Source organism: Bombella sp. ESL0385 (assembly GCF_009725755.1).
GTDB lineage: Bacteria > Pseudomonadota > Alphaproteobacteria > Acetobacterales > Acetobacteraceae > Bombella > Bombella pollinis.
Map to the genome: position 1 here is coordinate 56,930 of NZ_WNIJ01000001.1, position 113,922 is coordinate 170,851.

General features: G+C 51.7%; 107 protein-coding genes, 3 tRNA genes and 1 riboswitch (2 of these 111 only partly in view). Of the genes, 55 read left to right on the forward strand and 55 right to left on the reverse strand.

Annotation, left to right across the window (positions count from 1 at the left end):
- Together GM557_RS00315 and rho are read left to right on the forward strand one after the other, a co-directional pair.
- Positions 1-791: the 3' portion of a GMC family oxidoreductase gene (locus GM557_RS00315; RefSeq protein WP_230880551.1), read on the forward strand. Its footprint begins 754 nt before the window's first position; the window shows 791 of its 1,545 coding nt (coding positions 755-1,545); the start codon falls outside the window, past its left edge; the stop codon is at positions 789-791.
- 279 nt (positions 792-1,070) lie between these two features.
- Positions 1,071-2,381, forward strand: a complete 1,311-nt coding sequence (rho, locus tag GM557_RS00320) for a transcription termination factor Rho (protein ID WP_099026616.1) — start codon at positions 1,071-1,073, stop codon at positions 2,379-2,381.
- Positions 2,382-2,609: 228 nt separating this feature from the next.
- Here the strand turns inward: rho and cydB are convergent, their stop codons facing one another.
- From cydB to GM557_RS00335, 3 genes are all read right to left on the reverse strand, one after another.
- Positions 2,610-3,629, reverse strand: a complete 1,020-nt coding sequence (cydB, locus tag GM557_RS00325) for a cytochrome d ubiquinol oxidase subunit II (RefSeq protein ID WP_155572504.1) — start codon at positions 3,627-3,629, stop codon at positions 2,610-2,612.
- A gap of 1 nt (position 3,630) precedes the next feature.
- Entirely contained in the window at positions 3,631-5,046 is a 1,416-nt protein-coding gene (locus GM557_RS00330) for a cytochrome ubiquinol oxidase subunit I (protein WP_155572505.1), read from the reverse strand.
- Between the two features lie 225 nt (positions 5,047-5,271).
- Positions 5,272-5,733: a methylated-DNA--[protein]-cysteine S-methyltransferase gene (locus GM557_RS00335; protein WP_155572506.1), complete on the reverse strand. Its 462-nt coding sequence runs from the start codon at positions 5,731-5,733 to the stop codon at positions 5,272-5,274.
- 88 nt (positions 5,734-5,821) lie between these two features.
- Between GM557_RS00335 and mnmE the strand changes: the two genes are divergently transcribed.
- From mnmE to GM557_RS08865, 8 genes are all read left to right on the forward strand, one after another.
- Positions 5,822-7,114 carry a tRNA uridine-5-carboxymethylaminomethyl(34) synthesis GTPase MnmE gene (gene mnmE, locus GM557_RS00340; protein ID WP_230873357.1) on the forward strand — a complete coding sequence of 431 codons (1,293 nt, stop codon included), beginning with the start codon at positions 5,822-5,824 and terminating at the stop codon, positions 7,112-7,114.
- A 9-nt stretch (positions 7,115-7,123) separates the two neighbouring features.
- Entirely contained in the window at positions 7,124-8,995 is a 1,872-nt protein-coding gene (gene mnmG / locus GM557_RS00345) for a tRNA uridine-5-carboxymethylaminomethyl(34) synthesis enzyme MnmG (RefSeq protein WP_155572508.1), read from the forward strand.
- Positions 8,995-9,573 carry a 16S rRNA (guanine(527)-N(7))-methyltransferase RsmG gene (gene rsmG / locus GM557_RS00350; RefSeq protein ID WP_155572509.1) on the forward strand — a complete coding sequence of 193 codons (579 nt, stop codon included), beginning with the start codon at positions 8,995-8,997 and terminating at the stop codon, positions 9,571-9,573. Before mnmG ends, rsmG begins: the two co-directional genes overlap by 1 nt.
- Positions 9,533-10,357, forward strand: coding sequence for a ParA family protein (locus GM557_RS00355; RefSeq protein ID WP_155572510.1), 825 nt, complete (start codon positions 9,533-9,535; stop codon positions 10,355-10,357). The genes rsmG and GM557_RS00355 overlap by 41 nt, the downstream gene beginning before the upstream one ends.
- Positions 10,358-10,362: 5 nt before the next feature.
- The gene (locus GM557_RS00360; protein ID WP_155572511.1) at positions 10,363-11,256 is read left to right on the forward strand and encodes a ParB/RepB/Spo0J family partition protein; all 894 of its coding nucleotides are present in this window, start codon (positions 10,363-10,365) and stop codon (positions 11,254-11,256) included.
- Positions 11,257-11,343: 87 nt separating this feature from the next.
- A tRNA-Lys gene (locus GM557_RS00365) sits at positions 11,344-11,419 on the forward strand.
- 37 nt (positions 11,420-11,456) lie between these two features.
- Complete coding sequence (locus GM557_RS00370; RefSeq protein WP_370513395.1) at positions 11,457-11,807, forward strand: DUF3147 family protein; 351 nt, start codon at positions 11,457-11,459, stop codon at positions 11,805-11,807.
- Between the two features lie 191 nt (positions 11,808-11,998).
- The gene (locus GM557_RS08865) at positions 11,999-13,429 is read left to right on the forward strand and encodes a hypothetical protein (RefSeq protein ID WP_230873356.1); all 1,431 of its coding nucleotides are present in this window, start codon (positions 11,999-12,001) and stop codon (positions 13,427-13,429) included.
- Between the two features lie 6 nt (positions 13,430-13,435).
- Here GM557_RS08865 and GM557_RS00380 read toward each other — a convergent pair whose 3' ends face one another.
- Genes GM557_RS00380 through GM557_RS00390 form a run of 3 tightly spaced genes read right to left on the reverse strand, consistent with a single transcriptional unit; the run spans position 13,436 to position 16,366 of the window.
- Positions 13,436-14,299, reverse strand: a complete 864-nt coding sequence (locus tag GM557_RS00380) for a hypothetical protein (RefSeq protein WP_155572513.1) — start codon at positions 14,297-14,299, stop codon at positions 13,436-13,438.
- A gap of 22 nt (positions 14,300-14,321) precedes the next feature.
- Positions 14,322-15,689, reverse strand: a complete 1,368-nt coding sequence (locus GM557_RS00385) for a lipopolysaccharide biosynthesis protein (protein ID WP_155572514.1) — start codon at positions 15,687-15,689, stop codon at positions 14,322-14,324.
- A complete protein-coding gene (locus GM557_RS00390; RefSeq protein WP_155573408.1) occupies positions 15,686-16,366 on the reverse strand; it encodes a histidine phosphatase family protein in 681 nt (226 codons plus the stop codon). Before GM557_RS00390 ends, GM557_RS00385 begins: the two co-directional genes overlap by 4 nt.
- A gap of 270 nt (positions 16,367-16,636) precedes the next feature.
- Between GM557_RS00390 and GM557_RS00395 the strand changes: the two genes are divergently transcribed.
- On the forward strand, positions 16,637-16,819 hold the full coding sequence (locus GM557_RS00395; protein WP_155572515.1) for a hypothetical protein: 183 nt from the start codon (positions 16,637-16,639) through the stop codon (positions 16,817-16,819).
- Here the strand turns inward: GM557_RS00395 and GM557_RS00400 are convergent.
- The 5 genes from GM557_RS00400 to GM557_RS00420 all read right to left on the reverse strand — a co-directional run bounded on the left by GM557_RS00400 (position 16,816) and on the right by GM557_RS00420 (position 20,095).
- Positions 16,816-17,628, reverse strand: coding sequence for a metal ABC transporter permease (locus tag GM557_RS00400; protein ID WP_155572516.1), 813 nt, complete (start codon positions 17,626-17,628; stop codon positions 16,816-16,818). The two genes, GM557_RS00395 and GM557_RS00400, sit on opposite strands and share 4 nt — an antisense overlap.
- A complete protein-coding gene (locus GM557_RS00405) occupies positions 17,621-18,283 on the reverse strand; it encodes a metal ABC transporter ATP-binding protein (protein ID WP_155572517.1) in 663 nt (220 codons plus the stop codon). Before GM557_RS00405 ends, GM557_RS00400 begins: the two co-directional genes overlap by 8 nt.
- Complete coding sequence (locus GM557_RS00410) at positions 18,280-19,179, reverse strand: metal ABC transporter solute-binding protein, Zn/Mn family (protein WP_196424553.1); 900 nt, start codon at positions 19,177-19,179, stop codon at positions 18,280-18,282. The genes GM557_RS00405 and GM557_RS00410 overlap by 4 nt, the downstream gene beginning before the upstream one ends.
- 145 nt (positions 19,180-19,324) lie before the next feature.
- Positions 19,325-19,400: transfer RNA gene (locus GM557_RS00415), tRNA-Ala, on the reverse strand.
- A 104-nt stretch (positions 19,401-19,504) separates the two neighbouring features.
- Positions 19,505-20,095, reverse strand: coding sequence for a nucleoside triphosphate pyrophosphatase (locus tag GM557_RS00420; RefSeq protein WP_155572519.1), 591 nt, complete (start codon positions 20,093-20,095; stop codon positions 19,505-19,507).
- Positions 20,096-20,248: 153 nt separating this feature from the next.
- Here GM557_RS00420 and hemE point away from each other — a divergent pair, with 153 nt between their 5' ends.
- The 3 genes from hemE to hemJ are packed head-to-tail and all read left to right on the forward strand — an operon-like array spanning position 20,249 to position 22,480.
- A complete protein-coding gene (hemE, locus tag GM557_RS00425; protein WP_155572520.1) occupies positions 20,249-21,313 on the forward strand; it encodes a uroporphyrinogen decarboxylase in 1,065 nt (354 codons plus the stop codon).
- Between the two features lie 3 nt (positions 21,314-21,316).
- Positions 21,317-22,015, forward strand: a complete 699-nt coding sequence (locus GM557_RS00430; RefSeq protein ID WP_155572521.1) for an HAD family phosphatase — start codon at positions 21,317-21,319, stop codon at positions 22,013-22,015.
- 18 nt (positions 22,016-22,033) lie between these two features.
- Positions 22,034-22,480 carry a protoporphyrinogen oxidase HemJ gene (gene hemJ, locus GM557_RS00435; protein WP_155572522.1) on the forward strand — a complete coding sequence of 149 codons (447 nt, stop codon included), beginning with the start codon at positions 22,034-22,036 and terminating at the stop codon, positions 22,478-22,480.
- Between the two features lie 33 nt (positions 22,481-22,513).
- Here the strand turns inward: hemJ and GM557_RS00440 are convergent, their stop codons facing one another.
- The 5 genes from GM557_RS00440 to GM557_RS00460 form a co-directional block, all read right to left on the reverse strand.
- Positions 22,514-22,987: a DUF805 domain-containing protein gene (locus GM557_RS00440; RefSeq protein ID WP_196424554.1), complete on the reverse strand. Its 474-nt coding sequence runs from the start codon at positions 22,985-22,987 to the stop codon at positions 22,514-22,516.
- An 83-nt stretch (positions 22,988-23,070) separates the two neighbouring features.
- Positions 23,071-23,535, reverse strand: a complete 465-nt coding sequence (locus tag GM557_RS00445) for a hypothetical protein (RefSeq protein WP_155572523.1) — start codon at positions 23,533-23,535, stop codon at positions 23,071-23,073.
- A 79-nt stretch (positions 23,536-23,614) separates the two neighbouring features.
- Positions 23,615-24,250 (reverse strand): FRG domain-containing protein, encoded by a 636-nt coding sequence (locus GM557_RS00450; RefSeq protein ID WP_155572524.1) that lies wholly within the window; start codon positions 24,248-24,250, stop codon positions 23,615-23,617.
- Between the two features lie 35 nt (positions 24,251-24,285).
- Positions 24,286-24,711 (reverse strand): DUF805 domain-containing protein, encoded by a 426-nt coding sequence (locus GM557_RS00455; RefSeq protein ID WP_155572525.1) that lies wholly within the window; start codon positions 24,709-24,711, stop codon positions 24,286-24,288.
- Positions 24,708-25,460: a DedA family protein gene (locus GM557_RS00460; protein WP_370513397.1), complete on the reverse strand. Its 753-nt coding sequence runs from the start codon at positions 25,458-25,460 to the stop codon at positions 24,708-24,710. The genes GM557_RS00455 and GM557_RS00460 overlap by 4 nt, the downstream gene beginning before the upstream one ends.
- A gap of 35 nt (positions 25,461-25,495) precedes the next feature.
- On the opposite strand from GM557_RS00460, the gene GM557_RS00465 reads away from it, so the two are divergent.
- Entirely contained in the window at positions 25,496-27,469 is a 1,974-nt protein-coding gene (locus GM557_RS00465) for a prolyl oligopeptidase family serine peptidase (protein ID WP_155572526.1), read from the forward strand.
- Here the strand turns inward: GM557_RS00465 and GM557_RS00470 are convergent.
- Both GM557_RS00470 and GM557_RS00475 read right to left on the reverse strand, forming a co-directional pair.
- A complete protein-coding gene (locus GM557_RS00470; protein ID WP_230873355.1) occupies positions 27,466-28,917 on the reverse strand; it encodes an MATE family efflux transporter in 1,452 nt (483 codons plus the stop codon). The two genes, GM557_RS00465 and GM557_RS00470, sit on opposite strands and share 4 nt — an antisense overlap.
- A 72-nt stretch (positions 28,918-28,989) precedes the next feature.
- Complete coding sequence (locus tag GM557_RS00475) at positions 28,990-29,199, reverse strand: heavy-metal-associated domain-containing protein (RefSeq protein ID WP_099026593.1); 210 nt, start codon at positions 29,197-29,199, stop codon at positions 28,990-28,992.
- Between the two features lie 101 nt (positions 29,200-29,300).
- Here GM557_RS00475 and GM557_RS00480 point away from each other — a divergent pair, with 101 nt between their 5' ends.
- From GM557_RS00480 to htpG, 5 genes are all read left to right on the forward strand, one after another.
- On the forward strand, positions 29,301-29,663 hold the full coding sequence (locus GM557_RS00480) for a hypothetical protein (RefSeq protein ID WP_155572527.1): 363 nt from the start codon (positions 29,301-29,303) through the stop codon (positions 29,661-29,663).
- Between the two features lie 65 nt (positions 29,664-29,728).
- Positions 29,729-31,444, forward strand: a complete 1,716-nt coding sequence (locus GM557_RS00485) for a copper resistance system multicopper oxidase (protein ID WP_155572528.1) — start codon at positions 29,729-29,731, stop codon at positions 31,442-31,444.
- Positions 31,441-32,361 carry a copper resistance protein B gene (locus GM557_RS00490; protein WP_155572529.1) on the forward strand — a complete coding sequence of 307 codons (921 nt, stop codon included), beginning with the start codon at positions 31,441-31,443 and terminating at the stop codon, positions 32,359-32,361. Before GM557_RS00485 ends, GM557_RS00490 begins: the two co-directional genes overlap by 4 nt.
- A 50-nt stretch (positions 32,362-32,411) precedes the next feature.
- Positions 32,412-33,209: an SDR family NAD(P)-dependent oxidoreductase gene (locus GM557_RS00495; RefSeq protein WP_180794207.1), complete on the forward strand. Its 798-nt coding sequence runs from the start codon at positions 32,412-32,414 to the stop codon at positions 33,207-33,209.
- A 170-nt stretch (positions 33,210-33,379) separates the two neighbouring features.
- Complete coding sequence (gene htpG / locus GM557_RS00500; RefSeq protein ID WP_155572530.1) at positions 33,380-35,254, forward strand: molecular chaperone HtpG; 1,875 nt, start codon at positions 33,380-33,382, stop codon at positions 35,252-35,254.
- Between the two features lie 55 nt (positions 35,255-35,309).
- Here the strand turns inward: htpG and GM557_RS00505 are convergent, their stop codons facing one another.
- Together GM557_RS00505 and GM557_RS00510 are read right to left on the reverse strand one after the other, a co-directional pair.
- A complete protein-coding gene (locus tag GM557_RS00505; protein ID WP_155572531.1) occupies positions 35,310-35,804 on the reverse strand; it encodes a DUF892 family protein in 495 nt (164 codons plus the stop codon).
- Positions 35,805-35,812: 8 nt separating this feature from the next.
- Positions 35,813-36,775 (reverse strand): bile acid:sodium symporter family protein, encoded by a 963-nt coding sequence (locus tag GM557_RS00510; protein WP_155572532.1) that lies wholly within the window; start codon positions 36,773-36,775, stop codon positions 35,813-35,815.
- Between the two features lie 222 nt (positions 36,776-36,997).
- Between GM557_RS00510 and GM557_RS00515 the strand changes: the two genes are divergently transcribed.
- Positions 36,998-38,887, forward strand: coding sequence for a glycoside hydrolase family 32 protein (locus GM557_RS00515; protein WP_196424555.1), 1,890 nt, complete (start codon positions 36,998-37,000; stop codon positions 38,885-38,887).
- 4 nt (positions 38,888-38,891) lie between these two features.
- Here GM557_RS00515 and GM557_RS00520 read toward each other — a convergent pair whose 3' ends face one another.
- The 7 genes from GM557_RS00520 to GM557_RS00550 form a co-directional block, all read right to left on the reverse strand.
- Positions 38,892-39,749, reverse strand: a complete 858-nt coding sequence (locus tag GM557_RS00520) for an aldo/keto reductase (protein WP_155572534.1) — start codon at positions 39,747-39,749, stop codon at positions 38,892-38,894.
- Between the two features lie 165 nt (positions 39,750-39,914).
- A tRNA-Phe gene (locus tag GM557_RS00525) sits at positions 39,915-39,990 on the reverse strand.
- Positions 39,991-40,106: 116 nt separating this feature from the next.
- Positions 40,107-40,307, reverse strand: a complete 201-nt coding sequence (locus tag GM557_RS00530) for a DNA gyrase inhibitor YacG (protein WP_155572535.1) — start codon at positions 40,305-40,307, stop codon at positions 40,107-40,109.
- The gene (locus GM557_RS00535; protein WP_155572536.1) at positions 40,304-41,377 is read right to left on the reverse strand and encodes a ribonuclease E/G; all 1,074 of its coding nucleotides are present in this window, start codon (positions 41,375-41,377) and stop codon (positions 40,304-40,306) included. Before GM557_RS00535 ends, GM557_RS00530 begins: the two co-directional genes overlap by 4 nt.
- Before the next feature lie 7 nt (positions 41,378-41,384).
- Entirely contained in the window at positions 41,385-42,005 is a 621-nt protein-coding gene (locus GM557_RS00540) for a nucleoside triphosphate pyrophosphatase (RefSeq protein ID WP_155572537.1), read from the reverse strand.
- A gap of 8 nt (positions 42,006-42,013) precedes the next feature.
- Positions 42,014-42,232: a translation initiation factor IF-1 gene (gene infA / locus GM557_RS00545; RefSeq protein ID WP_043559458.1), complete on the reverse strand. Its 219-nt coding sequence runs from the start codon at positions 42,230-42,232 to the stop codon at positions 42,014-42,016.
- A gap of 129 nt (positions 42,233-42,361) precedes the next feature.
- A complete protein-coding gene (locus tag GM557_RS00550) occupies positions 42,362-43,027 on the reverse strand; it encodes a DNA-3-methyladenine glycosylase (protein ID WP_155572538.1) in 666 nt (221 codons plus the stop codon).
- Between the two features lie 62 nt (positions 43,028-43,089).
- Between GM557_RS00550 and GM557_RS00555 the strand changes: the two genes are divergently transcribed.
- From GM557_RS00555 to GM557_RS00570, 4 genes are all read left to right on the forward strand, one after another.
- On the forward strand, positions 43,090-44,166 hold the full coding sequence (locus tag GM557_RS00555; RefSeq protein ID WP_230880552.1) for an energy transducer TonB: 1,077 nt from the start codon (positions 43,090-43,092) through the stop codon (positions 44,164-44,166).
- Positions 44,167-44,345: 179 nt separating this feature from the next.
- Positions 44,346-45,284: a hypothetical protein gene (locus tag GM557_RS00560; RefSeq protein ID WP_196424556.1), complete on the forward strand. Its 939-nt coding sequence runs from the start codon at positions 44,346-44,348 to the stop codon at positions 45,282-45,284.
- Between the two features lie 240 nt (positions 45,285-45,524).
- Complete coding sequence (locus tag GM557_RS00565; protein WP_155572539.1) at positions 45,525-46,460, forward strand: ribose-phosphate pyrophosphokinase; 936 nt, start codon at positions 45,525-45,527, stop codon at positions 46,458-46,460.
- Positions 46,461-46,486: 26 nt separating this feature from the next.
- The gene (locus tag GM557_RS00570; RefSeq protein WP_155572540.1) at positions 46,487-47,083 is read left to right on the forward strand and encodes a histidine phosphatase family protein; all 597 of its coding nucleotides are present in this window, start codon (positions 46,487-46,489) and stop codon (positions 47,081-47,083) included.
- Positions 47,084-47,155: 72 nt separating this feature from the next.
- Here GM557_RS00570 and GM557_RS00575 read toward each other — a convergent pair whose 3' ends face one another.
- The 4 genes from GM557_RS00575 to GM557_RS00590 form a co-directional block, all read right to left on the reverse strand.
- Positions 47,156-48,727, reverse strand: a complete 1,572-nt coding sequence (locus GM557_RS00575; RefSeq protein ID WP_155572541.1) for an efflux transporter outer membrane subunit — start codon at positions 48,725-48,727, stop codon at positions 47,156-47,158.
- Positions 48,728-51,820, reverse strand: coding sequence for an efflux RND transporter permease subunit (locus GM557_RS00580; protein ID WP_155572542.1), 3,093 nt, complete (start codon positions 51,818-51,820; stop codon positions 48,728-48,730). It lies immediately after the preceding gene.
- A 15-nt stretch (positions 51,821-51,835) separates the two neighbouring features.
- Positions 51,836-52,951: an efflux RND transporter periplasmic adaptor subunit gene (locus tag GM557_RS00585; protein WP_155572543.1), complete on the reverse strand. Its 1,116-nt coding sequence runs from the start codon at positions 52,949-52,951 to the stop codon at positions 51,836-51,838.
- Positions 52,952-53,171: 220 nt separating this feature from the next.
- Entirely contained in the window at positions 53,172-54,038 is an 867-nt protein-coding gene (locus GM557_RS00590; RefSeq protein WP_155572544.1) for an OmpW family protein, read from the reverse strand.
- Positions 54,039-54,311: 273 nt separating this feature from the next.
- Between GM557_RS00590 and GM557_RS00595 the strand changes: the two genes are divergently transcribed.
- From GM557_RS00595 to ribH, 6 genes are all read left to right on the forward strand, one after another.
- Positions 54,312-55,046, forward strand: coding sequence for a Crp/Fnr family transcriptional regulator (locus GM557_RS00595; RefSeq protein WP_230873353.1), 735 nt, complete (start codon positions 54,312-54,314; stop codon positions 55,044-55,046).
- Between the two features lie 105 nt (positions 55,047-55,151).
- Positions 55,152-55,676, forward strand: a complete 525-nt coding sequence (locus GM557_RS00600; protein ID WP_155572545.1) for a hypothetical protein — start codon at positions 55,152-55,154, stop codon at positions 55,674-55,676.
- A 114-nt stretch (positions 55,677-55,790) separates the two neighbouring features.
- Positions 55,791-55,945, forward strand: a riboswitch (FMN riboswitch).
- Between the two features lie 93 nt (positions 55,946-56,038).
- Positions 56,039-57,097 carry a bifunctional diaminohydroxyphosphoribosylaminopyrimidine deaminase/5-amino-6-(5-phosphoribosylamino)uracil reductase RibD gene (ribD, locus tag GM557_RS00605; protein ID WP_155573414.1) on the forward strand — a complete coding sequence of 353 codons (1,059 nt, stop codon included), beginning with the start codon at positions 56,039-56,041 and terminating at the stop codon, positions 57,095-57,097.
- A gap of 3 nt (positions 57,098-57,100) precedes the next feature.
- A complete protein-coding gene (locus GM557_RS00610; protein ID WP_155572546.1) occupies positions 57,101-57,751 on the forward strand; it encodes a riboflavin synthase in 651 nt (216 codons plus the stop codon).
- 20 nt (positions 57,752-57,771) lie between these two features.
- Entirely contained in the window at positions 57,772-59,007 is a 1,236-nt protein-coding gene (gene ribB / locus GM557_RS00615) for a 3,4-dihydroxy-2-butanone-4-phosphate synthase (RefSeq protein WP_155573415.1), read from the forward strand.
- Between the two features lie 11 nt (positions 59,008-59,018).
- Complete coding sequence (ribH, locus tag GM557_RS00620) at positions 59,019-59,489, forward strand: 6,7-dimethyl-8-ribityllumazine synthase (RefSeq protein WP_155572547.1); 471 nt, start codon at positions 59,019-59,021, stop codon at positions 59,487-59,489.
- 36 nt (positions 59,490-59,525) lie between these two features.
- Here ribH and GM557_RS00625 read toward each other — a convergent pair whose 3' ends face one another.
- Both GM557_RS00625 and GM557_RS00630 read right to left on the reverse strand, forming a co-directional pair.
- On the reverse strand, positions 59,526-61,124 hold the full coding sequence (locus GM557_RS00625; protein WP_155572548.1) for a glucosyltransferase domain-containing protein: 1,599 nt from the start codon (positions 61,122-61,124) through the stop codon (positions 59,526-59,528).
- 101 nt (positions 61,125-61,225) lie between these two features.
- A complete protein-coding gene (locus tag GM557_RS00630) occupies positions 61,226-62,221 on the reverse strand; it encodes a glycosyltransferase family 2 protein (RefSeq protein WP_230880554.1) in 996 nt (331 codons plus the stop codon).
- Between the two features lie 80 nt (positions 62,222-62,301).
- Between GM557_RS00630 and GM557_RS00635 the strand changes: the two genes are divergently transcribed.
- The 3 genes from GM557_RS00635 (at position 62,302) to GM557_RS00645 (ending at position 66,858) form a co-directional block, all read left to right on the forward strand.
- The gene (locus GM557_RS00635; RefSeq protein WP_155572549.1) at positions 62,302-64,359 is read left to right on the forward strand and encodes a hypothetical protein; all 2,058 of its coding nucleotides are present in this window, start codon (positions 62,302-62,304) and stop codon (positions 64,357-64,359) included.
- Between the two features lie 114 nt (positions 64,360-64,473).
- Complete coding sequence (locus GM557_RS00640) at positions 64,474-65,418, forward strand: glycosyltransferase family 2 protein (RefSeq protein ID WP_155572550.1); 945 nt, start codon at positions 64,474-64,476, stop codon at positions 65,416-65,418.
- A gap of 18 nt (positions 65,419-65,436) precedes the next feature.
- On the forward strand, positions 65,437-66,858 hold the full coding sequence (locus GM557_RS00645; RefSeq protein ID WP_196424557.1) for a hypothetical protein: 1,422 nt from the start codon (positions 65,437-65,439) through the stop codon (positions 66,856-66,858).
- 58 nt (positions 66,859-66,916) lie between these two features.
- On the opposite strand, the gene GM557_RS00650 is transcribed toward GM557_RS00645, so the two are convergent.
- From GM557_RS00650 to GM557_RS00660, 3 genes are all read right to left on the reverse strand, one after another.
- On the reverse strand, positions 66,917-67,735 hold the full coding sequence (locus GM557_RS00650) for a hypothetical protein (protein ID WP_155572552.1): 819 nt from the start codon (positions 67,733-67,735) through the stop codon (positions 66,917-66,919).
- Positions 67,736-67,986: 251 nt separating this feature from the next.
- Complete coding sequence (locus GM557_RS09000) at positions 67,987-68,472, reverse strand: glucosyltransferase domain-containing protein (protein ID WP_155572553.1); 486 nt, start codon at positions 68,470-68,472, stop codon at positions 67,987-67,989.
- A 268-nt stretch (positions 68,473-68,740) separates the two neighbouring features.
- Positions 68,741-70,291, reverse strand: coding sequence for a glycosyltransferase family 39 protein (locus tag GM557_RS00660; RefSeq protein ID WP_155572554.1), 1,551 nt, complete (start codon positions 70,289-70,291; stop codon positions 68,741-68,743).
- A 125-nt stretch (positions 70,292-70,416) separates the two neighbouring features.
- On the opposite strand from GM557_RS00660, the gene GM557_RS00665 reads away from it, so the two are divergent.
- Positions 70,417-71,871, forward strand: a complete 1,455-nt coding sequence (locus tag GM557_RS00665; RefSeq protein WP_196424558.1) for a glycosyltransferase family 39 protein — start codon at positions 70,417-70,419, stop codon at positions 71,869-71,871.
- Here GM557_RS00665 and galE read toward each other — a convergent pair.
- Positions 71,856-72,842: a UDP-glucose 4-epimerase GalE gene (gene galE, locus GM557_RS00670; RefSeq protein WP_155572556.1), complete on the reverse strand. Its 987-nt coding sequence runs from the start codon at positions 72,840-72,842 to the stop codon at positions 71,856-71,858. The genes GM557_RS00665 and galE overlap by 16 nt on opposite strands.
- Before the next feature lie 181 nt (positions 72,843-73,023).
- Here galE and rfbB point away from each other — a divergent pair, with 181 nt between their 5' ends.
- Genes rfbB through rfbD form a run of 4 tightly spaced genes read left to right on the forward strand, consistent with a single transcriptional unit; the run spans position 73,024 to position 76,506 of the window.
- The gene (gene rfbB, locus GM557_RS00675) at positions 73,024-74,079 is read left to right on the forward strand and encodes a dTDP-glucose 4,6-dehydratase (protein WP_155572557.1); all 1,056 of its coding nucleotides are present in this window, start codon (positions 73,024-73,026) and stop codon (positions 74,077-74,079) included.
- Positions 74,076-74,999, forward strand: coding sequence for a glucose-1-phosphate thymidylyltransferase RfbA (gene rfbA / locus GM557_RS00680; protein ID WP_155572558.1), 924 nt, complete (start codon positions 74,076-74,078; stop codon positions 74,997-74,999). The genes rfbB and rfbA overlap by 4 nt, the downstream gene beginning before the upstream one ends.
- Before the next feature lie 35 nt (positions 75,000-75,034).
- Complete coding sequence (rfbC, locus tag GM557_RS00685) at positions 75,035-75,595, forward strand: dTDP-4-dehydrorhamnose 3,5-epimerase (protein ID WP_099026559.1); 561 nt, start codon at positions 75,035-75,037, stop codon at positions 75,593-75,595.
- A 20-nt stretch (positions 75,596-75,615) separates the two neighbouring features.
- Positions 75,616-76,506 carry a dTDP-4-dehydrorhamnose reductase gene (gene rfbD / locus GM557_RS00690; RefSeq protein WP_230873350.1) on the forward strand — a complete coding sequence of 297 codons (891 nt, stop codon included), beginning with the start codon at positions 75,616-75,618 and terminating at the stop codon, positions 76,504-76,506.
- Positions 76,507-76,519: 13 nt separating this feature from the next.
- On the opposite strand, the gene GM557_RS00695 is transcribed toward rfbD, so the two are convergent.
- The 6 genes from GM557_RS00695 to pqqA all read right to left on the reverse strand — a co-directional run bounded on the left by GM557_RS00695 (position 76,520) and on the right by pqqA (position 80,690).
- The gene (locus GM557_RS00695) at positions 76,520-77,326 is read right to left on the reverse strand and encodes a polyprenol monophosphomannose synthase (RefSeq protein WP_155572560.1); all 807 of its coding nucleotides are present in this window, start codon (positions 77,324-77,326) and stop codon (positions 76,520-76,522) included.
- Positions 77,327-77,386: 60 nt separating this feature from the next.
- Positions 77,387-78,472: a pyrroloquinoline quinone biosynthesis protein PqqE gene (gene pqqE / locus GM557_RS00700; RefSeq protein ID WP_155573417.1), complete on the reverse strand. Its 1,086-nt coding sequence runs from the start codon at positions 78,470-78,472 to the stop codon at positions 77,387-77,389.
- Between the two features lie 23 nt (positions 78,473-78,495).
- Positions 78,496-78,792, reverse strand: a complete 297-nt coding sequence (gene pqqD, locus GM557_RS00705; protein WP_155572561.1) for a pyrroloquinoline quinone biosynthesis peptide chaperone PqqD — start codon at positions 78,790-78,792, stop codon at positions 78,496-78,498.
- A 26-nt stretch (positions 78,793-78,818) separates the two neighbouring features.
- The gene (gene pqqC, locus GM557_RS00710) at positions 78,819-79,550 is read right to left on the reverse strand and encodes a pyrroloquinoline-quinone synthase PqqC (RefSeq protein ID WP_155572562.1); all 732 of its coding nucleotides are present in this window, start codon (positions 79,548-79,550) and stop codon (positions 78,819-78,821) included.
- On the reverse strand, positions 79,547-80,464 hold the full coding sequence (pqqB, locus tag GM557_RS00715; RefSeq protein ID WP_155572563.1) for a pyrroloquinoline quinone biosynthesis protein PqqB: 918 nt from the start codon (positions 80,462-80,464) through the stop codon (positions 79,547-79,549). Before pqqB ends, pqqC begins: the two co-directional genes overlap by 4 nt.
- A 145-nt stretch (positions 80,465-80,609) precedes the next feature.
- Positions 80,610-80,690 carry a pyrroloquinoline quinone precursor peptide PqqA gene (gene pqqA / locus GM557_RS00720; RefSeq protein WP_099026553.1) on the reverse strand — a complete coding sequence of 27 codons (81 nt, stop codon included), beginning with the start codon at positions 80,688-80,690 and terminating at the stop codon, positions 80,610-80,612.
- 231 nt (positions 80,691-80,921) lie between these two features.
- Between pqqA and gmk the strand changes: the two genes are divergently transcribed.
- From gmk to hisD, 3 genes are read left to right on the forward strand one after another with little or no spacing between them, the layout of a single operon-like run.
- A complete protein-coding gene (gene gmk, locus GM557_RS00725) occupies positions 80,922-81,545 on the forward strand; it encodes a guanylate kinase (protein WP_155572564.1) in 624 nt (207 codons plus the stop codon).
- 45 nt (positions 81,546-81,590) lie between these two features.
- Complete coding sequence (gene hisG / locus GM557_RS00730) at positions 81,591-82,286, forward strand: ATP phosphoribosyltransferase (protein ID WP_370513398.1); 696 nt, start codon at positions 81,591-81,593, stop codon at positions 82,284-82,286.
- On the forward strand, positions 82,286-83,578 hold the full coding sequence (gene hisD / locus GM557_RS00735; protein ID WP_155572565.1) for a histidinol dehydrogenase: 1,293 nt from the start codon (positions 82,286-82,288) through the stop codon (positions 83,576-83,578). The genes hisG and hisD overlap by 1 nt, the downstream gene beginning before the upstream one ends.
- 46 nt (positions 83,579-83,624) lie before the next feature.
- Here hisD and GM557_RS00740 read toward each other — a convergent pair whose 3' ends face one another.
- A complete protein-coding gene (locus GM557_RS00740; RefSeq protein WP_099026550.1) occupies positions 83,625-84,404 on the reverse strand; it encodes an alpha/beta fold hydrolase in 780 nt (259 codons plus the stop codon).
- A gap of 275 nt (positions 84,405-84,679) precedes the next feature.
- Between GM557_RS00740 and GM557_RS00745 the strand changes: the two genes are divergently transcribed.
- The 4 genes from GM557_RS00745 to GM557_RS00760 all read left to right on the forward strand — a co-directional run bounded on the left by GM557_RS00745 (position 84,680) and on the right by GM557_RS00760 (position 88,208).
- Positions 84,680-85,969, forward strand: coding sequence for an O-acetylhomoserine aminocarboxypropyltransferase/cysteine synthase family protein (locus GM557_RS00745; protein WP_155572566.1), 1,290 nt, complete (start codon positions 84,680-84,682; stop codon positions 85,967-85,969).
- Between the two features lie 93 nt (positions 85,970-86,062).
- A complete protein-coding gene (locus GM557_RS00750; RefSeq protein ID WP_266137379.1) occupies positions 86,063-86,533 on the forward strand; it encodes a RidA family protein in 471 nt (156 codons plus the stop codon).
- A gap of 89 nt (positions 86,534-86,622) precedes the next feature.
- Positions 86,623-86,871: a DUF3297 family protein gene (locus GM557_RS00755; protein ID WP_099026547.1), complete on the forward strand. Its 249-nt coding sequence runs from the start codon at positions 86,623-86,625 to the stop codon at positions 86,869-86,871.
- A 47-nt stretch (positions 86,872-86,918) separates the two neighbouring features.
- Positions 86,919-88,208 (forward strand): Nramp family divalent metal transporter, encoded by a 1,290-nt coding sequence (locus GM557_RS00760; RefSeq protein ID WP_155573419.1) that lies wholly within the window; start codon positions 86,919-86,921, stop codon positions 88,206-88,208.
- On the opposite strand, the gene GM557_RS00765 is transcribed toward GM557_RS00760, so the two are convergent.
- From GM557_RS00765 to GM557_RS00775, 3 genes are all read right to left on the reverse strand, one after another.
- A complete protein-coding gene (locus tag GM557_RS00765; protein ID WP_155572568.1) occupies positions 88,205-88,690 on the reverse strand; it encodes a flavin reductase in 486 nt (161 codons plus the stop codon). The two genes, GM557_RS00760 and GM557_RS00765, sit on opposite strands and share 4 nt — an antisense overlap.
- A gap of 145 nt (positions 88,691-88,835) precedes the next feature.
- Positions 88,836-90,566, reverse strand: a complete 1,731-nt coding sequence (locus tag GM557_RS00770; protein ID WP_155572569.1) for an alginate export family protein — start codon at positions 90,564-90,566, stop codon at positions 88,836-88,838.
- A gap of 187 nt (positions 90,567-90,753) precedes the next feature.
- Positions 90,754-93,345: an MMPL family transporter gene (locus tag GM557_RS00775; protein ID WP_155572570.1), complete on the reverse strand. Its 2,592-nt coding sequence runs from the start codon at positions 93,343-93,345 to the stop codon at positions 90,754-90,756.
- Between the two features lie 214 nt (positions 93,346-93,559).
- On the opposite strand from GM557_RS00775, the gene GM557_RS00780 reads away from it, so the two are divergent.
- On the forward strand, positions 93,560-94,159 hold the full coding sequence (locus tag GM557_RS00780; protein WP_155573420.1) for a YigZ family protein: 600 nt from the start codon (positions 93,560-93,562) through the stop codon (positions 94,157-94,159).
- Here the strand turns inward: GM557_RS00780 and GM557_RS00785 are convergent.
- The 6 genes from GM557_RS00785 to GM557_RS00810 all read right to left on the reverse strand — a co-directional run bounded on the left by GM557_RS00785 (position 94,156) and on the right by GM557_RS00810 (position 100,956).
- Positions 94,156-95,142, reverse strand: coding sequence for an MIP/aquaporin family protein (locus GM557_RS00785; RefSeq protein WP_155572571.1), 987 nt, complete (start codon positions 95,140-95,142; stop codon positions 94,156-94,158). The two genes, GM557_RS00780 and GM557_RS00785, sit on opposite strands and share 4 nt — an antisense overlap.
- Before the next feature lie 110 nt (positions 95,143-95,252).
- Complete coding sequence (gene radA, locus GM557_RS00790) at positions 95,253-96,659, reverse strand: DNA repair protein RadA (protein WP_155572572.1); 1,407 nt, start codon at positions 96,657-96,659, stop codon at positions 95,253-95,255.
- A 1-nt stretch (position 96,660) separates the two neighbouring features.
- Positions 96,661-97,470, reverse strand: a complete 810-nt coding sequence (locus tag GM557_RS00795; protein ID WP_230880555.1) for an ABC transporter ATP-binding protein — start codon at positions 97,468-97,470, stop codon at positions 96,661-96,663.
- A 32-nt stretch (positions 97,471-97,502) separates the two neighbouring features.
- Entirely contained in the window at positions 97,503-98,288 is a 786-nt protein-coding gene (locus GM557_RS00800; RefSeq protein WP_370513399.1) for an MlaE family ABC transporter permease, read from the reverse strand.
- A 42-nt stretch (positions 98,289-98,330) separates the two neighbouring features.
- The gene (locus GM557_RS00805) at positions 98,331-99,431 is read right to left on the reverse strand and encodes a hypothetical protein (RefSeq protein ID WP_155572573.1); all 1,101 of its coding nucleotides are present in this window, start codon (positions 99,429-99,431) and stop codon (positions 98,331-98,333) included.
- A 184-nt stretch (positions 99,432-99,615) separates the two neighbouring features.
- Positions 99,616-100,956, reverse strand: a complete 1,341-nt coding sequence (locus tag GM557_RS00810; RefSeq protein WP_196424559.1) for a UDP-glucose/GDP-mannose dehydrogenase family protein — start codon at positions 100,954-100,956, stop codon at positions 99,616-99,618.
- Between the two features lie 129 nt (positions 100,957-101,085).
- Here GM557_RS00810 and GM557_RS00815 point away from each other — a divergent pair, with 129 nt between their 5' ends.
- Entirely contained in the window at positions 101,086-102,882 is a 1,797-nt protein-coding gene (locus GM557_RS00815) for a DUF262 domain-containing protein (RefSeq protein ID WP_196424560.1), read from the forward strand.
- 11 nt (positions 102,883-102,893) lie between these two features.
- On the opposite strand, the gene GM557_RS00820 is transcribed toward GM557_RS00815, so the two are convergent.
- Positions 102,894-104,624 carry a hypothetical protein gene (locus tag GM557_RS00820; RefSeq protein ID WP_155572575.1) on the reverse strand — a complete coding sequence of 577 codons (1,731 nt, stop codon included), beginning with the start codon at positions 104,622-104,624 and terminating at the stop codon, positions 102,894-102,896.
- 264 nt (positions 104,625-104,888) lie between these two features.
- Between GM557_RS00820 and pstS the strand changes: the two genes are divergently transcribed.
- Positions 104,889-105,893 (forward strand): phosphate ABC transporter substrate-binding protein PstS, encoded by a 1,005-nt coding sequence (gene pstS / locus GM557_RS00825; protein WP_230873364.1) that lies wholly within the window; start codon positions 104,889-104,891, stop codon positions 105,891-105,893.
- On the opposite strand, the gene GM557_RS00830 is transcribed toward pstS, so the two are convergent.
- A complete protein-coding gene (locus GM557_RS00830) occupies positions 105,844-106,392 on the reverse strand; it encodes a DUF2721 domain-containing protein (protein ID WP_230873348.1) in 549 nt (182 codons plus the stop codon). The two genes, pstS and GM557_RS00830, sit on opposite strands and share 50 nt — an antisense overlap.
- Before the next feature lie 96 nt (positions 106,393-106,488).
- Here GM557_RS00830 and GM557_RS00835 point away from each other — a divergent pair, with 96 nt between their 5' ends.
- The 6 genes from GM557_RS00835 to GM557_RS00860 form a co-directional block, all read left to right on the forward strand.
- Positions 106,489-107,352: a creatininase family protein gene (locus tag GM557_RS00835; RefSeq protein WP_230880556.1), complete on the forward strand. Its 864-nt coding sequence runs from the start codon at positions 106,489-106,491 to the stop codon at positions 107,350-107,352.
- A gap of 170 nt (positions 107,353-107,522) precedes the next feature.
- On the forward strand, positions 107,523-108,632 hold the full coding sequence (locus GM557_RS00840) for a YncE family protein (protein ID WP_230880609.1): 1,110 nt from the start codon (positions 107,523-107,525) through the stop codon (positions 108,630-108,632).
- Positions 108,633-108,712: 80 nt separating this feature from the next.
- Complete coding sequence (locus GM557_RS00845; protein ID WP_230880557.1) at positions 108,713-110,887, forward strand: protein-disulfide reductase DsbD; 2,175 nt, start codon at positions 108,713-108,715, stop codon at positions 110,885-110,887.
- Positions 110,888-111,006: 119 nt separating this feature from the next.
- Positions 111,007-111,972 carry a glycosyltransferase gene (locus GM557_RS09005; protein WP_155572576.1) on the forward strand — a complete coding sequence of 322 codons (966 nt, stop codon included), beginning with the start codon at positions 111,007-111,009 and terminating at the stop codon, positions 111,970-111,972.
- 42 nt (positions 111,973-112,014) lie between these two features.
- The gene (locus GM557_RS00855; protein WP_155572577.1) at positions 112,015-113,520 is read left to right on the forward strand and encodes an AMP-binding protein; all 1,506 of its coding nucleotides are present in this window, start codon (positions 112,015-112,017) and stop codon (positions 113,518-113,520) included.
- A protein-coding gene (locus tag GM557_RS00860) for a type I polyketide synthase (protein ID WP_155572578.1) crosses the window boundary here: on the forward strand, positions 113,520-113,922 show its start. The gene runs 6,065 nt beyond the window's last position; only the first 403 of its 6,468 coding nucleotides appear in the window; it begins with the start codon at positions 113,520-113,522; its stop codon lies beyond the right edge, outside the window. The genes GM557_RS00855 and GM557_RS00860 overlap by 1 nt, the downstream gene beginning before the upstream one ends.

Sequence of the window (113,922 nt, forward strand, 5' to 3'; positions counted from 1 at the left end):
CAGCTGTCATTTATGTAAAAGATGGGCGAGAAGAACGGCAAAAATGTAAGGCTGTTGTTCTTGCCGCTGGGGCGGTGGAGACGGCTCGCTTATTACTGCATAATGGTCTGGCCAATAGCTCCGGCCAAGTGGGGCGGAATTACATGACACATGTCTCCACCCAAGTGTGGGGCGTGTTTGATGAGGAAATCCGGCCGAATAAAGGATACCCATCCCTTACGATTACTGAGGATATGCTCCGGCCTAAGGATGCGGATTTTGCGGGGGGCTATTTGCTACAATCCCTCGGTATGATGCCTCTGACATGGGCGGCAAATCTTGTGCGTGCTGATGGGCGGCGTGGTAAAGCTTTAAGCCAAACTTTGGCCGCCTATAATTATAGTGCCGGTATCGGGATGCACGGGGAGAGCCTCCCACGGGAGGAAAACCGCGTAACCCTCTCGGAGGAGAAAGATGCTTTTGGCCTGCCAAAACCGCGCATTGATTATAGTTATGGCCCTAATGAGGAGGCCATGCACCGCCATGCTACCCGTCTGATGGTGAAGATGTGGGAGTCGATCGGGGCGAAGGATATACGGGTTATTAGCCGTGCTGCCCATATGATTGGCACATGCCGTATGGGTAAAGATGCAGGCTCTGCGGTGGTTAATCCCTATGGCCGTAGTTTTGATATTGAGAATCTATGGATAAGCGATCACTCTACCTTCCCTAGCTCTGGGGCGGCTAATCCTGCTTTGACCATTATGGCACTTTCCTTACGAACAGCGGATGCGCTGCTAAAGGTTGTGTAAGTATGATGATGTTAAGTGAGAGGGGGCGTCTTGACAGTATCGGCTCCTTTCACTTAATGAGGGGTCGAACCTTATGGAGGCGGCGTCCTGCCCAGCCTGCCGGGTCATTCCCTTCGCACCGGAAGGCAGTTTTGCCAGTCTTTCTTTAGAGAAACGTCATTTTGCTTGTCTCTATTGATTGGTAGTATTTGGGGGCCTTTATCAGCCCTTAGTCTGGACTTCCGTTTTCTTTCCTATTTTCACCCTTCGTGAGAGGGGCTTACCAAGGCGCATCATTTCATGCATCTCGCCGAATTGAAGAAGAAATCTCCCGCTGATCTATTGGCTTTTGCTGAAGAATTGGAGGTTGAGAATGCCTCATCCCTGCGGAAGCAGGATATGATGTTCGCTATTCTCAAAACTCTTGCCGAGCGTGAACAGGCTATTTACGGCGAGGGCACTCTTGAGATTTTGCCGGATGGTTTTGGCTTCCTTCGTAGCCCAGAGGCAAACTACCTTCCCGGCCCTGATGATATTTACGTCTCCCCTGCGCAAGTGCGGCGTTTTGCCTTGCGGCCGGGTGATACGGTGGAAGGGGAAATCCGCGCCCCACGGGATGGCGAGCGTTATTTCGCCCTGCAAAATGTCAATACGATCAATTTTGAAGCTCCGGAGCAAGTTCGCACGCGGATTAATTTTGATAATCTAACACCGCTCTTTCCTGAGCGTCCTTTGCGGATGGAGACAGAGCAGCAAGATGCTGTTAATGCCGCCCCTGCCCCAGCAAAAAGCAAGGGACGGGACCGTAAAGACCAAAAAGATTATACCTCCCGCGTGATTGACCTTGTCGCTCCTATTGGGATGGGCCAGCGTGCGTTGATTGTCGCCCCCCCGCGGACGGGTAAGACGGTCATGCTGCAAAGCATTGCGGCCTCTATCTCGGCAAATCATCCTGATGTGTTCCTCATTGTTCTGCTTATTGATGAGCGACCTGAGGAAGTGACAGACATGGCCCGCTCTGTGCGTGGTGAGGTTGTGTCCTCCACCTTTGATGAACCCGCTCATCGTCATGTGCAGGTGACGGAAATGGTGTTGGAGAAAGCCAAACGTCTTGTTGAGCATAAGCGCGATGTGGTCATCTTGTTAGATTCCATCACACGTCTTGCGCGTGCCTATAACACGGTTGTGCCGTCATCTGGTAAGGTGTTGACCGGTGGTGTGGATGCTAATGCCCTCCAACGGCCTAAACGCTTCTTCGGTGCGGCGCGTAATATTGAGGAAGGCGGCTCCCTTACCATTATCGCTACAGCCTTGATTGATACAGGCTCCCGTATGGATGAGGTCATCTTCGAAGAGTTTAAGGGTACAGGTAACTCCGAGCTGATGTTGGATCGTAAATTGGCTGATAAGCGGACCTTCCCCGCTATCGACATCACCAAGTCCGGCACGCGTAAGGAGGAGCTATTGGTGGATCGTGCCTCCCTCTCCAAAATGTGGGTCCTTCGCCGTATCTTGGCTCCCATGGGCACGATGGATGCTATGGACTTCCTGCTTGATAAGCTGCGCTATAGCAAGACAAATCAGGATTTCTTCGATGCGATGAATAACTAGATTATTATAGTTAGTAAGTTGCTGCAAAAAAGGCAGGCCCTCATTAAGGGACCTGCCTTTTTTATAACGGGTCTATGTTAGTGGGCTGTCCTTCAATGAGGGATCAACATATGGAGCAGGCTGGCCACCAGAATAATGGTGACCGTGCCCGCTATCCAGAGGCTGAGGAACCAGCCTAGACGCTTACAAAAAGAAGTGGGAACCTTCTTTGCATCATATGTGATGAATTTAGTGATATCCATCGGCTTTGGTGACCTTTCCACGGAAGAGATAGTAAGAATAAATTGAGTATCCTGTGATGATAGGGAGCAAGATAACGGTCCCAACAAGTTGGAAGAGCTGGCTAGGAACAGGTGATGCTACATCCCACAGGGTTAATGTTGGGGGAACAGCGTAGGGCCAGATGGTGATAGCTAGCCCCACCAAACTTAGTAGGAACCATCCTATAGTGCAGAGGAAGGGTGTAATAGTGTGGTCTTTATCCAAACTGTGCCACATCATAAACCCAAATAGGGCTACGAGTAGCGGGACAGGCAGGCCGAATAGAATGTTCGGGAAAGCAAGCCAGTGATGAAGATAGGGCGCATGGAGGAAAGGCGTCCAACAGCTAACGGCAATGATGCAAAGAAGCATTAGGATAGATAGCCGTTTAGACCAACGGCGGCATTGTGCTTCTAGCTCATCGGATGTGCGCCAGACCAACCATGTTGTGCCTAAAAGGGCATAGCCGATGATGACAGAGAGGCCACAGAGAACACTAAAGGGTGTTAGCCAATCCATTGGGCCACCGGCAAAAGCACCGTCATGAGTGTGGATTCCTTGGACATAGCCCCCAAGAATACATCCTTGGCAAAAGGATGCGAGCATGGAGCCTGCCATGAAGCCCTTGTTCCAGAATGTCCGGTAACCGGGGGAGTGCGCCATGATGCGGAACTCAAAGGCAACACCACGGAAGATTAGGGCACCCAGCATGATGATGATGGGAATATAAAAAGCGGGTAGTAATGTACTGTAAGCACCGGGGAAAACACCAAATAATGTAGCACCCCCTAAAACCATCCATGTCTCATTACCATCCCAGACAGGGGCAATGGTGTTGATCATAACATCGCGGTGCTCTGGCTTTTTCTCAAAAGCAAAGAGCATACCAATGCCTAAGTCAAAACCATCCAGAATGACATAGATAGAGATGGCTAGAATGACGATGAAAGCCCAGATGAAGGGCAAATAATAAGCAAGACCGGACATGTCAGGGCACCTCTTTGTTATGAGAGACCGTATGGTGATGACTACCTAGAATCATGGTGTCATCATGAGTGTTATCGGTGGCTTCTGGGGCGGTTCTGAGCAGACGGACGAGCATGAGAAGGCCAGAGCCAAAGACAAAAACATAAATCACGACAAAAAAGAGCATGGAGAAAGACAGGCTAGAGAGAGCAAGGGGTGAAGCACTGTCTTCTGTGCGAAGTAAGCCGTACACAGTCCATGGTTGGCGGCCTACCTCGGTGGTGACCCAGCCGCAGAGCAATGCAACAAAGCCGGCCGGGGCCATGATGAGCATTACCCGCAAGAAGAGTGGATGTGTAAAAAACCGTCCCCTATGGCGTAGCCAGAGTGACCATAAACCACAGAGCAGCATAATCCCTCCCAAGGCAACCATGATGCGGAAGGAGAAGAATACAATTGGCGAGGGGGCCCGTTGGTCTGCTGGATAATCTTTTAACCCGGGGACCTTGCCATTAATGTCATGGGTAAGGATGAGAGAGCCAAGTAGTGGGACACTTATGGCATAATCTGTATGCTCGGTCTTCATGTTCGGGATGCCAAAGAGCAGTTCGGGAGCCCGTCTCTCACTTATCCAGTCTCCTTCTATCGCTGCAATCTTAGCGGGTTGATATTTCAGGGTATTTAGCCCGTGCATATCACCTGCCAAGATTTGGAGCGGGGCTGTGGCGACAATCATCCAAAGGGAGAGGGAGAACATAAGGCGGACTGTACTATCAGCCTGTGTTTTGTTCTTTTTTGCTTTGAGTAGATGCCACGCTCCAGCCGCCGCTACAGTAAAGGCGACAGAGAGCATAGCGGCCAGTCCCATATGGATGATCCGATAAGGGAATGACGGATTAAAAATAATGGCCAGCCAATCTTTTGGTAAAAAATGGCCGGTTTTAGGGTCGATGATATAGCCTTGCGGGGTTTGCATCCATGAGTTTGACGCAAGGATCCATGTCATGGAGATGAGTGTTCCCGTGGTGACAGCACAAGTGGCAAAGAAGTGCATTTTGCGCCCAACTCGGTTTAGCCCGAAAAGCATAACACCAAGGAAGCCTGCCTCCATGAAGAAGGCTGTCATAACCTCATAGGAGAGTAGAACACCGGTGATCGGTCCTGCTTTGGCAGAGAATCTAGCCCAGTTTGTGCCGAATTCGTAAGCCATAACGATCCCGGAGACGACACCCATCCCAAAGACGATTGAAAAGACCTTCAACCAATATTTAAAGAGATTTAAATAACGATTATCAGTCGTTTTTAACCACATCCCTTCAAGGAATGTGAGAAAAACAGATAGTCCGATTGAAAATGCAGGAAATATTATATGTACGCCAACGGTAAGTGCAAATTGTATTCGTGCGATTATCAGGGGTATATTATGGTCGGTAACCATAAATAATCGTTCCTTTCCGTTAAATTAGGAAGACTTCATATTTTTCGTTATTGGACTTATGAGACATTATAAAATTGGTTTTATTTTTTCTGTGATAGGTATTGTTTATGTAAAGGATATCGGTACTTGTTAAATGCCTGTTTTTGGCGGATGAGGCAGGTACGAAAAAGCTATTATTACAATTTTGTATGGAGCTTATAGGGTATGTTTTATAATAGCCCGTTTTTACGGGGTGAGTATCTCACGCTCTAAGTCGAGCAGGAAGGCTTTGCTCTCGGCTCCGTCAAAGCCGCTGTAATCGCCGTAGTTTTTGCCATGAGAGGGCAATACGCGATGGCAGGGGATGAGGATAAGCAACGGGTTGCGCGCCACGGCTTGGCCGATGGATTGCGGGCTACCGCCGATGCTGCGGGCTAGCTCGGCATAGCTGCGGGTTTGGCCATGGGGAATTGTGCGTAAGGCAGCCCATACGCGCTCTTGATAGGCTGTGCCACACAGCATGAGCGGGATGGATTGGAAATCCACCGCTTTGCCATCAAAATAATCCTGCATCATGTCTCGTACCTGAAGCAGGAGCGGGGTCTCACTCTGGTCGCGTCCCCAGCCTTCATCAAGGGAGACGATGCGCCCGTCCTCTTCGCTAAGAGTGAGGGCACCTAGGGGGGAATGAAAAGAAAGCTGTGGCATAAGTTCTAAGCTGCCTGTTTTAGCGATGAGCGTCAATTCTTTCTACAAAACGCTGCTTTTCTGGCAGGAGTGCTGTATGAAAGGCGGCATGAACATATCTGGCGCATCCACTCATACAATTTTTGCTATAGCGACAGGCCCCGTGCAGGGGGCGATTGCGGTTATGCGGGTAAGCGGGCCGGAGAGTGGTAAGATTTTGAAGGCATTATGCGGGGCTTTACCGCCGCCGCGTCACGCTAGCGTGCGGGCCTTAACATATGAGGGGGATGTGTTAGACCATGCCCTTATCTTATGGTTGCCGGGGCCGCGCTCTTATACAGGGGAAGATAGTTTTGAGCTGCACCTCCATGCTGGCCCGGCGATTATAGAGGCCGTAGCGCAGGCTCTTGTGCATCTTGGTGGCCGCCCTGCTGAGCCGGGGGAGTTTACCCGCAGGGCTGTCCAAGCGGGGCGGATGGATATTCTCCAAGCGGAAGCGATTGCGGATTTAATTGAGGCGGAAACACAAGCGCAGCGTCATCAAGCCTTGCGGCAAGCTGATGGGGCATTAAGCCAGCTTTATACAGGATGGGCAGCGCGATTGCGGCAGATTTTAGCCCAACAGGAAGCGTTGATTGACTTCCCCGATGAGGAGCTTCCCCCAGAGGTGGAGGGTGCCCTTATAGAAGAGTGTCGGGCTTTAGCGCAGGAGATGCAGGCTCATCTTGCTGATGAGCGGGGCGAGATTGTGCGGGACGGGTTGAAGATTGTTCTCGCTGGGGCCCCAAATGTCGGGAAGTCAAGTTTGCTTAATGCTCTTAGTGGGCAGGATGCAGCCATCGTGACGCAAAAAGCTGGCACAACGCGGGATGCGATAAGTGTTGAGTGGATGATTGAGGGGATTCGGGTTCGCTTGATTGATACAGCAGGGCTACGCGAGACAGAGGATGAGATTGAGGCTGAAGGCATCCGCCGGACCATGCAGCATGTGGAGAAGGCGGATGTATTGTTTCATCTCGTCGGGCCGGGGGATGAGACGCCTTTGCTCGCCCCTCATGCTGTAAAATTACGCACCAAAACAGACCTGACGCCGACTCAGGGAGGTGAACTTGGGGTGCATACGCAGGATGAGGCCGGTTTAACCCCCTTGCGTGAATGGCTAAAAGCACATCTTGCCACGCTTATGGCACAACGTGGCACACCGCCTTTAACGCGGGCGCGCCATCGTGCAGGGTTGCAGGAGGCGCAGCAGCATCTTACCCATGCGTTGGAGGCCTCATGGCCGGAGGTACGCGGGGAGGAGTTGCGCTTAGCAATGCAGGCTATAGGGCGGCTGACAGGCCATGTGGATGTAGAGGCCCTGCTCGATACAATTTTCGGCCAGTTTTGTATAGGAAAGTAACATTACGGCATGAGTACATCACATACGCAACGCTATGATGTTATCGTCGTGGGGGGCGGCCATGCAGGGACGGAAGCCGCCGCCGCCGCGGCCCGTTTTGGGGCAGACACATTGCTTTTAACCCATAAGCTGGACACGATAGGCAGCATGTCGTGCAACCCAGCGATTGGGGGCATTGGTAAAGGCCATCTCGTGCGGGAGATTGATGCCTTTGATGGCCTGATGGGCAAAGCAGCGGACCAAGCGGGAATTCATTTTAAGCTGCTTAATCGCTCCAAAGGGCCGGCGGTGCATGGCCCGCGTGCGCAGGCGGATCGGTCCTTATACCGGGCGGCGATTCAGGGGCTTTTGGCCCAAACCCCTCATCTGACCATACTTGCCGGGGCTGTGGGGGATGTGATTGTCGAGCAAGGTCATGTGCGCGGTGTGGTGTGTGAGGATGGCCGCCGCTTTATGGCGGGGGCTGTTGTGTTGACGAGCGGGACCTTCCTGCGGGGGGTGATTCATACAGGGCGGGTGAGCCGACCAGCGGGGCGTATTGGGGATGCCCCTGCGACGATGCTCGGTGAGCGGTTGGAGGCTCTGGGGTTGAAGATGGGGCGGTTAAAAACGGGCACCCCCCCGCGCCTTGCCCGCGAGAGTATCGACTGGGAGGCCCTGCCTGCTGATGAGGGAGACGTGCAGCCAGAGGCATTTAGTACACTCACCACCTCTTTGCCGAATAAGCAGATTTCGTGCCGTATTACCCAAACAACGCCACAAACCCATAAGATTATTGAGGAAAATCTCCATCTCTCTGCCATGTATGGGGGGGAGATTACCGGGCGGGGGCCGCGTTATTGCCCGTCTATTGAGGATAAAATTGTTCGTTTTGCTGGGCGCGATAGTCATCAAATCTTTTTGGAGCCAGAGGCCCTACCGGGCAATCCGGGTGGGGATTTAGTGTATCCTAATGGCATTAGCACCTCTCTCCCAGCGGAGGTCCAAGAGCTGATGATTGCCTCTATGCCGGGGTTGGAGCAAGCGCGCATCGTCACACCCGGCTATGCGGTGGAGTATGATTATGTGGACCCGCGAGAGCTGAGGCCTTCTTTGGAGTTACGAGCCCTTCCCGGTTTGTATTTGGCTGGGCAGATTAACGGGACAACAGGGTATGAGGAAGCCGGGGCGCAAGGGTTGCTCGCTGGGCTGAATGCGGCCCGCGCTGTAGGGGGGAAGGAGCCGCTTACATTAGGGCGGGAGGAATCGTATCTTGGTGTGTTGATTGATGACCTCACCCTCCATGGCATTAGCGAGCCTTATCGGATGTTCACCTCACGGGCGGAATATCGTTTGTTATTGCGGGCAGATAATGCGGATTTACGCCTCACTCCGAGGGCGATTGAGGCTGGCTGTGTTGGGCCAGAGCGTGAGGCTGCGTTTAAGGATACGGTGTGTCAGATTGAGGCGGCGATGGAGCAGGCGCGTCAGCCGGTTTTTCTGCCCCAAGATTTGCGCGCACATGGGATTGAGGTCTCCCAAGATGGGCGGCGGCGCAGCTTGCTGGATGTATTAGCCACACAAGCTGATGAAGCACAGCTTGCTCAGCTTGCCCCGTGGTTTGCGGCTTTGCCGTTGCGCATTGGGCGGCATGTGCAAACAGAGGCCCGCTATGGGGGGTATCTGCGCCGGCAAGAGCGGGAGATTCAGCAACTTAAAAGTGAGGCTTCCCTTCGTTTGCCGGAGGATTTGGATTACGGGGCGATTGGGGGGCTAAGCCAAGAGATGCAAGAGCGATTAAGTGCAGCCCGCCCGGTTGATTTTGCAGCCGCTGGGCGTGTGCGTGGTGTTACCCCTGCGGCTTTGATTGCGCTGCTGGCTTATATGAGGAGCCGTCCCTAATGCACCATGTTTCACATGAAACTGAAGCGAAGCTCGCTCACTTCACCCAGCTTTTAACGCGCTGGAATGAGAAAATTAACCTTGTAAGCCCTAAAGATATTGCCCATCTTCGCCAGCGGCATATTGAAGATAGTCTCCAACTTGTGCCGTATGTGCCTGAAGGGGCAAGGATAACTGACCTTGGCTCAGGCGGGGGCTTTCCCGGTTTGATTGTCGCTATAGCAACGGGTAATCCTGTTACGCTAATTGAGTCTGACCAACGCAAATGCGCCTTTTTACGCGAGGCCGCGCGGGAATGTGGGGCGCGTGTTAGTGTGCTGGCAAAACGGATCGAGCAAGCTGTGCTAGAGCCTGCCGATATTATCACCGCTCGTGCCCTTGCCCCCCTGCCCCAACTTTTAACGTGGGCGCGGCCTTTGTTAAAAGAGGATGGCTATTGTTTGTTTTTAAAGGGAAGAAAAACGCCAGATGAGTTGACCAAAGCCCGCTCTGACTGGCACATGCTATATAATAGCTTCCCTAGCCATACAGACCCCGATGGGGTCCTTCTCAAGATTAGTGATTTTAGACGTGTCTAAGCCTTCCTCTCACACTGTGCATATTATCGCCATTGCCAACCAAAAAGGTGGCGTGGGCAAAACAACAACCAGCCTGAACTTGGCAGCTGCCCTTGCGCGGCGTAAGCGTGTCTTGTTGGTGGACCTTGATCCCCAAGGCAATGCCTCAACAGGCCTTGGCTTAGAGTATGATAAGCGTGGCCGTGGCACATATGGTGCCTTGTTGGAGGATGAGCCCGCAGAGACGCTCCTCCGCAAAAGCGTGGTGCCAAAGCTGGATGTCATGCCCGCAAATGCCGACCTTGCTGGGGCCGAGCTGGAGATGATCGACCAAGACCGGCGGGAATATCGGTTACGGGATGCACTACAACCATTACTACATCGTTACGATATTATCTTAATTGATTGCCCCCCAAGCCTTGGGTTGCTGACATTAAACGCCCTTGTTGTGGCGCAAAGTGTGTTAGTGCCTTTGCAATGTGAGTTCTTTGCTTTGGAGGGGATTAGTCAGCTTGTACGTTCGATTGAGCGTGTGCGTTTGGCTTTTAACGCGGACCTTCATTTAGAAGGGATTGTACTGACGATGTTTGATACGCGTAATAATCTCTCCACCCTTGTGGCAGAAGATGCGCGCGGCTTTTTTGGGGAGCAAGTCTTTAAGACGGTCATCCCGCGCAATATTCGTATTTCCGAGGCGCAAAGCCATGGTCAGCCTGTGTTGGATTATGCCCGCTCATCTACCGGGGCGCAGGCTTATGAAGCTTTAGGGGATGAGCTGCTAAAACGGCTGAAGAAGAAAGGCTGAGCATCATGGCAAAAAAAGCATCACCATCATCGCGTAAGTTAGGGCGTGGGCTTGCTGCATTGCTGGGAGACCAAGCTCCTGATTTAGCGCGTGCGGGGGCCCCGCAAACAGAGGCCCGTGCACCATCTCAGCCGGGGAGTTTGGGGGTGGACCTTCTCTCCCCTAGCCCGTTTCAGCCGCGGCGGGATATGAATGAGGAGCGTTTGGCCGAGCTTGCGGATTCCATTCGCTCACGCGGGGTGATTCAGCCTATTTTGGTGCGACCAGACCCAGAGCATAAGGGGCGGTATCAAATCATCGCGGGGGAACGCCGTTGGCGGGCCTCACAAAAGGCGGGTCTGCATGAGGTGCCCGTTTATATTCGTCAGCTTGATGATACCGATGCTATGGCCGCGGCCATGGTGGAGAATCTCCAACGCTCGGACCTAAACCCGGTGGAAGAAGCCATGGGATTGCAGCGTTTGTTGCAGGATTATAGCCTGACTCAAGAGGAGCTTGCTGGGGCGATTGGGAAGTCTCGCTCGCATATTACAAACACAATGCGCTTGCTTAATTTGCCCGAGCCTGTGTTGGTTCAGTTGCGCGAGGGGGCTTTAAGTGCTGGCCATGCACGGGCTTTATTAAGCCATCCTGAGCCTGTAGCGGGTATGGCGGAGGTGCTGTCCAAGGGGCTGAATGTTCGGCAAACGGAGGATATGGTTGCGCGGTTGAATAAGGCAGAGTCGGCCGCGGTTAAAGCAGCGCACCCCGCCCCAGAGATCACACGTTTGGAGGAGGATTTATCAGCGCGCTTTGGCCTGAAAACGCAGATACGGTTTAATGGCAAAAGTGGCTCTTTGAAGATTAATTATTCCTCGTTAGAGCAATTTGAGGCCTTGATGGCGCATCTTACACGCTAAAATGTAATCTTTTTGTCAGGAATGGCGTAAAAGCCCTTGCTCGCTTAGCAGTGGTCTGATAGAGGAAGGGCATCGGTTAGCGATTGTGGGCACATAGCTCAGTTGGTAGAGCAGCTGACTCTTAATCAGCGGGTCCTAGGTTCGAGCCCTAGTGTGCCCACCACAATCGGCCATTTTCTCCTGCATGATGAAGGATGTTTATGGCTCCGTTCCTCCTTAAAACAATTCTTTCCGCTATCTTGATAGCGTCTATTGCTACAGTTGGGCGGCGTCTGCCTGCTTTTGGTGCGTTGATTGCTTCACTCCCGCTTGTTTCTGTTTTGGGGATGATGTTTCTGTGGGTAGAAAAGCCTGACCGGGCGATGATGGAAACCCATAGTGAGGCCACCTTTTGGTACGTCCTGCCCTCTCTCCCCATGTTTTTGCTTATTCCGGCGTTATTGAGGCGTGATTGGCCTTTTTGGGGCAGCTTGGCTGTGGGATGTGTTATGACTATCGTACTTTATACGGTAATGGTGTGGTGCGCGCGGCGTTATGGGATTGCTTTATAAAATAAATAAAAACAGTTATGAGGTCTTGGTAGAAGTAGGACCGTAGGGCGTATAACCATTTGTTAAAAAAGCCTATTTATTATGAGGCACTTTATGCGGGCGAGTTTATCATAAGCCTGTTATGGAGGAGCAAGACAGGCTATGATAGACGCATTAAAAACGATGAGAGTGCTATGCGTGTAAGCGAGTTCATGCCCCAACCAGTTGAGGGACGGCACCAGCCAGTGATAGCCTTGGTTGGGTGTGATGGAAGTGGGAAATCCACAATAGGGGAGGCTTTGCTGGCGCAGTTAAGGGCAGAGCGGCCAACAGCCTTTTGTCATTTAGGCAAACAGGCTGGTAATTTTGGCCGTGCTCTGGATTCTGTACCCTTTCTTGGCCCTTATGTAAGGGGTAAGTCCAAGAAGGAAACCGCAAGAACGCAGTCTGGCAAGCAAGCAAGCGCATTAGCGGCGATCTGCAGTTTTATATTCTCTATGCGGCGTATTGTGCGTTTTGGGTGCATGCGTGTTAAGCATGAGCGTGGCTTGGCTATTTTGACGGACCGTTACCCACAAAATGTCGTTCCCGGCCCTATGGATGGCCCTTCCCTCGCGGCATTGAACCGGGATGGTATGGGGATGCGCTTATTTAGCAAGATAGAGCGAGCCCTTTATGGCCGTATGGCGCGCTTTCGGCCTGATGTGGTGATTCGTTTAAATGTGGATTTGGCTACAGCGTTGCAGCGTAAACCGGACCATGTGCCTTATAAGCTTGCGCGCAAGATTGAGGATTTGAGCCAAGTTGAGTTTGCCGGTGCGCCGATTGTGGATATTGATGCCACCGCCCCTTTGGCAGAGGTACTCACCCAAGCGAAGGAGACTGTAAGGAAGGTGCTAGCCCTTTACCCTGCTCCCGCCACGCAGCGAGTAGATAGGTCGAGCCATAAAAATGGCCGGCGGGCAGGCATATTGGTGGCTTTGGTAGGGTGTGATGGCTCTGGCAAATCGAGCATTAGTGAATATTTGGTGGAACATTTCGCCACTGAAAAACCAATGCGCTATGGCTATCTTGGCTTAGGCTCTGGGGATTTAGGCCGCCGGATTGGTCGTTTGCCACTTATTGGCCCTGCTGTGGAGAAGAAGCTGAATAGCAAGGCTAAAAAAGCGCGCACAAAGGGGGAGAAAATCCCCGGTATGCTAACCGCGATTGTGATGTTTACCTTCTCTGCGATCCGGTATCGGCGGTTTTTGCGGGTAAAGCGGGCGGTGGAGGCTGGGTTCTTCGTGGTAACGGACCGGTACCCTCAAGCGGAGATTTCCGGTCATCAATGTGATGGGCCGGGTCTTTCTACTGCATATAGCCATAATCCTTTTATTCGACTCCTCGCATGGTTGGAGCGCGGGCTTTATCGCAAAATTGCACAATTTAAGCCGGATCTTGTGATTTTACTGGATGTGGATGCGGAGACGGCCTTTCAGCGCAAGCCAGACCATGACAAAGAGGCCATGCAGGCAAAAGCAACACTCATGCCGCAGATTACCTTTAATCATGCTCAGCTAGAGGTGATTGATGCACGGCAATCATACGAAGCCGTGCAGGAGCAAGTGGTCACTCTGCTACGTAAGCATAACCTTATCTAAAGGCTCTTATTGGGGGGAACGGCTGAGAAAAGCGCGGATGCGCTGGGGAATCTCTTGTGGAGATTGGAAGCGGTCGCGCTTATAATTTTGCGTACCGTCTAGTTTTTTCTCGATGAGATGGTCATGCAGGTCGCCCATCATGCCGTTGATTGTCGCTAAATACTCGGAGAGTTGGTCTAGCTCATGCGAGGGGCGAATGGTGCGTAGCGTATCATTAAAGGCGACACGGCGGCTGATGATTTTGCGGACGACATGGAACTCATGGCCCGTTGTGGCCTCTAATTTTGCAACCATCTTAGCGAGGCGGGTATTTTCTCGTTTTTGATACGCTTGGATGCCAGTAGCACTATCCTCCCGCCATGAGGTAAGTGGGGCTGCGATGAGCCAATAATAGGCTGGTGATAACGCAATCCAGAGGATAAGACCAAGGATTAAGGTCGAGCGGCGTTGGTGGTTTTTAAAAGCGTCCTGCATATTGCCCATAATGATGGTGACGATGTGGAGCAATAAGGGATAGCGGTGCTTGCGTGTAAAATTAGCACATGCAAACCGCATATGCTTAAACTTAGCACGCTCATATTTGAAAGAGAGGCGTTCTTCCTCATCAGCTTGGCCGGAGAAAGCGATTTTGAGGATTAAACGGCGGAAGGCTTTACGGTCCACCCCATCCTCAAGCAATTGCCAGCAGAGGTTATAACCCTCGGTTACTTCTTGTGCTGTACAAAGGGGAAGGACATCCTTTGGGAGTGGCGTTGTAGGGTGGGGGACATCATCTAAGAGGATATGCTCAAAGACGGTATCGAACATATTTTGTGGAAAAGCGGGGTAATGGCGTGGGCTTGCCTTACGGGAGAAGGGGAAGAAGGGCACAAATAATTCCTTAGGGGGTTGGTTATGCGTGAGGCGGGGGTGATGCAGTGGAGGCCTGCCGGATTTCGCGCTCATGGGGGAGGATGATTTTATGCCGGCGGAGATAGGTAACCCCCATAATGGCGAATGTAATGAGTGTAGCGAGGAACATTCCCAGCGCATAGGCCAGCCCTGCCCCATTAAGCCCGTAATGATTGCCTAGATAAATGAGTAAGGGGACGTAGCATATTACAGAGCAAAGCTGGGCGAGCATGATGTAATGAGAGCGGCCCGCGGTATAGAGGACGCCTTCCATCGGCAGCCCTGCGGTAAAAAAGACAAGGGAGGGGGACATCCACATCATCAAGGTTGCAGCATCGCCAAAACGATGGCCGAAGATGCTGATAACAGGTTTGCCGCCAAGATAAACAATGAGCATAGCGACAAGGCCAAAAACGGCGGAGAGGGCACTTGTACGCAGGGCAAGCTTCCACGGGGCGGGGGTGCGTGGGTCCATCAGCACGACTTCAGGGTAATAGCTTTTCTCAAGGAGTTTGGCTGGGCGTTGGACAGCGTCTAAAAACTCCATTGCGAGGGAATAAAGCCCCGCTGCGGAGGTGCTGACAATGCGTCCGACAAGCAATTTGCTGATAGGCTCCCATACGGTTTCTAAAAGTGTGGTGATGCTGGCTGTCCAGACAAAGCCCCATAGCCCTTTGGGCATTTGGCGGGAGGCTTTAATGATGCTGGGTCTTAAAGTAGCGAGCAAATCATGGCGTTTTAGCTCAAGGAGAGCTGTCCCCCATAGGTAAAGCTGCCCCGCTAATGTGGCGCAATACCAAGCAATGACAAAGCCTGTTAATTTTGTGCCACTTAACCACGCTAAGAGACAACCTAACGCGCGAACCGCAGGGGTGATGAGCTGCTGACGGGAGACAAGGTCGATACGGTCGAATAAGCGGAGGATACCATAAGGGGCAGTGCTGCCAAGGCCGGGGATTAAGGTACAATAAAGCAGAACAAGGGCTGTGTGTTGGTCATGAACATCTAACATCTTCCCAAAAAAGAGGAAGGCTAACGCTCCTAGGACCATGGAGAGTAACCCGGCGCATATATCAAGCCCAATAGCGAGGTTAATGCTGTTTTGCACCATGGTCCGTTCCCCTTTCTTCCAAGGGATGGCTGAATAATGCAACACAATTTGCCAGCTTTGGAATTGCCCCATTGCGGCGATAGTTTCGATATAAGAGGCGATAAGGGTGAGGACACCAAAATCATGCGGGTGCAAGGTACGCCCGGTGCTGACAAGGGCGAGTAGTCCGATGATGGCCCCAATTAATTTGGTAGAGCCGAGTTTACCTGCGTTTTTAAGAACAACACGAAAGAGATCATCGCTAAATAGACCCTTCATGCTGCGTTGGTCCCGAAATCTGGTAGTTCATTGATCGTAACAACGCGCCATTGTCCGGCAATATGCTCGATGATGGTGAGAGAAAGATTTTGGATGCAAAAGCGCAAAGCTGTCTCAGCAGGGATGGCAAGGCAATGCGATAAGGCCATACGAATAGCCCCCCCATGGCTGAGGATAATCATGTCTCGCCCCGCATATTGTTGGGCGAGTTTATTAAGCGCATGGCCAACACGGTGGCGGACATCAAGCATGGTTTCGCCCTCTGGGGGGCATTCATCAGCGGCGATAGACCAAAAGGGACCGGTGGGCTTGCTGAGCAAGGCAGGGAAGTCTTTATGAGGGGTCCCGTTCCATTGTCCGATAGATTGTTCGGCAAAGGCGGGGTCAATGGTAAGGGGGATCGATAATTTCCCGGCTTTTTGGATGGTATGGCCTGTTTGCTGAGCCCGCTTTAGAGGGGAGGAAAACCATAGGGCCTGATGTGGTAGGCGGCGTGCTAAGGCATGGTAGGCAGCCTTTTGGCTGGTAAGGTGGTGCGTACAAAGGGGGACATCAAGCGAGCCATACATGGTCTTGCGTGCGTTGGCTTCAACAATCGCATGGCGGACCAACCAGAAGCGCGTAACCCCAGAGGGAAGCTCTGGCCCATCCAGAAAATGCTCTTGGGGGTCTGGCATGGCAGGCTGCGGCACGTAAACCTCATTGGCTCAATGAACATACAACGACCCCCGTATGGATATTGCCCACGGGTAAATCGCTACCTTACGATAAGGGCGCATAGCCGGGAACGGAACAAGCCTCAAGAAGAAGTTGCATAAATTGCGTAAATGTTAGCATTTTTATGGGCCGGAAGGGAGATGAATCACCTTTTGCTTTTAGAGATGATTTATAAAGTAGGATGAATCTGTTAAGGTCAGAGTACGAGCTAGGATTAAGGATAAAGAGCGATGAAAGCCACAGCAGGGCCCGTTAATCTAACACGTTTGGGCAGGTTCGTCCGTACTGTGTGGCCTAAGGGCAATAATGAGGTGTTTGTCATAGATGGCAAATGCTTGATTTTATTCCATGTCGTTATCGTTATGCTCCTTATCGTCTTCCATTGGAAATTGATGGGTCTGCAAGATTTCTAAAACGAGCGTTTGAGAAAGCTGGCTAGAGCATAAAGCCCAACCCCGCCCAAGCTTATCCAAAAAGGGAGGGGAATATCGCTATACCAAGAGAGGATCAGCCCTCCCCAAGAGAGGAGTAAGGCCCCGAGGATAGAGCAGAGAATCCCCTTAAAGGGGGAAAGCCCTAGTTTTAAGGACGCCGCTGCTGGGCCGATCATGAGGCTAAAACAGAGCAACGCCCCGGCAATTTCAGCACAGGCGGCAGAGGCTAAGGCGGCGAGGAGGAGGAAAAGCTGCCCAAGCCGAGAGGCGGAGAGGCCTTGTGCCTGCGCTAGGCTGGGGGCCATGCTGATAAAGAGCAAGGGCCGCCAGAGGAGTGCCAGCCCTCCAAGGCAGAGAAGGGTGAGGAGAGCAAGGATGCCCAAGCTTGGGAGGTCCAAGCCTAAAACATCCCCAAAGAGGAGTGTGGTCGCTTGGGAGGAAGCCCCGTTAGCCTCATGCAAGCATAGCACCCCTATACCGAGGCTTGCTGCGAGGATAAGCCCTGTCATCATATCGCGCTGGGCGGGATGATGTTTGCTGCGTCCCTCATGGCCCATAAAGGCCCCGCCTAACATGCTGGTGGCAATCATTCCCCATAAAGGGGAGATATGGAGCCACACAGCCGCTGCGGCCCCGCTAAAGCCGATATGGGGTAGGGCATGGGCTGCAAAAGCTTGCCGCCGGAGGAGGAGGCACCACCCTAAGCTCCCTGCGAGGAGCGAGACGAGAAAACAGCCAATAAAAGCATGTTGCATAAAGGGGAAGGCGAGAAAGGATGGCTCAACCATGGATGTGCCCTCTTGCTAACGTCACCTCACGCACAGGCAGGGGGAGAGAGGCTGTCTCTAAAGGGCCATGAGCGGTGATGAGGATATTGACCCCTCGCTGTTGGTATAATTGCCCAAAAAGCTGGAGCAACGCCTTATGGTTTTGTGTGTCCAAAGCGGCGAAAGGCTCATCAAGGATGAGGAGTTTAGGGTTATTAGCGAGGGCTTGGGCGAGGGCGATGCGTTGCCTCTCCCCGCCAGAGAGGCAGCCTAGCGGGCGATGGGCGAGGGGGAGCGCATTAACATCTCTTAGGAGGGTCTCGGCGTGATGGCGGGTGGTTTTGCTAGAGAAGGGAAAGCCCCAATGCGCGCCGTTAAGGCAGGCCTTCACATGGCTGATGACGGGGAGCATCGGGGCCGTTTGGTCCGCTTTTTGGGGCATATAACCACATTGATGCCGTGCAACGTCTGGTGGGTGGCCAAGGAGGAGGAGCGTGCCGCTTTGGTGGGGGAGTATGCCCAATAAGGCGCGGAGGACGCATGTTTTCCCCGCCCCATTATGGCCCCGGAGGATGGTTAGGCCCGTTAAGGGGAGGTCGAATGTAGCGTGGTTGAGAATAGACTGGGAGCCCACACGCAGGCTGACATCCTGAGCAGAGAGATGAGCCTCCTTCATGGTGTGGCCTGTTGGGTGAGGGTGGTTTCTATAATGGTGAGGATGTGGCCTAGCCAGTCCTGCCAATGCAGCCCAGCGGGGAGGCTCTCGCCGATCGTGATGATGGGGATGTGCGCTTGTTGGGTGAGGGCTTCCACCGCGTGGGCTTGGGGGGCCTCAAGGGCGGGGTTGCGTACAAGGAAGCGAATCTCTTTGTGTTGAATTGCGGTTTCAAGCTGGGCTGTATCGCGCGGGGAGAGGCCGGATTCGTTCATCAAGGCTCTAGCCCAGCCTTCATCAATCATATGCAGCCCCGCAGCGTAAAGGAGGCGTTCCCCTGCCGGTTCGGTCATGGCGAAGGGGGCGTTAGGGACGACATGGCGAAGTCGCTCTAGCTGAGTGGAGAGGCGAGCCACATCACGCTCAAAACGAGCAAGATTTTGGCTGATGTCTGCGCGCGCTTGGGGCCTGTTTGTGCTGAGCCATTCCGCAATGCGCTGCGCTGTTTTGTGGACCGTGGGGAGGTCGAAAAAGAGATGTGGGTCATCACCTATATGCCAGTCAGCATAATCGGCGGCGATAAAAAGCTTGGATGAGGCCGCATGTAATGGCTTGGCCCAATCATCATACGTAGCCCCATTGAGCAAGATAGCATCACTTTGCGCGAGCTGCTGGGCCATAAGGGGGGAGGGCTGTAGATGGTGCGGGTCTAGCCCTTCACTATGGATGAGTGCGTAAGTTTGCACCGTAGAGCCGCCAACTTGCTGGGCAATATCACACCATACAGCTTCCACACAGCTTAGCCGCAGGGCGGGGGCGGCGTTTGAGGGCTGTTGGGCATAGGCGGGGATGGCAAGGAGGCTAAGGATTAGGCGTAAAAAACGCGGTATATGCGCTAAAAGACGCAGAACAAACATACAGGACATCCAAGCCGAGACCGTAGGTAATGTTATATAATAACATTTTCTTAGCAAAAAGAAACGTCTGCATAAGGCGAACCGATCATCAATAGGATGGCAGCACGGTAAGGCTTCGGAGAAGTGTCTTATTTTAAGAGGAAAATGGTGGAGCCAATCGGGATCGAACCGACGACCTCTTGAATGCCATTCAAGCGCTCTCCCAACTGAGCTATGGCCCCACATTTATATCAGAACGCACATAATGCGCCTGTGGGGAGGGATATACCCCCCTCATTGGAGAAAAGGCAAGAGGGAAAGTTATTTTTTCCGTAAAATATTATTGTTAGGAGGGAAGAATCTTCCGCTCCCGCAGGGCATGGAGAAGGGGCAGTAATGGTAAGCCTGCAATGGCATCATGCCCTCCCTCAATGAGATGAAAGAGCTGAATCCCCATTCCTTCAATCCGATAACAGCCAACACAGGCTAATAAGGCGGTGCCTTCTTTATGGAGGTAGGCGTCCAAAAAGGCGGGGGAGAAAGACCGCATAGTTAAGCGGGGGCTTTCGCTATGCGCCCACGATTCTTGGCCGTCCTTCCATAGGGTTAAAGCGGTATGGAGGGCGTGGGTTTTGCCCCGAAGGGTGAGGAGATGGGAGCGGGCTTCCTCCATTGTGCGGGCTTTGGCAAAGGCTGTGCCCTCTAGGTCTAAAAGCTGGTCTGCTGCGAGGATGTAGCGATGAGGGAAGGCAGAGCTTGCCGCGCGGGCTTTGGCACGGGCGAGGATGAGGGCTGTCTCGCGGAGGGAAAGCCCTTCCTGTTCGGCGTGTTGACGTAGGGCGTCCTCATCCACCGCAACGGGATGTGTGGTTATAGGCACGCCCGCCTCTTGGAGGAGTTGGCGGCGTATGGCGGAACCACTGGCAAGGATGAGCATGAAGGCACCTTTGGTTGGGGGATGTGAGGCTATAATATCATAGCCTTATAAGCGTTGCTTTAAGGAAAGTCCGGTTATTCCAGAGTTGACGCTTGCCGCCTCTCCAAGGCAAGGATAAGCAACATATTAGGATATGAGAGCAGGATAAGCAGCATGACGCAGCAGCAAAGCGGAAGCCTAGCGACGCAGACAATACGCCACAAACCGCTTTTGCGCGCGTTAAAGGGGGAGGCTGTATGGCCCCCGCCTGTATGGCTGATGCGCCAAGCGGGGCGATATTTGCCGGAGTTCCGCGCGATGCGAGAGCAGGCGGATTTTCTCACACGCTGTATGACGCCGGAGATTGCTGTCGAGCTGACCATACAACCCATCCGCCGTTATGGGATGGATGGGGCGATTTTATTCTCCGATATTCTTATCCTCCCTTGGGCGATGGGGCAGGACCTTCGCTTTGAGGAAGGGCGCGGCCCCGTCATGACGCCCATCCGTGATGAAGCTGACCTCGCTCGGCTGGATGAAGGCCGCGTGATGGAGGCTGTAGCCCCTGTGCGGGAGGCGTTGCGCCGCTTGCGGGTGGAGTTGCCAGCAGAGACAACCTTGCTCGGTTTTGCGGGCAGCCCCTTTACGGTGGCGTGTTATATGGTGGAGGGTGGTAGCTCTCGTGATTTTGCCCATATTCGGGCGATGATGCAGCAGAACCCGGCTTTGTTTGATAAGCTTATGGCGTTGCTGACCCGCAGCACGGCGGAGATGCTCTGTGGGCAGATTGAGGCCGGGGCGGAAGCGGTCATGTTGTTTGATTCATGGGCGGGGATTCTCCCACCAGAGGCTTTCCGCCGTTATGTGATTGAGCCAACAAAGCAGATTGTTGCCCATATTCGCGCACGTTACCCTGATGTTCCGTTGATTGGTTTCCCTCGCCTTGGGGGTGTTATGGTTGCGGAATATGCCGAGAAAACGGGCATTAACACCTTAGCGTTAGACACGGTGGCCGATATGGCCAAAGTGGCGGAGATGGTCCCCCCAAGCGTGACCTTACAAGGTAATCTCGACCCTATGATTTTGCTAAATGGTGGTGAGGCGTTGCAGGAAGAAGCGCGCCGTATTCGTGATAGTCTAAAAGGGCGGCCACATGTGTTTAATCTGGGCCATGGGGTGATAAAAACCACACCGCCAGAGCATGTTGCTACATTAGTTGAGACAATAAGGAGCGTCTAAAACATGAAGGACGCCTTAAGAGCGGGCATTAAGCTTGTCATTTTTGATTGTGATGGCGTGCTGATTGATAGTGAAGCCCCTGCTTGCCGTGGCACGGCGCGTTTTGCGCGCTCGGTCGGGCTGGATATTTCGGATGAGGAGGGCATAGCGCGCTTTGCAGGGAAGGCCTTGCCGCAGGTTATTGCGGAGATGGAGGCAGAGCTTGGCCATCCCCTCCCCCCTGATACACATGCCACAATGCATGCGAATTTGGTGGCCTTGATGAAGCAGGGGGTTGAGCCCATAGCGGGGGCTATTACGCTTTTAGAAGCGTTAAAGAAACGCCATATCCCTGTGCGTGTTGGCTCTAACTCCTCTGTGATGGAGATGGAGGCTAAGTTTGGCCATACAGGGATGGACCGCCTGCTCGCACCGGAGCGGATTCATTCAGCAGCGGATATGGGGGCCCCCAAGCCGGACCCGGCTGTCTATCTCCATGGCGCGGCTGAGGAAGGTGTCAGGCCAGAGCAAACCGTGGTGATTGAGGACAGCGATACTGGGGCTGAGGCCGCACGCCGGGCGGGGATGTCGTGCATTTTACTGCGCCCTGCCAGCCATCCGCTGCCGCCCTTTTGGCCAGTGGAGGGGTTTGTGCGGGTAGAGCATTTGGATGAGGTGCTTCCCCTTTTAGAGCCAGCTTTGGCTCCAGAACTACAACAATAACGTTGGGGAGGGGTGGTAATGCAGCTATTTTTACTGACACATCTTAGCTGGTTTGTCGCACTGCATATTATGGCGTTTGTCTCATGGATGGCAGGGCTGTTTTATTTGCCGCGTTTATTTGTCTATCACACGCAAATGGCCCCGAACTCTGAAGAATATGCGCGCTTTTGCCTGATGGAACGGCGTCTGCAACGTCAGATTATGGCCCCTGCGATGGTGGTGACGTTTTTTACCGGGGCTTTGATGGCCTCCCTCCCCGGTGTGGTGGATTGGTCGGCTTTATGGTGGTGGGTGAAGATAGTCTGCCTCTTTGGGATGTTCGCTTTCCATGGGGCTTGTGCGGTATGGCGGCGTGGCTTTGCCGAAGGGCACAACCACCATCGCGAGCGGTTTTACCGCATCGCTAATGAAGTCCCCACCATTTTGATGATTGTGATTGTAATTATGATTGTGGTGCGGCCTTAATAGGGGGAAGGGAAGCCTCCCCCTATTGTGCTGTTAGGCTAACGGGGCCGGGCCGTAGTCATTATCGTGGGGTTGGCTTTTTAAGCAGAAGAAAATAAAGAGCGGAATAGTCCCAACAACCGTAAGGGTTAGTAGCAACCACCAACCAGACCGGCCTACATCATGCAGCCGCCTTACGCTTGTAGTAACGATAGGAAGCGTAAGGGAGAAGAGGAGAATATAGAAGAGAAAGACAAAGTACGCATAGAGGGATAGTGTAATAATACAATCAGCTCCTAATCTAGCATCTATCGACTGTGTGATGGATAAGATTTTAGATATTTCATAAAAATGAAGTGCAATTATTATCATAATAGAAGCGCAAAACAATTTAAGAAGGAACGTAAAGAGGCATAGAAACCAGAAGTCCCCACGTGTTGCACGGCCTGTAAATTTAGCATAGTTGTTAAAGACATTATGCAGGCTTTGTAAAAAGAACGATCTTTTCTTGACCATATTAGTCATCATTATCCTCGAAAATGAGCAAGGGAGAGGGATTCTCCCCTTTAATGGCCCAGAAACATAAAGGGCGTGTTAATGTGATGCAACGGCTATTTATCGGCACGGGGCCGCCGTGTTTTAGGGGGGGCGTACTTCTTTTTAATATAGCTTGCCGTATTTTCGAGTTCGGGGAATAAGGTCATATCGTTAATCCCGATAAAATCGAGCTCTCTACGAAGATTTTCCTTTGCGTTAGCGGGAATGATGATTTTTATAAGTTTCATACCTAATGGGATGGTTTTATAAAGAGGAATGTCTTTCTTTGGGGCTTTAAGACCAAATAAAATAAAGGCCCCTTGTTGGGCAATGAGCCGTTTATTGGTATTGGGTGGGATGACAATAATAGGTTCATCAAGAATTGCTAAATCTATATGCGGTTCAAAAAAAGGTTTATCGTGTCTAATATGTTGTAACAAGGATGGGAAAGGGTATTTTTTATTATATTTGTTTGAGAGACTTTTCATATTCCCTGGGAAATCGTCCTTAATATAAGATTGTTTTTCATGAATTTCCATCCAATAATCCTCAAAACAGATAAACATGAAGGTTTTTTCATGTATATTTATTAATGATATATTTGAATGTATGGTCGTTCTATTGCTTGATAATGTTTTTTTTACTGAGGAGGTGAATTGATCTATTAAAGCGTTTGTTCACGTTTCTATGAAATATTTCATGCGAAAACAATTCTTTGTTAGAGATTCTATTGGCAAGGCTAATGGCTTTTTCGAAGATAATTTCATTATCAATATATTGAGGAACAGGATCAATATAGTCTTCACAATATACAAAAATAGTACAGTCTTTATCAGGTTCAGAGTTTACAGCAAAGTAAAGGGCAACAAGCGGATTTTTTGTAATATCAAGCAATCGGGTGGGTATGCCGAAATGCTGCATACGGACGAGTTTTTCAAAGGTTGTTTTATCAAAGCGAAACTCATCCGCTTGGTTGGCTAAGACTTCATGGATGATGTTATCCTCATTTTCTTCGAGTTCGTAAGTTCTAAAAATACCGGGGAGTGGCAGCCATTCTGTATTGGCTTGGCCACGGAAAAAGGGGGTGGTTCCCGGTGATTGAAGGGGCTGTAATTTTTCCAATACCTTCACGAAATCAGAGAGATGAATATCTTCTGGGGCTTTATCAGCGTTATCGAGAAGCTTTTGTATCCAATATTCTGCTACTTCGGGTAGGTTATTGGAGACATCTTCTGGTTGGTCTGTATGTGACATAAGTTATTTCGTAACATTATAATCGGTAAGGTGCTTTACTTCCGCTGCTTTGGGACGGGGCCGTAGCGATTAGCGGTTGGTTGGCTTTTTTGGCAGAGGAAGATGATTAACGGGATATAGCCGATGATGGTAAAGCTGATGCACAGCCACCAGCCGGAGCGGCCTGTATCATGCAGGCGGCGGATGAGGGCGGTGATGGTGGGGATGGTGATGACAGCCCCGCTTATTAGCAAAATAAAGTAAAGTATAATCCCTAATATAAGATATAATCCGTTATTGCTGCTGCTGTAAAGATAAAATAGAAATATCAATAAAGAAAATAATGAACAAAGGAGCGTAAACTCCATAATAAAGCAGGGCCAATATTCAGCACGTGTTGTTCGTTTGCGGATATTAAACGGGTGATTGCAATAATGGTTCAGGCTGCTCTTAAAGAGGGAAAATAGGGATTGTACTGTCATTTAGAGGAATCCTTCCGTAAAGAAGGGCGTTTGCGTGATTTTTTGGCCTTGAGGCGTTTTTCATCAATAAGAGCCCTGCGGATGAGGGTCTTTTCATGATGGCGGAGAAGGAAGAAGGAGCCGACAAGTAGGCTCAGCATAAAGGCGGCAAAGCCAAGTCCGACCGGGCCGGTGAAGCTATCAATCTGGCTACCAAGCTCATAGGGGATGAGGACATAGCACAACCCCCAAAGGGTGCCCCCCAAGGCGTTATAGAAGGTAAAGCTATGCCACGGCATGCGCGAGGCCCCTGCTAAAAGGGCGATGAGAATACGCAGGAAGGCCACAAACCGCCCGACCAACACACCAATCCCCCCATAACGACGAAAGAGATACCGGCCTAAAACGATGCGGTCATAATGCAGGCCGACTTTATGGCCGTGCTTTTCCATCAAGCGATAACCGAGCTGATAGCCAATCAGATAGCCGATATTATCGCCGATAACAGCCCCGCTAATGGCCGCGATGATGAGGTTTTCCGGCGTGAGGTGATGGGTATGGGAAGCATAAAGGGACGCAAAGATGAGCAAGCTCTCCGCCGGGAGGGGGACGCCCGTGCTTTCCAGTAAAATAATGCCACCGAGTGCTAGATACGCATAAAGGGGGGGCAGATGTTCTAGAAAGGAGGAGAGATGCTGTATCAGGGCAAGGGCTTCCTGTAAGAGGGATGTGCATTTGCTTTGTGGTAGCACGATAAGGGGGGAGCTCACAGCAAGGCAAGAGCGTTTTATGCAGGAGAGATATTATGACAGCGCGGTGTTCTTCAGGCTCATCTCGTGTGGTGCATCCATGGGTAACCCCAGCATTGATGACGCGTAAAACCCGCAATTTTGCCGAGATTCGTGCTGTAGAAGGCTGGGTCTTATGGCAAGAGAGCCGGCCTGATGAGCAAGGGCGTAGCGTGATTGTCGGGCGTGCGCCAGATGGCAGCCTGCATGACCTCACCCCACCAGACGCCCAGCCGGGGACGGAGATGCATGTTTATGGCGGGGGCGCGTGGGCCGCTATGTATGATGGGACGGCGATTCATGTGGTGTTTAGCGATAAGAAGCGAGGCGGGTTATGGCGCAGCGTGCAAGGGGGAGAGGCGCAGCCCGTATGTGGTGCGGCTTATGGTGAGGGAGGCATTGCTTATTCTTATGCGGACCTAGCCTTCCAAGGGGAGCGGTTGGTCTGTGTGCGGGAGGCGGAACATCCTGATGGGGTGATTCATGCTGAACTTGTGGAGGTTATGCCCTCTGGGGTGGTGTGTTCCCTGCAAAGCGGGGCGGATTTTTACATGGCCCCGCGTTTATCGCCAGATGGGCGGTTTTTAGCCTTTATTGCGTGGCAGAACCCTCATATGCCGTGGACGGAAACCGGGCTGTATGTGCAGGACCTCACTGGCGCGCAAGGGACAATGTGCCTCGCCGGTGGGGCGGGGCAGGCCTGTAGCGTGATGGGCCCGTTTTGGGCGGGGGAGCGGCTTTATGCGCTTTCTGATGGGGTGCCAGAGCATGCAGCCGCGGATTATAACCGGCATTGGACGCCCATTGCCTTTGAGGCCAAAGCTGACGCCGCAGGGGAGGAGGTGACATGGCAGCCTCAGCCCTTACCCCCCGCCCCGGCAGAGATAGGCTTGCCAGCATGGGTGTTTGGGCAATCATGTTGCGCTGCGTTGCCGGAGGGGCAATTATTAGCGCGTGGGGTGCGTCATGGTGTGCCTGTGACGTTGCTTTATCACCCGCAAACAGGCTGGAAGGATGTGCTGATAGGGGCTGTCCCCGATGATGTGCCCGTGCCTGTGGAGGGGGGGAGAGATTTTGCGTGGCTAAATAGCCCTCCAGATGCCCCGCCTTGTGTGATGATGGGCTCTTTAGAGAGTGAGATAGAGGGGCGTATATGTGTGCGGCAGGCCTGGGCGTTGCCTGATGGTGTAACCCCGGCTGATATTGCCGTGCCAGAGACGGTGAGCTTCCCTGTAGAGGAAGGGCCGGGGCCGCTTTATGCACAATTTTACCGCCCTGCCCAAGGGCCACATTGTGAGGCGGTACAGGGTAAGCCCCCGCTGGTGGTGATTGTCCATGGCGGGCCAACAGGGCAAGCACGGACGGACCTCTCCTTTAAGGTGCAATGGTGGACATGCCGTGGCTTTGCCGTGCTGGATGTAAATTATCGTGGCTCTACAGGATTTGGGCGCGCTTATCGTGCGGCTTTAGATGGCCGCTGGGGCGTGCTGGATGTGCAAGATTGTTGTCGCGCGGTGCAAGGGGTGGTGGATAAAGGCTGGGTGGACCCGCAACGCTGTGTCATTCGGGGGAGTAGTGCAGGGGGGCTAACGGTCCTTTCCGCCCTTGCGCATTCATCTCTTTTTGTAGCAGGGACATCGCTTTATGGCGTGACGGATTTGCGCGGCTTAGTGGCAGAGACGCACCGTTTTGAGGCCTGTTATTTAGATGGATTAATTGCCCCTTGGCCAGAGGGCGAGGCGGTTTATCGGGCGCGTTCGCCCCTTTCATGGCCGGAGGCTATCACCGCGCCGGTGTTGTTCCTCCATGGGGATGCGGACCGCGTCGTACCGCTCTCTCAAGCAGAGGCGTTGCAGAGCCAGCTTTCTGCCTCATCGCTGCATATTTACCAAGGGGAGGGGCATGGCTTTCGCTCGGCAGAGGTTATAGCGGAGTCTTTGGAGCGAGAATTGGCGTTCTACCGGGATGTTTTTGCGCAAGCAGCGGCCTAATGGGCTTTGCGTTTTGTATGGCTCTTGCGTGTTGGTCGTTGGGGGCGTTGGGGGAGACGGCGAATCACTGTTAATGCCGTGATGAGCGCGCAAGAGCCGATGAGTGTTACGCCAAGGGCTTGGCCGACCATGACCCCCCGCGGGCCGTAATGGACGCCTATCGCGACAAAGGGAATGGTCCCAATTGTGGCACGCGCCCAATTAAACATGGTCGAATAAAGCGGGTGGCCTAGATTATTAAAGGCGGTGTTAGAGACAAAAAGCAGCCCGACAAACATATAGCTCGCCACGGCCCAATGGCAGAAAAGCTTTACAAGCCCGACTGCATCACCTTGGACGTGGAAGAGATGGAGAATAAGCGGCTCCCCCAGCGCGAAGAAGAGCCAATCCAACCCTACGCAGAGGGCGGTGAGTTTGAGGGCGGCAAGGAAGGTCTCTTGGACGCGCTGAGGCAGGCATGCTCCCAGATTTTGCGCCATGATGGGGCCAACTGAGCCTGTAAGGGCAAAGACAAAGGCAAAGGCGACAGGGACCATGCGGTCCACCACCGCTTGGCCAGAGACAGCCTCCAACCCAAAGCGGGACATCGCATGGGTGACGATGAGATTGCCGATGGGTGTTGCCATATTCGTGCCGATAGCGGGCAGGGCGATGCTGCCAATATCGCGGCTAGCATGGGGGATAATTTTTAGGCGGGGGCGTTCGAGCATGTCATGCCCGCGGAGATTAAGGAACCCGCTTAGTGAAATCACACAACGGGAGAGGACGGTGCTAATAGCTGCCCCTTCTAAGCCTAAATGGAAGCCGAAGATTAAGATGGGGTCGATAATCACCGTACAAGCGGCCCCTGTGAGGGTAACGCGCATTGCCCGCCCTGCATCCCCAACAGCGCGGAGAAGGGAGGATAGAGCCATCCCTAAGCAGACGAGGGGTAAAGCAGGGGAGGTGATATACATGAAGTGGGAGGCGTGTTTTAGGGCCTCCCCACGGGCCCCAAGGAGGACGAGGAGGGGGTGAGCGAGTAACGCCGTTGTGACCCCTAGGGCGGTCGTAACAACCAGCATGAGGACGAGAAAGGCCGAGGCGTGACGCCGCGCACGGAAATGGCGGCATGCCCCAATGAGCCGCCCCGTATTGGCCCCAAGGCCGATGGACATACCGAGCGAGACAGCGACTTGGACAAAACCAAGTGAGGTCGCAAAGGCAATAGCGGCGGTGAGGGTAGGGTCATGCAGATGTGAAATATAGAAGAAATTGAGCAGATCGACAAAAAAGACGGCCATCAGCCCAATAGCCCCCGTCCCGGCCATGGTGATGACATGGCGCATAATATTGCCATGGACAAACCGAGCGTGCCGCCGTTGATGCTGCGCTTTTGCGCAGGGCGAGCGGTCCTTCACGGGGGAAGGAGAGGGGGCAGACGGGGCATGGCGGGCATGATGCGGCATCGTGGCCTATTGTGCCTTGTTTATAGAAGAAGGGCCAGTGCTGAATTATACGCCACGTTATTGCATGTTGTGTTAGGCGGGCTCAAAACCAGCTTGCCGGATGAGGGCATTAATCTCTGCCTGTGGGAGTGGGGCAGCCTGAAAGAGAATACGCGCTTGTGGCGGCTCTAGCGTGACAGTTGCTTGTTTGATGGCGGGGGAGGCCTCTAACACGCGGGTGAGCGCACGCACGCAGCCTTCGCATGTCATGCCAGCAACGGGGATGGTTAGAGGAGTCGTCATGAGGGATGGTCCTTTTTTAGAGTGCGATTAAGGGAATGTCTTTCCAAAAAGGAAGAACCTTTCTAATCTGGTGTCGTCTGTAAAAGGAGAAAAGGCGTCTCATGCCTATGTGGTCATTTTGGCGGGTGATAATGGGGGTGGTGTTGTGTCTGCTGATGCAGCTGCCAGCTTTTATCATGCCCTCTGCAATGGCCGATGGGATGGAGCCGCCTATGATGAGGATGGAGCGCGCAGCGGTGATGAGGGCGGGGCCTGTCTTAGCTCATGAAGGGCGGGAGACAGGGGCTATGCCTGCCTGTTGTCAGGGTCATCATAGCGTGTGTGATGCAGGTTTATGGCCTGCTGGCCAGGGGCTTCATCCTATGTCCTTTAGTGGCACAAGGCTGCTTGTTTATCAGGATTGTATCAAAGCGCGTTCATTATTGGCCGCGCCGTGGCGTCCTCCGGCTTTATTACCTGTTTGACTGCGTTTTATGGCGAAGCTGGGAAGGCTTAGCCGTTCATGATGTGTCTTTTTAGGTAATATATAATGTCATCTTATCATGTGCCACGCCGTCAGTTTTTGGCGGGGTTGGGTGCGGCTGGGTCGGGCCTAGTCACGCCGTTAGGTGCGCGGGCAAAGGGGCGGCAAGCCGCTTCAGCTGCGCCTTTGCTACCACCTTTGGAGTTTGAGCTTCACATCACGCGCCGGACGATGCATATCGCAGGGCAGCATGGTGTGGGTTATTGCGTGAATGGGCACATGCCCGGCCCGCTTTTGCGCTGGCAAGAAGGGCGGGAGGTTATCATCCATGTTTATAATCATATGGATGAGCCGACTGCTCTGCACTGGCATGGGGTCCGTCTGCCGAGTGCGCAAGATGGTGTGCCGGGGCTAAGCTTTGCTGGGATTCCACCGCGGGGGCGTTATACATATCGCTTTCCTGTTCAGCAGAGTGGGACATATTGGTACCATAGCCATATGGGCCATCAGGAATCCGCAGGGCTTTACGGGGCATTGATTATCGAGCCTGCGGGGGCCTCTCTCCTGCCTAAAGCGGAGCGTGATTATACAATTCTCCTCTCTGATTGGTCTGATGTTTCAGCCGCGCAGATTGTTGCTAATCTGAAGATGCAGGATGATTATTATAATTTCCGCCAACGGAGTATAGCTTCCCTGCCGCAGGAGAGCCGTGCTGCTGGGGGATTAGGGGCTGCGTTAAAGAGCCGCTTGCAATGGTCGCATATGCGGATGAGCGCGACTGACATCTCCGATGTAAGTGGTGTGTTGTATCGTTATTTAATGAATGGCAAGCCCGCGCAGGAGGGGTGGAGTGGGTTATTCACCCCCGGTGAGCGCATCTGCTTACGGGTGATTAACGCTGCGGCGATGACGTTATTTGATGTCCGCATCCCCGGCCTTACCATGCAGCTGGTGGAGGCCGATGGGAATCCGGTTGTTCCGGTTAATCTTGATGAGTTCCGCATTGGGCCGGGTGAGACATATGCGGTGTTACTCACCCCACAAGAGGGTAAGCCCTATACAATCTTTGCCCAAAGTGAGGACCGTACTGGCTATGCGCGTGGGACATTAACACCGCATGCGGGGCTTTTAGGCTCGCTCCCTGCGATGGACCCCAGGCCTGTGCGGGGTATGGTGGATATGGGCATGGCCATGCCTATGAAAAACGGGGCCGCGAAGATGGCGATGCCCCCCACCATTGCCCGCGCCCCGGCTGATGAGATTGATGACCCCGGCCCGCCCCCTGTGAATGTGGAGAATCAAAATGTTGCAGCTCACCCGATAGAGCGCGTCACAAGCCCCGGTGATGGGTTGGAAGGGCTGGGCCGCCGCGTCCTTGCTTATAGCGACCTCATCGCCCTGCGTCCTCCGCCGGACCAACGCCCGCCCTCACGCGAGATTATCTTACATCTGACAGGCAATATGGAGCGGTATATATGGGGCTTTAACGGGCGGAAATATTCCGAATCCGGGCCGATTCACCTCGCTTATGGGGAGCGTGTTCGCTTTACCATCATTAATGATACGATGATGGAACATCCGCTTCATCTTCATGGTCTGTGGAGCGAGTTGGAGACTGGGGCGGATGACCAGCATCGCCCGCTCAAACATACGGTTATTTCCCAACCCGGCTCCCGCATGAGTGTGCTTGTAACGGCGGATATTCGTGGGGTTTGGGCGTATCATTGCCATCTTATGTATCACATGCAGACGGGGATGTTCCGTGAGGTGGTGGTGTCATGAAACACATCACAATGATAGGGGCTGCTCTTGTGGTGGGCCTCGCTGTCACGCCGCTTCATGCTGAAGATATGGGGGATATGGATATGTCTGGCATGGATATGGCGGATATGACCATGCCCGCTAAGAAGCCGAACCCAAAAGCACCGCCTCAACAGGGGCCTCAGCAGGATAAGACGCAAGCCGCCCCGCTTGCGCCTGTAAAAAAGACGCCGCGCCTTGTGCATAAAGCGGTAGATGCGCCCGGTGAGCCGGTGGTGGATATTGGCCATCATCTACAGGGGATGGATCAAGGGCGGTGGTTTCATGGTGTGTTGGATGAGTTTGAAGGCCGCTATCAAGCGGGTGGGCGGTCATCTTTGCGGTGGGATGGTGAGGCTTGGTATGGTGGTGATTATAACCGCCTCTGGCTTAAAACAGAGGGCACTATGACGAAAGGGCGGGTGCGCGATGGCGACCAAGAGCTTCTTTATAGCCGGGCGATTTCCACCTATTTCAACCTTCAAGGTGGCGTAAGGTTAGACCTTGATAGCGGCCCAACACGTGCGTGGGGAGCTGTTGGGATAGAGGGGCTGGCCTTGTATCAGTTTGAGGTCCAAGCGACAGGGTATTTTAGTGACCGAGGCGTGGCTGGGCGGTTTGAAGGCTCTTATGATATTCTTCTTACCAATCGTCTCATTCTTCAACCGCAGGTGGAGTTAAATTTGTATAGCCGAGCGGATAAACAACGGCGGATTGGCTCTGGCCTTGCGGATATCGATACCGGGTTGCGTCTGCGCTATGAGTTATGGCGCAAAATGGCCCCTTATGTGGCCGTGACGTATGATTCCCCCCTGACCCAAGGGCGGCATATGGCCCGCCGCCGTGGGGATAAAGCGAGCGAGGCGCGCTTTACATTCGGGATTCGGAGTTGGTTCTAAGGTAGGGAAGGTTGTATCATGGTTGTCACGTTCGGAAAGGGAGTATGAAGATGGCAGATGCGAGACATGTATTAGTCACAGGGGGTACGTCCGGCATTGGGCTTGCCATCGCACAGGCCTTTGCGAAGGAGGGAGACCATCTCATCCTGATAGGCAGCAGCCCGGAGCGTGACTACACAAAGGCCGTACAAGCTGTTGAGGCCGCAGGTAAAGCCGCTGGGCATGATGTGCGCGTCTGCGCTCATGGGGTGAATATTACGGACTTCCCAGCGGTAAAAGCCCTATTGGCAGAGATTGCCGCAAAGGTAGGGACGTTGGATGTCGTGGTTCATTCCGCCGGGGTGTTTTTTGAGACACCCATTACGGATGAAACACCTGAAGCCTTTGATAAAATGATGAGCATTAATGTCAGCGGCATGTGGCATGTTGTGCAGGCCTCCCTCCCTTATATTCGGCGTAAGAAAGGCCATGTTCATGGGGGGAAGATTGTGGCGATTTCCTCCATTTGTGGCTTTTACAGCTTTGCCGGTTATGCCGCTTATGCTGCCAGTAAGGCCGCGGCTACCGCCCTTGTGCGTAGCCTTGCTTTAGAGCTTGGGCCGCTAGGTATTAACATTAATGCCGTTGAGCCGGGCCGGGTTAAGACCTCCATGCATGATGCGTTGATAAACGACCCCACAAAGGCAGAGGCGTTGCAGGCTGTGGCAGAGGCCAACCCCAGCAAGCGGACTTTCTCCACCCCTGAGGATATTGCGGCGGTTGTGCTGTTCCTTGCTGGCCCCGGGGCTGTGGCGATGCATGGCTCGGCCATTGTGGTGGATGAGGGGACATCTCTCGGCCTCGTCTAAGGCGGTTGGTCTGCCCCCATAATGAGGCTGGAGGCCTTTCACGCTGCCAAGAATGCTTGAAAGCGGGGGAGGCCTCTCCCATATCTGCTCCATCTTTTTGCGGTAGAGCAGGCGGCCGCCGAAGATGAAGCCTGTTTGGAGTCTGCCATTTTGGAGGAGTGCAACGCATCATGAGTGATGGCAAAAATGCAGCGGAGATGAAGCAGCATAGTTTTAGTGCTGAGGTCGGGCAGCTGCTTGATTTGGTTGTTCATTCTTTATATTCCGACCGGGAAATCTTCCTGCGTGAGCTTGTGGCGAATGCGGCTGATGCGATGGATAAACGCCGCTTTGAGGCTTTAACGAGCCCTGCATTATCCCTGCCAGAGGCCCCGTCTATCCATATCAAGGCGGATAAAAAGGCCAAAACCATCACGCTCTCTGATGACGGATTGGGGATGAGCCCGGAGGAGTTGACCCAAAATCTGGGGACGATTGCCCGCTCTGGCACCAAAGCGTTTGGAGAGAAGCTGAGCAACGCCAAGCCGGAGGACCGCCCTAATCTGATTGGTCAGTTTGGCGTGGGATTCTATTCGGCCTTTATGGTGGCTGATAAGGTGGATGTGATTTCCCGCCGGGCGGGGGAGGATGTGGCTGCCCGCTGGGTGTCGGAAGGTAAAGGCTCTTACAGCCTTGGCCCTGCTGAGCGCGCGCATGCGGGGACAGATATTACCCTCCATATTAAAGATGATGCGGAGGAGTTTTTAGACCCGTGGCGTTTGCGCAGCATTATCCGTAAATGGGCTGACCATATCGCATGGCCAGTCGTGCTGCATGAGCCGGATGAGGATGGTAAGGAGAAGGAAGAAACCATCAATGAGGGCAAGGCCCTCTGGTTGCGTCCAAAATCCGAGATTACGTCTGAGGATTATACTGAGTTCTACCGCCATACAGCCCGCGCTTTTGATGAGCCTTATGCGACCCTGCATTGGAAGGCCGAAGGCACGGTGGAGTTTGCTTCTCTGTTGTTCCTCCCCGGTGCGCGCCCGTTCGATTTTATGGAGCAGAGTAGCCGGGAGAGCCGGATTCACCTGCATGTAAGGCGTATGTTCATCACGGATGAGGCCAATTTGGTGCCGAACTGGCTGCGCTTTGTCCAAGGTGTGGTTGATACGGATGACCTCCCCTTGAATGTCTCGCGTGAGATGCTGCAATCCACCCCTGTATTGGCACGCATCCGCAAGGCGGTGACCAAACGTGTTATCAGCGAGGTTAAAAAACGCGCGCAGGAAGGTGGTGAGGCCTTTACTGGCTTTTGGAATAATTTTGGCCTCGTGATTAAGGAAGGGCTATGGGAGGATTCCGAACATCGGCAGGAGATTGCGGAGTTTGCTCGCTTCCATTCCACTCATGATGATGAACTGACAACGCTGGATGATTATATCAGCCGGATGAAGCCAGAGCAGGAGACCATCTATTATCTCGTTGGGGATAATCTGAATGCTCTCAAGGCCTCCGCCCAGCTAGAGGGCTTCCGTGCTCGTGGGTTGGAGGTGCTGTTGCTCTCTGATGCTGTGGATAGCTTCTGGCCAGACCGCCTTCATTCTTACAAAGACAAGACCTTCCGCTCTGTCGCGCAGGCTCATGGTGAGTTGGAGAAGTTCGCTCTAGAGGCGGAGGAGCAAGGGGATGCAGCTAATGTTGAAAAACTAACCCCCGCTCTGAAGGATGCTCTTGGTGAGGCTGTGAAGGAGGTACGCAGCACTGTACGCCTGACAGGGAGTGCGGTGGTATTGGCCAGCGAAGGCGGGCCGGATTTAGCCATGCAACGCCTTATGCGTCGCTCTGGGCAGGAAATGCCCGCCCTGCCCCCGGTCTTGGAGATTAACCCCCGTCATCCTCTCATTCGCGCTCTGGCAGAGCGTGCGGAGAAGGGCGAGAGCGTTGCAGAACATGCCCGTATTCTGCTGGACCTCGCTCGTGTGCAGGAAGGTGAGGCCCTCCCCGACCCCAGTGGCTTCGCCCGTACACTCGCAGGCCTGCTCGCTGGGACTGTGACGGCCTAACGATTAAGGCCGTATGATACGGAGAAAGGCACGTCTTTTGGGGCGTGCCTTTTCTTTATGGTTCATCCAAAAGGGCAGGCAGAACCTCTTTGAGACTGCGGGAAGCGTTCTGGCTGTTATGGCGGAGTTGTGTGAGGATGGCCGCATCCTCGGCCAAGGAGAGCTTCTCAGCTAAGAGTAAGAGCAGGGCGAGGGATGTTCTTAGGCGGGCGAGATAGCCTGCAATATCAAGCATGACCCCTAATAGATGCGTTGCCTGTTCCCCTGTGGGGAAGCAGGTCACCACTGTATCAAGCAGACCCGATAATGTATCGGACTCGTTGCGTGGTTTCTCCCCATGTTGGCGGAGGCGATGGCTGATTTGCCGTTCTTGCTCCTTATTTTGCTCCAAAATGGTGGTGATCCAATGTTGCAAGGTCGGTGGGGCAGCGGGGCGGCTTAGTAATTCGAGCAAGTATTCCCGTACAATAGATGTCAGGCTGAGATGCTCATGGAGACGTTCTATATAAAGAGCAGCAATGGGGGAGGATTTAGCAAAAGAGCGCGGCACTGTGACCTCTATTGGGGGCGGTTAGCGTAATGGCGGGCGAGAACAGTACAGATAAATAATTGTATTTGATGAAAAATCATCAAAGGCAGGACAACAATACCTGCCCCGCTAGGGAAAATAACATTCGCCATCGGCACCCCTGAGGCGAGCGATTTTTTAGACCCGCAAAATTGCAGGGCGATATTATCCTCAATGGATTGCTTCATACCGTGGCCTAAGAGGAAGGTGAGGGTAAGGGTAAGGGCGAGGAGGAGTGTATCGACCAACCCAACCCCCAATAAGGTGAGGAGCGGGACGCGATGCCACAAGCCTTGCAGCACGGCAACACTAAACGCCGCATAGACCATCACGATGATGGAGCCTCTATCTGAAAAAGAGAGAAGAATCTTATGGCGGCGCACGATGGGACCAACCCATGGTTGTAGAATCTGCCCTGCAATAAAGGGCAGAAGAAGCTCTTGGGCGACATTAAGGACAGTCTGCACGCCAGAGCCGCCATGGCTGCGATGGAGGAGGAGGCTCGTTAATAACGGTGTGAAAAGAATCCCCAAGATATTGGAGACAGTCGCAGCACAAATAGCGGCAGGGACATTACCGCGCGCAATAGAGGTAAGGGCAATGGAGGATTGTACAGTCGAAGGTAAGCAGCATAAAAAGAGGACCCCTATCCAGAGGTCAGGGCCTAAAAATCCCGTGGGGGAGAGTAGATGGCAGAGCGCATAAAGCCCCACACCAAGGAGGGGGAACAGCGCAAAGCTCACGAGGAGCGTGCTGCCTTGTAACCTCCAATTACGGATACTCTCAACTAAAGCAGAGCGTTGCAGCTTTGCTCCCTGGAAGAAGAACATCAAAATAACAAGCAGTGATGTTAAGCGGGAGAGCCAAGGTTGCCATGTGGGAGGGCAGGGGAGAAAGGAGGCTAACAGGACAGCGGCGATGAGGCTCATTAAAAAAGGGTCGGGACGTCTCATAAGGCTGGCTCCTGCAAAGCAACGAGGCGAATTGCGGTGAGAAAGACGGTAGAGCAGATTAGCCGCGCTGCCAATGTGTAGAGCAAAAAGGGGAGACCATCTGTCTAAAGATTCATCCACAGGGATGCGTAAACAACTTGCAAGAAGGGGCCTTAAAAGGGCATTTTCCCTTCGAGCTTAAAGATGGGTCATGCCCTAATAAAGCGAGGGAGAGGTCAAAGAATGACCGTTAATCGACGTATGGTTTTAGGATCATTTCTGGCAGCAGGGGCTTTTATGGGCGGTAAAGTGCGCGCAGCAGAGGGGGGCGGGTCTAACGCTGCACCGGCTCAGCCTAATAACGCCCATGCGGAGCCGGGTAATGCAACGGCACCTGTCCCTCAGCATGTGCATGAGACGGTGGCGGACCAACAATATCGGCCTAAGATCCATTTCTCCCCTCCAAAGGGTTTTATGAATGACCCTAATGGGCTGATTTTTGATGGGCGATATTACCATCTCTATTATCAGCATAACCCCTTTGGGCCTTATGCTGGGCATGTGCATTGGGGTCATGCTGTGAGTACGGACCTCTATACGTGGCAGGACCTCCCGATTGCGATTCATGAGACAGAAGCCGGGGAGGCTTATAGCGGGTGTGCGATTTTAGATAGGGATAATCGCTCTGGCCTTTTTCCTGCACGAACGCAGGATAAACCACAGCCCGGCTCTGTCGAGACAGCCGCACAAAAAGCCGCGCGTCTTCTGGAGGGTAAGGGAGAGCAAGACCAACGAGAGATTGATCGCCTCGCTGTAGGGCCTCTGCAGGGGCATCAAAAGTCTGAGTATTTAGCCGCCCTAAGGGATGATCCTGTGGCAGGGAAGGATGTTCCTGTCCCGATGGCACCGGCTTTGCCGCCTATGGCTGGTGGGTTAGTGGCAATTTACACGCGGGCAACGCCACAAAGACAGACGCAATATCTCGCATGGAGCCCTGATGGCGGGCAGACCTTGAAGGATTATGAAGGCAATCCCGTGCTGGATATTGGGCATAATTCCTTCCGCGACCCGAAAGTGTTTTGGCACGGTCCGACTGAAAAATGGGTTATGGTCGTGGTCCGCTCCCGCGAGCATAAGGTCTCCTTTTATGGTTCCTTTGACCTAAAACATTGGATGCATTTGAGCGACTTTGGTCCTTCCGGCATTACCGGGGTGGATTATGAATGTCCGGCCCTGGCGGAGGTCGAGGTTGAGGGTGAAGCCCCCGGTGAGAAACGCTGGGTGTTGTTTGTGTCTATCAACCCCGGTGGGCCACAAGGGGGGAGCATAACACAATATTTTGTCGGGCAGTTTGATGGCGAGCGTTTCATCCCAGATGATACGATTGTGGACCTTACGGATTTCGGCAAAGATAGTTACGCGCTTCAGACCTATGAGAACATGCCGGGGAAGCAAACTGTCTATATCGCTTGGCTAGATAATTGGCAGTATTGCGAGGAACTGCCCAATAAAAGCTGGCGCGGTATTATGACCCTGCCGCGGAAAGTGGTGTTACGGCGGGATACGGCTGGGTGGCTGCGTATCGCCCAAAACCCGTATAAGTTGGAAGCCTTGCGTAAGGCGGCGATCCCTTTCCCGCTCTCACGGCTAGAGGCGCAGAGCAGTCGGCAAGTGGCCATCCCTGCTGGGGAGGCGATAGAGTTGGTTTTAGATGCAGCGTTGGAGGAACGTCATAACAGCAATCTGCCCGATGGTGAGCAAGGGCGCGCAGGGCGTTTTGTTGTGGTGTTCTCTAACCGGCAAGGGGAGAGTTTAAGCATTGGGTTTGATGGCTTCTCCTGCCAATTATGGCTTGATAGAAGTAATCTACATGGCTTTAGCCATCCCTTCTTTACCGGGACGTTCTCCTCTGCACTCGTGCCCGGTAGTCGGCGGTTTAAGCTGCGGATTGTGTTGGATGCTAGCACGCTAGAAGTCTTTGCGAATGAGGGCATGTCCGTTGGCACAGCCCTCATCTATCCCGCTAACCCACTTGAGACACTCAGTGTGCAGGTCACTAACGCCGCAGCGGTGATTCACAAGCTAGAGCTTTACCCATTACGCCAAACGGTCAGCCGATTGGAGCAAAATTAAAGACTTAAATAACAGCGAGCGGTATCTTGCGGTGTGGTGGGGGGAAAGCGGCATCAAGAGCCTGTAAATCTGCGTGGGTGAGGATAATCTCCTGCGCAGTGAGGTTAAGGGCTTGGTGATGTGGTGTGCCTGCTTTGGGGATGGCGATCATATTTTGGCGGCGTAACACCCATGCAAGGGCAATTTGCGCGGGGGTAGCGGGGCCGTGTGTGGTCTCATGTCGTTGGGCAATCTCATGGAGGAGCGGGTGTTTTAACAAGGCTCCCCCCTGCCCGATAGGGCAATAAGCCATTGAGACGATATGCGCTGTCTCATTATGGGGGAGGAGGTCATATTCCGTCCCTCGATAGTCGAGACTATAGAGAATCTGATTAACTGCGGGGCGGAACTTATGAGCAAGGAGGGGCTTCATATCCTCCGTATCGAAGTTTGAGACACCCCATCCCCCAATGAGACCGCGTTTTTTAAGGGTCTCGAAAGCGCGATGTGTTTCCTCAAAAGGGATGGCACTGGGCCAATGGAGGAGATAGAGGTCCAAATAATCGGTATTCAGATGGCGTAGGGAGCGTTCGCACGCTTCTTGCGTACCTTTGTAAGAGGCGTGGCTGGGGAGAACTTTGCTGATGAGGAAGGCCTTATCACGCCGCCCATTTATAGCCTCGCCAATAACAGCTTCCGCACGGCCTTGGCCGTACATTTCTGCGGTATCAATAATATTTAGGCCTGCCTCTAACCCCATTTGCAAGCTGCGAATCTCATCTGCTCGGTGGGCAGGGTTGTCGCCCATGCGCCATGTGCCCATCCCTAGAGCAGGGAGGGAGGTGCCATTAAGGGTAATAGTGGGGGCTGAAGGCGTTGTCATAAGGGGCATCTCCTAAAGCGTGGAGAGGCGAATCCTCATAGACACGCTTTGATGGAGATAGGTAAGCGCAGCATGAGGACAGGGGAAAGAGAAAGCCCAGCATGTCTGTTATGCCCATCCTGCGGCACATAAAGCACTAGAACAAGATTTTTAAGGGGAATTAAATGGTGCCCAAGGGCGGGATCGAACCACCGACACTGCGATTTTCAGTCGCATGCTCTACCAACTGAGCTACTTGGGCACCGGGCCGAGCAGGAATCCCGCTCGGCTATGGGAAGGGGTTTACCCTATGGATGAGGGGGGATCAACCCTCTTTGGTGAAGAAAGTGTGATGAGCATGAGGCCAAGCCGCAGGGCTTATTGAGGGGAAGGCTCTTGGGCGAGGCGTATGGCTGCGACTTCTGCCTCGGTGAGGTCGGCAGGGTCATTATCTTGGCGGAAGGAAGGGGTACGATACGCGCCTTTAAACCAGCGTCCTAAATCGACATCAGCACAACGCTGGGAGCAAAAGGGGCGGAAGCGGGTTTGGGTTGGTTTATGGCAGATAGGGCAGCTCATGAAAGGCTCCAGCATGATGATGGAGGGAGAGGACGGCTATGGAGTGTAAGGCGTTGGCCAGTAGCATGGAAGAGGTCATCCAAAGCGATGGGGTCGGCTTTTAGCGCATGGATAATGGCTGGTGGGGCAAAAAGCTGCTCGCCTTTAAGACCCTCTGTCAGGATGCGTTGGAGGATGGCAAGGCCTTGCCCGTGCGGGGAGTGGTGGAGCTCATGCAATGGGGCACGGCGGCGGGGGCGGGTGATCTCTAGTAAGCCGCTGGGGGTTATGCCGGTAATGCGCGGGGAGAGTGGGTCATGCTCCTGCGTGGCCGCTTTGTGGAGGAAGGGCACTAAGGCGGGGCGTTTGGCACTGCGTACACCGGCGGGGTCGATGAGAATCGGGCCAGAGAGGGTACGCAGTTTAATCTCCCGGAGTAGGGCGGGGAAGCAGGCTAGATTCGCTGCAAAATCGGGCTGTTGTTGGGCGTCTAAATCGATCGCTGTGAGGGCAGGGGTGGGGGTGATATGTGCGATGAGGGGGCCAAGAAGGGCCGTGGGAGCGTATAAAGCGGCCCAATCGGCCTCTAACACATCATCAAAACTACGGCGAACACGCTCTAAACGCGGGTGCAGAGTGGCAGGCAGGCGTGCGGCCAAGGCGGCATTATCGACTAAAATAGGGCAGTCCGCCGGGGTATGTTGGAGAATATCCTCTAAAGGGGTGGGGCCGCGTTTTAAAAGGCGCGGTGTATGGCCTGGTGTCATCCCAGTTGGTAGGGGGGCGACTTTAAGGCGGAGGCCTTTCCCATTTTGGGCGGCGCGCGTAATCTGCCCGCAGAGGAGGCTCCCTTCTGGGGGAAGTTTACGTCCCTTTATAAAGCCTGTTTGCGTGGTAGCAGGCCCAGCCTCCCCGGCGAGTTCAACAAAAGCACCGTCAAGGGCAGGTGCATGGGCGGTAATGCGGACAAGATGCACATCCCCCCAGCCATCTGGCGCGCCGGGCCGCCAAAGAGCGGCATCCTGGAGAATGTCGTCTTTAAGGAAGGCGATTCGGATTTCCCCGGGGGAGCTTGCTAGGCGGAGTTCCATAACGGGATTAATCCACCCATTTTTGCCCCGCAGGGAGGGGTTGGCCCCGCAGGAGTTGCACCATCTCAAATAAAGGAAGGCCAATGACGCCAGAGGGGCTACCGCCAACTTGTCGAATAAAAGCCGCCGCTTGCCCTTGGAGGGCATATCCCCCCGCTTTGCCTTGCCAATCCCCCCTGTGAATGAGGGCTTCGATCTGCTGAGGGGTGAGGCGGTTGAAGGTCACAGAGCTCTCGACCACGCGTTCGCAATAATGGCCTTCTGGCCATTCTGGCGTAGGCTGGCAGACGATGGCGGTAAAGACTTTATGGCGGCGGCCAGAAAGGAGAGTGAGGCAGCGGCGGGCTGTCTCTTCATCCTCGGCTTTGGGGAGGATGCGCCGCCCAGCGGCCACAACCGTATCAGCCCCAATGATAAGGGCTGGTTTTCCATATTGATGGGCATGATGAGTGGCTTTTGTGCGGGCAAGCCTGAGCGCATAGGGGCGGGGGAGCTCGCCCTTATGGGGGGTCTCATCCAGATTGGCTGGGCAGATGGCATCTGGCTCTACCCCGATTTGGCGGAGGAGAGCGATACGGCGCGGGGAGGCGGAGGCCAGCACAAGGGCAGGCCGAGATGACGCAGCCATGAAAACGCTTATTTAAAGCGGAAGGTGATGCGGCCTTTGCTGAGGTCGTACGGGGTCATCTCAACATTAACGCGGTCCCCGGCCAAAACACGGATGCGATTCTTGCGCATTTTACCGCTCGTATGGGCGAGGATGGTATGCTCGTTATCCAGCGTGACGCGGAACATGGCATTGGGTAGGAGCTCTGTCACTGTACCGGTAAACTCGATCAAATCTTCTTTAGGCATGAATATCCCTTGCAGGAAGGAGGTCAACAAAATGCAGGCTTTTTTAAAAGCCCAGCAATGGCGGCGCATTATGTGCGAGCAAGGGGGGAGGACGTCAAGGTTTTTTGCTATTGAGGCGGGGATTCGCTGTTAGCTGATGGTGGCTGATGGTGAAGGAGGGAGCCTTTCCTTAGCTTGCCAGCAATACCACGCTAAAGTGGAGCGATGAGGGCTAAAGGCTATCGTGGCTGCTTTTAATGCCTTTGGGGTGAGGCGTTTAGGCTGCTTTTGTAATCGCCGCCAGCCTTCTTGCACGCCTAAATCCCCCGCTGGCAGAATATCAGGCCGGCGGAGATGGAACATCAACATCATTTCCGCTGTCCAGCGGCCCACACCGCGCAGGGTGGTTAATTGGGTGATGAGTGTTTCATCATCCATTTTATGAGCCTCGGTAAGGCTTGGGACAATCCCGTCTAACCGTCCTTGGGCAATCGCGCGGAGGCTCGCAATTTTAGCACCAGAGAGGCCACATTGGCGGAGGGTTGCGTCATCTAAAGTAAGCAAAATCTCTGGCGTGGGTGGTGGGCCGTTTTTATCACGCTGCGGACCGAGGGTGCAGAGGCGGCCAAAGATGGTGCGTGCTGCGGTATTATGAAGCTGCTGGCCCGTTACGGCTTTGATGAGCGAGGCGTAAGGGTCCTGCGTTTGTGGGTCGGGGCGTGTTTGTTCAGCAAGGCGGCAGGGGCCAATCTGTGCGATGAAGGCAGCAAGGGCACGATCTTGCTCAAAACAGGCGGGCAGAGTGGGAGGAGACATAGCTTGCTTTTACTAAAGGTTACAGAAAAGTAGGGCTAGAGGGTGTTTCCGGTGATGACAATATGGGTTGTTCTGAGGCACAAGGGAAAGGTTATGATGATAGCCGCTTTCTGTCCCTCTTGCTGCCAACGGGTTTTAGCCCTGTGACGATGCCGGATGCCTCTTTGCAGACGCGTCGGGAGCGGCTGAGTGATTATGCTGCTCCTGCTATGGGATTGCGGACAGAGGCGCGCACGCCTATGCGGCGCACGCAAGTGCTGGTGGACCCCCCTCTTATTGGCCCGTTGCTTTTGGCGGCTAGTGTTCATGGGCTTATCTTTTGGCTAGTCACCATGACGGATGCTGGCAAGCATGGGACGATGAACGGGGCGGAGCAACCGCAGGTGGAAATGGTGTTTGATGCCCCACCTGTTAAACATAGTATGCAAGGCCCGCCAACGCATGAGGTTGGTGGGGCGGCCAGTGCGCCCCCGCCCAGTAGTCAGGAAGAAGCCACCCCCGCACCGATGGAGCCTGTGCCACATGCGCCCTCCTCTCCATCGTTGACGACATCGCCTACGGGGGAGCTGACGAATGCAGAATCGGCACAGCATCCGCTCTCCAAAGCGGCTCCGCGTTTGCCACGTCATAATCGGGCCACGCCAAGCCATCATCCTGTGACCCGGCAGAGTGACGCCAACCCCTTTGCCCGGCCTATGAATCTCTCTTTTGATGGCGAGCCAACACCGCAGCCTCGTAGGCGGGGCCGCCGTGGGGGCACGGGGGGACCGGTTGATTTCTCCCTTGGCCCGCTCAGCATGAATGGCGAGATCAACGCCCCCTATAAGACGCGCAGCAGCGTTAAAGGGGTTAGCTCTGATTATGGGAGTGAGGTGGATCGTTGGATTCGCAACCATATGTTCTACCCTGATGAAGCTGCGCAGAATGGGGAGGAAGGGCCATCTTCTGTCCATGTTGTGATTGATCGAAGTGGGAAGGTTATTCGTGTGCGTTTGACGGATTCGTCTAATTCTTATTCGCTTGATGCGGCAACGGCTGGGATGTTCCAAGGGGCGCAGTTACCGCCTGTCCCGCCTGATATGCAGGGCGATCATTTCGACCTAGATGTGACGATTAATTACATCCTCATCCGCCATTAGAATATCCCTCTTTCGCCTGTAGTCAGGGGGGAAAAAGGGCGTTAAGTTGCAGCCGCATCTCTCATTGGGGGACGTGGGGTTTGTCCAAAAATTGTAGGGAAAGTGGGTTATCCATGCGCTTTTGTCGTGCGCTGTTTATGTCTGGGTTATGTGTGCCTCTCCTAGGGTTAGGCGGTTGTTTGAGTGTTTATAAGCCTTTTGAGCATAATCCCGGTGGCCAAGCGCAACGTCTTGTGCAAGCGAACTTGCCGCCTGCTCGTTTGGCGGTGCCTGTCCCTGTGCCAGGGAATGCGCCATGGCGGGCTGCAACGGCGATGTGGGCGCGGGATATGGTTATTGCGCTTGTTGGGCAGTCCATCCCAGCCGTAGCAAAAATGCCGCAACCGGGGGATTGGTGGGTGCGCCTCGGTGCTGTGAAGGCCGATAATGGCGGTATTCGCCCTCGTTATGCGATTGTTGGGCCAGATGGCAAAGTAAGGGCTAGAGGCTATGGCGCGGTTATTGATGAAGCGGGCTGGCGCGGTGCGGACCCTGATGCATTAAATACAGTGGCCCTCCAAATGGCCCCAGAAATTGCTCATCAACTAACGGAAATCCAAACACGGATGATGATGGATAACCCGCAGAGCTTGATGAATCGCCCTGCACGTATTTGCTTTGATGGCGTCCAAGGTGCGCCGGGGGATGGCAATACGGTGCTTGGCCAAGCCTTTTATACCATGTTGCCTGATGCACATAATAAAGTGCAAACAAAGCATGAGGGGGCGGATTATATTGTTAAAACAACCGTTAGCCTAAAGGATTCGCCTGATGCAGGCCCTCCCAGTGCGGGGCCGCAACAGCAAGTGACGATTATTTGGCATGTCCTTACGCCTGATGGACAAGAGGCCGGTGCGGCAACGCAGATTCATGACGTGCCAGCACATTCTTTGGATAAATCATGGGCAGATGTTGCCGAGGCCGCCGCGCAAGAAGCCGCAGGAGCGGTGCGGACGATTATCACCAATTATTCCGGCCGGGAGCGTAAAGCCCCCCCGGCGCAATCTGATGTAGGAGGGGATGCCTCTAAAGAGAAAGACGGGATGAAGCGGTTCATCGCGGGGGAGGCAAAGAAGTAGCAGAAGGGTTACGGTAGCGTATCTATCTCCTTACGGAATGACATGAGGGCATGATATTAATGTGATGCGCTGTGCCTGTTGTGAGGGGGGATGAGGCTTTATGGGGCAGCCATGTTGCCATCACACCAATGAAGGGCCGTGCAGGTGGCTGCCCTACGCCGTAAGCTCATGACATTGACTAGGCAAGCTGATAAAAGGGGCTGTCCCGTTCCTTCTGCTTTCCTATGAAAAGTATCTATCATGAAGATCGTCGCCTGCAACAGTAACATGCCCTTGGCTCAAGCCGTGGCTGATGAGCTTGAAATCCCCTTGTGCAAGACCTCTATCCGCCGCTTTGCTGACGGGGAAGTGTTTGTCGAGATTCAGGAGAATGTGCGTGGGGAGGATATGTTTGTCCTCCAAAGTACATGCACCCCAACGAACGATCATCTGATGGAGCTGCTCGTCGTGTTGGATGCGCTACGGCGCGGCTCGGCACGGCGTGTTACGGCGGTGATGCCGTATTTCGGCTATGCCCGGCAGGATCGTAAGTCTGGCCCGCGTACGCCAATTAGTGCTAAGTTAGTGGCTAATTTGCTGACAGAAGCCGGGGCTAATCGTATTTTAACGATGGATTTGCATGCGATGCAGATTCAGGGCTTTTTCGATATTCCAACGGATAATCTATATGCAGCCCCGCTTTTTGTGCGGGATTTGTTAAGTCGTCATCCTAATATGGATAACCTCATCGTTGTCTCTCCCGATGTTGGAGGCGTGGTGCGGGCACGGCAGTTAGCACGCCGTTTGAATGTTGACCTTGCCATTATTGATAAACGCCGCGAGCGGGCTGGCGTCTCTGAGGTGATGAATGTCATCGGGGATGTGTCTGGACGTTTTTGCGTGTTGGTCGATGATATTATTGATAGCGGCGGCTCACTCTGCAATGCGGCTGAGGCGTTGATGAAATATGGGGCCGCGGGGGTAGAAGCCTATGTGACCCATGGGGTGCTCACAAGCAATGCCTGTGAGCGTGTGCAAAAGAGTCCGCTCTCTATGCTGACATTAACCGATAGCATCCCCGCCACAGAGATATTGAAGGCAACGCCTAACATCCGTCAGATTTCAACAGCGAATCTTTTAGGGCGGGCTGTGCGGGCCGTGGCGGATGAGAGTTCTGTTTCCACCTTGTTTGATTAAGATTGCTGCGGGAGAGGGGTTAAGTAATGACACAGCTTTGTACAAAGCCGTTCTGGTTTCTTCGGCATGGGGAGACGGAGTGGAATGCTCGCCACCTCTCCCAAGGGCGGACAGATATTCCCTTAAATGAGACTGGCTTAGAGCAAGCTCGGCGTGCGGGCCATCAACTTGCTGACCTTTTTGAGAAAGGGGAGCGGCCTTTTACCCATATTGTCTCCTCCCCGTTAAAGCGCGCTTTTGTCACAGCCGAGCATGTGCGCGAGGCGATTGCTCAGCGAACAGGGATTACCCTCCCATTAAGTGATGATGCTGATTTGCAAGAGGTGAGCTTTGGTGTGCAGGAAGGCAAGCCGATGGGCGATTGGTACAATACATGGATCAATGGCACATTTGTCCCTGAGCAAGGGGAACGGTTTGTAACGCTCAAGGCACGCGGTATAGCCGCCCTTAATCGCGCGCATGATCGTGGCACTGGCGCACCCTTGATTGTAGCGCATGGGGCTCTCTTTCGTGGGTTGCGGGCAGCGATGGGGTTGGAAATTAACGTCCGTTTGCCTAATGCCGTCCCCCTAAAAGCAACCCCGAGTGAGGAGAACTGGGTGCTGGAGATGCTCTCTGCGTAAGTGCGAGGGCCGTTTATCTAGTCCCCCTAGGCCCGTTCCAAAGGGCGATAGGGGGGTAGAGATGTGAGGTGTTTACCAAGGCACCAATGTTGTGGAGAGGTGATCGGCCTCTTTGCGGCTGACGCCAAGGTCATTGCGGTTCCACCATCCCCCGCCGAGGGATTGGAAAAGCCCGACCGTGTCAGAAAGGCGCGTCACCTTATCTTGCGCTACGGAGAGTTCATCTTGGGCGACTTCCATCCGTGCTTGGGCAAGGTCAATTTTGCTGTTATCGCCTAATCTATGCTGGGTTTCTGCAATGCGTAGGGCTTGCGTTGCAGCCTCTAAACCGGATTGATCAGCCATGAGGGTTTTGCTGTCGAGGTCCACCGCGTGCAAACTATCAGCAACATCTCCCACAGCGGAGAGAATAGCGGCTTGATAATACTCTTTGGCTTGTGTGTAGTTTGCTTTGGCTTCGCGCTGTGCATGGAGGAGTGACCCCCCTTGGAAGATAGGCTGAGTGACGGTAGCGGCCAACATCCAGTTGCCCATACCGGGTTTGAATAATTGGCTCATGCTATTAACAGCCTCACCCGGTAGCGCACTAAGCTGCACATTGGGCAGGCGGTTTGCAATAGCAATGCCCAGCTGCGCCCCGGCAGAGCGGATTTGCGCTTGCGCTGCGGCTACATCAGGGCGTTGAAGAATCAGCTGCGCGGGTAAGGAGAGCGGTAGCTCCTCCGGCAGGGTGAAATCTTTTAGCTCAAATGTAGGAAGGTCCGCATTGGGGGTGAGGCCCGCCAAGGTGGCAAGCTGGTCCCGTGTTTGAGCGAGTTGAGTTTGCAGCGGTGGTAAATCCGCTTGAAGTTGGGCAAGAGAATCCCGCAGCAAAAGATGGCTCTGTCGGGATTGGTCGCCAAGGCCAACTTGATTGCCATTAATGGTGAGCATGGCCGTTTGCTGGGCGATCAACATCTCTTTGGCGCGGATTTGAGCGCGTAAGCCAGCCTCAGTAATGGCGGTATTGACGAGGTTAGAGATTAAGGTCAGCGTTGTGGCTTCTAGTTGAAAACGCTGAATATCCGCCTGTGCCTTAGCATTACGGATGGCCAGTCGCGATCCCCCCCAGAGGTCAGGGACATAGCCGATATTGAGCTGAGCCGTATGTAAGTTATAGAGCCACTCATTATTGTTTGGCACAGGGGAGAGGGCTTTGGAAGTCTTGTTACGCGTGGGGAGGAACTGCGCGGACACACTCGGATAAAGCGAAGCCCCTTCCACACGCCGTTGCTCCCATGCAGCCTTTAGGCCTGCCTGTTGGGCTTTAAGCGTTGGGCTGTTAGCAAGAGCTTGCTCAATAAGCTGGTTGAGTTGTGGGTTTTGGAACGCTTCCCACCATTTACCTGCAACATCAGCCCCAGCCGTAAAATGCTGCCGCCGCAGGAGGCTATCTTTTGCCGCATTATTTCCGCCTGCCGTTTGGGTAATTGGCTTTTTTGTATAATCGGTTTTGTCTGGCAGAGGGGGGATGTCTTTAGGGGATGGCCCTACAATGCACCCGCCCAGCCCCATGGCAAGTAAAGCGAGGGTACTACAAGCCCGCAAAAGAGGATTGCGCTGGCCTTTATGAGGGCGTTGAGATTGATGCAAAGGCGTGGTCATTTAACCATCCTCCCCATTGCGTAGGGCACGACGTTTGACCTGCTCCTCCAATCGGCAGAAGCAGACAGGTAGAATGAAAAGGGTGAGCAAGGTTGCAATACCAAGCCCGCCAACAACAACCGTGGCGAGGCCGCGTTGTACGTCTGTTCCTACCCCGGTAGCCATAGCCGCAGGGAGCATGCCGACACTAGCCACTGTAGCGGTCATCAAAACGGGACGGAAACGCTCCGCAGCTCCAAGCTGGGTGGCATCACGCAGGCCCATTCCTTCTTTAATATGACGATTGATGTTGGAGACCATAATGATCCCATTTTGAATGGCCACACCAAAGAGAGCAATAAAGCCCACAGCGGTTGCAATATTAAGAGTTTCCGCACGGGCATGCAGCGCGATTAGCCCACCAAGCGCAGCTAATGGAACAATGCCGAGGATGAGCACTGCATGGCGTAGCTTTTGGAACTCCGCATAAAGCAAGCCCAACATTACAGCGAACATAACCCCCAATGCGGCAACGAGGCGGACTTGCGCGCGTTGGGCCTGTTGGAATGTCCCTGCCCATTCGATACGGAACTTTTGAGGGTCGTAATGGACATTCTGGTCGATGAGTTTTTGGGCATCCGCGAGATATTGGGACATGGGGCGGCTGCCATTATCCACTTGGAGGGTAATTTGCCGTTGGCCCATTTCATGAGCGATGCTGCTCTCCCCCATTTGGAGGCGAATACGCGCGACATCCGCTAAGGGGACGGCACTGCCATCACTCGTGATCAAGGGTAATTGCCCTAGGAGCTGAAGGTTAGAGCGTTGGGCATTATCAACACGCAGCGTTGCGTTATAAAAACGGTCACCTTCAATCACGCTGGTGAGGGGTTCATCACCAATGGCACTATTAATGAGGTCGCTGATATCATTAATGCTAATGCCATAACGGGCGGCTTTGAGGCGGTCTGGCGTGATTTCTATTTGAGGGATTTTAGGCTCTTGGAAGATATCCGCCTGCACTGTGCCCTGTACTTGCCATAAGATATTGACAATCTGCTGACCAAGAACGCGTAAACCGGTGAGGTCATCACCATAGATGCGCATCACAAGTGGACTATGCGCCCCGCCGAGCTGGTCGCTCAGATTATCTTCAATCGGTTGACTGATAGAGAAGGAAATACCGGGGATTTTGTTCAGCCGTGCCCGTAATTTGGTGATGAATTGTGCCTTCGTCTCTCCATTTGCCCACTGATTATAAGGGGTTAGGCCAACAGGCATCTCAATATGAGACGGTGTCCACGGGTCTGTCCCATCATCAGAGCGGCCAAGTTGAGTAATGGCATAGGATGTCTCTGGGAACTCACGCACAGCACGGCGTACCTCGGAGGCTTTTTCTTGCCCTTGTTCTAGTGAGATACCGGTAGGCATTTGTATTTGCAGCCAGAGCGCGCCTTCATCCAGGTCGGGGAGGAACTCCCGCCCTGTAGTGATACCAAGGGCGATAACGGCGACTAAGGCCACGCCTGCACTGATGAAAGGAATGGTCGGGTGATGGAGGAAGTACCCTAGCAATCTATCATATTTTTTATGCAGCCATGCGAGTGGCTTATTATGCCAGATGGGCCGTGGCTTCCGCAGGGCAAGAAAGGACATTGTCGGGGTGAGTGAGAGGGCACAAAGCAAGGCCCCAAGGAGGGCGAAGCTAACAGTCCATGCCATAGGGCGGAAGATTTTGGCCTCACTCCCAACAAAGGCAAAGAGAGGGCTATAAGCTACAACAATGATGAGCGTGGAGGCAAAAATAGCGCGTCCCGCTCGGCGGGTAATGTCCAAAATATCGGAAGGGTCGAGCGGCCTTGTATGATAATCTTCACGATGGCGGAGGATGACCTCTGTGACAACAATCGCGCCATCAACAATCACGCCGAAATCCACTGCGCCAAGGGAGAACAGGTTAGCGGCCATCCCACATGCACGCATAAGGATGAAGGCGAAAGCGAGCGCAAAGGGAATGGTTACCGCTGTGATAGCCGCACTACGCGGAGAACCAAGGAAGAAGGTCAAGATGACCAATACAAGGCCGATCCCCTCTAAAATGGTCTCGCTGACTTTATCGGTTGTGGACTTAACGAGATTATCGCGGTCGAGATAAGGAACAATGCGGATATGCCGTGGGGCGAGTTGTTTTTGGAGCTTATCAACCTCTGCATGGAGGTCATCCAACACTTGGGAGGGATTGGCCCCGCGGAGCATGGTCACGACCCCTTCAATCGTATCGGGGTTACCGTTTTTGCCCAACATCCCTTCACGCACTTGATGGCCAAACTCGATATGACCAAGCTCGGAGAGAAGGACTGGCACACCATCATGATGGCCGATGACGGTATTGCGCATATCATCAAGGGAGTGAATCTGCCCCACACCACGGATGATGTAAGATTGCTCCCCACGGGTTACACGCCCACCCCCAGCATTGACATTGCTATTACGGATGGCGTTCATCACATCGCTGATGCTAATGCCGTAACGAATAAGGGCATGCGGGTCTAAAATGAGCTGATATTCCCGCGTAAAGCCGCCGAAATTATCAATATTCACTACGCCGGGGACGCGCTGTAAGGCAGGGATAATCTCCCAGCGTTGCACGTCCGAAATGGTCATGAGGTCGCGATCGTCCGATTCCACCGTGTAGCGGTAAATCTCCCCACTAGGGCCGGAGATAGGGCCGAGAGAGGGTTGCGCCCCACCGGTGAGCTGTAGGCCATCTAGTTGGCTTTGGACTAATTGACGTGCGCGGTAAATATCGGCGTTATCATCAAAAATAAGCGTGATGAGCGAGAGGCCGAAGGTGGTGCTAGAACGACTCTCCACCACACCGGGGACGGCGGCCAGCTCGCGCTCTACCGGGGTGGTGACTTGATGTTCCATCTCCTCAGCAGCAAGGCCATTCACTTGGGTGGTGACAAGCACGCTTGCAGGACCGAGGTCGGGATAAGCTTCCACGGGGAGTTGCTTCCACGCGATCATCCCTGTTGCGAACATGGCAAAGGTGAGGAAGGCTATCGCCTTACTATGGTAAAAGCACCATGAGATGAATTTTTCGATAAACATACTGCTCAGCGGCCCTTAATAATCATTGAGCAGAATAGCTCCGTGGGTGATGACGCGTTCACCCGTAGTCAGGCCGGAGAGAATACGGACAGAATCACTTTCTTCATAGCTGATGGTAACATAACGCCTGCGATATGTTTTTGGTGCGACCTCAATAAAGACAGAGATTTGGTCATTATCCATCAAAAGGGCTGTTTTAGGCAGCAAGGGTTGGGCCTTTTGGGTGATGTTTAGTGTGGCCGTGGTAAATTGGCCGGGATGGAGCCGCTCTTGGGGATTGTTGCACCGTAAATAGAGGTTCATCCGCCGTGTATCGGTGCGGAAGGCCGGGTCTTGCGCTGTGACGGGGCCGCTACAGGTTTGGCCGGGGAAGGGGGCCTCTAGCGTCATGGTTGTGCCCAGCATGGGTAAGAGAGACTCTGGCAAACTTGCCTGAACCCACACTGTATCAATGTTAGAAATGGTCATGAGGGCGGCTGTCATATCCGTGACATTTTGTCCTACCCCGGTGGAAATTGCCGTAACAACACCGGAGAAAGGAGCAATAAGAGGCTGGGAACCTTCATCTCCATTGGTCCCAAGGGCTTGTAGCCTTTGTTGGGCGCGGTGGGCTTCGGCTTCAGCTTGTTTAAGGTCATTCTGGGCGGATTGCATATCTTTGACAGCGTTCCCCCCGGCGGCCAAAACACCTACCGCACGGCGATACGCATTGCGCGCTAGGGTCAGGGCGGATTGAGCTTTGCGGGAATCTGACCAAGCTTGGGCTAAATCGCCAGAATACAGGGTCGCAAGGCTATCGCCCGCTTGGACATGCTGGCCTGTCTGGACATGCAAACTCGCCACGCGCCCAACAACAGGGGAGTGAATATCTATCGTTTGGCCCGGTGCTGCAATAATTTGTGCAGGCAAAGCAACTTGATGAGGGGTAAGAGCTGTACCAATAGGCTCTACAGTTAAGCGGCCATCAAGCGGGCCACCGGCACGGATGCGCAACAATTCGCCATCATGCGTAACGGCTGGTGGAAGGCTGCTCTCAATTACGCGATGAGGCGTGAGAGCCCACAACCCTAAAAAGATGATAAAGACAAGCAGGGAAGTGCCGATAATTACAAAGTTACGCGAGACACGCATTATCAGAAGGTTCTCCGCTCATCTGATGGCTAAGGTAATATGAGAAATATTCTCGCATAGCTGGAGCTGTTTGTCACGACAGAGCCGGTTTAAAAAGGGATTTAGTAATCATAAATGAGAGATTAATGTCAGCTATTGGTTGCTGACAAAACATAATAAGACGGGCCGCAGAATGACCACGGCCCGTTTTAATTAAGAAGATACTCTATTATAGAGTGCCTTAGAAGCGGTATTCGATACCAGCACCAACAACAGTTGGGTTTACGTCATCATGAACACGGACGCGCCCACCTGTAATGGGATTGCCGCGCTTGCTGAGATGGACGCTCTGATTAAGCAGCAGGATTTGTTTGATGTCGAAGTTGAAGAACCAGTTGCCAACCAGCTGATAATCAAAGCCGAGATTGAAGCTTGGGCCGACATTGGTCTTCATGTGCATCGCATCAAAGACGGCACCATTGCCAATACCATTGAGGTTTTTAGCGGCGTGCATATTGTGGAAGATAGCCACTGTGATGCCAAGCCCAGCATAGGGGTTAAAGCGTTTATGTGGGCGGAAATGGTAAGCTGCTGTCAGCGTTGGGGGGAGAATCCAGAAGCTACCAGCATCCAGCTTGCCGAGCTTACCTACATGGGCTGCAGCCTCATGACGGGTGGAAGATGCGATGAGATCTAATGATAAATGATCCGTCAGGAAATATTCGAGCGTTAGCTCTGGCATAGCCTGATTGGTAACAGATGTATTGTGACGGAACACATTACCACCTGCGAGCGTTGCAGCGGGAGAGCCTTCTGCCAGACGCACGCGGGAACCTGTATTATTTGTAATCACCCCAAGAGCGGAGAGACGTACAACGAAATCGCCCTTCCCAAAGCCGATTTTTGTGCTAGCGCATGTCTTAAAGAGGCCACAATGCTCATTTGCCGGCGGCTGAAGATGAATCGAGGCATCCGGAGCCGCTTGCATGGTTGTGGTGGTCGTTACAGGAGCTCTAGCAGATGGAGCAGCTGCTTTAGCAACCCCGAAAGAAGTGGCTCCAAATGTCACTAGCGCGGCTGCGGCCATCCGGGTGAAGGTGCGGCTCATGGTTGGATAAGACCCTCAATATGGTTTAAGACGATAAGACGGAAGATGGATAAAAGTTAATCGTTCCTCTCTGTCTCCTAAAACGCTTTTTTTGCTATGGCAAGAGGAAAGTTATAACTGTAATAGATTTAAAAGAATAAACTATTAAAGCTTTAATTTTCAATAGAGATAGCTTTTTCCAATAACTGTTATCGGAAGAGTTGCTTTTCCATCTTGAGATTGCATCGCCTATGCCGTAACGGAGTGCCAAAATCAGCGGGCAAAGGATTGGCTATGGAGCGTGACTTGATGGAGGCTGTAAAGGAGCGTTGCAGCAACTGCCCGGGTCGGATTGTAAGTATATGCAATGTTATAAATGATAGTGACCTGCCTGCATTAGTTGCTGAATCCTCTAGGGTTATTATCCCTCCGGGGCGTTGTTTTATAGAAGAGGGAACGCCAGCGCGTTATTTTTATGTCCTCACGAGCGGGCGAGTAAAGCTTTTTAATTTGATGGTGGATGGTCGCCGGCAGATTATTGGATTTGCAGATTTAGGTAATTTTTTGGGCCTTGCGTCCTCCGAGACATATGAGTTCACCGCTGAGGCTCTTGGTGAGGCTGTGTTATGCCGTTTCTCCCATTCTTCTATCGATCGCTTAATAGAGCGTTTCCCTCGTTTGCGTGGGCGGTTGCAAAAGGAGGCCTCAAGCGAGCTTGTTAAGATGCAGTCGCGTCTTATGCTGTTGGGGCGTAAAACAGCACGGGAGCGACTTGCGACCTTCCTTATGGAGCAGGCCCGCCCTTGTTGTGTCTATGGGAAGGTATGGTGCAATGAGGATGGCCCTGTTACCTTGTCTTTGCCTATGTCCCGGACAGATATTGCCGATTATTTAGGTCTGACTATTGAGACGGTTAGCCGGACCTTCAGCACCTTTAAGAAGGAAGGGCTGATTAGCATAAAAGGGGCCAGCTCTGTTACATTGCTTGCTGTAGGTAGCTTGAATAATTTGGCGAATGGGATGTTATAAGAGGCGTGTCAAGCCTTGGTGAATGGCCTTTTTGTAACTTTATTAAAGGCCGTTCTGTGGTGTAAGGACAGTGACACGTCTTTGCGTATTCATGAGGAGTTTAGCATGAAAAACCGTATTCTTTTTTCCACGATGCTGCTGGCATCTTCTTTCGCTCTCATTCCGCAGGCTCATGCTTATGATCCGAATGACCCGCTCTCTGTTCAGAGCAGCTTGGATAGCGTCTCCAAATCTATCCAGAATGAAGAAGGGAAGATCAAAGCCCTTCAAGACAAATACGCTGGGGCTCCTGCTCGTGAGCGTGCTAAGCTGCAAAGGCGCATTGATGCGATGAAGTCTGACCTTAAGCAGCGTCAGGAGAAACTTCAGAACTTGCGTGATAAGTACAAGAACTTAGCATCCGATAAAAAAGCTGAGTTACAGAAAAACATTGATGATCGTAAGCAGCAGATCAAAGACCTGCGTGATAAGTATAAGAATGCTCCTGCTGAGCAGAAGCAGAAGATTAAGGACCAGGTTGATGCTCAGAAGAAGAGCTGGGATGATCAAAAACAGAGCCTGAAGGATATGCACGATAGCAACGTGCAGGCTGGTAAGGACTTTGTACATTCCTTAAAGGGTGGGTTCTAATCGACACCCTTGTATAAAGGTTAGTCTTATCAGGCTGATAGCAGGGGGTCGCTCTTAGGGCGGCCCCTTGTTCTTTTGGTATAACCCCTCCATATAGAGGGCGATAATAGAGACAGACGTTCTCGGGGCAGGGTGTAATTCCCTACCGGCGGTGTTGGTGGCCCTAGGCTACCTCAGCCCGCGAGCGTCCTACCCTTCGGGGTAGGAGACAAGCAGACTCGGTGTGATTCCGGGGCCGACGGTGATAGTCCGGATGAGAGAGAATGCGTTTTTCTGCTTCTGCTATGGTGTTATGCCCATCATGGCGGGGGGAGAAGGCGTGACGTCGCCGCGAACGTCCCTGAGATGATTGGGGACTGATGATGACTATTGTGTCGGATAAGGCACAGCAGATAGGTGAGACCTCCCCGTCCCTAACGGCGGTACGGGCTGGGTTTCAGCAGGCTATTAAGGAAGCCGTGCAGACGATGGGAGCAACAGCTCCTAATCCATCCGTTGGTTGTGCGCTGCTGGATGGTGAGGGGCGGCTCCTCGCGGTTGGGGCGCATCCCGCAGCAGGCCAAGCTCATGCAGAGATTATGGCACTAGAGCAAGCGCGTATGCGTGGGGTGCTGGAGCAAGCCCGCATTGCCCTTGTAACGCTGGAGCCCTGTAATCATCATGGGCGTACCCCGCCTTGTAGCGAGGCATTAAAGCAAAGCCCTGTGCAAACCATTTGGATTGGTACACGCGATCCTAACCCAATGGCGGCAGGTGGGGCGGCTCATTTAGCGGCTGGGCCTGCACCCAAAGAGGTGCGGTTTGTAGCAGAGGAACCTGCTTTAGCCACATTTGCGCGGGAATGTCAGGCATTAAATGCGCCATTTACCCAGCGCGTAACACAAGGCCGCCCGTGGTTGAGTGTGAAGCAAGCGTTGGATGAACAAGGGAGTATGATTCCTCCCAAAGGGCAGAAAACCTTTACCTCCCCGGCATCGTTGCGGTTGGCGCATCAGCTCCGTCGTGCCTGTGATGCACTTGTAACAGGGGTGGGGACAGTCTTAGCCGATACGCCCTCTTTTACCGTGCGGCATGTCGCAGACCATAAAGCGCGCGCTTCTCGGCCTTTGATTGTGTTGGATAGGCACAACCGCCTTCCTCGTGCGTGGGTTTATGCGCGAGAGGCGGAGGGGTTTCATGTGGAACAATGCCGCGACCTTTCAGCCATGCCCGCTCTATTGGGCGAGATGGGGGTGAATTGGGCCTTGATAGAGGCTGGCCCTACTTTGTTGGAGAGTGTGAAGGCCGCTGGTTTATGGGATGATTGGCTGACCATTCATCATTGGGGCGGTGGTGAAGCAGATCATTACACTATGACGCTACGGCACGGGGAGGATGGGGCGATAAGCCCAATCCAACTGCTGCGTATCTATGGGGGATGAAAGATGTTTTCTGGCATTATTGAGCATGTAGGTGAGGTGCAGTCCGTCTCTTTGCGGGATAAAGCGATGGATATGCGCATCGCTACGCATTTTACGGACCTTACCGAAGGGGAAAGCATCGCAACCAATGGTGTGTGCTTAACCGTTACCCATTTTACGCCGGAGGGTGTGGCGGACTTCCATTTAAGTGGGGAGACATTAGCCCGTACCTCTCTTGGTGCGTTAACCGCTGGGGCCCGTGTGAATCTAGAGCGTGCGGTGAGCTTACATACCCGCCTCTCCGGCCATATTGTGCAAGGCCATGTTGATGGGGTGGGGGTTCTAACCCATAAGGAAGCAGCGGGGGACTCGCATCATTTACGCATCTTTATGCCAGCGGCGTTACGCCGTTATGTCATTGAGAAAGGCTCCATTACCATCAATGGGATTAGCCTGACAGTGAATGAGATTTACGAGGCGATTCAGCATGATGGGCAACAGGGCTTCGAAATCGGCCTGATGATTATCCCTCATACATGGATTCATACCGACCTCTCGACACTCAAAAACGGCGCACGCGTGAATCTGGAGGTCGATATGATGGCGAAATATATTGAGACACTCCTTCGCCATAGCCCAGAGGAAGCTTTACTTTATAAAGGGAGCCAGCCGTGACACGCGCAGAGCTTGCAGAGATGTCCCCTACATTAAGGGCGGCGATTCAGGCGGTGCGGGAAGGCCGCATGGTCGTGATGGTGGATGATGAAGACCGGGAGAATGAGGGCGATTTGATTCTTCCGGCACAATTTGCCACAGCAGAGGCCATTACCTTTATGGCGCGGCAGGCTTGTGGGTTGATTTGCCTCTCCTTAGAGGCAGAGCAGATTGAGCGGTTGGGCCTCCCCCCGATGGTGGCAGAAAATCGTGACCCACGCGGCACGGCTTTTACGGTGTCGATTGAGGCGGCACATGGTGTGACCACTGGCATTTCCGCTGCTGAGCGTGCCCATACGATTCAGGTTGCTTCTGCCCCAGATGCAGGGCCAGAGGATATTATCTCACCGGGCCATATGTTCCCTTTACGGGCGAACCCAGACGGTGTGATGGCGCGGGAAGGCCATACAGAGGGGGCTGTGGACCTCATGCGCTTGGCGGGGCTGCGTCCTGCTGGGGTGATTTGTGAGATTATGGCTGAGGATGGCACGATGATGCGCCTGCCAGAGCTACGGCTTTACGCGCATCGCCATGGCTTGCCGTTAGTCTCCATTGCCGAGATGCGCCGTTGGATTGCGGCCCATGGTCGTGCCGATGTTGGAGAGATTGGCTCAGTAGAGCAGCTCCCTCCTGAAGCGGTTGATTGCGCTGTTGCAGATTTACCGACTTGGTGCGGTGGGGAGGGGATGCGCGCTCATGCATTTCGTGGTGCTGATGGGGTGGAGCATCTCGCTCTTGTTAAAGGGGATGTAACGCAACATACCCCTCTAGTGCGTTTACATTCCGAATGTGTAACGGGGGATGCGTTAGGTTCGCTGCGGTGCGATTGTGGCCAACAGTTGCAAGAAGCCCTCAAGCGCATTTCTATCGCTGAAGCGGGTATTTTGCTGTATATGCGCGGGCATGAAGGGCGCGGTATTGGTCTTGTGAACAAAATCCGCGCTTATGAGTTGCAGGAGCAAGGGATGGACACTATTGCGGCGAATGAAGCCCTTGGCCTCCCTGCGGATGCACGGCGGTGGGACATGGCCGCCCAAATGTTAGCCGCATTAGGGGTGACGCGTTTGCGGCTTTTGACTAATAACCCGGAGAAAGAGCGCGGCTTAAAAGAGGCTGGCTTGGTTGTAGAAGGGGTAGAACGCCTCGTCATCCCGGCAAACCCGTTTAATCGCCATTATCTTGAGACAAAACGGACCCGTATGGGTCACGCTCTATAGGAGATTGTTTGATGAGCAAACATATTGCTACAGCCCCTGCCAATTTGCAGCTTACTCCCGCCCCGAAGCTTGCTCTTTTGGTAAGTCGTTTTAATCCTGATGTTACTGGTGGGTTACGCGATGGCGCGTTAGAGTGGTTGAAAGAACGTGGCATTGATGAGAGCGTTGATATATACGAGGCTCCCGGTGCATTTGAGCTACCTATTATGGCCCAACATCTTGCCCGTAAAGGCATTTATGAGGGCGTCATCTGCCTTGGCTGTGTCATTAAGGGAGATACGGCTCATTTTGAGTTCATTTCTCTAGGGGCGACCATTGGCATTATGCAAGCGCAGCTGGAGACGAATGTACCGGTCTCTTTTGGTATCCTAACAACCTATACAGAGGACCAAGCCGTTACACGCTCCCGCAGCGATGAGCATAATAAAGGCCGCGAAGCCGCCGCTGCCTGTGTAGAAACGGTCGCCTTCCTACGAAAGTAAGGAGATGCAGGGGCGGATATAGCTCCGCCCCCTGTCTCATGGTTGGTGTGGACATTCACGGTGAAAGTCCACCACAATATGGTTATCGCGTTTATATAGATTATAAAAACGCCTTTTAATAATTGCATCATAAGAGCAAGAGGCACGTATATTTAAGGCTTCTTGTTTAGAAAATTCACTATTTTCAAGTAGTTCTGGTATAAATGCAGCATTATCTTGTAGTCCTTTCATCTTCATTAAGAAATATGAAAAATCCCACTCTCTAAACAAGAAATCTCTTTCGGCAATGGCACGTCGGTGGTGTAGAATAGATTTTGCGATAGGTGGAACAGGTGTATCAATTATGCCAGTAGAGTCCTGAAAATGAATCATTGAGTTGAATGAGTAATCTATATCGTGTGGTGTCTTATATCCTAATGGTGGTTGATGGTGCGTTAGATTGCGTATAATAACAGGCCGACCGTCAGAAATAGAATATACATCCTCAACAATTTTTGAAGCTATGTCCATATTCATCTCTTGAATATCATGTAGAGCATTCCCCCATAGATAGGAGAATATAAAGGGGATAAAAAGAGTATAAGTTGCAATAGCTATAGATATTTTATTTTTGTATAAGGTTGGTTGTGGACCTATATTGAAGAAAATAGCGATAGATAATAAAACCCCATTAGCCATTAAAGTGCGCATACTATATACGGGGTGATATAGAAGAATAAGGGGGCCTGTCAAAGAGAAAAAGGCGAATACCAAAAAACCAAACGCCATCATCATAGAGTTTGTGCCACGGTTTTTATAAAAAATATGCAACATTCTTATAAAACTAATGGTCAATATTATACCGAGAATTTCTTCAAGATGTCCTCCTTTTATGCCAAATTCAGAAAGTGCATTTTCAGATAAATGGAAAAGGTTTTTTATTATATAAAGAGGTTTAAATATCGTACGTGCATGCTCCTGAGCATATATCTGCAAGTGAATTATCTTTGATTCAATTTTATAAAGCAGTAAAGAAGAAATAATAAATATCATATTACGATTGAAATATGAAAAAGTTATTCTAGGTGATGAGTTATATAATTTTATAAGAGAGGAAAAGGCAATAAGACTCAAAATAACATTGGCAGAAGATTGATAGAAATTAAGTGCGCATAAGCTCCAGAATATTTTATAAAGGGTCGTTTTAGCTGACCAATTCTCATCTTTAACGGCTATACTCAGTATAGCACATGATAGTGCAGACCCCATAGTAAGACTATCAAATCGATAGGATAAGTTCTGCAAAAAATATGGTGAGCATACAATAAAAGAAAGGGATAAAATTGCTGATATAGTGTTCATTTTCCATTTTGCGGAGAGGATAGTTAAACTAAAAGATAGTATTAATATAGACAATAGTTGCGTTAAGGGAGATATATCATAAATAGATTGAGAGGCATCGAGGAGGATATATAATAATTCAGATAGTATTCTACCATCATGGATGAAATAGATTTTGTGCCTGATTTCTCGGGGTATATCGTCAAAGTAAAAAATATTTCCATGCAGAATAGAGTATACAAAAATAAAAAAAATCACAAAAAACGTTAAAAATCTCTGAATAAATATTTTATTATCTTGGAGGGAAGAAAACATGGTTGCTATCCTTGTTTAAATATGAAAAGCTAATCTAGCTGCTTAGAAAATTACCGTCAAGACAATAGTTATTCCTTATGGTTTGGTGGTGTAGTATAAACCTAATGGCGTTTACGGATGATATATACAGGACGTTGTTTAGTTTCCATGTAAATTCTTCCAATATATTCTCCAAGTATTCCAACGGTTGTCATTTGAATGCTTCCAAAGAAAAGAATAGCGAAGAAGATGGATGTATACCCTTGTGTTCCATTTCCATAAAGTAATTTATGGAAAACAACAAAAAAACCATAAATGATAGATAAAATAGCACCTATAGTGCCGAGATAGGTCCATATTCGGAGTGGAATGGTAGAAAAGCTCGTGAAGCCTTCTAATGCAAGGTTCCATAAGGAAAATGGAGTGAATTTGCTCTCTCCTGTTTCTCGTGCTTGCCTTTTATAGGTAAGTGTCTCTGTCTTAAAGCCAACGTAAGCAAAAAGACCCTTCATGAAGCGTTGGCGTTCTGGTAAAAGTTTCAGTGCATCAATGACACAGCGGTCTATAAGGCGAAAGTCACCAACATTTTCTGGTATTTTCAAAGGAGAAAGCGCATTATGAGTCCGGTAGAATAGGCTTGCGGTGAAACGTTTGAGAACATGGTCTGTCGTCCGGTCGGAACGTTTTGCTAAAACGACCTCTGCCCCCGCCTCCCATTTTTTCACCATTTGAGGGATAAGAGAGGGGTTGTCCTGTAAGTCTGCGTCAATAATGATAGCAGCGTCTCCTGTGGCTTCATCAAGGCCGGCGGTCATAGCAGCTTCTTTACCAAAATTTCTGGAGAACTCAATGATTTTAAGTCGATTATCTTGTTCTTGTAAACTGGTAGCAATTTCAACAGTTTTGTCTGAGCTTCCATCATCAATTAAAAGAACTTCCCATGTGATATGGGGAATATTGTCAAGGATGTTGTTTAGGGCGTGTAAAGACTTAATAATATTTTTTTCCTCATTGTGGCATGGGATTATTACTGAAATGACGCGAGAAATCATTTGGGTATCACACTCCAGAGAGGAACGCTCTTGGTTGCTTTTAGAAAGGGGATCATCTTTTTTCAAGAGAAATATGTATCTTATAGACACAGAGATTAAAATGTATTACAAAAGCCTCGCTCTCTCTAAGAATAAGGTAATGAGTTATGGAAAAGGTAAAAAAAAGCAGTATATTACCTATTATTTTAATAATTTATGGAGTATTTGTTGCGTATAGGGAGGTCTTCTCTCTTTGGAAAGTTGATAGCGATATAGCTGTTTTTCCTGTCATGATTAGATACTTTCTAACGGAGGGATGGAGTGCCCTTAAAACATTTCATTTTCCAATAGATAATTGGTTTTTTTCGATTATTATTCCGTATGGAATTGTATTTCATTTTTTTGGTGAACAATCAACGCTTCTCCTTGTGTTGGGTGCTGTTGTTTTTTGTCTTACGGCTTTTTTTGCCGGACTTTTGGTTTTTAAGCTTTCTAGTCTAAATCAAGGACTTTGGTGTGGGGCTTTAATATTAGCTGCACCACAAATTGCGTTAGGGCGTGGTGGGTTCTTGTTATACTCAGTAGCACACAATGCTTCGATGCTTTGGGGATTGTTTGGAGTTTTATTGTGCTTGCTTTCGATTAGAAAACAAAATATTTTTTTTCTTATTCTTTCTGGAGTTGTTTTCTCTCTTTCATCTTTTTCTGATCCGTGGATGTTGCCAGTATTTGTTCTTCCAATAATCATTTCGTCATTTATAATGTTCTTTTTAGAATCTGGTCGGAAAAGGTTGTTCTATACAGTATGGTTTTTTATAGGACTTTTTGTAATTATTTTTTCTGAAACGCATTGTTTGGGATTGTTCCCTATAAGTGCAATATACAAAAAAGGTTTTACAAGTGTTAATCTTTCGTGGAAGTCTATTATTTTTACCTCAGCTTCTGTGTCTTATTATTTTAACTTTATTCCGCTTCTTAATTTTAATAATTTTTACGGTGTGTTGTTGAGTGAAGAAAAAAGAAATGCTTTGTTGTATTATATAGCGATGGTTGTAAACTTTTTAATTTTCTTTTTCATAATCTATACACTCATAAAGTCGATAAAAAGAAAGTATCTTTTTCCTGAAAGAGAGAATTTATTTACTTTTATGTTGTTTATTTTGTCAATTTTAGGCATTTTTTCAGCCTCCGTTGTGTTTAAAGGTGTTAATAACATCCGTCTGGCAAGATACATTGTCAATATATACTATGCTTTGATTATATGTGTATGCTTGTTGCCGTGGAAGTCAATGGATCCGAGTATCCGTAAGAAGTTTTATGCTTTGGGTTTTTTATTTCTATCAGCTAGTATTTTGAGCAATAAAAGCGTTTGGAAGGGGCCTGCTCTTTTATCATCCTTTGATGTAGAGAATGAAGTGATTTCATTTTTAAATAATGAACAGATTCAGTATGCTTACGGAGACTATTGGGGGTTGGAAGCGCATACTATCACATGGAAAAGTCATTATGAGAAAGTTGTGCGTCCTCTTCTTTATACGATGGATTATCATGGATTCTTACCGACGATTTGGACGTCTCCAAATTGGTATCACGTGCCGTCTTCACAGAAGTGGGTTTTTGTTCTGACTAACCTAGGTGATGATAGAGTCTGTCCTCCATATCCATCATGTAGAGAAGCTGTTCTGAATCAGTTTGGTTCACCACTCTACATAAAGCAAAAACATCAGGTTACATTTTTTGTATATGCAGGGAACAAAATGAATCTGCCATATGATATTAATGTTGAAAATTGGAAGAAACCTCTGAGTATATCTTATGATTCGGTGTTGTCGTGGAAAGATTTTTATCCAGAAATAGAGCTGAATGGTAATAACCTTATTTCGGTTGATGGTTGGGAGTGGGCCAAGCATGGAGTGGTGACTACGGAGGAATATGCAACTGTCTATGTGCCGGTTTTAGATAGGTCTTCCACTCTAGTGAGAATGTGGGTGCATCTTTCTTCAAATAAAATGGATCAATTACCTGTAGATGTTCTTTATAGAGGTAAGGTAGTAGCGCAGTGGGTGGTGCCATCACATGAATCTATTTATTATTTAGAGCTTCCCATTGAGCCAGGTCAAAATAATTTGGATTGTCAATTTCATATTCTTAATTACAGGGCAAAACAAAAGCCGATTAATGGGATAAGGATGTATCGGGTTAAAGTTTTGGACCATGGAGGATAAGGTTATGGTATATTGTTTTTATGAGGTTAGTATTTTCATGAAGGTAGTGGTTGTTTAATACTTATATGATAATTATAATTTCTGCTTGTGAGAGATGTTTGTAGAGGGTGATATATGAAGAGCTGGGATGACGTGAAAATTGCTATTCTAATACCGTGTTATAATGAAGAAATGGCTATAGGGCGGGTTGTTCGTTCATTTCGGGATATTATGGGTGATGTTCCGATTTATGTTTATGATAATAATTCTACCGATAACACTATAGAGGTTGCCCGGGATGCGGGAGCGATTGTGCGCACCGAGGCCTTGCAGGGGAAGGGGTATGTTGTCCGGCGCATGTTTTCGGACATAGAGGCGGATTTTTATATACTTGTTGATGGTGATGCAACTTACGAGGTTGAGGCGGCTCCTAAGCTTTTAAAGATGGCGTATGAGCAGGGGCTGGACATGGTAAATGGGGCACGTGTGACAACGCAAAAGGCTGCTTATCGGCGAGGTCATGTTCTGGGCAACAAATTGTTAACGGGGTTAGTGACGTTGATATTTGGACGGCGCCTTACGGATATGTTGTCAGGGTATCGTGTTTTTTCGAGACGTTTTGTTAAGTCATTTCCTTCTTTATCGAGGGGATTCGAGATTGAAACGGAGTTTACAATTCATGCGTTAGAGCTTTGTTTACCTATAGGGGAGGTAGAAACAAAGTATGTAGAGAGGCCTCAAGGGAGTATGTCAAAATTAAAGACATATCAAGATGGTATAAGAATATTGGGAGCAATTGCTAATATTGTAAGGCTTGAAAAGCCCTTTTTCCTTTTCTCAGTTATTGCATTCTTTCTTTTTGTAACTGGTATTGCTTTAGGTTGGTCTATAGTGTCCTTTTATTTGGAGAAGGGGACAGTTCCAAGGCTTCCAACTGCAATATTGGCGGTTTCGTTTATAATATTATCCTTTTTGAGTTTTGTGTGTGGTTTAATATTAGATACGGTAGCAATTGCCCGAAAAGAGCAAAAATATTTATCTTATCTTTCATATCCGATACGTTTCTTGGATAAAGTCTGAAATAAAGAGGTAATGAAAATGATGAAAACGAGGAATATGGTATCGCTCATTTGGATTTTTTCTGCTCTTTGGAGCATTATGGGTGTTCTGAGTTGGTCACATTTGCCAGTGGGGTATAAAGATGATGGTCTTAGATTAACGTTTAATAGTATGATGGAACATATGCTGCATGGGCAGTTTGATGTTGCACCATGGAGTGTAGGACAAGAGGGATTTTTACGAGACGGGAAGGTATACGCTTATTGGGGTATTTTCCCTGCGCTTTTAAGATTACCCATTTTACTGCTTCCTAATGGACTTCATCTGGATGTAACGCGTTTTTCGTCTATTATTGCTCTTCTGGTTATATTGTTCTTTCATTACAAAATTTGGGATTTTCTTTCGCGGCGTTTTTTTCAGGAGACAAAATGGGCTTCTGTAAGTTTGGCTGTTGTGCTTGCCTTTTCTGGCCAGCAGGTTTGTTTTTTTGAACATAATTTATATCAAGAGGTTTGTTTTTGGGCGTTGGCCTTCGCAGCATGGTTTGTATATTCTGCTATACGTACAATATTTGATGAAACATATTGGCGAAAGGCTGGGCTTTCTATGGCGATTGCCGCTAGTTGTGCCTTGTTGACGCGTGTTTCTATGGGGATTGGGTTATATGCGGCATTATTTTGTTTTTTCGTATATTTTTCTTATAAAGCTTATGTAGTTTCAGATAAGCACGCCTTAATGGAGTGTGTAAAATCACTTATAGGGCCTGTTATTGTATCAGGGTTGGGGCTGCTCATTACAGCATATGTAAATTATGAGAGATGGGGTAATCCGTTAACTTTTGCAAATTATAGCTTATATTTATATAATATCGAGTATCCTGATCGTATTCTAAGAACGAACTTATACGGTTTGTTTAATATTCATAGATTCTATTTAGGGCTTGTATATTTCTTCTTTCCCATTTGGATTTTCCAAAAACATGATGGGACATTTTTGCTTCAACAAGATTTTACCAAATTGATTGATGCGAATGAGTTGCCTGCAAGTAGTTTCTTTTTGACAGATGGGTTCATGATGCTCTGTGGGGGCATTTTCCTATGGACTCTTTTATTTAATAGGAGGAAGGATATATTCCCTTTTCATCGATTGTTGGTTGGAGCAGTCATTATATCATTAGGTATCCCTGCTTTTTTGATGATGATAGCGATTAGTATGAATTACCGGTATCGGGCGGAGTTTTATCCGGACATTATTCTATTGGGAGCGTTGGGGCTTATTTATATTGTTAGGTATAAGAGTGACGTTCCATATCTTAAGAAAATATTGATGGCACTTATTGTAGTTAGTGTTTTAGTATCTAATTTTAATTCTCTTTTATATGGATTCTCTGAGTTGGGACCATGTTATCCATACATGCCGCATGGGGTTGGATATTATTACTACCACAAAATCTTTAAGTGAGAATGAAGCCTAGAGGAGCAGTCCCATAATGTAAGGGGCTGCTCCTTTTATATGGGGTCTATTCGTTACATTTATGGGAGAAGTCAACGAGGATATAGCTCCCTTTTTTATAGATATTGTAATACCTATTGGCACGCATGGCCTCATATGAACAATGCTCATATATGCTTTGGGCTAGAGCAAAAGGAAATTGGGGGCTCTCATCAATAGAGCGGAAATACGTGGCATTGCTCTGGAGGTCATGCTTTTTCAGGATGAACTCTCCAAGTGGATCATAAATTACATTATGGTCAAATATAGCGCGCCGTGCATGCCATATTTTTTTAGTAATAAATGGAACAGGGACATCAAGAATACCATCATCCGTCTGGGTAGCGATTGTCGTGATGTTATTGACTGTTTTATGTTGGGCTTCAATACGGATGAAAACAGGACGTTGTTTGGAAAGGATATAAATATCATTGACAATATTGCTGGCTATAGCTTCGTTAAGTTCAGTTTGAGCTGCAATGGCATTTCCCCATTGTGTTGAAAATGTCATTTGGATGAGGAGTACCCAGCTGGTTAGGAGGATTTTAATGGGGGTTTTCTGAAATGAGGCTCCTCTCCCTATAAAGAATAGCATGAAAATAGAAAGGAATGCACCATTTGCTATGAAAACGCGCATATCAAAGACAGGATATCTTAAAAGTGAGAGAAATCCTGCTAAGGAACAAATAGAAAGAATAATATAAAATAGAGATAAGGAGAGATATGGAAGTTTACCCTTTTTGTAGAAAGTATAAAGAAGGTTCGTCAAGCCAATTATCAAGAAGATTCCTAAAAGGATTTCTAGTCCTCCGCCATGGATACCAAATTCTAGGAAGGCATATTCCAATAACTTTCGAATATTGTTTAGGATTATGAATGAATTATGTGTGAATTGAGCGTGAAGTGATGCGTAACTCTCGTCTTTTCTAAAGATTACTTCACATTTGTAAATAATAAGCGGGATGGGGAGATATAATATATTCGCTACAAGGGAGCGAATGGAATATCTAGCATTTTTATCATACAATATAAATAATGACTCAGTTATTGAAAATATTAAAAATGTATTCAATGTCGGTTGATAAAGATTAAGTGCAGCTAACAATAATATTGATTTAAATAATATTTTTTATAGGAAGAGGTAAATGTTTTTTCTAAAATAAAAAACCATATTATGCATGATAATGCCATGCTTATAGTGAGGCTATCGAAGCGATAGGATAAGTCTTGAAGAAAGAAAGGTGTACAGACAGTAAGTCTTAAAGCTAAAGATGAAGATGTACGATTTAATTTCCATTTTAATGATAGAGACGCAAGAGAAAAGGAGAGAAAGATAATTGCTAATACTTGGAGGAGTGGAGATAAATCATATGCTATATTGCTTGCATTTATAGTAATAAAGATAAGTTGGGCAAGAAAGCGGCCTGTTTGTGTGCATGAAATATCCCTAGTGGCAGAGCGATAATAGTCATCTGGATAATAAAAATTGCCGTGGAGGATAGGGTATAAGAATAGTCCCAAGATAGCTAGAAAGATAAGAAAACGTACGGATGCTTCAGACTGTTCTTTGGAGATTGAATGCATAGCAATGCCTCATTTGCGATTATTGGATATGTTTCTATTGTAAAGTATCATAGAGGTCAAAAGATAAGGTGTTTGGCTTGAAAAAAATTTATTTATTAAATATATATATTAATAATATTGTGAAATGAGCACTTCGCGAAATAAAAAATTCTTTTTGTTTTCTTGTAATATGAATTTCATATTGAGTGGTGTGGGTTGACCGCATAAAATTGATTATTGTTGTAAGTTGATGATTTTTTAAGTGTATAACTTCATTAAATAATGAAATTTATTTATGTTTATAAATAATAATATTGTCTAAATTTTCATTTATTCTGTGTCTGTATATTTCTTTGTATGATTTATTTATTATTCCCAAAATAAATTTTTCTGTTTCAGGGTTGATATTATCATCATATGGGTCTCTATCCATAAGAATGTATAAAGGGCTCTGTGAGAGAATATGCTTTATCTCTGGAAGAGGATCCATAGGGAGGGCATTTTTTTCTATTGTGGTGCCTAGCTGATTGGAAAAAGGCAAACGTGTTAATGGACAATAGGGAATTATGTCCAAAAGAATGTCAGGGGCCCGCATATTAAAAATACACCCTGGATCAGAAGATAGTAATTGAGAAATTATCATAAAATCATGAGGACTTCCTTGTTTACGGATAGATTTAACACCTTTTTTTGTCTCAAAAACACCGACGATAAGTAGTGCGATGATGATGAGTTGCCCTATTTTAAAATGACGAGGAGAGGAAGAACGTGTTGTCGTTGTATTTATAAAGGAAACAACACATATAATGGCACTTCCCCATAGTGGGGCAGCATTAATAAAAAGAGGTGCAAAGAGAGGGAGGGCATAATGTTTGTCAAAACAGCCAAACACCAAATAGCCACCTAAAGCAGCAATACCCCACCCCGCAAGAAAATAATTAGAGGCAGAAAGAATTTTTCTGTCTGTTAGAAGGAGGCGCAAACAGAAAGTTCCCAAGTAAAGAACGAAGATAAGGAGCGCGTTATGGATCGGGCCCCTTAAAAGAGATGCATTATTGTAAAAGGTATTACTTTTTAGAAAAATAGAATTAACATTTGCGAACCACCATTCATGAAGGTGATGAATGGAAGTGTAAAAGGTGATAACAGCAAGTGTGGGTAGTAAAGCTATGAGACACCACGCAATAGCGTGAGCACAGATAGAAAACCAGTTCTTTGTTTGTTCTTTGTACAAAATCCATAGAAGATAAAGGCCAGCAAAAACGCCTTCAAAAACAACAGTTGGTTTGATTTGAATAGCCAGCCCGAAAAGAATCATAACCCAGCAGGCAGTAGAATCGAGTCTATTAAGGCTCTTCTCGTTAATGTACTTTACAATAAGCAGTACCGCCCCTGTGACGAGGGTATTATAGAAAATAGGCGTTTGTCCTCCCGCACCACCGAAGCCAACAATCCATGTAAGGTAAAGGCAGCCTGCACAGAAGGCTCCACCAATTGGGGCGATGGAGCGGGCAATTTTAAAGCAAAAAATAGAGGTCAGCCACGCGCTAAGGAGTGCGCCTATTTGGTAAGCCCAGATGCGATAGGGACCAAAAAGATGAAAGAACTCATAGATAAGGAAAATGCCGATGGGTTTTCTATCCCAGATATCGACATAAGGGAGATCGCCATGGAGCATGCGTCCCCCAACGAAAAGGTAGAACTCTTCATCAGAAAATATAAAAGGGTTACCCAAAACGGCAGCGCGGGATAAATATGCAACGAGGAGCAAACAAAAATAGAGAAAATACCAATTATCTAAAGTTTTTTTTAGGGGGGACGCATTTAAAAAGGAGCGCATAAAGGTCTGATTCTTTAAGAGGGTATGTTATACATCGAAAAATGTAGCGGGTGATGTGTATATCATGTAGAGAGGGCATGATAAAGCTTAAAATTAGGAATATGAGGATAGTAGGTAGAGATTTAATGTCTAGCACAGCAAGAAAAAAAGTTATTTTAGGACTATGGAGCTTGATGTGGTGCGTAGTGTTTTTACTCACCTGTTTACGCACAGGGGCTGTGATGTTCCATCATGTTGCGCTGGATTATAATGAGGGGTGGAATGCCCTGTTAGCGGGCTGGGGGATAGGGGTAGGCGGGCATCAGCTATATTCGTCTGAAACGGGATTTATATTTAATAATTATCCTCCATTATCCTTTTTTATCTTTGGGTGGGTGATAAAATTAGGCGGGGATGCCATCATTGTAGGGCGTATAATTTCCTGTTTGTCCATAATTTTATCATCTATTCTTATACAACGTTTAATAAATATTATGACGAGGAGTGCGCTATCTGGTTGGGCGGGATCTCTTATATTTCTGGCAACCATGAATACAGCATTTTATAATTATTTTGGGATGAATGACCCTCAATGGTTGGCGCAATGTCTTATGTTGGTTGGAGTTTATATTTTATTTTCGTCTGGGCGCGTTAGTTTTGTATGGTGGCGTCTCTTATTAAGTGTTCTGTTTATTGTATTGGGTGGATTTACTAAACATAATTTAGTAGCTTTGCCGTTAGCTTTATGTGTATGGATGTTTTTTTTAGATAAGGAAAAGGCATTTTTATGGGCGAGTATGTTGGTTATATGCCTCGGGATAGGGTTTTCTATTTGTTATCAAGCATATGGGATGTTTTTTTTCCATGATGTGTTTTTGCATAAGCGGACGGTGCGGCTAGGGCATATTGTGCATGGGATGAAAGCGCTCTTATTGATGGTGGGTATTGTTGTATCTGGTATTGGGGTAGCGATTTATTACAGAAAAAAAATAAAAATACATGATAATATTGTATTTGCATTGTTGTTTTTGATGTTCGCTCTCTTTTTTGGGTTAATGGGATCAATGGGGGCGGGTGTAGATTATAATAGCATGTTTGATGTGCTTGTGGCGGGGACGCTTTTATGTGGGATAGGGCTTGCGACATTATTAAATGATGCGCGATGTGGAAGCGTGATGTCTTATATGTGCGCCACTATGTCGCTATCATTAGTGTTTCTTGTGCCTATACGGGGCATGAGCTTTTATCATGATATTGTATCTATTCATGACAAAGAGGCATCATGGGCTGAGAATATCCGGCTGATGCAGGCTCATAAAGACGATACATTATGCACGGATATGGCGTTATGTTATTGGGCGCATGCGACTTATCCGGTTGATATGTTTAATCTGGCAGAGGCTTTAAAGGTCGGAGGGGGACTTTACCCGGTACAGGCGTTCATCATGAATCATAAGGTTGCGTTTGTGCAGCTTTATGGGGCACCTGATGCTTATCGTACAAAAAGCACTTATTTTGATGGATGGTTGCAAAAAGCAGGCTATCGCCCCGTCTTCACAGGGCAAGGCCATATGCTGTTGCTTAGTTATAAGCCCCTATAGCCATTAGGGTGGGCAAGCCGCCAGCGGAAGGCAGTTTCTATAATATCTTCAATTTTGGTGTAACGGGGTTGCCAGCCAAGCTCTGTACGGATGCGCGTGGGGTCGGTGACCAAAATGGCAGGGTCCCCCTCACGGCGAGGGGCCCAATCCCAGGGTAACTCTCTTCCCGTTACTGTTTCGATTGCTTTGAGGATATTCAAATTACTAAAGCCCTGCCCTGTACCGAGATTGTAGGTTACTGAACCAGTATCAAGGCGATTGAGAGTGAGGATATGTGCTTCGGCTAAATCGCTAACATGAACGTAATCGCGGATGCAGGTGCCATCTGGTGTTGGGTAGTCATTGCCAAAAAGCTTGAGAGGCGGACGGCGGCCTAAAGCAGAATCTAGCGCGAGGGGGATGAGATGGGTTTCGGGCTGATGGTCCTCACCGAGGCGGCCTTTGGCATCTGCCCCGGCAGCGTTGAAGTAACGTAGGCAGCCATAGCGGAGGCCGTGTATTCTCTCGGCCCAGTTAAGGGCGCGCTCGATGAGGAATTTGCTTTCCCCATAGGGGGAGCCGGGATTAATGGGTGAGTCTTCAGAGAGAGGGGTGTTACCTTGATTATTAAATAAGGCCGCTGTGGAGGAGAATAGGAAGCGCGGGACGTTATAGCGGACGCAGCCTTCAATTAAATTAAGGGATGTTAGCATATTTTGGCGCAGGTAATGGTACGGTGTCGTCATAGAGGCTCCGACCAAAGAAAGTGCTGCAAAATGTAATACGCCATCCCAAGGGCCGTTTGCTAGGATGGTGTTAAGACGATTCGTGTCTAGAAGATCAACCTCGTGGAATTGAGCTCCAGTTGGGATGGCGGCGCGGTGGCCGGTGCTAAGATTATCTAAAATGGTGACGTGGTGGCCATGCTCTATGAGAGCGAGAGCCACATGGCTACCGACAAAACCGGCTCCACCTGTAACAAGATAACGCATAGCGGGGAGGCTTCCTTTGCATTGTTAAGCTGTGGGGGAAGGGTATGGTGTTACGATGGAAAAAGAAAGAGGGTGCTTGTTGTGTGACAATACGCTATTGCAGCGATAAGCTGTTAAGGTCTGGTCAGTAATGTGAGATATGCTTCTCCTAAGTTAATGAGGGATGTAGGAAAGGGACGGAATGAAGATTGTTGTAACGGGAGGATGTGGTTTCATTGGGTCTGCTGTGATACGGCATCTCTTGAGAAAGACATCTCATCAGGTTCTGAATATTGATTGTATGACGTATGCTGCCTCTGAAGAGACAGTGGCAGAGGTGGCGACGCAGCCGCGTTATAGGCATGAAGCCATCTCGATTAACAATCAAAATGCGGTGGAGCGTGCGTTAGCGGCGTTTCAGCCAGATGCGATTATGCATTTGGCGGCGGAAAGCCATGTGGACCGTTCGATTGATGGGCCGGGGGCTTTTATTCAGACTAATATTGTCGGCACTTATTGTTTATTAGAGGCGGCGCGCCAGTATTGGTTAGGGTTAGAGGGTGCTAAAAAGGCGGGGTTCCGTTTCCTTCATATTTCAACAGATGAAGTGTTTGGCCATCTGGAGCCTGAGGCCCCTCCTTTTACGGAGGAGACAGCCTATGATCCACGTAGCCCCTATTCGGCCAGCAAGGCGGCATCGGATCATTTAGTGCGGGCATGGTATCATACTTATGGCTTCCCAGCTTTTGTGACCAATACGACCAATAATTACGGGCCATGGCACTTTCCAGAGAAGCTCATCCCCTTGATGATTATTAATGCATTAGAGGGGCGGCCTTTGCCGGTTTATGGCAAGGGGGAGAATATTCGGGATTGGTTATTTGTGGAGGACCACGCTGCGGCGTTGGTGCGGGCTGTGGAGCGTGGTAAACCGGGGGAGACTTACGCTATTGGTGCCCGTCAGCCGCGTAAGAATCTCGATGTTGTGCGGCAAATATGCGCTATTTTGGATGAGCTTGCGCCAGACCCAGCCGGGCCACGAGAACGGTTGATTTCTTTTGTTAGTGACCGGCCGGGGCACGATTTCCGTTATGAGATTGACCCAAGCCATGCCGAGACCTGTTTGGAGTGGAAGGCCGAGCATGATTTTGAGACCGGGCTGCGTCGGACAATCCAGTGGTATTTAGAGCATAAAGCCTGGTGGCAGCGTTTGCGCGAGCAGCGTTATGACGGGCAGCGGCTGGGAGTACAGAAATGAGACATACACAGGCTAACCCTAAAAAGCAGCATGTTACAAAAGGGATTTTGCTTTCTGGTGGTTCTGGGACGCGCTTATACCCAATGACTTTGGCGGCCTCCAAGCAGCTCTTGCCTGTTTATGATAAGCCGATGATTTACTACCCGCTTACGACCCTGATTTTGGCAGGGATACGGGAGATTATGATCATCACAACGCCGGAGGACCAAGCGCAGTTTCAGCGTTTATTGGGCAGTGGTGAGCAATTTGGGGTGAGCTTTACCTATCGTATTCAGCCTAAGCCGGAAGGGATCGCACAGGCATTTCAGATTGCTGAGGATTGGATTGCAGGCTCACCTTGTGCGTTGATTCTTGGTGATAATCTGATTTTTGCAGATGGGTTGGAGCATATGTTGCGGGATGCGGCGTGCCGTTCGCATGGGGCAACGGTGTTTTCTTATCAAGTACGGGACCCAGAGCGGTATGGCGTTGTCTCCTTTGATGAGACAGGCCGTGCGGTGGATATTGTAGAAAAGCCGATTCATCCGCCATCTCATTGGGCGGTGACGGGGCTTTATTTCTATGATGAGCGGGTTTGTGAGTTTGCACGTCAGGTGAAACCAAGTGCCCGTGGTGAGTTGGAAATTACGGACCTGAACCGCATCTATCTAGCAGAAGGGACGCTAGAGGTGGACCGGCTAGCCCGTGGTTGTGCGTGGTTGGATGCGGGAACGCCTGATAGTTTGATGCAAGCGGGGACGTTTGTGCAGGCGATTCAATCCCGCCAAGGATTACTGGTGGGCTCGCCAACAGAGGCGGCTTATCGGATGGGTTTCATCCCGCGTGAGAGATTGATCGCCACAGGGCAGAAAATGGCTAAGACGCCCTTAGGGCAAACGTTGCTGCATGTTGCGGCAGAATATGGACCATCAACCCTTTAAGGGTGGCATGAATAAGGTAAATGAGGAGCAATGTGATGAAGGTTGAGGCATTATCCCTCCCCGGTATTTTGAAAGTAACCCCCGCGCGCTTTGGGGATCATCGAGGGTTTTTCTCGGAGACATATAACCAAAAGGCTATGGCAGAGGCGGGGATTCCTGAGGTTTTTGTGCAGGATAATCAGAGCCTTTCGCGCCAGAAAGGCGTCGTGCGGGGGTTGCATTGTCAATTAGAGCCTTATGGGCAGGGTAAATTAGTGCGTGTAACGCGCGGGGCGATTTGGGATGTCGCGGTGGATGCACGCACAGGCTCGCCGACTTATGGGCAATGGGTCGGGGCGGAGCTTTCCGCTGAGAATTGGGCACAGCTTTGGTTGCCCGTTGGGTTTTTGCATGGTTTTGTTACGCTTGAGGAGAATACAGAGGTGCAATATAAATGCACCGGCTTTTACGATAAGGCCTCTGAGCGGTCTGTTCGGTGGGATTGTGAGCAGATTGGTATTGAATGGCCGGTAGAGCGTGGGGCGGCTGTATTGTCCGAAAAGGATGAGCAAGCCCCGGCGTTTGAAGCCGCAAAGGGCTGGTTTTCCTACAAATAATGGCAGCGGAGGAGCGGATTATGGCTAAGCCTTCTATTCTTGTCATTGGTCGTACGGGCCAGTTGGCGACCTCTTTGCAGAAGCTGGGAGGAGAGCGTGTTGTTGCGGTGGGTCGGCCAGAGGCGGATTTGCAACAGCCAGAGAGCCTAGCGCAGGTAATTGACGCGCATAAACCGGCCTTCATCGTCAATGCAGCGGCGTGGACGGCGGTGGACCTTGCCGAGAGTGAGCAAGAGGCGGCTAAGCAGGGCAACCATACAGGGCCTGCGCGTTTGGCCGAGGAGGCTGCAAAACGGGGTATCCCGTTGATTCATGTTTCAACGGATTATGTGTTTGATGGCACAAAAGGGGCCCCGTATAAAGAGAGTGATCCGATTCATCCTGTAACGGCTTATGGGAGGACCAAGGCCGAGGGAGAGGCTGCCGTGTTGCAGGCCCAACCGCGTAGCATTATTTTGCGGACGGCATGGGTGTATTCCGACCATGGGAAGAACTTTGTAAAAACGATGCTCAATGCGGGTGCAAAGGCTCCTCATCTGCGCGTTGTGGGGGACCAGAGGGGGAATCCAACATCATCGGATGATTTAGCGGCCGTTATTTTAGAGATTCTGCGCAAAATTGAAGAGACAGGTTGGCAGGATGCTTATGCGGGTATCTTCCATGCGAGTGGGGCTGGTGAGGCCACATGGTATGAGCTGGCTCATTATGCGCTAGAGCAAGCGGTACAATATGGTCAGCCTATGCCGGGGATGGAGGCTATCACAACAGCAGATTGGCCAACTCCGGCGGCACGTCCTGCGGATTCCCGGCTGGATAATAGCAAGCTTCAGCGTGTTTTTGGGGTGCGTTTGCCGCATTGGCAGGAGAGCGTGGCGCGCGTGGTGAAGGCGTTGTTGCATAAACCCGCCTAAGCGCGTGGTTGGTTTATGAGGATGATGAATGGCGGCAGCGGGTGCATAGAGCTTTAAGCCCCACTGCTATGCCAAGCCCAGCTAAGCCTACGGCCCCATAAGCGAGGGCGGGGCGGCGGCGGAAGCTATTCTTAGCCAGATTTTGCGCAAAAATGAACATGACGCTGGAATCTAGCTTGCTCTCCCCATGAGCGCGATTGCGGAATGTCATGGGGACTTCATGGATGCGAAGCGGCTCCTTCCGCGCAATCATGAGGTCCAGCAGGATTTTAAAGCCATGGCCATCGAGGAAAGGGGCACGTTGTGTAAAGACCGTGCGCTTGACGGCGAAAAAGCCGCTCATCGGGTCGGTGAGGGGGACGTTTAGGAGCCATTGTGCTGCCCAGATGCCCGCATTGGAGAGGAAACGCCGCCACCCGTTGGAGAGGCCCTCATTACTTCCCCCTTTGATATGACGGCTTGCAACCGCAATGTCGGCACGGTCGGTTTGGAGGGCCGTGATCATCTCACGCAAGCAGGTTTCATCATGCTGGAGGTCACCATCCATCACAGCGATGATGGGGGCGGAGGCACTTAAAGCCCCTTCAATCACAGCGGAGGATAGCCCACGCCGCCCAATGCGCAGGATGCCACGCACATAAGGTTTCGTTTCTGCCAGCTTGCGAACGGCCTTCATCGTGCCATCGGGGGAGTTATCATCAACAAAAACAACTTCCCACGCCACATCTGTTAGAACGCCCTCAAGAGCCTCTACCAGAGGAGCGACATTCTCGATCTCATTATAGCAGGGGATGATGATGCTGATATCTGGGGCGTTCATGCTGGGGTCCATAAAGGGGGAGATGCCCCCTCTTAGGGAGTCTATCTGGGGAGTGCAAGGTTAGGGGCGTGTTTTCTGCAAAGAGGCAGCCCCCATGCGGCGGTACATAAAGTGTTGAGTGTCGGTTTTTTCGGCTTCGGCAATGGCGTCATCAATGAGATGACGGTGGGGGGAGAGGGTGCAAACAGGGTCGGTTTGTGTGGCATCGCCGAGCAGGGCGAGGGCTTGGCAGCGGCAGCCGCCCCAGTCAATCTCTTTGCGTGCGCAAGAGGCGCAGGGCTCTGGCATCCATGCTGTGCCACGAAAGAGGGTAAAAGCGCGGGAGTGATACCAAATATCGCTAAGGGACCGCTCCCGCACGGAGTCAAAGTGGAGGGCGGGGATGGTCTCTGCTGCATGGCAGGGCAGAACATGGCCAGAGGGTGAAATATTGAGGAAGCGTTGCCCCCAACCGCCCATGCAGGGTTTGGGGCGGTCGGCATAATAATCGGGTGTGACGTAGTCAATGGCTAAGCCGCCTTTGGCCTCCTCCTGCGCGACATAATGTGCGGCTTCCTCTAGCTGTGCGCGGGAGGGGAGCAAGGCAGCGCGGTTTTTGAGAGCCCAACCGTAATATTGCGTATGAGCCATCTCCACCCGTTGGGCATCAAGCTGGCGGGCAAGGGCAAACATGGCAGGAATACGGGAAATATTAGCTTTTTGGAGGACGAAGTTCAGCGTAAGGGGAATCCCCGCCGCCCTGATAAGTTGGGCGGCTTCCAGTTTACGGGGTTGGACTTGGGGGAAGTCACTGAGCCGGTCGGCCTCTGCATGGTCGGTGTCTTGGAAGGAGAGTTGGACATGGTCTAGCCCACTTTCATCAAGCTGCTTCATGCTTTGAGCGGTGATGAGGACGCCAGAGGTAATGAGGTTGGTATAGAGATTAAGCTTATGCGCATGGGCGATGAGCGTATAAAGGTCTGGGCGGGCCATAGGCTCCCCGCCAGAAAAATGGACCTGCAACACCCCCATAGCGGCGGCTTCTTCCAAAACGCGGAGCCAGTCTTGCGTCTCAAGCTCTTGCGCTTTGCGTTCAAGCTCGAGGGGGTTGGAACAATAAGGGCAGGAGAGCGGGCAGCGATGGGTCAGCTCTGCCAGTAAGCTCATCGGGGCAGGGGGGCGAGGTGTACTCACAGGCGGAGAATCCGCTTTTCAGTTAGGTCGGATAAAAGGGCGAGAACATCGGCTGCAATCTGCGCGCGTGGGGCTTGATAGCGTTCGGCGAGGCGGTCGATGATGGTGCTGATGGAGGTATGGCCATCAAGCTCTTGGAGGATGGCCACAGCGATTGCATCGGCAAGGAAGGCCCGCTCTGGGGCCTGAATGACCCATTGCTCCCGCACTTTATCATGTTGGAGGCGATACCCACGGCTGAAACCGGGGCACGAGTCTTCAGTCACGATGGGGGGAGATGCGGGGCTGGGCATAGGGGTCTTTCAGGCGGTTGGGGATGTTAGGGGATGTCTGGCACAAAGGCACCGGGGGGGATGTTGCCTTCTACATAAGCGTGGTCCAGCGCATCCAGAAGTTGCCAGAGGATAGCGCATTTAAACTCTAATGCGTGAAGAACTTCTTGCTGTTGCTCTGGCGTGCGGGCATGGGTTTTGACGTAATTAAGCGCGAAGGTGGAATCCTGCGGGGCTTGGGTGAGACGCGGCTTGAAATAGGCCAAAGTCTCCTCCGAGATATAAGAATAATTACGGAGCATCCCCTCCATACGCTCTCCAATGATGGTGGGGGAGAAAAGCTCCGTTAAGGAGGAGGCAATGGCAGCGAGTATGGAGCGGTCGCGCACAAAGGCTACATAAGCATCTACCGCAAAGAGTGTTGCTGGTAGGAGGCCCTCAAGGCTTTCTACATAAGCATCATCCAGCCCTAATCCGCTCGTCAGCTTTAGCCAGCGTGCAATCCCGCCGGGGCTGGAGGCGGTGCCGTCATGGTCTTCAATACGGCGTCGCCATTCCCGGCGGAGTTCAGTCGTGGGGAGGCGAGCGAGGAGGGTTGCGTCTTTTTTGGGAATCTGCGCTTGGTAGTAATAGCGGTTTAAGGCCCAGGCTTGGAGCTGCCCTTTGGTCAGCTTGCCTTCATACATCGCTTTATGGAGCGGATGTTGGCGGTGATAGCGTTCTGCCCCGATGGCACGGAGGCGGGCTTCAAGTTCATCTGGTGTGAGGAGAGTGCTCATGATTCGGCCTTTAGTTGAAAGCGCATCCCATCTTCCCCCACAATCCAGCCAGCTTGTTTAGCAGCGTGATGTTGGGGGCTATCATCTAGTAAGATGGGGTTGGAGTTATTGATATGGATGAAGACCTTCTGCGGCTTCGTGCAATGGGCAAATTGCGCGAGGGGGCCATCGGCTTCATTTACAGAGACATGGCCCATGCGATGCCCGCTTTTGGGGCTTAGCCCGGCGCGAATCATCTCATCATCATGCCAGAGTGTGCCATCAAAAAAGAGAAGGTCTGCATGGCTGACACGCTCTTTAAGGGCGGGGGTGATTTCCGCACAGCCGGGGATGAAAAGCATCGTTTTCTGCCCATCAGAGAGGGCAAGGCCAAGCGTATCATCGGGTTTTGTGCCTTCATGCTCCACATAAAGCGGGGCTTTGCCCGGCACGGTAAAGACTTCCAGCATCAAACCAGAAGGAGAACCATCTTTAAGCAAGAGCGGCACAGGCGCACCCTCGGTGAGGGGGAGGCGGGGGATGATGCTGCGATCTAGGGCTTCAAAAATGGGGTTGCGGTCGAGTTGAGCGAGAGTGGAAGGGCTGCCCATAAGGGTGAAAGGTTCACGCTCGCGGAGGGTGAGCAGCCCGGTAATGGCATCAATTTCCGCCCCAGCAAGGATGACCCCCTGGATGGGGGTACCGCGCATAGCCCCTGTTTGATGTAAAGCCGGGGTAGCGAGAATCTGCTGGCGGAGGTCTGGTGAGGCATTGAGGAGGAACCAATGCTGCCCATCCCCGCTTACGGCGAGGGAGGCTTGCGTGCGGGCTTTGGCCTTTTTGCCCTCTCTGGCGAGGAGGCAGCCTTTTGCGGCGGAGTTCCATTGTGGGAAGCCTCCCCCCGCACCGGCCCCTAAAATAATGACATCAAGCATGAGGATGGCCTCTTATGGTTGTGTCTGGCTGATGCGCCGATACCGTTTTGAGCGTGTATGACTACGCAGCTTTGGGGAGGCGCATGGATAGGGTGGCAGGCTGTAAAAAGGGGCCTACCACCCTAAACGCATGGTTGCGGAGAGGTTATTTCGTCTCGCCGCAGACATAAGAGTTGATTTCGCCGCCCAAGGGGATTTCGGTTACTTTCGGTGTGTTCCATGCCATGATGGTACTCCTTATGTAGCGTGACTTGTGCAAGGCTGCACAAGGGTGAGCGTGTCCCTTCTTTAGGGAAGCTCCCCATTGGGAGGATAAAGCAAACTTAACCAAAAAGGCCAGTAGAAACCGCAGCGTAACGTAAAACTATCGTGTTTAGCCTGATAAAGGGGTTGCTGGTCATGGGGCTTTTTTTCTGGCACATGAGGCGGATTATAAAATATCAAGCGAGGGGATGTTATGGCAAAGCCATCACGGCGGGGTGTGTGTTTGGTTATTTCTGCGCCTTCAGGGGCGGGAAAATCCACCATAGCGCAAGCTCTGCGTGAGGCCGATCCGACCATCTTTACCTCTATTTCTGTCACAACGCGCGCACCTCGCCCCGGTGAGGAAGAAGGGGTGCATTATTACTTCCGCGATATGCCAACCTTCCGCCGTATGGCCGAAGCGGGGGAGTTGCTGGAATGGGCAGAAGTGTTTGGCCGTGGCTATGGCACCCCCCGTGCCCCGTTAGAAGCTGCTCTTGCCGCTGGGCGGGATGTGATTTTGGATATTGATTGGCAAGGCCATCGTCTGATGCGTCAGGCCATGGCAGATGATGTAGTGGGGTTGTTTGTTCTACCGCCCTCTTTGGAGGAATTAGAAGCCCGTTTACGGGGGCGTAAGACCGATGGCGATGCGGAAATTGCCTCCCGCATGAAGGCCGCTATGGGCGAGATGTCTCATTGGCCAGAGTTTGATTATGTGTTGGTCAATGATGATTTGGATAAAGCGGTTGCGGAGGCACGGTCTGTCCTTGTGGCGAATCGGCTAGCCCGTGCCCGCAGGAAGGACCTAGAGGCTCTCTGGCCTGTAGCGGGGTAGGCTGGGCTTTGCTAAGCTGGGGAGGTTATGTGAGCAGGAGCGTAAATGATGAGTGAAACGCAGGTAAAAACGCCGCTTATTCTGGCCCTCCCAAAGGGGCGGATTCTTAAAGCTTTGCGCCCTGTGTTGCATCATACAGGCTTTGAACCAGCACAAGATTGCCTTGATGAGAGCAGCCGCCGTTTGCGTTTTCCGACCTCTAGCCCGGATTTGGACGTCGTGCGGGTGCGGTCTTTTGATGTTGCTACCTTTGTGGCTTATGGCGGGGCGGACATTGGCGTCTGCGGGGCTGATGTGCTGATGGAGTTTGACTACCCCGACCTTTATGCCCCGCTAGACCTTGGGATAGGCGGGTGTCGTATCGCTGTTGCGCGGCCTAAAGGGAGTGGGGAGGATGAGCCGCCAGAGGGGCGGTCCCGCTTGCGTGTGGCCACAAAATATCCGGCCATTGCGCGGCGTCATTTTGCCTCGCGCGCGGTGAATGCGGAGATTGTGCATCTCCATGGGGCGATGGAGCTTGCCCCAGCCCTTGATATGGCCGATGTGATTGTGGACCTTGTCGATACCGGCTCGACCTTGCGGGCTAATGGGTTGGAGGAGGTTGAGACGATTGCGCATATTACAAGCCGGTTGATTGTAAATCGTATCGCCTTAAAGACGCGACCGGAGGAAGTCGGGCTTTTGATTGAGCGTTTCCGGGCGGCTGTGGCGCAATCTATGCAGCAAGGGGAGTGTGCTTGATGAAGCGTCTTGATACCGCATCGCCAGAGTTTAAGGCGCATTTAAAGGCGGTTTTGGCTCGCCGGGGAGAGCAAAGCGGCTCTGTCGCAGAGCCTGTGCGTGCGATTCTGGCAGATGTGCAAAAGCGGGGTGATGAGGCCCTTTGTGCTTATACAGCGCGGTTTGACCGCCTCACATTGGAGGCAGGGCAGCTACGCATTAGTGAGGCAGAGATTGCCGAAACCGCTGCGCGTGTTGCGCCGGAGACAAAGGAGGCTCTGGCCTTTGCAGCAAAGCGGATTCGGGCCTTTCATGAAGCGCAGCTCCCTAAAGACCTTGATTATACGGATGAGGCAGGCTTGCGTTTGGGGATGCGCTGGACACCGCTCGATGCGGCAGGGCTTTATGTCCCCGGTGGGAAGGCGGCTTATCCCTCCTCTGTGTTGATGAATGCTCTACCAGCGCATGTTGCGGGGGTGAAGCGGTTGGCGATGTGCGTGCCAACGCCAGATGGCGTGCTGAATCCGCTCGTGATGGAGGCCGCGCGCCTTTGTGGTGTGACGGAGATTTACCGTGTTGGCGGGGCGCAAGCGGTAGGGGCTTTGGCCTATGGCACGCAGAGCATCGCCCCGGTGGACCGTATCGTAGGGCCGGGTAATGCGTTTGTAGCAGAGGCGAAGCGGCAAGTTTTTGGCCATGTGGGGATTGATAGCATCGCCGGGCCATCCGAGGTTGTGGTGGTCGCGGATGGGAAGAATGACCCGCGCCTTGTCGCGATTGACCTCCTCGCCCAAGCTGAACATGATGAGCAGGCACAATCAGTGCTGATTACGCAGGATGAAGCCTTTGCTGATAAGGTCATCGCTGCGGTTGAGGCGGAGTTAAAGACCCTTCCCCGTGCAGATATTACGCGGAAAAGTTGGGCAGATTGCGGGGCTGTGGTGATTGTTCATAGCGAAGATGAGGCTGCTGATGTGGTGAATGAGTTCGCCCCAGAGCATTTGGAGGTGCTGTTGGATGAACCACGGGCCTTTAGCCAGAAGGTCCGCCATGCAGGGGCTATCTTTATGGGGCGGTTCTGCCCAGAGGCCGTAGGGGATTATGTTGGTGGGCCGAATCATGTTCTGCCGACAAGCCGCACAGCCCGTTTTGCCTCTGGCCTTTCGGTTTATGACTTCCTGAAACGGACAACCTCTATCGAGACAGATATGGAAGGGTTGAGACAGGTCGGCCCTGCTGGGGTGATTTTGGCACGGGAGGAAGGGTTAGATGCCCACGCCCTCAGCCTCTCTGAGCGTTTAAAGAAGGGCTGATGTTAAAAAGGGCCGCTCCTTTGGAGGGCGGCCTTTTTTGATGGGGTTACCCGCGGAAGAAGTCCAACATCATAGCGTTAAAGCTGGGGGCATCTTCCACATGCAGCCAATGGCCGGTATTGGGGATGGTCTTGACCTCCGCTTTGGGGAAGTAATCCTGAATGACAGCATGATGATGGGGCTTGATGTAAGGTGAATCCCCGCCACGGATAAAGAGGGCAGGGCCGTCCCATGTTTTGCCGCTAAAGGCTTCGACTGGCCATTCCTGAATCACGGGGAAGCTAGCGACAATATCTGTCACACCGATATTCCATTGGGCAGGGTCACCGGGGGTGATGTGCTGGGCAATGAGCTCGCCTACGGAGGGGTCATCGGTGAGGTCATGAAGGAACTTGCGGATTTCGGCATGGCTGCTGAGGGCAGGAAGCGGCGTATGATAAAGCTGTTGGGCAAGGTCATGCTGGCCATGAATCATCGTATCGGGGGCGATGTCGGCGATGAGCAGCTTTTCAATACGTTCCGGGGCGGTCAGCGTGGTGGCCATGGCTGTTTTCCCGCCCATGGAATGGCCTACGAGATGGGCTTTCTCAATACCGAGTGCATCCATGCTCTCAAGCACATCTTTGGCCATTTCCGGGTAGGAGATGGGGGCGTGGTCGCTCTCGCCATGGCAACGGAGGTCAAAAGCAACCGTGTTAAAATAAGGGCTAAGGGCCCGTTGTAGGATGCCCAAGTTACGCGCCCGCCCAAAAACACCATGAAGCAGAACGACCGTTGGCGCATTATCAAGGCCTGTTTCATTGCGAATAAGGGAAGCGAGCTGCATGACTGTAACCCTCTAACGGACTGAAATTATGAGAAGAACCGCCGCTTATAGAGTTATTACGGATAAAATCAATCCTATATTCCCTATGAGAGCTATTACAACGAGTTTAGGTTTTGGAGATTATTTTAAAAAGGTAACATATTAAGTGTTCTTATGTGTTTCAAAGAGGTTCATCGGTAGGGGGTAGTTGTGTTGATGGGGTATAATATGTCCTAAAGGGATAAAGTCCGTTTTGCTTGTTCGTCTTATGGATGAGATATTACCGAGGAGGCCCCATGGCACGCACTACATATCATCCCGAAACATTAGCCCTGCATGCTGGTTGGCGGGCTGACCCGGGGACGGGGTCTGTCGTGCCACCTATCCATCAGACGACCTCTTATCAATTTGAGAGCAGCCAACAAGCGGCGGACCGGTTTGCGCTGAAGGATGTGGGGATGATTTATTCCCGCCTGACAAACCCAACAGTTGATGTGTTTGAAAAACGCATGGCCGCGTTAGAGGGGGCGGCAGCGGCTGTAGCGGTGGCGTCTGGTCAGGCGGCATCGGCTGTAGCGGTGCAAAATCTCGCGGAGGTTGGGGATAATATCGTCAGCGGGACGGACCTATATGGGGGGACGTGGAATCTCTTTGCCCATACCCTCAAGATGATGGGTATAGAGGTGCGTTTTGTGGACCCATCCGACCCGGCAGCCTTTGAAGCGGCAAGTGATGAGCGGACGCGGGCATGGTATGTAGAAACTTTGCCGAACCCGAAATTGATTGTCGCTCCCATGGCAGCGATTGCCAAAGCGGGACGCGCCTTGGGGATCCCTCTGATTGTTGATAATACGGCCACCCCGTTATTGGCACGTCCCTTAGCGCATGGTGCGGCGATTGTGGTGTATTCGGCGACCAAATATATTGGCGGGCATGGGACCTCTATTGGTGGGTTAGTGATTGATGGTGGGCAGTTTGAATGGGGGCAGCGTCACCCGTTGCTCACACAGCCAGACCCAAGCTATCATGGGGCGATTTGGACGGAGGCTGCTCGTCCTTTAGGGCCAGTTGCATATGCGCTGCGGGCAAGAGCGGTATTGCTGCGCGATGGTGGGGCGGCTCTTTCGCCCTTTAATGCCTTCCAGCTTTTGCAAGGGGTGGAGACCTTACCACTGCGGATGCCGCGCCATTGCGAGAATGCGCTAAAAGTGGCGCAGTTTTTGCAGGGGCGTCCTGACGTGCAGCGCGTTATCTACCCCGCCTTGCAGGAGGGTGAGGCACGGCAGCGTGCGGAAGCTGTTTTGCAGGGGGGCTTTGGCGGGCTTGTCGGCTTTGAGCTTTCTGGCGGGCGTGAGGCAGGCCAACGTTTTATTGATGCGTTGGAGCTGTTTTATCATGTCGCTAATATTGGCGATGCGCGGAGCCTTGCGATCCATCCTGCCTCTACAACCCATGCGCAGTTGAGCGAGGCGGAGCAAAAGGCGGCAGGGGTCTCCCCCGGCTATGTGCGGTTGTCGATTGGATTGGAGCATCCAGAGGATATTTTGGCAGACTTAACGCAGGCTTTGGGGCGTGCTGCTGGGTAAGGGGGGGATTTCTTGCTCGGGGCCCCTTGGCAAGAGAGGCTTTACAGCGCAGGGTGTGCAGGGTTTGACCCCATTGGGAGAAAAAGGGAGAAGATTATGTCCACACCAGAAAGTCGTCTCGCTGCGTTAAATATTGAGCTTCCCGTTGCCGCTGCCCCTGTGGCGAATTACCTCCCTGTTGTGCGGACGGGTAATTTATTGGTTGTCTCTGGGCAGTTGCCATTAGTGGATGGTAAATTGCTGATTACTGGTAAGTTGGGTGGTGAAGTCTCCAATCAAGCAGGGACAGCATGCGCACGAGCATGTTTTATCAATATTCTGGCCCAGCTTAATACGGCTTTGGGGGGTGATCTTTCCCGTGTGCGGCGGGTTGTGCGTCTTGGTGGTTTTATGGCCTGCACGCCTGATTTTACCGATCATGCTGCTGTGATGAATGGGGCTTCTGACCTTGCTGCTGCGGTGTTTGTTGGGGAGGTTGGCCAACATGCTCGCTCGACCGTTGGTGTGCCGAGCTTACCGCTGAATGCCCCGGTAGAAGTTGAAGCGATGTTTGAAGTCGCTTAAAGAGGGCTTCTTTTTGGTAGGTTGGTTGTTATGGAAGGGCAGCCTGCCAGAATCATCTGCCAGATTTTAATGAAAGGATGACTGATTCGATGAGTGATACATTACCTGATCGCCTCTCCATCTACCCTGATAGCCCTTATTATAATGAGGAGATATTGGGCCGCGGCATTGGTGTGCGCTTTAAAGGGGAAGAAAAGACCAATGTTGAGGAATATTGCGTGAGTGAGGGGTGGATTCGTGTCTCTGTAGGGCGGTCTTTAGACCGGCGGGGCCGGCCGATGACGTTAAAGCTGAATGGCCCTGTTGAAGTCTGGTTTAAAGGTGAGGCGGCGTCCTGATTGGCCCCTCTAACATAAAGGATTAAAGCGTGCCTGAGGCAGACTATATGCCTGTTGAGGATGCGGCGCGTGGTGCTGTGGCTGTACCGGCGCGGGCAAGCTTCTGGCTGAGGCGGTTTTTAGCCTTTATTGGCCCCGGCTATATGGTTGCCGTGGGGTATATGGACCCCGGTAATTGGGCCACAGACCTACAAGGTGGGGCACGGTTTGGGTATCGTTTACTATCGGTCATTCTGCTGGCCAATATTATGGCGGTCCTGCTCCAAGCCCTTGCGGCACGGTTGGGGATTGTAACAGGGCGTGACCTTGCCCAAGCCTGCCGCGACTGGTTACCACGTTGGGCAAATATCCCCCTGTGGCTGACTTGTGAAGTCGCCATCATTGCGTGTGATTTGGCCGAAGTTATCGGCACGGCTGTTGCGCTGAACTTATTGTTTGGCCTTTCTATTATGGTCGGGACGTTAATTTCCGTTTTGGATGTTTTTCTCGTCTTATTGCTCATGCAACGTGGGATGCGCGCGCTGGAAGCTTTTGTGATAACCCTTTTGGGGATTATCGCTGTGTGCTTTGGCATACAGCTTGTGGCGGCATCCCCGTCTATTGGGGGGATTTTAAAAGGCTTTGTGCCATCGCCACATATTTTGACGAACCCCGATATGCTGTATGTGGCGATTGGGATTATTGGGGCTACGGTTATGCCTCATAATCTTTATCTCCATTCCTCTTTGGTAAAAAGCCGCTCCTACCCGCGTACGGTGGAAGGGCGGCGGGATGCGCTGCGCTGGGCGACATGGGATAGCACATTGGCTTTAACGCTGGCTTTGTTCATCAATGCTGCGATTTTAATTGTGGCTGCGGCGGCGTTCCATGGCACGAAATATCAAAATGTGGCTGAGATTAGCGATGCGTGGCGGCTGCTTTCGCCCGTGTTGGGCTTTGGGCTGGCCTCGACCTTATTTGCCGTAGCGTTGCTTGCGGCGGGCACAAACTCCACCGTTACAGGGACGTTAGCAGGGCAAATCGTGATGGAGGGCTTCCTTCACTTACGGTTGCCCTATTGGGTGCGGCGACTCATCACCCGTGGCATAGCTGTGTTGCCCGTTATTGTTATTGTTGCTCTTTATGGGCAGGGGAAGGTGGGGGATTTGCTCGTATTGAGCCAGATTGTCCTTTCCATGCAGTTGCCCTTTGCGATGATTCCGCTTGTTTGGTTTGTCTCAAGCCGGCAGAAGATGGGGGCGTTTCGTCTTACGCCCTTATGGGCTGTTTTAGCGTGGTTTGTGGTGCTGGTGATTGTTGGGTTGAATGTAAAATTACTAAGCGATGCCCTGTTTTAGGCGCGTGTTGGTAGGTGATGGAAGGCCCGGTCAAACCATGTTAGCCCGTGGCGTGTCCCATCATCTATTGTAATGGCATGCACCCGGCAGATGAGGACGTCATGCGTGCCGATGGTGTGTGTATTCTCTATCGTACAATCAAGCGTGGCCAGCGCGCCGTCTAATAAGGGGGAGCCGAGCGGGCCGGGGTGCCATTGCCCGCATGTGAAGCGTTCTGTCGCGGTGAGTTGGTTATTAGCAAAGGCGCAGGCGAGATCATCATGGCCTTTACCGAGGATGTTAATGCCGAGTTTTTTGTTGGTCAAAAAGGCCTCATGCGATGCGTTAGCACGATTAAAGCAGACCAATATTGTGGGCGGGGTATCGGTAACACTCGTTATGGCGGAGACTGTTAAGCCATAACGCCCCGCAGGGCCATCAGTGGTAACGAGTGTAACAGGTGAGCCAAGGCGACTCATAGCATTGCGAAAGATAGCCTGCATGGGGGAAGACTTTCAGGGCAGAATAAATAGGACTAAAGAAGGACGGATAAGGGGTTTATCAAGGCTTTTTTGTAAATCCAAGAGTGAAAACAGCTATTAGTCTTTTAAGGTGAGGGGGAAAGGGGCATTTCTGCCCCTATCAAGGTTAGTAAGTGAGGGTGAGGGAGGATTGGTAATAGGTTGCATCATGTGCGCCAGCTTGGTGCATGGCGTGGGATGTAAGGAAGCGGACGACATGATGATCCCAGGTTAAATGAGGGCCAAGGCGTAAGCTTGCTGCCATTTGTGGGGCAATCCCGACAAAGGAGTCGTAGTTATAAGCATTATATCTCCCGGAGGTGAATTGCCGTTGGAAGATGTTACGCCCATAGATGGAGTATGTGTCATCCCCCGTATTGTAACGCCAATAAATGGGTAGTTTGAGTTGGAAGGTTAGATAGTTGGTGGGGGAGAAGCTCGCCTTTGGGGCAAAGTCGATCAAGTTTTGCCCGGTGAGGTAATTGGTGGGGTCCAGATAATTCGTGTTTACACCGAAGGGTTCGATATAGGTGTTCACACTGCCTGTCGTCCCGCGTGCGCCACCGCCGGAATAAGCATCGCCCTGCACACCGATGGTAGGATGCCACATAACATGGCGGAAATGGTAATCCACCGTGCCATTCATGGACCACGCATTTACATGGCGGTTCATTTTATCATAATGGTTTGCGGCGTTATAAGATTGATAGAACCGCCCCTGCTGATACGCTCCCCCAAAGGAGAAGCTGATAGGCCCGGCCTCCCCATGCCACCGCATGCCAAAGTTATTGCGTTTGGTGTGGCCTAATGCGGAGGCATTATACATCACTGTTTGCTGGGCAGGCCCGCCGTTAAGCTCATAGCCATAATAGAAGATGTTGATGAAGGAATATCCTGCCTCCCCAAGGAAGTGGAAATCCGGCGGCGCATAGGTGATGTTAGCCCCATAAAGGCGGGTTTTATAATCAAGTGTGTCGTGGAAAAGGGAGTTCCCCCCACGGAAGCTATCTGTATGGTTGTTCTTTGTATTGATGAAATAAAAACCATCAAACCGGACGCGGTTCCAATGCTCGTAAATGCGGAACCCATCCCAGCTGAGTGGGACGTTCAGCACATCGCGATTACCGATCATATAGTCAGGCGCATCAAGGAATTGCTGCCGCCCAAAGATGAAGCCGCCATGCCCTCCAACAGCATTGCCGCTAAGCTCTACAAACGCTTGTTGAAGGTCTAAGTTTTTACGGAAGGTGCCATCATAGCTATAGCCGCGCCACCCACCAGCATCAGCGTTAATAAGTTGGCCAAAGAAGCGTACATGCTGGCCAAAATGGAGGTCCGCACTCCAAAGATTACGGACAGCAAAGCGGCCAGAGTTAAAGGGGCGGGCCTTCATGGAGGTGGTAGGGTCAATCGCTGCACCAAAGACAGGCCGCCTATCGTACCAGTTATTCAGCCGCGTTTCCCCAGCAAGGCTAAGCCAGATGGAGCCGCTATCATTAAGCTTCATGTGCTTATAGCTATCAAAAGGGTCGCCACGGTCACAAAGGCCGGTTTTAGGCTGGCTGATGCTATCCATCCCCGCTGGGGTACCATATTGGGAGACGGGGCCGAAGCCTGTCTCACTCCCATCCCCACGAGCCCAAATGCCATAAGGGTTAGATTGGGGGGCTTCAGCCGGACAGCCGCCCGGTGCTGTGTGCATGATGCGGTCGAGGATGCTGCGTTTTGGCTGTGAAGAATCGGTACTAGCGGGAGTTGTGCTGCTTGCTTCAGCATGAGCAGGTGACAGTGTGGTGCCCAGGCCAGCTGTCAGGAGCGTGGTGTAAAGGACGATATGGGGAAAGGGTCTTTTGGGCATTACATGGGACCTTGTTATGGTTTTTACGGCCCCAGAAGATGATTAAAATGAGGTTAGAACATTGATTTAACGCAAAAGTTCTTCAAAGAGACTCATCAAATAAACCTCTTACAGAGATATGAATTACCTATTAATAAAGGGGCTTATGAAAAACCCCTTATAATCAGCCAGTTTTCTCAAAAGAGGTTTATTTTAAGTCCTCTTTTTCCCCCGGTAAGAGGGCGGGGATAAAGACAAGTGAGCAGATGAGCGTGCAGGTGAGGGAGAGAAGTAAAAGCCGCCCCATACTAGCGGTGCCCGGATGGATAGAGGCTGCTAAAGAGCCAAAGGCGGAACCAGTTGTCAGGGCAGAGAATAAAACCGCTCGTGCTGTGGGGGAGGAAAGGGGATTATGCAACCCTGCACGCCAGTTCATGACGAAATAGATGTTAAAGGACACCCCGACCCCTAGCAAAAGGGGTAAGGCGATGATGTTCGCGTAATTGAGTTGCTCTGGCACTGTGATGACGAGAATCACCGTGAGAAGTGAGGAGAGGAGTAAGGGCAGCAGCACGAGGAGGCTATCGAGCACGCGGCGCAATGTGATGAGTAAAATCAGCGCAATGGCGATAATGGCGCAGATAGCTGCGGTAATAAAGGCGTGTGTGATGGTCTGGGCACTGGCGATAATCTCCAAAGCTGGGCCGGAAATATCAGGGGTGACCGTCTCTAGCTCATTGACGAAGCGATGGAGCGTCTTGGTCTCGGACATTTGTCCTTTAGGGTGAATGACCAAACGATAGGCCCCGTTAGAGGCAATATAGTCGGCACGGATATGGGCCGGGATGCTCTGCATCGTAATGGACGGTGGGGGGACTAGGAGCGTTTTAAGTTGGTTAAGCTCTGCGGGGAGGAAGTGGGTGAGGGCCTCATTGGTGGAGAGCAATGTGGCATCAGGGGCGGTAGAGAGGCGTAAAAGCGCATTATGTAAAGCAGCGAGGGCGGGGGTTAATTTACCGTCTAACCCATCAAAAGAATGAGCGGCTTTAAGGGCTGCTTGGCGGAGTTCCGCAGCGGAAGGGGGTGGGGCTGGGTGGTTAACATCTAAGGTAGGGAGGATGATGTCGCCTGCATCATGGATGAGCTGGATTTTAGCGTCTTGGTCATCGGGGACGAGGGCCCCAAGCCAGAGGACATCATGTACGCTTTCGAGCTTGTTAAAGGCCGCCGCTTGGCGTGCAGCGGTAGCGATGTCTGGGGTGAGGACTTGGGCATTATACGGGGTTGTGAGGGGGTTTTCCTCCAGCAGATTAAGGGCCTTCATGCCCTCTGTGTCAGGCTTTTTGGTATGGAGGGGGTCGGCATCAAAGCTTAGGCGTGGGATGAGGCAAAGCCCGATAAGGCCGAGCACCCCAAAAATGCTCAGAACAGGGGTGCGATAACGCTGTAAAGCGCGGTCTATCGGCAGGAGGGATGTAAAGCCCGTGCTGCTCGCCCCCGGTTTGGCGCGGAAGGCCATCAGCAAAGCGGGTAGAAGAGTCAGGGTGCAGAAGAAGGCGATAATCATCCCGCCCCCAGCAATAAGCCCTAATTGGGCAACCCCTACAAAATTCGTGGGTGTGAAAGCGAGGAAGCCCGCCGCTGTTGCTAGGGAGGCAACAAAGATTTGCGGGCCACTCTCTTTGCCGGTGCGCTCTAAGGCTGCAAGGGGGGCGAGGGGTTGGTTCTGCTCATCCTTTTGGCAGCGGAAGCGCACACCAAATTGAATGGCGAAATCGACCGCAATCCCAACGAATAAGATGGCAAAGGCGACCGAAATCATATTCAAGGTGCCGACAATTAAGGCTGCAAACCCTGTTGTGAGCAACAAGCCAATGATGAGCGTCAGGAGGATGGGGATAGCAACGCGCAATGTCCGCACGGCAAGGATGAGCCAAAGCGCAACAAGGGCGAAAGAAATGATAAGGCCGATGACCATCCCTTGGGCAACGGTGGAGAACTCCTCATCACTGAGTTTCGCTTCCCCGGTGATGAGCGCATGGGTCCGTCCTGCTTTGACGCTGGGCAGTGTGTTTAAGGCCGCACGCATGGCTTTTGTGGCGGCCTCTGAGGGCTCAAAGGAGGAGAAATCAGGCCGTGGATGGGTGACGACAAATTGGTAATGCCCGCCAAGGTCGCTCAAACCACCGGAGAGTAATTTCTCCCAAGAGAGGGGGGCGGCTTGGCCTGTCATGCCTTGCTCTAATGTATGGGTTAGGCCATCAAGAGCGGTATTGAAGCTAGCAGGGATGGGTTGGCCAGTTTTAAGGGCTGTTGCCATAAGGCCGAAGGTGCCAAAGAGGCCGCGCGCAGAAGGGTCGGCAGCTAAGGTACCGAGGAATGGTTGTGCGGCGATGATGGAATCGAGCAGGGGTTCTAGCTCTTTTGTATCGATAAAGAGGAAGGCATTACGGGTATAGAAAGGGTCAGCATCAGGTTGGCTGACTTTATCGAAATGCTCATGGTCTTGTGCGAGGATGGCGGCAAGATCGTGCGCTGCCTCGCGCCCTTCTTCAGGCGTAGCGGAGCTGATGATGGCGACGAGGGTGTTCTTCTCGCCGGGGAAAAGTTCTTCTAATTGATGGTTTTTTTGCTTCCAAGGGAGGGTATCGGCAAAGAGCTTATCGGTCTCGGTTGTGATGCCGAGATGGTTAAGGCTAAGCCATACCGAGCCAGCGCATAACAAGGTAAAAATGGTCAATACAAGGGCGACATGGCGGCCACAAAACGCATTGAGACGGTTTGTCAGCGTGGAAAGCATGGCAGTGTGATCCTCTTTTACCCTTGTGTAATAGGCTGGATATTGGCCCATTCTAGCCTTGTGGATGAAGGCAGTAGTAGCGCGATAGGGCGGGATTTTCCATAGCGTGCGGTTTCCCCTTTTAGGAGAAAGGCTTCATCTAAGGTAAGATGATTGCAAAAGGAGTGTGCGGTGTGGCTTGGCGGGCACAGCCTTTCTAGGGCAGAATGAGCGTATGACTTGGACATTAGACGGCATAGCCGAGCATGAAACGATTATTCGCCATAGTGTGTTCCGCACTATGGCCGCCCCTGTGGAGGATGAAGCCGGAGCGATGGCCTTTCTGGCCCAAGTGGCTGTGCCAGAGGCAACGCATAATTGCTGGGCGTTTCGTGTTGGGGGGCGGTACCGTGTTTATGATGATGGGGAACCCTCTGGCACGGCAGGGCGGCCTATTCTCTCTGCGATAGAAGGGCAGGATTTTGAGGGGGTTATGGTCGTTGTCACCCGCTGGTTTGGGGGGGTGAAGCTTGGGGCCGGGGGGCTGGTGCGGGCCTATGGTGGGGCAGCAGCAGCTTGTTTGCGTGAGGCAGCAAAGAGTGAGTGGGTCGAGCGGGTTCGGCTAGGCTTCCACTGTCCTTTCCCGATTTATGCGGAGGTAGAGGCCAAATTACCGGGATGGCGCGTGGAGGTGCGCGAGTGTACTTTTGGTGCGGCAGGGGCCGTGATGGAGCTGGCTGTCCCCGTGCAAGCGCGTGAGGAGGTTGAGGCATGGCTGAGGGACCTCACACGCGGGCAAGAGCCTATCCGTGTATTGGATGATGAGCCGGACTAAGGGGTGTCTTGTTGAGCCGCTTCTTTTTTATCCTCACGTTTTAACTCGTCAGGTGAAGGGCCTTTGGCCTCCGGGGCGGAATAGCGGGGTACGCGGCCATGATGGCCAAAATTGACGATGCGCGCTTCCCGCAGGCCATGATGAGAGACGAGGAAGCGGGCGAGTTGCAACGCAATAGCCGCCCCCATAAAAGGCCCGACAAGATATATCCATATCCCATGGAGGTTATGGGCTAAGGTATCGGGGGCTAAGGTCCGCATAAAATTGGTGCTATTGCCAGAAAAGCCGGAGATAAACGGGTTAGTAATCGCAAAATAAAGCGCGCACATCCATGTGGTAAAATGCTGAAGGCGTGGGCGTGATGCGGTGAAATAAATGACGAGAATCAACCCTGCGGTGGCGATGCCTTCCATCAAAGCGACAAAGCCAAGGCTATAATGGGAAGCGGGGAAGGTCCCTGCATAATGGATTTGTGTCACAAGAGGCTGCCAGAAGGGCAGGAGGATGCTCAGCCCAAGGCTTGCGAGGAGCGTCCCTGTAAAAGCCCCAATAAGCTGGGCAAATATGTAACCCAGAGCATCTAACCAACGGATTTTCTTGCTTAGGAAGAATGCCAACGTCACAGAGGGGTTGAGATGCGCCCCGCTGACTTTCCCAAAGGGGGAGAGTGTGGCAATCGTCCCCGCTAGGCCGAAGAAGAGGCCAATAAGGGCAGAGCGAAGAATGGGGTAAGGGGCCAGAAAAGCCGCCACAGGGGAGCCATCGGCGGCTAAAATTGTGGTGACGGTAATGCCAAGAAGCAGCATGATGGCCGTAGCGATGGCCTCCATGGCATAGAGCTTCCAATGGAAGGGTTGGTCTGGGTGGGGTTTGCCTTCTAGGGGGCGGTCTGTCAGCTCTCTGCGGGAAAAGCGAATATGCGGCAGACGAATATGAGGGTAGCGAACATGCCGGGCTGTGTAGGTTTTCTTGCGGTCAGTCATGGGAGAATGAACCCAGTGTTAAGACAAGATCATATTGTGGTGGGCATTAGTGTTTCGGGAAGATTGGGGAAAGGTCAAGGGCTGTAAGAGGTTTTTAATGTTTCCCGATTTCATGACCCCGCAGCGGGGGAGAAGCGGCGGACAAGGTCGCTGAGATGGCCTGTTTCGGCAATGGTGAGGGTGGCTGGACCTTTGGGGCGGGCTGTGGCTGTACCTACATGGCGCGGTATGACAGCTTGTTTGAAGCCGAGTTTGGAGATTTCTTTCAGCCGGACTGCTGTTTGGCTGACCTGCCGCACTTCGCCAGAGAGGCCAATCTCCCCAAAATAAGCCTCATGTGGGGCGGTTGGTTGGCCTGTTGCGGCAGAGATGAGGGCTGCTGCAACGGCGAGGTCGGCAGCGGGCTCGTTAATCTTCAGCCCGCCTGTGATGTTGAGATGGACGTCCATACTCCCAAGCTTTAACCCGCAGCGTGCCTCTAACACAGCGAGAATCATACTCAGGCGGGAGCTATCCCAGCCTAGCACGGCCCGCCGTGGGGCCCCATCGCTGCTTTTGGCGGAGAGAAGGACTTGTACCTCCAGCAAAATAGGGCGTGTGCCTTCTAACCCAGCAAAGACGGCAGAGCCTGCGATATTGCCATGCCGCTCCGCAAGGAAAAGGGCGGAGGGGTTGGGGACTTCCCGCAAGCCTGTATCGGTCATGGCGAATACGCCGATTTCATCCGTTGCACCAAAGCGGTTTTTAGCCGCACGGAGAATACGGAATTGATGGCCGCGATCCCCCTCAAAATACAGCACCGCATCAACCATATGTTCCAAAACGCGCGGGCCGGCTAAGGCTCCCTCTTTTGTCACATGCCCAATGAGGATGAGGGCAAAGCCAAGCGTTTTAGCAAGGCGGATAAGCTCAAAAGCACAATTACGCACTTGGGAGACCGAGCCGGGCGCGCTGGCGACACTCTCTAGCCACATGGTTTGGATGGAGTCGATGACTACGACATGGAGGCTGCGATTCTCCTCCAAGGTTGTGACGATGTCATTGACATTGATAGAGGCTGCAAGGTCTAGCTGGTCTAGGGCTTTAGGGTCTTTATCCAGCTCTAACCGTTGGGCACGGAGGCGGATTTGGTCTATCGCCTCCTCCCCGGAGACATAAAGAACATTATGGTGCGCTTTGGCTAAAGCGCAGGTCATTTGGAGCATGAGGGTGGATTTGCCAATGCCGGGGTCCCCCCCCACCAGCACGACCGATCCGGGGACAAGCCCACCACCAAGGACGCGGTTTAATTCTGCCATGCTGGTATTAAGGCGCGGTGGGGGCGTTGCTGTGCCATCAAGCCGCGTGGTTTTTAGCCCCGTACCGCGTTTGCCCGGTTGGGCTTTGCTGGGGGTTGGGGTGCTGGCTTCTTCCTCTAGGCTATTCCATTCCCCGCATTGGTCGCATCGGCCTGTCCATTTTGGATAACGGGCATGGCAATTTTGGCAGATAAAGATGCTAGTGGGCTTTTTGGCCATATTAGCCCCCTATTGCTGGTTGGTCCGTCATCGTGGTGGTGATGGGGCCTTCCCGCCGTCCATGCGTGAATTGGTCAACAATCGGGTTGCCACTATTCATGAGGTCCGAGGCGGGGCCTTGCCAGATAATCTTTCCCCCATACAGCATGGCGGTATGGTCCCCAATGCGGCGGGCGGAGGTCATATCATGGGTGATGGTTAGGGCTGTGGAGCCTCGTTGGGTCACACAATCGCTGATTAAACCATCAATCACGGCGGACATGATGGGGTCTAGCCCTGTGGTGGGTTCATCAAAAAAGAGAATATCGGGCTGTCCTGCTAAGGCACGAGCAAGACCAACGCGCTTTTGCATCCCGCCGGAGAGTTCTGCCGGGTTGAGGGGGGCGACATTGGGGCCAAGACCGACTTGAGCTAGGAGGTGGAAGGCCTCTTGCTCCAACTCTGTACGGTGGGGGAGGGCAGTACGGCCATGACGTTTGGCTTTGAGGCCAAAGAGGATATTTTCCATCACACTCATACTATCAAAGAGCGCAGCGTTTTGGAAAAGCATCCCAATGCGTCTTAGCAGCGCATCGCGGCGTTTGGTGGAAGCCCGGAGGATGTCCTCGCCATCAATCTCGATGATGCCTTCATCAGGCTCAATCAAGCCGAGGATGCAGCGCAGCATGAGGGACTTCCCGTTGCCAGAGCCGCCAATAATGACGGTAGAGGCCCCAGCGGGGATGTCTAGGTCAATCCCATTGAGAATGGTGCGGTTGCCGAAGGATTTCTTTAAGCCACGGATGCGGATGCAAGGCTGTTGGGTCATCATGTCCTGTCGGGGCGGGGGTGAGGTAAGGCGCGTCATGCGGTGAAAAAGAGGTCGGTTAAGAGGTAATCAAAAGCGAGGATGAGGATGGAGGCTGCCACAACCGTTGCGGTTGCAGCCCGGCCCACACCTTCTGCCCCGCCGCGGCTATTATACCCCTCGTAGCAGCCCAGCAGAGCGATGAGAAACCCAAAGACAGCCGCTTTTAAAAGCCCGACTAAGACATCATGCGCATGGAGGGCATTATAGGCTGTGTTGATAAAGAGGGCCGGGCTGAAATCCAGCTTGCCTACAGCGACAATAAACCCGCCAGAGACGCCTAAAATATCGGCAATCAATACCAGAAAGGGCAGAGCCAACAAACCTGCGAGCAAGCGGGGTGTGACGAGATATTTGATAGGGTTTGTTGCTAATGTGCTGAGGGCATCTATTTGGTCGGTCACGCGCATCGCCCCGATTTGGGCGGCAATGGCGGCCCCGATGCGCCCAGCAACCATAAGCCCCGCTAAGACTGGACCCAACTCCCGCGTGATGGAGAGGACGACGATCCCCGCAATGGCGTTTTGAGCATGATATTGGCTAAAGCCACTATAAGATTGCAGTGCAATAACCGCACCGGAGAAAATCGCCGTTAAGGCCACAACAGGGAGGGAGAGAAAGCCAATCTCTAACAAACAGGAGAGGATAATCCGCCCATAAAAAGGTGGACGAAACACCCCAGCGAGGCCACGCAGAGCAAATAAGCTCAAGGCCCCAGCATGGTGCAATGCTTTTAAAATATAACGCCCAAGGAAGATGAAAGGGAGGGTGAATAGTCTCACAAAATTGCCTCTATATTATGCCGACCCTGTGGAGGGGGCGGGTCATTTCGCTATTTGCCCTTGTGGCGTTGGTGTTGGTGTCGCTTGTGGGGCTGTTTGTGGTTGTGTGCCGTTATCAGCCGGTGTTGTGGGAGACGTCATTTTGGGTGGTGTCGCGGGGGGCTGTGCTGCGTTGATAGGCTGTGCCGATGTAGTGCTGGGAGGTATGGCCTCGTGGGGGGAGAGCGATGCTTTTGGTGTAGCTGTAGGCGTAGGGGCAGGCGTTACATGCGGTAGGGCAGGATTATTCAGCCCCTGAGCTTGGCCATCGGGCTGTAGTGTTGGTGTTGGTTTGGGAGATGGTTGTGTTGCAGGCTCTGCCGGTGTGGTGTGGGAGATGTGTTTTGTTCCCCCATCTTGCACAGTGCCCGTTACTTTATTGAGAGTAACATGAGCGGCATCATTCGTTATAATATTGGCATTATTGACAGTCGCCATGATGGAGGCTTCCGCCTGTTGAGAGCTTGTCAGCGTTACGTTATCAATTTGCCCCTGCGCGATGGAAAGCTGGCTATTATCGGAGAGCTGGGCCGATAGGGCTGAGAGAAGCGCGTTATCAACATCTAGCCGCGCAGCCCCTGTAGCGTTGATTTGCGCGGCACGAGCAAGCTGGAAAATATGGGCCTGCGTTGTGCCGGAGATGGAGAGGTCTAGGGATTCGACATGATCAACATCCAGGGAGGCATCATCTAGATTGCTCTCCAGCGTTGTGAGAGTCCCGCTGATGGTAATGTGCGCTTGAGGGCTGTCATGGAGGGTAAGAGCCGTATCACCAGAGAGGCGCAAGGCCATAACCCCGCCTTTTTGGCAGGCTTTAAGAGCAATATGGAGGTGGCTTTCTGTCCCATCTTTAACGGTTTGGATGGCAGGGGAGAGGCCAGAAGCTGTCTCTAATACCATGCTGTTTTTAAGAGAGGGGTCCACCTTGATATGCACTTGCGCACAAGGGACGCTGAGGTCCAGCTCATCAGCACGGAGAACGGTATGGGTCGCTTCTGTTGCAAAGCTGCTAGCGGCAAAGAGGCTACCGCCCAGCACAGCTCCAACGCAAAGAGCGCGTTTTAGGAACAGAGATAAACAAACCCGGACGTTATGCGTACTCACACAGGGACTCCCGATTGGTAAAATAGCGGCACCGGCCACTTAAAATAGCTGAGCAGATGATAGGGCAATATAGGCCCATCCGTCACCTTTTATCCTGCTGTATTATAAGCAGCCCTTTTGTATGAAGATAGCCTCGTTTAAAAAAGAGGTAAGATTTGCCCGTGGGACCCCTGCGCGATAGGGGTCATCGTGGCTCTTCTGCCATTTTATAGCCAAGCCCATGATAGTTGAATCCTGCCTTTTGCCAGTCATTTTGGTGCCATATCTGCCGATAATCCACAATGAGCCTCCCTTTCATGGTGGGGGCAATATCGGCAGGGCTAAGGGCTGCAAACTCTGGCCATTCTGTTAGGATAAGCAGCATATCGGCTCCCTCTGCGGCGTGGAGGGCGTTACGCGCGTAGCTGATATCGTGGGGGAGGAGCGGGCGTGCGGCGTTCATCGCGTGGGGGTCATAAACGCGGAGTGTTGCGCCAGCTTCATGCAATAAAGGGAGGATGGTTAAAGCGGGGGCTTGGCGTATATCATCAGTATGGGCCTTAAAGCTTAGGCCAAGCACGGCGATTGTGTAATGGGTGATGTTATGGCCTGCGAGGGCGATGATGCGCTCTGCAAGGCGGCGTTTGCGGGCCTCATTAGCGGCGATGGTGGTCTCGATAAGCTGAGTGGGGGCCCCCGCTTGGCGGGCCGATGTGGCCAAAGCTTGCGTATCTTTGGGAAAGCACGAGCCTCCATAGCCGGGCCCCGGTGTTAAAAAAGCAGGGCCAATGCGGGGGTCTAGCCCCATGCCGCGTGTTACATCGGCAATATGACCACCTGTGGCCTCGCAGAGATCGGCCATTTCATTAGCGAAGGTCACCTTCATCGCGAGGAAGGCATTGGCTGCATATTTTGTGAGTTCTGCACTTTCAATGCCCATAAAAATGAGGCGATTTTGCGGGGTGTGTAAGGGGGCGTAGAGGGCCTCTAGCAGGGTGCGGGCATGGGAGGCGGTTTGTGCCTCATCTTCTAATCCGATGATGACGCGATCAGGCTGCATGAAGTCGTTAATCGCATGGCCTTCGCGGAGGAACTCTGGGTTGGAGGCGATATGAAACGTAAGGTCAGGCCGGGTGGTGCGGAGGACATGCGCGACCTGCCGCCCTGTCCCCACCGGCACGGTGGATTTGGTGACGACAAGTAGATTATCGGGCGCATTAGCTGCAATCATGCGCGCTGCGGCATAAACATAGCTTAAATCAGCATGGCCACTCCCCCGCCGTGTGGGGGTGCCCACGGCAATAAACACCGCCTGACTGTCGCGTAGGGTCGGGGCTAAATCCTGTGTGAAGGTGAGCCGCCCGGCTTGTTGCTGTTGGGTAATGAGGGCCTCTAACCCCGGCTCATAAAGTGGGACTTGCCCAGCTTGGAGACAGTCTAGCCGTTGGGTGTCACGCTCTATGATGGTTACATTCGCCCCAAAGGCCGCCAAACACGCCCCTGATACAAGCCCGACATACCCGCCGCCAATCATGGTAATGTGCATGGGGGGGTATTCGAGGGATGCATAGGGAAGAATGGATGGCGAAGTCATGCTATACTAAAATTTGTCAGGGTATTTCGTTTTTAATGATTTTGCTTTATTATGTCCATAATATGTTTTCTGGGGGTAGAGATGGCTGCTATTGAGTCAAGAGACGTAAGTATCAAAGATCTTTTTCAAAATTTTTATGTTATTCCAAAATATCAACGCGAGTATGTTTGGACAAAAGTTCAGGTGTCGCAGTTTCTTGATGATATCAGGTCTGAGCAATTAGATGGGGATAGTTCAGAGTATTTCATTGGCTCAATAGTTGTTTGTCCAAGCCAGACCAGGGAGGGTGCTAGTGATTTAATAGATGGTCAACAACGTGTTACAACGCTTTTTATTATGCTTTGTGCTATTAGGGATAAACTTCAGAGTCTTGGAGACCTGAATCTTGAGAGTATAAAAAAATGTATAGTTGATGTTGATACGGATCAATATGGTAATGATTGTCGTCGTGCCCATTTAGAACCTCAGTATAAGGACGCAGGAGACGCGTTTCATGAGTTAATTGAAGGGAAAAAGATAGGGAAGAAGACGACTAGGTCTATAACGAATATAGCAAATGCCTATAATGTTGTGAGTGAGTTTTTAACCACTGATTTATGTTCTTCTCAAGAAGAAATTAGAAGATTCTTTGGTTATGTGATGAGAAGTGTGAAGATTATTAAAATATATACAGATAGTTTTGGAAGAGCCCTAAAAATATTTGAAACGATAAATGATCGTGGAATTGGACTAAATGCCATGGATTTATTAAAAAATCTTTTATTTATGAATGCGTATGAAGAAAATTTTGAATTATTACAGGATAGGTGGAAATTTATTGTAGATAAGCTTCATTCTATAGGGGAGAATCCACAACGCTTCTTAAGATATTTTATATTTTCTACCTGGGGTGTGCCAAGGCTCGCGCAGGATGAATTATATGAATGGTTTATGAAAAATGATGAAAAAGCAGGTTTGAGAGATAGACCAATTGAGTTTACTGAGAGACTGAGTGAAGCTTTGGAAGCATATGCTTATTTTATAGATAAAAAGGATGGAAGAGGCGATAGTAATAATATATTAGAAAATATATCGTTGCTTTATAAAAGAAGAAATTCTGGGAAACAGTATTTAGTTATTCTACTTGCTGGTCGCAAATTGCCCTCTGATATTTTTTCGGCGTTGTGTCGTGATGTAGAGTCATTTTTATTTGTTTGTGTGTTGGTGAAGGAAGAGATAAGAACATTTGAAGCGTTGTTTGCTCGTTGGTCTATTCGTTTGAGAGAAGTACGGACCATGGAGGATTATAGGGCCTTTGCGCGAGAAACGTTTTTTGAGCAGAAAAAGAAGCACGCTTCTAAGTTTTATGTGATGTTTAAGGAGATGGATGACCGGTCATTGCCAAGATATCAACTTGATTATGCATTAGGGAAGTTGACGCAAGCAGTGGATAAAGAAGCGTATGGGGGAGAACATTCTCTTTCATATTATTGTAATTCAAAAGAAGTTCATTTGGAGCATATTTTACCTCTTCATCCTAATGGGGAGGTTTGTAAAGAATTTGGGCTTGGTGCTGATGACCCAAGATTGATTTGGTCTATTGGCAATCTGGCCTTGGTTGAAAAATCGATTAACATGTCTTTAGGTAATAAACCATTTTCTTATAAAAAACGTATTTATTCTGAATCCCGTTATTTGTTGACGAAGCTTATTTCTGGGAGACCTGACATTGGGCATACAGCTATTGATCGTGCTGTAGTAGGGTTGGGTATGCATCCATTTGAGGAGTGGAACCGTAGTGCTGTTCAGCGACGTGCTAGGTGGTTAGCTGATTTGGCTTGTACGGTGTGGGACGTACCTGTTGATAGCCATGGGCGGGGTTTTGAAAGTGATGTTTGAATGCACGCTCCTTAGTTAAAAGGTTGGTAGCGAAGGGACATAAAGACCATATCGGCATCGCTTTTGGGTTTGCCGCCAAGGCCGGAGAAGGCCTGTACATGGGTGTGCGAATATTGCCCGCCGACAAGGAGTGTGCCGTAATCGCCCTTCGCAGCTGTGTACCAAAAGCCCCCTGTTGCTTGGGCGACTGTGTGGATATTGCCTGAGGCGGCGCAATTTGTTGCGAGTTCGGTAGAGCAGCCGCGCATGTCAAAGTTGCGATTACCATAGCCGTAATGGTTGCTGCCTTCATCAAAAGCATGGCGGCTTAGGACGCTCTCCGCCCCAGCATAGGAGTAGAGCTTGAGGTTCTTCATAGGGTTGCCATAAAGGCCCAGGAGGATACTGGCCTCTGGTAAGGCGGTTACACCACCTGTGCGGTTATAGGTATAATCGGGCATATTGGTTGAGCCATAACGGCCCAGCCCTGTTCCGACTAAGCCAGAAGCTTGGAAATAGAGTTTTTTATCAATAAGAGGTAGGACCATCCCCCCACCACCGCCCCCGGCGATTGTGGTGTGGTTGGAGCCAGAGCCAACCGTGCTATTGCGGTCTCGGAAGAAGCGCATCACCCCTGTGAGTTCATAATGCCCCCAACCGGGGTCAGCTGCGACTTTGGCAATGAGGTCTGGTGCGGGGTCGCTGGTATAATAGGTGGAAGGGTTGTTGACATTTGTACCGGTGAGGCGGTCAGTCGTGGTGCAATGGTGAGCCGCTGTGGAGCAAGGTGAGACACCAGCGGGGACAGAGCTTGGATTCTCGATGGAGAGACCAGCGGCGTAGCGTTCATGCGGACCAAAGGTTTTCACAACGCGGAATTGGGCGTTACGCGTCCAATTAAAGCCGGGGACATATTGGGCTTCGATCACCATAGGGGTTTGTTCATCACGGGCGAACATGCCTTTGTTAAAGAGTGTGATGAGCGACCAGCTTTGACCGCCGAGGATATACCAGCCATCAGCACTATCTTTTAGCTCCCCATACACAACGCGGGCACGCAGAACGTAAGAGTTGGATTGCCGCGAGTTGGAGGATGACCCCGCCCCTTGGAAGTCCGTCTCCACATACGCATCAGCTTCAAGCTTTTTGGTAAGCATCCCCTCCACTAAGGCAGCGAGACGGCTTTGCCGCTCTGTTTGGTGGAACTCGCTCATATGCGATGTAGGCTGATTATGCCAAGGGATGGCATTATACGCACTGGCAATATCAGCCGCACTATTGCGGGACCGCCAAACCCCGGCGGCCTCCAAATACCCGCCTAATGTGAGACGAACGCCACCAATTTGTAATTGCCCCCGGCGCAGTGGGCTATAGAGGTCTGGGTGAGCAGGAGGGATAGCGGTCAGCTCCCCATAGGGAGTGCTGGCTGTGCGCGATGGTGTGATGATGGCGGAGGAGGCAAGGCCAAAAACATCATCATGGCCGGTCCCATTATGGGGGGCGACCCCGTAAGGACCGGTTGTGTTCTGCCCAAGGAGATGCGCGCGAGAGGCGTAAGGGTCAGCCTCGATTAATTCCCGCTGGCGGGCTAGCTCGGCACGGATACGCCGATTCTCCGCTGCTTGCTTTTGCTTCATAGTGTTAAGTTGGGCCTGCATGGCATGTATCTGCTGCTCCATTAGTGCAATGGCATCATTGGTGCCTGCGGCGTGAGCAGAGGATATAGCGTGAGGAGCAATATATGACAGAAATGTTACTGTCATAAAACTGTAATAAAGAGAATATATACTATGCTTTGATTTTCTATTCACGCTAAAAGCCTCTCTCTGACATCATCTATTGGGATTTCTTGCGTATTTTTTCTTATTTTAAAAGTCTTTTTTGCTCTTTTGGTTATATTTTTATTGTTTGCTGTGCTGGCGTGGTTATAACGATAAAAGGATTATTGTGTGACCTTGAGGGGCTATATGCGTCTGACCATCAAATCCCTGCCACGCTTGGGAGTGTGTGCGTATGTGCAAGCTATTATGTTGCTCATGCCCGCAACGGTATTATATGCAGCGGCAGCACAGGCGGAGGAGGTCGGTATAACAGGGGCTGGCTCTAGCTTTGCCGCGCCTATTTATCAGAGCTGGAGTGTACCTGCGGGGGCGCAAACGGGTGTAGATGTCAATTATCAGACCGTTGGCTCCAGCGCAGGGCAGGACCAAGTGATTGAGCGTACGGTGGATTTTGGGGCATCTGATAAGCCGATGAGTGCTGAGCGTTTAGCTAAGACGCATCTTTATCAATTCCCCACCGTGATGAGCGGCGTGGTATTGGTGGTCAATCTGCCGGGTGTGCCAGAGGGGCAATTACGGTTGGATGGCCCAACGATTGCCGCGCTTTATGATGGGCGCATCACAGATTGGGATGACCCGCGCATTAAAGCCCTCAACCCTGATATTACATTGCCTGATATGGGGGTTGTGGCCATTCATCGCGCTGATGGTGCGGGGACGAGTTACGTTTTTACTTCTTATCTCTCTGAGGTGTCTCCACAATGGAAGGAGAAAATCGGGGCTGGCACATTGGTGGAATGGGCCGGTGGAGCCGGGGCGCGGGGGAATGATGGCATTGCGGCCCTTGTCCGTCAGACAGAGGGGAGCATTGGCTATGTGGAATATGCTTATGCGGCCCAAAATCACCTCGATATTGTGCAGTTAAAAACACATGAAGGGGCGTTTATCGCGCCATCTTTGCAGAGCTTTGTTGCTGCCGCCGCTGCTGCACATTGGGAAGCGAAGGAGCAGTTCGCCGTTAATTTGCTCGATCGCCCCGGTGTGGGGAGTTGGCCTATTGTCTCGGCTACTTATGTGCTTGTGCCAGAAGATGCCGTGGACCAGCCAGAGGGCCGGGCGGTGAAGCAGTTCTTCCAATGGGGGTTTGCCCATGGAGGGGAGATTAACGCCCAGCTTGGTTATGTTGGCTTGCCCAAAGAGGTTAGTGATGCGGTTTTATCGGGTTGGCCTTTGAGCGCAGCAAAGCGGTAAGGAGGGAGACCTGCCCCTCATGCCGCAGCCCATGCCAGCTCAGGAGTGTATCGACCAAGAAGGCGAGCAGAGCTGCGACCGTGCAGCTTAGGGCGGAGCCAAAGAGGGCCAACAGCCACAGGGATGTTGTGGCATCGCCCAAAGAGCCGACAAATAGCGCAATGGCCGCCCCGCAGGTGAGTGCCCCGCCAAGGCCATTGAGGATAATGGCAAGGTCTAGCACGACAATGCGGCGTGTGAGGCGTTTTTGGCGGATTTTTAGCCGTCTTGGTGTATCGTAGCTATATTGAGGCTCTTTTTCCGGCGGGGCTGCGAGGAGGCGGTTCACATTATCCAGATGGTCCGATACACGGGCCAGTCTTGTGTTGAAGATGTTGATGAGGGTGCCAATACCGGAGAGCATAAAGACCGGGGTTAGAGCCATCTGAATCACATGGGCGGCATCATCGAGCGTGTTCATTTGCTGGCTGAGGAAGGGGAGCGTATCGGTTAGGGGCATGGTCGGCCAGTTGCAGGCTATAGGGTTACAAGGCAAAGTCTTGCGGAGTGCGAATCGGCACTATCTGCTCTGGGGATGATGCATGAGGGATGCTGGATGAGCAACCGGGCTATGATGTGGTGGGGTGGTTTGCTAGCTTTTTGGGGCGTGGCGTTTTCTGCTTATGCGGAGGGGCGCGTGGCAGATGCTCTCCCACCGGCTTGCCCACCGCCTGCCCAGCAGGTGGAGCTTGCGTGCCAAAGCTGGACGGAGCTTGATGCTGCCTTCAAGCAAGGGGTGATGACGGCCATTTTGCCCATAGGTGGGACGGAGCAGAGCGGGCCTTATATGGCGGTGGGTAAACATAATGTGCGGGCGCAGAGCCTTGCTGATGAGATTGCCCGCACGCTTGGCCATACGATGGTTGCCCCTGTTGTGGCGTATGTTCCAGAAGGGGGAACACAGCCACGTACAGGCCATATGCGTTTTGCGGGGACGTTATCCATCCCGCCCTCTGTATTTGCAGGTCTTATCGAAGGGGCTGTGGAGAGTTTACGCACACAGGGCTTTAGGACCATTGTGTTGCTAGGAGATCATGGAGGGTATCAAACCCAGCTAGAGGGTTTAGCCCGTAAGGTGAATAAACGCTGGGCGGCAGAGGGGCAGTTAGCGCGTGTATTATATGTAGGGGCTTATTATGATGTGATTGCCCAAGAGTACGCCCCTTATTTACGGCAGCATGGTTATGGTGTGGCTTTGGGGAAACATGCTGATATAAGTGATACGTCACTCATGCTTGCGGTGGACCCTTCCCTTGTGCGGGAGGGGCTTCTGAGGCAGGTTGGGAAACCAACGCCCGCTGATGGGGTCTATGGTGGGGACCCGCGGCAGGCAACGGCTGAACTTGGCCGGGTCGGCATAGCCATGCAGGTGCAGGCTGCTGTTAAGGCCATTTCTTCTTTTAACAGGAGGCACCCATGAGGCTTAAAGTTTCTTTTCTTACAATGGGGGCGTTGTTGATGGCCGGGGCAGCTTATGCCCAGCAACCAACACCCCATCCAGACCCAGAAGATGACCCGATTGTTGCTGAGTCTCCTAAGCCGTTTTCTGATTCTACACCGCCAGCCGCCAAAGCCGCTGCACCTTCTACGATGGGTGAGGCTGTAAAGCCTGTTGCTTCTGCGGTGGAGACAATCCCCGGCATGCCGCCTGTGCCAGATGCGCATAATATCTATAGCGAGGCTAGCGGGCCGGATAAGATTTCACCCGCCATTGCGCAGGACCCGGAGCGCATTTATGTGCCGAATTTGCGGGGTAATAGCGTCTCGGTGATTGACCCTAAGACCTATAAAGTCGTGGATACCTTCCCCGTTGGGCGGTCCCCACAACATGTTGTGCCCTCATGGGATTTGCGGACCTTATGGGTGACGAATAATAGTGAAGGCCATACGGATGGCTCCCTCACCCCGATCGACCCACATACAGGCAAGCCCGGTAAGGCTGTCGCGGTGGATGACCCTTACAATATGTACTTCACTCCCGATGGGCAGAATGCCATCGTTGTGGCAGAGGCACATCGCCGGTTGGACTTCCGTGACCCCCATACAATGGCCCTTAAAGGCTCGGTTGAAGCCCCGCTTTGTGAGGGGATTAACCATGCGGCTTTCTCTGCTGATGGGCGTTATGCCATTTTTACATGTGAGTTCGGGCGGTATTTGGCGAAGGTCGATACGGTCAATCGTAAGCTTTTAGGGATGTTGAAGCTCTCTAAAGGCGGGATGCCGCAAGATGTGCTTGCTGCACCAGATGGGCATAAGTTCTATATTGCTGATATGCACGCCGATGGTGTGTTCATCATTGATGGTGATAGCTTTAAAGAGACAGGCTTCATCCCCACAGGGTTAGGGACGCATGGGCTGTATCCAAGCCGGGATGCTAAATTGCTTTATGTGGCGAACCGTGGGTCTCATATGGTTCATGGGCCGCGCCATAGCAAAGGGAGTGTCTCGGTTGTGGATGTCGCGACCGATAAAGTGTTAAAGACATGGCCCATCCCCGGCGGTGGTAGCCCCGATATGGGCAATGTGAGTGCTGATGGTAAGACATTATGGCTCTCTGGCCGGTTTGATGATGTCGTTTATGCGATTGATACCCAAACCGGGGCGATGAAAAGCATCCCTGTAGGGGCAGAGCCTCATGGCTTGACTGTCTGGCCACAGCCGGGCCGTTACAGCATCGGCCATACGGGCATTATGCGTTAATTGGCTGGAAGCTTATAAGGCATGTAAAAGGGAAAAGGGGGCTTCGGCTCCCTTTTTTCATCATAGCGCGCAGGGAGGGCATGATGAGGTTACTGCGTTTGGAGGCAGTGTGGGGCAGTGTGATGGCCTATATGGGGCTATTATGCCTCATGGGGGTGATGGCATTATCGCAGGCTGATGCTGCTGAGAGTACGCCGGTTGTGACCTCCCATACACGCGCAAGCCTTGTAAGCGCGGTGGATGCTCTACCCAATGGGACGGCATCACAGCCCGATAAAACGGGTGCAGAGCTGTTATTAGGGTTGCGCCTTCAATTACAACCGGGATGGCACAGCTATTGGCAAAACCCCGGTGATGCGGGGGAGCCGACACATATTCGCATCACCATCAGCGGGGCGCGCAGCGGGGTGGGGGAGCAAATAGAATGGCCCGTGCCAGAGCGTCTCTCCGAGGGTGAATTGATGGCCTATGGCTATCGGGGGGATGTGCTTCTTCCCGTTAAAGTGCCGTTAGAAGGGCAAGGCAATGGGGTGGTGCAGATAACCGCGCAGGCGGATTGGCTTGTTTGTGCTGATATTTGCATCCCCGAAAGCGGGCACTTCACCCTTACTTTGCCCGCGCGTGAGGCAGCTACAACACCTCCAAGTGCTGAGGCAGAATTGTTCCGCAAGGCGGAGGCGGAATTGCCGCAGCCTTCTCCCTTTACGGCGTCTATCACAGCGGAAGGACGGCTTGTTCTGCACGGGGCGGGACTAGCGTCTGATACGGTGCGGCAAGCGTGGTTTTTGCCTTTAGAGGGCGGCGTTATCGCCCATGCCGCCCCGCAGGCTGTGACGGTTGAGCCGGGTTATGTGCAGATTCAACTCAAGCCAGATGCGTATGCGCAGCCGCCTTTTTGGCAGAAGTCTTTGGCAGGCGTGGTTGTGTTGGTGGATGGGGCAGGCAATCGCTCTGCTATACATATTACAGCCATGCCGTCCCCTCACGATGTCAGGCAGAAGGCGGGGCAGAGCGTCTTTGGAGTGTTGCTCGCAGCCTTTTTAGGCGGGATGATTTTAAACCTCATGCCATGTGTGTTTCCTGTCTTGGCGATGAAGATTGTCTCTTTTGCCGCAATGGGTGGGGTAGAATGGCGCAGCCGTGTGCAGAGTGCCACATGGTATGGCCTCGGTGTTATGGGCAGTTTTGTGGCCTTTGGCATAGGGATGATGGCTCTACGCTATGGGGGAGCTACGCTGGGATGGGGCTTTCAGTTTCAATCCCCGGCCTTTGTGGTGGGGATGGGATGGCTCTTATTTCTTATGGCTCTGACCTTAGGGGGCGTATTTCACATTACAGGGGGGCGGTTGGTCGGGATGGCTGGCCAAAGGATGGCAGGGCATGGCCCGGTTAGGGAGCTGCTTACAGGTTTATTAGCCGTCATTGTGGCAACGCCTTGCACGGCCCCTTTTATGGGGGTGGCGATTGCAGCGGCCTTTAATGGGCCTGTTTGGATGGGAGGGGTCATCTTCCTCATGCTGGGGGCGGGGTTGGCCCTGCCCTATGTTATGTTGGCTCTTATGCCGGGGGTGGCAGGTTATATTCCGCGCCCTGGCCCGTGGATGGAGCGGGTAAAGCAAGGGTTGGCGTTCCCCCTTTTTGCAAGTTTTGTGTGGTTATTATGGGTCGCTGTGCAGCAAAGCGGGCCAGATATAGTGGTCGTTATGGGGGGCGGGGCTGTGTTGCTCGGCTTAGGCGGCTGGTTTTATGGCCTTGCCCAACAGGCCGCTATGACCAGCCGTACGCCGCGTTTTATGTGGTTCTGCCGTGGGGTGGCGATTTTATGCCTGTTATTATGTGCGCTGGGCCTGATGCAGGTGGGGACGCACGCCCGTGATGTTGCGCAAAAAAATGCCCCTTCCTTTATAGAGCCATTCTCTGAAAAACGCTTGGCAGCCTTACGCGCAGCAGGGCGGCCTGTTTTTGTGGATATGACCGCCTCATGGTGCATCACATGCATGGTAAATGAGCGTGTGGCGTTAGATGTCCCCTCTGTTCAGCAGGCTTTTCATGAGCATGGTGTGACGTTATTGCGGGGGGATTGGACGCAGCATGATGAGGCGATAACGGCCTTCCTTCGTGCGCATGGGCGTGAGGGCGTGCCTTTTTATCTCTACCTTTCCCCACAGGGGAAAGAGGTGCTTTTGCCACAGATATTAACGCCGACCCTCGTGCAGCAGATAATTGGTGAGACGCCTTTTAAAGCAGAACAATAAGGCTGCCTACTGGCTTCCCCCCTTCACTTTATGTTAATGAATAAGCCGGGTTGTGTTAATGAAGATTTTACGGTTTGCGTGCTTAATGCATGAGCGAATAAAAATGGGGGAGCCCGTTTGTGGGGCGTATTATATTTTTAAACTGTTTCCCGCGTGATTGTATCACTGGTGGGGTTAAGACGACTTATCGTCACGCGCTTTTATTGCGCCGTGCGGGGTTTGAGGTGCAGGTCATGCAGCCTGATGGCCCACCTTCATGGTTGGACCGTGAGATGGCGGCTTTGATATGCTCAGATGTGACGAACTTAACAGCGAATGATTTGATTGTTTTCCCTGAAACATTGAATGGCTGGTACAGTAAGATGATTCGTGCCCCTTTGCAGGGGAAGAAAGTTATTTTCTGTCAAAATCCTTATTACTTTTTCACCTATGGGCCATCAAAGCAGAATCTGAAGGAATGGGGGGTACAGTATATTCTCTCCCCCGGCGCGTATTGCACCCGCATGATTCAGTCTGTTTTAGGGGTGGATAATGTGCTGATAACCCCACCCGTTGTGGATGGGACGCTTTTTACCCCACAGCCTAAGTCGCTGCAGATTGTAGTGTCTTATAGGAAATGGGTTGGGCAGGAAAATGTGGTGGATTATGCGGGATTAATGCGTGAGATGTTGCACTTAAAATATCCACAATTTACCCATATTTCTTGGATAGCTTTGCAGAATAATAGCGAGGCAGAAACAGCGGACATTATGGGGAGGTCTGCCATTGTTCTCTCCCTTGGACGTTTGGAATCCTTGGGGATTACGGCTTTGGAGGCCATGGCTGCTGGGTGTTGTGTTGTGGGGTATCATGGTGGTGGTGGAATTGATTACGCTACAGCCCAGAATGGCTTTTGGCATTCGCCAGAAGATGTTGAGGGCGTGGTTGATTCTTTGGCGCGTGCCATAACGGGGTTTTCTTCAGGGGATCCATTATTGCCTAAGATGCTGGAGGCTGGCCATAGAGCAGCGCAGGCTTATGCGCCGGAGCGCGTTAGTGCCACCCTTAAACAAGTTTATAGCCAATTACTTAATGCGGGTGAGTGAAGGTGCATCATTTAGCACCGTGCCGAGGAGATATTTAACCACATGCTAGACCGGTTTATAGCTTATAATGCACGCCATAATGGGGGCGATATTGCTTTTGGGAGTTTGGCGCGCCAGCAAACCTATGCACAGTTAGAGGCGATTGTAAGCCGGTTAGCGCGTGCATTAGAAGGGCTGCGTGATTTGGCCCCGCGCCGGGTGGCTGTGCAATGTAGTGATAGCTGGCGGCATTGGGCGTTAACGCTAGCCCTAGGGCGGCTTGGTCTGGCTTCAGCCTCTTTATCGAAGGGGGATGTCTCGGAGGAGGATTTAGCCATTCTCCAGCCGGAGATTATTATCATTCATGGGATGGGGTGTATGCCCCCCGGCGAGGGGCGGCTGGTCTTGGATGAAGCATGGTTTGAGCGTGTGTTGGAGGGGGTAGAGGGTGATGATGCCTCTAACTATTACCCGCCTGTTCCTGTTGAGCCTTCCACGCCATGTCGGGCTGCTTTGGCCAATGGGACGGATCGCAATATCCATCTGATAGAGCTTAGCTTTGCGGAGCTGGAGGCAGAGCTTCATCGTTTTATCTATCATGATATGGTGGAGTTCTTTGTGCGTAAAGCGCGTACAGCGCGGCATGTGAGCAGCAAGCCGAATCTTTTATGCTCTATTGGCCCACAATCTTTGAGTGGCTTCCTTATGGCTGGGGCGGCTTTGGCCGCAGGGACAACGGTACGCAGTAGTGATTCCCAAAATATTGCCACAGAGATGATGCAAGCAGCGGAAATGCTGTTGGTTCTCACTCCGGCTCATTTGGAGCATGTTTTAAAAGCTCTTCCGCCAGCTAGTCGGGCGATGAGCCATATTCATTTGCGTGTTGTTGGGGCGGGCTTGCCGCAAAAAACATTGGAGCAAACGCAGGAGCGTTTCACCCCGCATGTGCAGATTGTTTATGGCACGGATGAGACTGGGGTTGTGGCCGCTATCCCCGCAGAAAAGCGGCAAAGTGAGGAGAGTGTTGGTTTGCCTCTCCCGTGGGTTGATATAGAGGCCGTTGATGCTGAGGGGCGGAGATGTCCCGCTGGGGAGGTAGGTTATATTCGTATCCGTAGTGAGAGTGTGCATCCTTATAAGGAGGAAAATCCTGTAGGGGGTGCGCGTTTTCATGAAGGGTGGTTTTACCCGGGGGATCGTGGTGCCATCTCAACAACAGGGGAGGTGCATCTCCATGGCCGGGCCGATGCGTTGATAAATGTGGGTGGAGCGAAGTTTGACCTCGGTGTTGTTGAGGAGATTCTTCTTACAGAGCCACGCATTAAAGAGGCAGGCGTATTCATGCTGGAGGACCGCCAGGGTGTAGAGCGGTGCTATGCTGCGATTGTCTCGACTGAAACATTTGATGAACAAGCCCTTTCCGTCAAATTACGGCAGCGTTATGCCGCTTTGCCCCCTGTGACGATGATTTGGGTGCCAGAAATCCCACGCACAACGGAAGGTCATGTGGAGAGAGAGCGGCTACGGGCTATGTTGAAGGACTATATCCAGCATAAGTTAGAGCGGTGATGAGGCCTATGTATCGCGCGGATGAGATAGCCATTATCGGCACAGGTTGCATATTGCCAGCGGGCCTTGCGGATATGGAGGGGTTGTGGCGGTTTTTACTCGATCGCCGCGATGGTTGTGTTGCTGTGCCGGAGGACCGTTGGGGGCGGCGGCGTTTTTATGACCCGGTGGACCACACGCCGGGTAAGACGACCATGCAATATGGTCACTTTCTCACCTTAGAGGAGCATCAGTTTGAGCCCCTCTTTTTTGGTATTTCCCCGCGTGAGGGGACATTGATGGATGTCCCCCAGCGTTTGCTTTTAAGCGTGGCATGGCATGCTATGGAGAGTGCCAATATAAAAGCGAGCGCGTTGGAGGGAACGCGGACGGGCGTTTTTGTGGGGAGCTTTACACAAGACC

Excerpts from the sequence above, each read along its gene's own strand:
- pqqD (WP_155572561.1), bottom strand. The coding sequence starts at position 78,792 with ATGCCCAGCCCCGCATCTCCCCCCATCGTGACTGAAGACTCGTGCCCC.
- GM557_RS00430 (WP_155572521.1), top strand. The coding sequence starts at position 21,317 with ATGAAGGACGCCTTAAGAGCGGGCATTAAGCTTGTCATTTTTGATTGT.
- GM557_RS00395 (WP_155572515.1), top strand. The coding sequence starts at position 16,637 with ATGAAAGCCACAGCAGGGCCCGTTAATCTAACACGTTTGGGCAGGTTC.
- GM557_RS00830 (WP_230873348.1), bottom strand. The coding sequence starts at position 106,392 with ATGCCCCTAACCGATACGCTCCCCTTCCTCAGCCAGCAAATGAACACG.
- GM557_RS00370 (WP_370513395.1), top strand. The coding sequence starts at position 11,457 with ATGGCTCCGTTCCTCCTTAAAACAATTCTTTCCGCTATCTTGATAGCG.
- GM557_RS00635 (WP_155572549.1), top strand. The coding sequence starts at position 62,302 with ATGGAAAAGGTAAAAAAAAGCAGTATATTACCTATTATTTTAATAATT.
- GM557_RS00490 (WP_155572529.1), top strand. The coding sequence starts at position 31,441 with ATGAAACACATCACAATGATAGGGGCTGCTCTTGTGGTGGGCCTCGCT.
- GM557_RS00610 (WP_155572546.1), top strand. The coding sequence starts at position 57,101 with ATGTTTTCTGGCATTATTGAGCATGTAGGTGAGGTGCAGTCCGTCTCT.
- GM557_RS00625 (WP_155572548.1), bottom strand. The coding sequence starts at position 61,124 with ATGTTTTCTTCCCTCCAAGATAATAAAATATTTATTCAGAGATTTTTA.
- GM557_RS00330 (WP_155572505.1), bottom strand. The coding sequence starts at position 5,046 with ATGGTTACCGACCATAATATACCCCTGATAATCGCACGAATACAATTT.
- htpG (WP_155572530.1), top strand. The coding sequence starts at position 33,380 with ATGAGTGATGGCAAAAATGCAGCGGAGATGAAGCAGCATAGTTTTAGT.
- GM557_RS00515 (WP_196424555.1), top strand. The coding sequence starts at position 36,998 with ATGACCGTTAATCGACGTATGGTTTTAGGATCATTTCTGGCAGCAGGG.
- hisG (WP_370513398.1), top strand. The coding sequence starts at position 81,591 with ATGATGAGTGAAACGCAGGTAAAAACGCCGCTTATTCTGGCCCTCCCA.
- gmk (WP_155572564.1), top strand. The coding sequence starts at position 80,922 with ATGGCAAAGCCATCACGGCGGGGTGTGTGTTTGGTTATTTCTGCGCCT.
- GM557_RS00385 (WP_155572514.1), bottom strand. The coding sequence starts at position 15,689 with ATGAAGGGTCTATTTAGCGATGATCTCTTTCGTGTTGTTCTTAAAAAC.
- mnmE (WP_230873357.1), top strand. The coding sequence starts at position 5,822 with ATGAACATATCTGGCGCATCCACTCATACAATTTTTGCTATAGCGACA.
- hemE (WP_155572520.1), top strand. The coding sequence starts at position 20,249 with ATGACGCAGCAGCAAAGCGGAAGCCTAGCGACGCAGACAATACGCCAC.
- infA (WP_043559458.1), bottom strand. The coding sequence starts at position 42,232 with ATGCCTAAAGAAGATTTGATCGAGTTTACCGGTACAGTGACAGAGCTC.
- rfbC (WP_099026559.1), top strand. The coding sequence starts at position 75,035 with ATGAAGGTTGAGGCATTATCCCTCCCCGGTATTTTGAAAGTAACCCCC.
- GM557_RS00845 (WP_230880557.1), top strand. The coding sequence starts at position 108,713 with ATGATGAGGTTACTGCGTTTGGAGGCAGTGTGGGGCAGTGTGATGGCC.
- GM557_RS00520 (WP_155572534.1), bottom strand. The coding sequence starts at position 39,749 with ATGACAACGCCTTCAGCCCCCACTATTACCCTTAATGGCACCTCCCTC.
- rfbD (WP_230873350.1), top strand. The coding sequence starts at position 75,616 with ATGGCTAAGCCTTCTATTCTTGTCATTGGTCGTACGGGCCAGTTGGCG.
- GM557_RS00795 (WP_230880555.1), bottom strand. The coding sequence starts at position 97,470 with ATGATGACCCAACAGCCTTGCATCCGCATCCGTGGCTTAAAGAAATCC.
- GM557_RS00335 (WP_155572506.1), bottom strand. The coding sequence starts at position 5,733 with ATGCCACAGCTTTCTTTTCATTCCCCCCTAGGTGCCCTCACTCTTAGC.
- GM557_RS00390 (WP_155573408.1), bottom strand. The coding sequence starts at position 16,366 with ATGCCAGACCCCCAAGAGCATTTTCTGGATGGGCCAGAGCTTCCCTCT.
- GM557_RS00355 (WP_155572510.1), top strand. The coding sequence starts at position 9,533 with ATGGGGTCCTTCTCAAGATTAGTGATTTTAGACGTGTCTAAGCCTTCC.
- GM557_RS00585 (WP_155572543.1), bottom strand. The coding sequence starts at position 52,951 with ATGCGTGTCTCGCGTAACTTTGTAATTATCGGCACTTCCCTGCTTGTC.
- GM557_RS09000 (WP_155572553.1), bottom strand. The coding sequence starts at position 68,472 with ATGCATTCAATCTCCAAAGAACAGTCTGAAGCATCCGTACGTTTTCTT.
- GM557_RS00695 (WP_155572560.1), bottom strand. The coding sequence starts at position 77,326 with ATGAACGCCCCAGATATCAGCATCATCATCCCCTGCTATAATGAGATC.
- GM557_RS00835 (WP_230880556.1), top strand. The coding sequence starts at position 106,489 with ATGAGCAACCGGGCTATGATGTGGTGGGGTGGTTTGCTAGCTTTTTGG.
- GM557_RS00360 (WP_155572511.1), top strand. The coding sequence starts at position 10,363 with ATGGCAAAAAAAGCATCACCATCATCGCGTAAGTTAGGGCGTGGGCTT.
- GM557_RS00645 (WP_196424557.1), top strand. The coding sequence starts at position 65,437 with ATGATGAAAACGAGGAATATGGTATCGCTCATTTGGATTTTTTCTGCT.
- rfbA (WP_155572558.1), top strand. The coding sequence starts at position 74,076 with ATGAGACATACACAGGCTAACCCTAAAAAGCAGCATGTTACAAAAGGG.
- GM557_RS00815 (WP_196424560.1), top strand. The coding sequence starts at position 101,086 with ATGGCTGCTATTGAGTCAAGAGACGTAAGTATCAAAGATCTTTTTCAA.
- pqqE (WP_155573417.1), bottom strand. The coding sequence starts at position 78,472 with ATGAGCTTACTGGCAGAGCTGACCCATCGCTGCCCGCTCTCCTGCCCT.
- GM557_RS00755 (WP_099026547.1), top strand. The coding sequence starts at position 86,623 with ATGAGTGATACATTACCTGATCGCCTCTCCATCTACCCTGATAGCCCT.
- GM557_RS00400 (WP_155572516.1), bottom strand. The coding sequence starts at position 17,628 with ATGGTTGAGCCATCCTTTCTCGCCTTCCCCTTTATGCAACATGCTTTT.
- GM557_RS00745 (WP_155572566.1), top strand. The coding sequence starts at position 84,680 with ATGGCACGCACTACATATCATCCCGAAACATTAGCCCTGCATGCTGGT.
- rsmG (WP_155572509.1), top strand. The coding sequence starts at position 8,995 with ATGCACCATGTTTCACATGAAACTGAAGCGAAGCTCGCTCACTTCACC.
- GM557_RS00840 (WP_230880609.1), top strand. The coding sequence starts at position 107,523 with ATGGGTGAGGCTGTAAAGCCTGTTGCTTCTGCGGTGGAGACAATCCCC.
- rfbB (WP_155572557.1), top strand. The coding sequence starts at position 73,024 with ATGAAGATTGTTGTAACGGGAGGATGTGGTTTCATTGGGTCTGCTGTG.
- GM557_RS00740 (WP_099026550.1), bottom strand. The coding sequence starts at position 84,404 with ATGCAGCTCGCTTCCCTTATTCGCAATGAAACAGGCCTTGATAATGCG.
- GM557_RS00785 (WP_155572571.1), bottom strand. The coding sequence starts at position 95,142 with ATGACTGACCGCAAGAAAACCTACACAGCCCGGCATGTTCGCTACCCT.
- GM557_RS00465 (WP_155572526.1), top strand. The coding sequence starts at position 25,496 with ATGACAGCGCGGTGTTCTTCAGGCTCATCTCGTGTGGTGCATCCATGG.
- GM557_RS00565 (WP_155572539.1), top strand. The coding sequence starts at position 45,525 with ATGAAGATCGTCGCCTGCAACAGTAACATGCCCTTGGCTCAAGCCGTG.
- GM557_RS00470 (WP_230873355.1), bottom strand. The coding sequence starts at position 28,917 with ATGCCGCATCATGCCCGCCATGCCCCGTCTGCCCCCTCTCCTTCCCCC.
- GM557_RS00810 (WP_196424559.1), bottom strand. The coding sequence starts at position 100,956 with ATGCACATTACCATGATTGGCGGCGGGTATGTCGGGCTTGTATCAGGG.
- GM557_RS00665 (WP_196424558.1), top strand. The coding sequence starts at position 70,417 with ATGTCTAGCACAGCAAGAAAAAAAGTTATTTTAGGACTATGGAGCTTG.
- GM557_RS00510 (WP_155572532.1), bottom strand. The coding sequence starts at position 36,775 with ATGAGACGTCCCGACCCTTTTTTAATGAGCCTCATCGCCGCTGTCCTG.
- GM557_RS00660 (WP_155572554.1), bottom strand. The coding sequence starts at position 70,291 with ATGCGCTCCTTTTTAAATGCGTCCCCCCTAAAAAAAACTTTAGATAAT.
- GM557_RS00495 (WP_180794207.1), top strand. The coding sequence starts at position 32,412 with ATGGCAGATGCGAGACATGTATTAGTCACAGGGGGTACGTCCGGCATT.
- GM557_RS00440 (WP_196424554.1), bottom strand. The coding sequence starts at position 22,987 with ATGATGACTAATATGGTCAAGAAAAGATCGTTCTTTTTACAAAGCCTG.
- GM557_RS00485 (WP_155572528.1), top strand. The coding sequence starts at position 29,729 with ATGTCATCTTATCATGTGCCACGCCGTCAGTTTTTGGCGGGGTTGGGT.
- GM557_RS00570 (WP_155572540.1), top strand. The coding sequence starts at position 46,487 with ATGACACAGCTTTGTACAAAGCCGTTCTGGTTTCTTCGGCATGGGGAG.
- ribD (WP_155573414.1), top strand. The coding sequence starts at position 56,039 with ATGACTATTGTGTCGGATAAGGCACAGCAGATAGGTGAGACCTCCCCG.
- GM557_RS00600 (WP_155572545.1), top strand. The coding sequence starts at position 55,152 with ATGAAAAACCGTATTCTTTTTTCCACGATGCTGCTGGCATCTTCTTTC.
- GM557_RS00595 (WP_230873353.1), top strand. The coding sequence starts at position 54,312 with ATGGAGCGTGACTTGATGGAGGCTGTAAAGGAGCGTTGCAGCAACTGC.
- GM557_RS00530 (WP_155572535.1), bottom strand. The coding sequence starts at position 40,307 with ATGAGCTGCCCTATCTGCCATAAACCAACCCAAACCCGCTTCCGCCCC.
- ribB (WP_155573415.1), top strand. The coding sequence starts at position 57,772 with ATGTCCCCTACATTAAGGGCGGCGATTCAGGCGGTGCGGGAAGGCCGC.
- GM557_RS00575 (WP_155572541.1), bottom strand. The coding sequence starts at position 48,727 with ATGACCACGCCTTTGCATCAATCTCAACGCCCTCATAAAGGCCAGCGC.
- GM557_RS00855 (WP_155572577.1), top strand. The coding sequence starts at position 112,015 with ATGCTAGACCGGTTTATAGCTTATAATGCACGCCATAATGGGGGCGAT.
- GM557_RS00550 (WP_155572538.1), bottom strand. The coding sequence starts at position 43,027 with ATGTCTCCTCCCACTCTGCCCGCCTGTTTTGAGCAAGATCGTGCCCTT.
- GM557_RS00760 (WP_155573419.1), top strand. The coding sequence starts at position 86,919 with ATGCCTGTTGAGGATGCGGCGCGTGGTGCTGTGGCTGTACCGGCGCGG.
- ribH (WP_155572547.1), top strand. The coding sequence starts at position 59,019 with ATGAGCAAACATATTGCTACAGCCCCTGCCAATTTGCAGCTTACTCCC.
- pqqC (WP_155572562.1), bottom strand. The coding sequence starts at position 79,550 with ATGAGCACTCTCCTCACACCAGATGAACTTGAAGCCCGCCTCCGTGCC.
- GM557_RS00590 (WP_155572544.1), bottom strand. The coding sequence starts at position 54,038 with ATGAGCCGCACCTTCACCCGGATGGCCGCAGCCGCGCTAGTGACATTT.
- GM557_RS08865 (WP_230873356.1), top strand. The coding sequence starts at position 11,999 with ATGCCCCAACCAGTTGAGGGACGGCACCAGCCAGTGATAGCCTTGGTT.
- hisD (WP_155572565.1), top strand. The coding sequence starts at position 82,286 with ATGAAGCGTCTTGATACCGCATCGCCAGAGTTTAAGGCGCATTTAAAG.
- GM557_RS00480 (WP_155572527.1), top strand. The coding sequence starts at position 29,301 with ATGCCTATGTGGTCATTTTGGCGGGTGATAATGGGGGTGGTGTTGTGT.
- GM557_RS00540 (WP_155572537.1), bottom strand. The coding sequence starts at position 42,005 with ATGGCTGCGTCATCTCGGCCTGCCCTTGTGCTGGCCTCCGCCTCCCCG.
- cydB (WP_155572504.1), bottom strand. The coding sequence starts at position 3,629 with ATGTCCGGTCTTGCTTATTATTTGCCCTTCATCTGGGCTTTCATCGTC.
- GM557_RS00475 (WP_099026593.1), bottom strand. The coding sequence starts at position 29,199 with ATGACGACTCCTCTAACCATCCCCGTTGCTGGCATGACATGCGAAGGC.
- GM557_RS00555 (WP_230880552.1), top strand. The coding sequence starts at position 43,090 with ATGGGTTGTTCTGAGGCACAAGGGAAAGGTTATGATGATAGCCGCTTT.
- GM557_RS00640 (WP_155572550.1), top strand. The coding sequence starts at position 64,474 with ATGAAGAGCTGGGATGACGTGAAAATTGCTATTCTAATACCGTGTTAT.
- radA (WP_155572572.1), bottom strand. The coding sequence starts at position 96,659 with ATGGCCAAAAAGCCCACTAGCATCTTTATCTGCCAAAATTGCCATGCC.
- GM557_RS00780 (WP_155573420.1), top strand. The coding sequence starts at position 93,560 with ATGACTTGGACATTAGACGGCATAGCCGAGCATGAAACGATTATTCGC.
- rho (WP_099026616.1), top strand. The coding sequence starts at position 1,071 with ATGCATCTCGCCGAATTGAAGAAGAAATCTCCCGCTGATCTATTGGCT.
- GM557_RS00420 (WP_155572519.1), bottom strand. The coding sequence starts at position 20,095 with ATGCTCATCCTTGCCAGTGGTTCCGCCATACGCCGCCAACTCCTCCAA.
- GM557_RS00450 (WP_155572524.1), bottom strand. The coding sequence starts at position 24,250 with ATGTCACATACAGACCAACCAGAAGATGTCTCCAATAACCTACCCGAA.
- pstS (WP_230873364.1), top strand. The coding sequence starts at position 104,889 with ATGTTGCTCATGCCCGCAACGGTATTATATGCAGCGGCAGCACAGGCG.
- GM557_RS00775 (WP_155572570.1), bottom strand. The coding sequence starts at position 93,345 with ATGCTTTCCACGCTGACAAACCGTCTCAATGCGTTTTGTGGCCGCCAT.
- GM557_RS00445 (WP_155572523.1), bottom strand. The coding sequence starts at position 23,535 with ATGGAAATTCATGAAAAACAATCTTATATTAAGGACGATTTCCCAGGG.
- GM557_RS00770 (WP_155572569.1), bottom strand. The coding sequence starts at position 90,566 with ATGCCCAAAAGACCCTTTCCCCATATCGTCCTTTACACCACGCTCCTG.
- GM557_RS00410 (WP_196424553.1), bottom strand. The coding sequence starts at position 19,179 with ATGTTTGTTCTGCGTCTTTTAGCGCATATACCGCGTTTTTTACGCCTA.
- GM557_RS00820 (WP_155572575.1), bottom strand. The coding sequence starts at position 104,624 with ATGACAGTAACATTTCTGTCATATATTGCTCCTCACGCTATATCCTCT.
- GM557_RS00405 (WP_155572517.1), bottom strand. The coding sequence starts at position 18,283 with ATGAAGGAGGCTCATCTCTCTGCTCAGGATGTCAGCCTGCGTGTGGGC.
- galE (WP_155572556.1), bottom strand. The coding sequence starts at position 72,842 with ATGCGTTATCTTGTTACAGGTGGAGCCGGTTTTGTCGGTAGCCATGTG.
- GM557_RS00455 (WP_155572525.1), bottom strand. The coding sequence starts at position 24,711 with ATGACAGTACAATCCCTATTTTCCCTCTTTAAGAGCAGCCTGAACCAT.
- GM557_RS00580 (WP_155572542.1), bottom strand. The coding sequence starts at position 51,820 with ATGTTTATCGAAAAATTCATCTCATGGTGCTTTTACCATAGTAAGGCG.
- GM557_RS00765 (WP_155572568.1), bottom strand. The coding sequence starts at position 88,690 with ATGCAGGCTATCTTTCGCAATGCTATGAGTCGCCTTGGCTCACCTGTT.
- pqqA (WP_099026553.1), bottom strand. The coding sequence starts at position 80,690 with ATGGCATGGAACACACCGAAAGTAACCGAAATCCCCTTGGGCGGCGAA.
- hemJ (WP_155572522.1), top strand. The coding sequence starts at position 22,034 with ATGCAGCTATTTTTACTGACACATCTTAGCTGGTTTGTCGCACTGCAT.
- GM557_RS00535 (WP_155572536.1), bottom strand. The coding sequence starts at position 41,377 with ATGGAACTCCGCCTAGCAAGCTCCCCCGGGGAAATCCGAATCGCCTTC.
- pqqB (WP_155572563.1), bottom strand. The coding sequence starts at position 80,464 with ATGCTTGATGTCATTATTTTAGGGGCCGGTGCGGGGGGAGGCTTCCCA.
- mnmG (WP_155572508.1), top strand. The coding sequence starts at position 7,124 with ATGAGTACATCACATACGCAACGCTATGATGTTATCGTCGTGGGGGGC.